This window comes from Pauljensenia sp. 27098_8_83 (assembly GCF_041432695.1).
In the GTDB taxonomy this organism is placed as follows: Bacteria; Actinomycetota; Actinomycetes; order Actinomycetales; family Actinomycetaceae; genus Pauljensenia.
In genome coordinates, this window is the sequence record NZ_JAPWAD010000003.1 from 1 (window position 1) to 115,343 (window position 115,343).

General features: G+C 65.0%; 100 protein-coding genes and 1 tRNA gene (1 of these 101 running past the window's edge). 17 read left to right on the top strand and 84 right to left on the bottom strand.

The window, feature by feature from the left end; genetic code table 11:
* Positions 1-575: 575 nt before the first annotated feature.
* From O3656_RS02005 to O3656_RS02055, 11 genes are all read right to left on the bottom strand, one after another.
* Positions 576-2,402, bottom strand: coding sequence for a CAP domain-containing protein (locus O3656_RS02005; RefSeq protein WP_500062393.1), 1,827 nt, complete (start codon positions 2,400-2,402; stop codon positions 576-578).
* A 326-nt stretch (positions 2,403-2,728) separates the two neighbouring features.
* A tRNA-Ala gene (locus tag O3656_RS02010) sits at positions 2,729-2,801 on the bottom strand.
* A gap of 136 nt (positions 2,802-2,937) precedes the next feature.
* A complete protein-coding gene (locus O3656_RS02015; protein ID WP_500062394.1) occupies positions 2,938-3,672 on the bottom strand; it encodes a histidine phosphatase family protein in 735 nt (244 codons plus the stop codon).
* A complete protein-coding gene (gene rsfS, locus O3656_RS02020; protein WP_500062395.1) occupies positions 3,669-4,094 on the bottom strand; it encodes a ribosome silencing factor in 426 nt (141 codons plus the stop codon). Before rsfS ends, O3656_RS02015 begins: the two co-directional genes overlap by 4 nt.
* Before the next feature lie 13 nt (positions 4,095-4,107).
* On the bottom strand, positions 4,108-4,818 hold the full coding sequence (gene nadD, locus O3656_RS02025; RefSeq protein ID WP_500062396.1) for a nicotinate-nucleotide adenylyltransferase: 711 nt from the start codon (positions 4,816-4,818) through the stop codon (positions 4,108-4,110).
* Positions 4,815-6,095, bottom strand: a complete 1,281-nt coding sequence (locus O3656_RS02030) for a glutamate-5-semialdehyde dehydrogenase (RefSeq protein WP_500062397.1) — start codon at positions 6,093-6,095, stop codon at positions 4,815-4,817. The genes nadD and O3656_RS02030 overlap by 4 nt, the downstream gene beginning before the upstream one ends.
* A gap of 37 nt (positions 6,096-6,132) precedes the next feature.
* Positions 6,133-7,260 carry a glutamate 5-kinase gene (proB, locus tag O3656_RS02035; protein ID WP_500062398.1) on the bottom strand — a complete coding sequence of 376 codons (1,128 nt, stop codon included), beginning with the start codon at positions 7,258-7,260 and terminating at the stop codon, positions 6,133-6,135.
* Entirely contained in the window at positions 7,257-8,780 is a 1,524-nt protein-coding gene (gene obgE / locus O3656_RS02040; RefSeq protein ID WP_500062399.1) for a GTPase ObgE, read from the bottom strand. Before obgE ends, proB begins: the two co-directional genes overlap by 4 nt.
* Before the next feature lie 74 nt (positions 8,781-8,854).
* Positions 8,855-9,112, bottom strand: coding sequence for a 50S ribosomal protein L27 (rpmA, locus tag O3656_RS02045; RefSeq protein ID WP_016461852.1), 258 nt, complete (start codon positions 9,110-9,112; stop codon positions 8,855-8,857).
* 34 nt (positions 9,113-9,146) lie between these two features.
* Positions 9,147-9,467 (bottom strand): 50S ribosomal protein L21, encoded by a 321-nt coding sequence (rplU, locus tag O3656_RS02050; protein ID WP_003796298.1) that lies wholly within the window; start codon positions 9,465-9,467, stop codon positions 9,147-9,149.
* Positions 9,468-9,686: 219 nt separating this feature from the next.
* Complete coding sequence (locus tag O3656_RS02055) at positions 9,687-12,530, bottom strand: Rne/Rng family ribonuclease (protein ID WP_500062489.1); 2,844 nt, start codon at positions 12,528-12,530, stop codon at positions 9,687-9,689.
* A 362-nt stretch (positions 12,531-12,892) separates the two neighbouring features.
* On the opposite strand from O3656_RS02055, the gene O3656_RS02060 reads away from it, so the two are divergent.
* The 5 genes from O3656_RS02060 (at position 12,893) to O3656_RS02080 (ending at position 20,765) form a co-directional block, all read left to right on the top strand.
* Positions 12,893-14,440 carry a cytochrome ubiquinol oxidase subunit I gene (locus O3656_RS02060; protein WP_500062400.1) on the top strand — a complete coding sequence of 516 codons (1,548 nt, stop codon included), beginning with the start codon at positions 12,893-12,895 and terminating at the stop codon, positions 14,438-14,440.
* Between the two features lie 14 nt (positions 14,441-14,454).
* Positions 14,455-15,576: a cytochrome d ubiquinol oxidase subunit II gene (gene cydB / locus O3656_RS02065; RefSeq protein ID WP_500062401.1), complete on the top strand. Its 1,122-nt coding sequence runs from the start codon at positions 14,455-14,457 to the stop codon at positions 15,574-15,576.
* 118 nt (positions 15,577-15,694) lie between these two features.
* Positions 15,695-17,371, top strand: a complete 1,677-nt coding sequence (gene cydD, locus O3656_RS02070; RefSeq protein ID WP_500062402.1) for a thiol reductant ABC exporter subunit CydD — start codon at positions 15,695-15,697, stop codon at positions 17,369-17,371.
* Positions 17,368-19,122: a thiol reductant ABC exporter subunit CydC gene (gene cydC / locus O3656_RS02075; RefSeq protein ID WP_500062403.1), complete on the top strand. Its 1,755-nt coding sequence runs from the start codon at positions 17,368-17,370 to the stop codon at positions 19,120-19,122. The genes cydD and cydC overlap by 4 nt, the downstream gene beginning before the upstream one ends.
* On the top strand, positions 19,119-20,765 hold the full coding sequence (locus O3656_RS02080; RefSeq protein ID WP_500062404.1) for a GAF domain-containing sensor histidine kinase: 1,647 nt from the start codon (positions 19,119-19,121) through the stop codon (positions 20,763-20,765). The genes cydC and O3656_RS02080 overlap by 4 nt, the downstream gene beginning before the upstream one ends.
* Before the next feature lie 105 nt (positions 20,766-20,870).
* Here O3656_RS02080 and O3656_RS02085 read toward each other — a convergent pair whose 3' ends face one another.
* The 10 genes from O3656_RS02085 to O3656_RS02130 all read right to left on the bottom strand — a co-directional run bounded on the left by O3656_RS02085 (position 20,871) and on the right by O3656_RS02130 (position 33,343).
* Positions 20,871-24,437: an alpha-L-fucosidase gene (locus O3656_RS02085; protein ID WP_500062405.1), complete on the bottom strand. Its 3,567-nt coding sequence runs from the start codon at positions 24,435-24,437 to the stop codon at positions 20,871-20,873.
* Between the two features lie 254 nt (positions 24,438-24,691).
* Entirely contained in the window at positions 24,692-25,306 is a 615-nt protein-coding gene (locus O3656_RS02090) for a response regulator (protein WP_016461860.1), read from the bottom strand.
* A gap of 82 nt (positions 25,307-25,388) precedes the next feature.
* The gene (gene rnc / locus O3656_RS02095) at positions 25,389-26,111 is read right to left on the bottom strand and encodes a ribonuclease III (protein WP_500062490.1); all 723 of its coding nucleotides are present in this window, start codon (positions 26,109-26,111) and stop codon (positions 25,389-25,391) included.
* Positions 26,111-26,680 carry a YceD family protein gene (locus O3656_RS02100; RefSeq protein ID WP_500062406.1) on the bottom strand — a complete coding sequence of 190 codons (570 nt, stop codon included), beginning with the start codon at positions 26,678-26,680 and terminating at the stop codon, positions 26,111-26,113. Before O3656_RS02100 ends, rnc begins: the two co-directional genes overlap by 1 nt.
* A complete protein-coding gene (locus O3656_RS02105; protein WP_500062407.1) occupies positions 26,673-27,383 on the bottom strand; it encodes a hypothetical protein in 711 nt (236 codons plus the stop codon). Before O3656_RS02105 ends, O3656_RS02100 begins: the two co-directional genes overlap by 8 nt.
* A 30-nt stretch (positions 27,384-27,413) precedes the next feature.
* Complete coding sequence (gene coaD, locus O3656_RS02110; RefSeq protein ID WP_500062408.1) at positions 27,414-27,884, bottom strand: pantetheine-phosphate adenylyltransferase; 471 nt, start codon at positions 27,882-27,884, stop codon at positions 27,414-27,416.
* A complete protein-coding gene (rsmD, locus tag O3656_RS02115; RefSeq protein ID WP_500062409.1) occupies positions 27,881-28,519 on the bottom strand; it encodes a 16S rRNA (guanine(966)-N(2))-methyltransferase RsmD in 639 nt (212 codons plus the stop codon). Before rsmD ends, coaD begins: the two co-directional genes overlap by 4 nt.
* Positions 28,520-28,652: 133 nt before the next feature.
* Complete coding sequence (locus O3656_RS02120) at positions 28,653-29,540, bottom strand: hypothetical protein (protein WP_500062410.1); 888 nt, start codon at positions 29,538-29,540, stop codon at positions 28,653-28,655.
* Positions 29,541-29,594: 54 nt separating this feature from the next.
* Positions 29,595-31,742 (bottom strand): ATP-dependent DNA helicase RecG, encoded by a 2,148-nt coding sequence (locus O3656_RS02125; RefSeq protein ID WP_500062491.1) that lies wholly within the window; start codon positions 31,740-31,742, stop codon positions 29,595-29,597.
* The gene (locus O3656_RS02130) at positions 31,730-33,343 is read right to left on the bottom strand and encodes a DAK2 domain-containing protein (protein ID WP_500062411.1); all 1,614 of its coding nucleotides are present in this window, start codon (positions 33,341-33,343) and stop codon (positions 31,730-31,732) included. Before O3656_RS02130 ends, O3656_RS02125 begins: the two co-directional genes overlap by 13 nt.
* Positions 33,344-33,547: 204 nt before the next feature.
* Between O3656_RS02130 and rpmB the strand changes: the two genes are divergently transcribed.
* Positions 33,548-33,739 carry a 50S ribosomal protein L28 gene (rpmB, locus tag O3656_RS02135; RefSeq protein ID WP_003792657.1) on the top strand — a complete coding sequence of 64 codons (192 nt, stop codon included), beginning with the start codon at positions 33,548-33,550 and terminating at the stop codon, positions 33,737-33,739.
* Positions 33,740-33,927: 188 nt separating this feature from the next.
* On the opposite strand, the gene O3656_RS02140 is transcribed toward rpmB, so the two are convergent.
* From O3656_RS02140 to O3656_RS02205, 14 genes are all read right to left on the bottom strand, one after another.
* Complete coding sequence (locus O3656_RS02140) at positions 33,928-37,491, bottom strand: bifunctional proline dehydrogenase/L-glutamate gamma-semialdehyde dehydrogenase (protein WP_500062412.1); 3,564 nt, start codon at positions 37,489-37,491, stop codon at positions 33,928-33,930.
* 272 nt (positions 37,492-37,763) lie between these two features.
* A complete protein-coding gene (locus O3656_RS02145; RefSeq protein WP_500062492.1) occupies positions 37,764-38,408 on the bottom strand; it encodes a TetR/AcrR family transcriptional regulator in 645 nt (214 codons plus the stop codon).
* A gap of 135 nt (positions 38,409-38,543) precedes the next feature.
* Entirely contained in the window at positions 38,544-39,707 is a 1,164-nt protein-coding gene (locus tag O3656_RS02150) for a hypothetical protein (protein ID WP_500062413.1), read from the bottom strand.
* Between the two features lie 255 nt (positions 39,708-39,962).
* On the bottom strand, positions 39,963-41,084 hold the full coding sequence (locus O3656_RS02155) for a hypothetical protein (protein ID WP_500062493.1): 1,122 nt from the start codon (positions 41,082-41,084) through the stop codon (positions 39,963-39,965).
* Positions 41,085-41,281: 197 nt separating this feature from the next.
* Complete coding sequence (locus O3656_RS02160; protein WP_500062414.1) at positions 41,282-42,394, bottom strand: zinc ribbon domain-containing protein; 1,113 nt, start codon at positions 42,392-42,394, stop codon at positions 41,282-41,284.
* Between the two features lie 213 nt (positions 42,395-42,607).
* On the bottom strand, positions 42,608-42,799 hold the full coding sequence (locus tag O3656_RS02165; RefSeq protein WP_500062415.1) for a hypothetical protein: 192 nt from the start codon (positions 42,797-42,799) through the stop codon (positions 42,608-42,610).
* A gap of 78 nt (positions 42,800-42,877) precedes the next feature.
* Complete coding sequence (gene thiL, locus O3656_RS02170) at positions 42,878-43,873, bottom strand: thiamine-phosphate kinase (RefSeq protein ID WP_500062416.1); 996 nt, start codon at positions 43,871-43,873, stop codon at positions 42,878-42,880.
* 46 nt (positions 43,874-43,919) lie between these two features.
* Positions 43,920-44,768 carry a TrmH family RNA methyltransferase gene (locus O3656_RS02175; RefSeq protein WP_500062417.1) on the bottom strand — a complete coding sequence of 283 codons (849 nt, stop codon included), beginning with the start codon at positions 44,766-44,768 and terminating at the stop codon, positions 43,920-43,922.
* 3 nt (positions 44,769-44,771) lie between these two features.
* A complete protein-coding gene (gene rplT / locus O3656_RS02180) occupies positions 44,772-45,152 on the bottom strand; it encodes a 50S ribosomal protein L20 (RefSeq protein WP_007587751.1) in 381 nt (126 codons plus the stop codon).
* A gap of 27 nt (positions 45,153-45,179) precedes the next feature.
* Positions 45,180-45,374, bottom strand: coding sequence for a 50S ribosomal protein L35 (gene rpmI, locus O3656_RS02185; RefSeq protein WP_005871559.1), 195 nt, complete (start codon positions 45,372-45,374; stop codon positions 45,180-45,182).
* Between the two features lie 36 nt (positions 45,375-45,410).
* Positions 45,411-46,076, bottom strand: a complete 666-nt coding sequence (gene infC, locus O3656_RS02190) for a translation initiation factor IF-3 (protein WP_500062494.1) — start codon at positions 46,074-46,076, stop codon at positions 45,411-45,413.
* Between the two features lie 273 nt (positions 46,077-46,349).
* Entirely contained in the window at positions 46,350-47,117 is a 768-nt protein-coding gene (locus O3656_RS02195; protein ID WP_500062418.1) for an SseB family protein, read from the bottom strand.
* Positions 47,114-47,839: a HisA/HisF-related TIM barrel protein gene (locus O3656_RS02200; protein WP_500062419.1), complete on the bottom strand. Its 726-nt coding sequence runs from the start codon at positions 47,837-47,839 to the stop codon at positions 47,114-47,116. Before O3656_RS02200 ends, O3656_RS02195 begins: the two co-directional genes overlap by 4 nt.
* The gene (locus O3656_RS02205) at positions 47,836-48,483 is read right to left on the bottom strand and encodes a hypothetical protein (protein WP_500062420.1); all 648 of its coding nucleotides are present in this window, start codon (positions 48,481-48,483) and stop codon (positions 47,836-47,838) included. Before O3656_RS02205 ends, O3656_RS02200 begins: the two co-directional genes overlap by 4 nt.
* Positions 48,484-48,577: 94 nt before the next feature.
* On the opposite strand from O3656_RS02205, the gene O3656_RS02210 reads away from it, so the two are divergent.
* Positions 48,578-48,808 (top strand): RNA-binding S4 domain-containing protein, encoded by a 231-nt coding sequence (locus O3656_RS02210; RefSeq protein WP_500062421.1) that lies wholly within the window; start codon positions 48,578-48,580, stop codon positions 48,806-48,808.
* Positions 48,809-48,862: 54 nt separating this feature from the next.
* On the opposite strand, the gene dnaE is transcribed toward O3656_RS02210, so the two are convergent.
* The 19 genes from dnaE to mraZ all read right to left on the bottom strand — a co-directional run bounded on the left by dnaE (position 48,863) and on the right by mraZ (position 70,261).
* The gene (gene dnaE, locus O3656_RS02215) at positions 48,863-52,405 is read right to left on the bottom strand and encodes a DNA polymerase III subunit alpha (RefSeq protein ID WP_500062422.1); all 3,543 of its coding nucleotides are present in this window, start codon (positions 52,403-52,405) and stop codon (positions 48,863-48,865) included.
* Between the two features lie 129 nt (positions 52,406-52,534).
* Positions 52,535-53,440, bottom strand: coding sequence for an RluA family pseudouridine synthase (locus O3656_RS02220; RefSeq protein ID WP_500062495.1), 906 nt, complete (start codon positions 53,438-53,440; stop codon positions 52,535-52,537).
* Positions 53,441-53,448: 8 nt separating this feature from the next.
* Positions 53,449-53,952 carry a signal peptidase II gene (lspA, locus tag O3656_RS02225; RefSeq protein ID WP_500062423.1) on the bottom strand — a complete coding sequence of 168 codons (504 nt, stop codon included), beginning with the start codon at positions 53,950-53,952 and terminating at the stop codon, positions 53,449-53,451.
* A 68-nt stretch (positions 53,953-54,020) separates the two neighbouring features.
* The gene (locus O3656_RS02230; RefSeq protein ID WP_500062424.1) at positions 54,021-54,599 is read right to left on the bottom strand and encodes a DivIVA domain-containing protein; all 579 of its coding nucleotides are present in this window, start codon (positions 54,597-54,599) and stop codon (positions 54,021-54,023) included.
* Positions 54,600-54,771: 172 nt separating this feature from the next.
* Positions 54,772-55,083, bottom strand: a complete 312-nt coding sequence (locus O3656_RS02235) for a YggT family protein (protein ID WP_500062425.1) — start codon at positions 55,081-55,083, stop codon at positions 54,772-54,774.
* Positions 55,084-55,091: 8 nt separating this feature from the next.
* Positions 55,092-55,544: a cell division protein SepF gene (locus O3656_RS02240; protein WP_500062426.1), complete on the bottom strand. Its 453-nt coding sequence runs from the start codon at positions 55,542-55,544 to the stop codon at positions 55,092-55,094.
* A gap of 176 nt (positions 55,545-55,720) precedes the next feature.
* Positions 55,721-56,479 (bottom strand): purine nucleoside phosphorylase YfiH/LACC1 family protein, encoded by a 759-nt coding sequence (locus O3656_RS02245; protein WP_500062427.1) that lies wholly within the window; start codon positions 56,477-56,479, stop codon positions 55,721-55,723.
* Complete coding sequence (gene ftsZ, locus O3656_RS02250) at positions 56,479-57,732, bottom strand: cell division protein FtsZ (protein WP_500062428.1); 1,254 nt, start codon at positions 57,730-57,732, stop codon at positions 56,479-56,481. The genes O3656_RS02245 and ftsZ overlap by 1 nt, the downstream gene beginning before the upstream one ends.
* A 127-nt stretch (positions 57,733-57,859) precedes the next feature.
* Positions 57,860-58,834, bottom strand: a complete 975-nt coding sequence (locus O3656_RS02255; RefSeq protein WP_500062429.1) for a cell division protein FtsQ/DivIB — start codon at positions 58,832-58,834, stop codon at positions 57,860-57,862.
* Positions 58,831-60,222 carry a UDP-N-acetylmuramate--L-alanine ligase gene (murC, locus tag O3656_RS02260; RefSeq protein WP_500062430.1) on the bottom strand — a complete coding sequence of 464 codons (1,392 nt, stop codon included), beginning with the start codon at positions 60,220-60,222 and terminating at the stop codon, positions 58,831-58,833. Before murC ends, O3656_RS02255 begins: the two co-directional genes overlap by 4 nt.
* Positions 60,215-61,339, bottom strand: a complete 1,125-nt coding sequence (gene murG, locus O3656_RS02265) for an undecaprenyldiphospho-muramoylpentapeptide beta-N-acetylglucosaminyltransferase (protein ID WP_500062431.1) — start codon at positions 61,337-61,339, stop codon at positions 60,215-60,217. Before murG ends, murC begins: the two co-directional genes overlap by 8 nt.
* 32 nt (positions 61,340-61,371) lie before the next feature.
* Positions 61,372-62,667 (bottom strand): FtsW/RodA/SpoVE family cell cycle protein, encoded by a 1,296-nt coding sequence (locus O3656_RS02270; RefSeq protein WP_500062432.1) that lies wholly within the window; start codon positions 62,665-62,667, stop codon positions 61,372-61,374.
* Positions 62,615-64,060: a UDP-N-acetylmuramoyl-L-alanine--D-glutamate ligase gene (gene murD, locus O3656_RS02275; protein ID WP_500062433.1), complete on the bottom strand. Its 1,446-nt coding sequence runs from the start codon at positions 64,058-64,060 to the stop codon at positions 62,615-62,617. Before murD ends, O3656_RS02270 begins: the two co-directional genes overlap by 53 nt.
* Positions 64,057-65,142, bottom strand: a complete 1,086-nt coding sequence (mraY, locus tag O3656_RS02280) for a phospho-N-acetylmuramoyl-pentapeptide-transferase (RefSeq protein WP_500062434.1) — start codon at positions 65,140-65,142, stop codon at positions 64,057-64,059. Before mraY ends, murD begins: the two co-directional genes overlap by 4 nt.
* Positions 65,139-66,536, bottom strand: coding sequence for a UDP-N-acetylmuramoyl-tripeptide--D-alanyl-D-alanine ligase (locus O3656_RS02285; protein WP_500062435.1), 1,398 nt, complete (start codon positions 66,534-66,536; stop codon positions 65,139-65,141). The genes mraY and O3656_RS02285 overlap by 4 nt, the downstream gene beginning before the upstream one ends.
* A gap of 17 nt (positions 66,537-66,553) precedes the next feature.
* Positions 66,554-68,287: a peptidoglycan D,D-transpeptidase FtsI family protein gene (locus O3656_RS02290; RefSeq protein ID WP_500062436.1), complete on the bottom strand. Its 1,734-nt coding sequence runs from the start codon at positions 68,285-68,287 to the stop codon at positions 66,554-66,556.
* Between the two features lie 18 nt (positions 68,288-68,305).
* Complete coding sequence (gene ftsL, locus O3656_RS02295) at positions 68,306-68,698, bottom strand: cell division protein FtsL (protein WP_500062437.1); 393 nt, start codon at positions 68,696-68,698, stop codon at positions 68,306-68,308.
* Entirely contained in the window at positions 68,695-69,702 is a 1,008-nt protein-coding gene (rsmH, locus tag O3656_RS02300) for a 16S rRNA (cytosine(1402)-N(4))-methyltransferase RsmH (RefSeq protein WP_500062438.1), read from the bottom strand. The genes ftsL and rsmH overlap by 4 nt, the downstream gene beginning before the upstream one ends.
* 127 nt (positions 69,703-69,829) lie before the next feature.
* The gene (mraZ, locus tag O3656_RS02305) at positions 69,830-70,261 is read right to left on the bottom strand and encodes a division/cell wall cluster transcriptional repressor MraZ (protein WP_500062439.1); all 432 of its coding nucleotides are present in this window, start codon (positions 70,259-70,261) and stop codon (positions 69,830-69,832) included.
* Between the two features lie 759 nt (positions 70,262-71,020).
* Between mraZ and O3656_RS02310 the strand changes: the two genes are divergently transcribed.
* Positions 71,021-71,887, top strand: coding sequence for a DUF6318 family protein (locus O3656_RS02310; RefSeq protein WP_500062440.1), 867 nt, complete (start codon positions 71,021-71,023; stop codon positions 71,885-71,887).
* Between the two features lie 430 nt (positions 71,888-72,317).
* Positions 72,318-72,791, top strand: coding sequence for a hypothetical protein (locus tag O3656_RS02315; RefSeq protein ID WP_500062441.1), 474 nt, complete (start codon positions 72,318-72,320; stop codon positions 72,789-72,791).
* 140 nt (positions 72,792-72,931) lie between these two features.
* Here the strand turns inward: O3656_RS02315 and O3656_RS02320 are convergent, their stop codons facing one another.
* Both O3656_RS02320 and dinB read right to left on the bottom strand, forming a co-directional pair.
* Complete coding sequence (locus O3656_RS02320; protein ID WP_500062442.1) at positions 72,932-73,348, bottom strand: DUF3040 domain-containing protein; 417 nt, start codon at positions 73,346-73,348, stop codon at positions 72,932-72,934.
* A 68-nt stretch (positions 73,349-73,416) separates the two neighbouring features.
* Complete coding sequence (dinB, locus tag O3656_RS02325) at positions 73,417-74,763, bottom strand: DNA polymerase IV (RefSeq protein ID WP_500062443.1); 1,347 nt, start codon at positions 74,761-74,763, stop codon at positions 73,417-73,419.
* Positions 74,764-74,810: 47 nt separating this feature from the next.
* Between dinB and O3656_RS02330 the strand changes: the two genes are divergently transcribed.
* The gene (locus O3656_RS02330; RefSeq protein ID WP_500062444.1) at positions 74,811-75,632 is read left to right on the top strand and encodes a spermidine synthase; all 822 of its coding nucleotides are present in this window, start codon (positions 74,811-74,813) and stop codon (positions 75,630-75,632) included.
* A gap of 72 nt (positions 75,633-75,704) precedes the next feature.
* Here O3656_RS02330 and O3656_RS02335 read toward each other — a convergent pair whose 3' ends face one another.
* Entirely contained in the window at positions 75,705-76,781 is a 1,077-nt protein-coding gene (locus tag O3656_RS02335; protein ID WP_500062445.1) for a PAC2 family protein, read from the bottom strand.
* A gap of 175 nt (positions 76,782-76,956) precedes the next feature.
* Between O3656_RS02335 and O3656_RS02340 the strand changes: the two genes are divergently transcribed.
* The 3 genes from O3656_RS02340 to O3656_RS02350 all read left to right on the top strand — a co-directional run bounded on the left by O3656_RS02340 (position 76,957) and on the right by O3656_RS02350 (position 82,644).
* Positions 76,957-79,230: a HelD family protein gene (locus tag O3656_RS02340; protein WP_500062446.1), complete on the top strand. Its 2,274-nt coding sequence runs from the start codon at positions 76,957-76,959 to the stop codon at positions 79,228-79,230.
* A 59-nt stretch (positions 79,231-79,289) separates the two neighbouring features.
* Complete coding sequence (gene serA, locus O3656_RS02345; RefSeq protein ID WP_500062447.1) at positions 79,290-80,495, top strand: phosphoglycerate dehydrogenase; 1,206 nt, start codon at positions 79,290-79,292, stop codon at positions 80,493-80,495.
* Between the two features lie 85 nt (positions 80,496-80,580).
* Positions 80,581-82,644: an AMP-binding protein gene (locus O3656_RS02350; protein WP_500062448.1), complete on the top strand. Its 2,064-nt coding sequence runs from the start codon at positions 80,581-80,583 to the stop codon at positions 82,642-82,644.
* A 73-nt stretch (positions 82,645-82,717) separates the two neighbouring features.
* Here O3656_RS02350 and nrdR read toward each other — a convergent pair whose 3' ends face one another.
* Both nrdR and O3656_RS02360 read right to left on the bottom strand, forming a co-directional pair.
* Positions 82,718-83,308 carry a transcriptional regulator NrdR gene (nrdR, locus tag O3656_RS02355; RefSeq protein WP_500062449.1) on the bottom strand — a complete coding sequence of 197 codons (591 nt, stop codon included), beginning with the start codon at positions 83,306-83,308 and terminating at the stop codon, positions 82,718-82,720.
* 56 nt (positions 83,309-83,364) lie between these two features.
* Positions 83,365-83,829: a LysM peptidoglycan-binding domain-containing protein gene (locus O3656_RS02360; protein ID WP_500062450.1), complete on the bottom strand. Its 465-nt coding sequence runs from the start codon at positions 83,827-83,829 to the stop codon at positions 83,365-83,367.
* Positions 83,830-84,016: 187 nt separating this feature from the next.
* Here O3656_RS02360 and lexA point away from each other — a divergent pair, with 187 nt between their 5' ends.
* Complete coding sequence (lexA, locus tag O3656_RS02365; protein ID WP_500062451.1) at positions 84,017-84,697, top strand: transcriptional repressor LexA; 681 nt, start codon at positions 84,017-84,019, stop codon at positions 84,695-84,697.
* A 64-nt stretch (positions 84,698-84,761) separates the two neighbouring features.
* Here lexA and O3656_RS02370 read toward each other — a convergent pair whose 3' ends face one another.
* The 3 genes from O3656_RS02370 to hflX form a co-directional block, all read right to left on the bottom strand.
* Positions 84,762-85,751 carry an L-lactate dehydrogenase gene (locus tag O3656_RS02370; RefSeq protein ID WP_500062452.1) on the bottom strand — a complete coding sequence of 330 codons (990 nt, stop codon included), beginning with the start codon at positions 85,749-85,751 and terminating at the stop codon, positions 84,762-84,764.
* 96 nt (positions 85,752-85,847) lie between these two features.
* Complete coding sequence (locus O3656_RS02375; protein ID WP_500062453.1) at positions 85,848-87,794, bottom strand: ATP-dependent DNA helicase; 1,947 nt, start codon at positions 87,792-87,794, stop codon at positions 85,848-85,850.
* A complete protein-coding gene (gene hflX / locus O3656_RS02380) occupies positions 87,791-89,323 on the bottom strand; it encodes a GTPase HflX (RefSeq protein ID WP_500062454.1) in 1,533 nt (510 codons plus the stop codon). Before hflX ends, O3656_RS02375 begins: the two co-directional genes overlap by 4 nt.
* Before the next feature lie 85 nt (positions 89,324-89,408).
* Between hflX and O3656_RS02385 the strand changes: the two genes are divergently transcribed.
* Positions 89,409-90,023 (top strand): class I SAM-dependent methyltransferase, encoded by a 615-nt coding sequence (locus O3656_RS02385; RefSeq protein WP_500062496.1) that lies wholly within the window; start codon positions 89,409-89,411, stop codon positions 90,021-90,023.
* Between the two features lie 69 nt (positions 90,024-90,092).
* Here O3656_RS02385 and dapF read toward each other — a convergent pair whose 3' ends face one another.
* Together dapF and miaA are read right to left on the bottom strand one after the other, a co-directional pair.
* Entirely contained in the window at positions 90,093-91,016 is a 924-nt protein-coding gene (gene dapF / locus O3656_RS02390; RefSeq protein WP_500062455.1) for a diaminopimelate epimerase, read from the bottom strand.
* Between the two features lie 47 nt (positions 91,017-91,063).
* The gene (gene miaA / locus O3656_RS02395) at positions 91,064-92,053 is read right to left on the bottom strand and encodes a tRNA (adenosine(37)-N6)-dimethylallyltransferase MiaA (RefSeq protein WP_500062456.1); all 990 of its coding nucleotides are present in this window, start codon (positions 92,051-92,053) and stop codon (positions 91,064-91,066) included.
* A 60-nt stretch (positions 92,054-92,113) separates the two neighbouring features.
* On the opposite strand from miaA, the gene O3656_RS02400 reads away from it, so the two are divergent.
* Both O3656_RS02400 and O3656_RS02405 read left to right on the top strand, forming a co-directional pair.
* On the top strand, positions 92,114-92,560 hold the full coding sequence (locus O3656_RS02400; protein ID WP_500062457.1) for a histidine kinase: 447 nt from the start codon (positions 92,114-92,116) through the stop codon (positions 92,558-92,560).
* Positions 92,553-93,095 (top strand): YbjN domain-containing protein, encoded by a 543-nt coding sequence (locus tag O3656_RS02405; RefSeq protein WP_500062458.1) that lies wholly within the window; start codon positions 92,553-92,555, stop codon positions 93,093-93,095. Before O3656_RS02400 ends, O3656_RS02405 begins: the two co-directional genes overlap by 8 nt.
* Before the next feature lie 384 nt (positions 93,096-93,479).
* On the opposite strand, the gene miaB is transcribed toward O3656_RS02405, so the two are convergent.
* The 20 genes from miaB to O3656_RS02505 all read right to left on the bottom strand — a co-directional run.
* Positions 93,480-95,018 (bottom strand): tRNA (N6-isopentenyl adenosine(37)-C2)-methylthiotransferase MiaB, encoded by a 1,539-nt coding sequence (miaB, locus tag O3656_RS02410; RefSeq protein ID WP_500062459.1) that lies wholly within the window; start codon positions 95,016-95,018, stop codon positions 93,480-93,482.
* 11 nt (positions 95,019-95,029) lie between these two features.
* A complete protein-coding gene (locus O3656_RS02415; protein ID WP_500062460.1) occupies positions 95,030-95,542 on the bottom strand; it encodes a CinA family protein in 513 nt (170 codons plus the stop codon).
* Complete coding sequence (locus tag O3656_RS02420; RefSeq protein ID WP_500062461.1) at positions 95,530-96,156, bottom strand: regulatory protein RecX; 627 nt, start codon at positions 96,154-96,156, stop codon at positions 95,530-95,532. The genes O3656_RS02415 and O3656_RS02420 overlap by 13 nt, the downstream gene beginning before the upstream one ends.
* Positions 96,157-96,159: 3 nt before the next feature.
* On the bottom strand, positions 96,160-97,251 hold the full coding sequence (gene recA / locus O3656_RS02425; RefSeq protein ID WP_500062462.1) for a recombinase RecA: 1,092 nt from the start codon (positions 97,249-97,251) through the stop codon (positions 96,160-96,162).
* A gap of 246 nt (positions 97,252-97,497) precedes the next feature.
* Complete coding sequence (locus O3656_RS02430; protein ID WP_500062463.1) at positions 97,498-97,722, bottom strand: DUF3046 domain-containing protein; 225 nt, start codon at positions 97,720-97,722, stop codon at positions 97,498-97,500.
* Positions 97,723-97,725: 3 nt separating this feature from the next.
* Positions 97,726-98,040, bottom strand: a complete 315-nt coding sequence (locus tag O3656_RS02435) for a helix-turn-helix domain-containing protein (RefSeq protein WP_034475698.1) — start codon at positions 98,038-98,040, stop codon at positions 97,726-97,728.
* Positions 98,041-98,210: 170 nt separating this feature from the next.
* Positions 98,211-98,933, bottom strand: coding sequence for a CDP-diacylglycerol--glycerol-3-phosphate 3-phosphatidyltransferase (gene pgsA / locus O3656_RS02440; RefSeq protein WP_500062464.1), 723 nt, complete (start codon positions 98,931-98,933; stop codon positions 98,211-98,213).
* 17 nt (positions 98,934-98,950) lie between these two features.
* Positions 98,951-101,782 (bottom strand): DNA translocase FtsK, encoded by a 2,832-nt coding sequence (locus tag O3656_RS02445; protein WP_500062465.1) that lies wholly within the window; start codon positions 101,780-101,782, stop codon positions 98,951-98,953.
* 57 nt (positions 101,783-101,839) lie between these two features.
* The gene (locus tag O3656_RS02450) at positions 101,840-102,739 is read right to left on the bottom strand and encodes a PfkB family carbohydrate kinase (protein WP_500062497.1); all 900 of its coding nucleotides are present in this window, start codon (positions 102,737-102,739) and stop codon (positions 101,840-101,842) included.
* Positions 102,740-102,854: 115 nt separating this feature from the next.
* Complete coding sequence (locus O3656_RS02455) at positions 102,855-104,546, bottom strand: ribonuclease J (protein WP_500062466.1); 1,692 nt, start codon at positions 104,544-104,546, stop codon at positions 102,855-102,857.
* 99 nt (positions 104,547-104,645) lie between these two features.
* Positions 104,646-105,320, bottom strand: coding sequence for an ABC transporter ATP-binding protein (locus O3656_RS02460; RefSeq protein ID WP_500062467.1), 675 nt, complete (start codon positions 105,318-105,320; stop codon positions 104,646-104,648).
* A 1-nt stretch (position 105,321) separates the two neighbouring features.
* A complete protein-coding gene (locus tag O3656_RS02465) occupies positions 105,322-106,530 on the bottom strand; it encodes an ABC transporter permease (RefSeq protein ID WP_500062468.1) in 1,209 nt (402 codons plus the stop codon).
* Between the two features lie 27 nt (positions 106,531-106,557).
* Positions 106,558-107,748, bottom strand: a complete 1,191-nt coding sequence (locus tag O3656_RS02470) for an ABC transporter permease family protein (RefSeq protein WP_500062469.1) — start codon at positions 107,746-107,748, stop codon at positions 106,558-106,560.
* Positions 107,745-108,626 (bottom strand): DUF6273 domain-containing protein, encoded by an 882-nt coding sequence (locus O3656_RS02475; RefSeq protein ID WP_500062470.1) that lies wholly within the window; start codon positions 108,624-108,626, stop codon positions 107,745-107,747. Before O3656_RS02475 ends, O3656_RS02470 begins: the two co-directional genes overlap by 4 nt.
* A 13-nt stretch (positions 108,627-108,639) precedes the next feature.
* A complete protein-coding gene (locus O3656_RS02480; RefSeq protein WP_500062471.1) occupies positions 108,640-109,065 on the bottom strand; it encodes a DUF4418 family protein in 426 nt (141 codons plus the stop codon).
* 146 nt (positions 109,066-109,211) lie between these two features.
* Positions 109,212-110,108, bottom strand: a complete 897-nt coding sequence (gene dapA, locus O3656_RS02485; protein WP_500062472.1) for a 4-hydroxy-tetrahydrodipicolinate synthase — start codon at positions 110,106-110,108, stop codon at positions 109,212-109,214.
* 105 nt (positions 110,109-110,213) lie between these two features.
* Entirely contained in the window at positions 110,214-110,756 is a 543-nt protein-coding gene (locus O3656_RS02490; RefSeq protein ID WP_500062473.1) for a GNAT family N-acetyltransferase, read from the bottom strand.
* Positions 110,753-111,493 (bottom strand): 4-hydroxy-tetrahydrodipicolinate reductase, encoded by a 741-nt coding sequence (gene dapB / locus O3656_RS02495; protein ID WP_500062474.1) that lies wholly within the window; start codon positions 111,491-111,493, stop codon positions 110,753-110,755. Before dapB ends, O3656_RS02490 begins: the two co-directional genes overlap by 4 nt.
* Before the next feature lie 97 nt (positions 111,494-111,590).
* Positions 111,591-112,895, bottom strand: coding sequence for a M16 family metallopeptidase (locus O3656_RS02500; RefSeq protein WP_500062475.1), 1,305 nt, complete (start codon positions 112,893-112,895; stop codon positions 111,591-111,593).
* A 131-nt stretch (positions 112,896-113,026) separates the two neighbouring features.
* Positions 113,027-115,343: the 3' portion of a polyribonucleotide nucleotidyltransferase gene (locus tag O3656_RS02505; RefSeq protein WP_500062476.1), read on the bottom strand. It continues 29 nt past the right edge of the window; the window shows 2,317 of its 2,346 coding nt (coding positions 30-2,346); its start codon lies beyond the right edge, outside the window; the stop codon is at positions 113,027-113,029.

Sequence of the window (115,343 nt, forward strand, 5' to 3'; positions counted from 1 at the left end):
TCAGACCAACTCTTTTTGTCCTTTAACCCGGTCTTCGCAGCTCGAAGCTGCAGGCAGCCCGGTAACCCGACGTCCACATGACGCCCTATGTGACACGCGTTTCTGCTCGCCCAGACGAGAGGATTAGCACCACCGACCGATTCGCTGAGGTGCCCTGCGCACAGGCTGCCATCGACACGCACCAAACCTCAAGAAACCGCCAATCCTCGGCCATTTACCACCGGCTGACGACGGCGGCCCCCAATCAATTTGGAGCCCCCTCCGGATGGTACCTGAACCACTCCCCACGATTGGGTTGATTGGCACGCATAGTCACGATGGAAGGCCTGAAGAGTTGGGTACTCCCCCACGGGTGTCACGTCACTGGGCAAGCCGCCACGCGGACATGTACTGCATGCCATTGGCGATCTCCAGACACACTATCGAACCACCGGGCGCACCCACCGCAGACGGTCACGCATCACGCGCAGGCCGACAGGTACGAAATGCCTCCCGTTGCTGAGGCATCATTGTCGATGCCCAAGCAACGGGAGGCAATTCAATGAAGGACGAATCCGTCGCTTCGTAGCGATCAGTCAGCGCTTGGCGCGGCGCGACGCGACGACGGCACCGATACCGGCGACCAGGACGGCGACCGCTCCAACGCCAACCCACACACCCGACGCACCGGTGGCAGCCAGCGTGTCGCGACGCGTCTGTTCCGGAGTCTGGGTCGCGGGGTTCTGCGGGGCAGGCGTCTGACCGCCATCAACCGAGGGGTTCTGCGGAGCCGGGGCCTGGGTGGTGGGACTCTGCGGGGCGGGCGTCTGACCACCGTCAACCGAGGGGTTCTGCGGAGCCGGGGCCTGGGTGGTGGGGCTCTGCGGGGCAGGCGTCTGAGTTCCGGGGACAGGCGTCTGACCATCACCAACGGACGGATTCTGCGGGGCAGGAGTCTGCTCGTCAGTATCGATTCGCGGATTCGCGCTGCCCTGGTTAACACTCTGGGAGGGCACCGGGCTTGAGGGGCTCACGGAGAGCGTCGTGCAGCGCGTGAGAGCATCGCGGTACTCAGCGGCGGTCAGGTAGCGGCCCGCTTGGCCCCCGGATGTCACGGTGACGCCGCCATCCTTCTCCGGACGTACGGACGTCTGCGCAGCGATGGAGTCAGCCACACGATCGAGCTCAGCGTCGATGTCAGCAAGGCTGGCGGTGGGCTTCTGGTCAGCCGCGGACGCGAGGTACTCATCAAGAGCGCTCTGAGCGGCGTTCACGGATGCCTGCGCATCAATGACGGCCTGCTGGTTATCGGTCGTCGAGCCTGTCACGGAGGGAGCGGGCGTCGAGGGCGCGGCAGCCCCAGACTTGGCGGGCAGCGTCGAGACGTCGACTGGAAGAGCAGCACCGGGCAGAGTGCCTACCTTGTTCTGCCAGGAGTTGCCGCGCTGCGCGTCACCGTCACCGGCCAGACCGGAGACATAGTTCGTGTTGTCGGCGTTGAAGGCACCGCCATCGAAACCGTAGGCCGAGGCAGTGTCACCCGTCGTATGGAAGCGGGAGACATCCGGGGAACCACCGGTGATCGCATAGAACTTCTGCGTGCCGTAGATGCGGGTGAACTGGCCGTGCTTGGCGATATGAACGCCGACACCCACCACGTTGTTCTGGGCGAGCATGTTCTTATCGTGGCCGGAGGAGTTCTTCCACTGATCAAAGAGGGCGTCAGCAGCCTGCATCGGGTTCTTGCTGGTGCCATAGGCCCCCCACTTATCGCCGAAGTTCTCCCGATGGTTGTAGGCGATGTTCTCACCGGCGTAGGAGGTGTCGCCACCATCAAGCTTGCCCGCGCCGAAGTACTTGTAATTGGGATCGTGATTGAAGTCGTCCGAGTCCGACATGTGCTGGCTCCACGAGCGCGCATCTGCGGTCACGGTATCGGAGACGACCAGCTCGGGCAGCCCCGCGTTCGCACGGTAGGCATTCATCTTCTGAACGATGAGGGCTTCGATGATACGCGCCTGGGTAGCGTCGTCAACCTGCGACCAGTCCACCCAGTCGAGGCCACGATCGGTCGTCGTGGGCGCAGAGACGGGCGCGCTATCAGCCGAGTTGGACTGGGCCGCCGACTGCCGAGCAGCATCAAGGGCCGCCTGGGCATCGGCCAAAGCCGCACGGAGTTCGGCTTCACGCGCCGGATCGGCAGCGGAGGCAGAGGAATTTCCAGCAGCTGCAGCGGCGTAGCTGGCGAGCAGGGGGTTGTATTCAGCGGTGATTCGCCCCTGAGCACCAGACAGAGAGTTGCAGAATGCGTCCTCCGACGCGCTCGTCCCCTCGGCCAGCGTGGGGATAACGACGAGGGATGCCGCGATTGTCGTGGCGGCGAGGACCACCGAGGTATGGGTGCGAGTGAGCTGGAACGACATTGGCTACCGGCCTAACACTATGAGACAAAGACAGGTAAATCTTTCCACTCGGTACGCTGTTATTCAAGGTTTTTTCAGTAATTCATTACAGGCAAATGCACCAATTTGCAACGTTTTATAGGTTTGACAGATTTTGAACATCCCATATGTCGATACCAAAACGTTATTTTTCAGACCCAGCCCCTGACCAATAAGTAACAGATAGTCACGCAAGAGGTGGTCACCATAGTCCACAAGCAGTCACCGGACGTGCGCAGACAAGGCCGACAGCCCATCCAAGAACAACAAAAAACCGACACCCACTAACTGAGTGTCGGAATTTTCTGTGGAGCTAGGGGGATTCGAACCCCCGACCTCTTCCATGCCATGGAAGCGCGCTACCAACTGCGCCATAGCCCCGTTATTTAGTTCGTCGCCCTGGCGACCTGATAAATAATAGCGGACCGTCGAAGGCTGACGCAAATCCAATTCAGTGTCCCTCGTCACAGCTTAGAAAAACCTCGGATTACTGCGGCAACGAGGGGCCAATAGGAGGTTATGCCCCCAGAATGTCCTCGCGTGAGCCGATGTTATGGGAGGCGAGCCGCCATCCGCTGATCGCCGCGCTCTTGGACGTCGACATTCCTACGGGCACGAGCTCCGACCAGTGGCAGTTATCCACACCGCGCAGCCCGTTGAAGACAGCTGGATCCAACCCCAGGAGGGAGACAATGCCACGCGCGATCGCAGAACCGTGTGAGACCACGATCAACGATTGGTCGTCGCGGCAGGCCCGAGCAGCCTCCAGAACAGCATCACGCACGCGCGCGCCCACGACCTCAGAGCGTTCTATCTCAGCGAGGTCACACTCCCCGTCTGCCCGGTACTGCGCAAAGGCCTCGGGCTGCTCTCGCGCAATCTCTTCGTATGTTTTTCCCTCGAAACTCCCATAGGAGCGTTCCGTGAGTCGTTCGTCGAGCTCCGGGCCCTCGCACGGGTACCCAGCGATATCAAAGACGCGCGCAACGATCCGCGCAGTATCGACCGCGCGGCCCAGGGGCGAGCTCACGATACGCACGCCCCCGTCGTCGTAGCGCCGCCCGTCCTCGGCGGCAAACATACCCACCTCGGCACTCGGTTCGCACAGGCGACTCACGAGTACGCCGGCGGCACCCGCCGCCTGGGATCGCCCGGCCTCGTTCAGAGGCTTGTCGATGCGTCCTTGGAATCGCCGCGCCAGGTTGAAGTCCGTCTGCCCGTGACGCAGTAGGACGATCCGCGAGGCGCTCACTGCGCAGCCCCCGCTCCGTGTGTTGCCGCACGCTGCGCAGCTGCCGCACGAGCCTCATCGGTATCGACATCGATCGGTGTGGCCGGGCAGTCGCCCCACAGACGCTCAAGCGCGTAGTATTCGCGTTCGTCCTCGGACAGCACGTGCACGAGCAGCTCCGAATAGTCCAAGAGCACCCAGGTACCCTCCGCGCGCCCCTCGATGTGGGCGGGACGGCGGTGATGCTCAGCCCAGATGCGATCCATGATGTCCTCGGCGACGGCACGCACCTGACGGTCTGTCGGGGCCGAGACGACCACGAAGGCATCCGCCAGGGCAAGCTTGCTGGTCACGTCAACGAGGACCGGGTTGATACCGCCACGGTCGTGCGCGGCGCGAGCAACAATGCTCGCCAGTTCTGCGGTAGCGTCGGGAAGGCTCACGTTTCTCCTTGGGTCAGGACCGGTACAGGCCGTACTTGTTGATGTATTGGACGACGCCGTCGGGCACGAGGTACCACACCGGCTTGCCCTCTTCGACGCGCGTGCGGCAATCGGTCGACGAGATTGCCATGGCGGGCACCTCAAGCAACGACACAGACTCATGCGGTAGGCCGGGGTCAGACAGGTTGTGCCCGGGGCGTGTCACACCGATAAAGTGCGCCTGCTCAAAAAGCCTATCGGCGTCCTTCCACTGCGCAATCTGCGCCAGGGCATCGGCACCCGTAATGAAGTAAAAATCAGAGTCGGGGTACTCGCGAGACAGGTCCGCCAGGGTATCGATCGTGTAGGTCGTACCCCCACGGTCAATATCAACACGAGACACGGCGAAACGCGGATTCGAAGCGGTTGCGATCACCGTCATCAGGTAGCGATGCTCGGCCGAGGTCACCCGACGCCCCGCTTTGAAAGGCTGCATCGCGGCCGGGACAAACACGACCTGGTCGAGGCCGTAGACGTCCATAACCTCAGACGCGGCTACGAGGTGACCGTGGTGGATCGGATCGAAGGTACCGCCCATGATGCCAATCGCCCGGCGCCTGCGAAGCGCGCGGGGCGGGTGAGGAGGCAAGGCCGGTGCAGCGGTCGCCCCTGCCGTGGCCTCGGTCGTCTTCTCGATAGCAGCCTCCCCCGAGGCTGGCGCGGTCTGCTTGTCCTGCTCGCTCACGGGCGGATCGTTCCCTCTCCCTCGTAAATCCAGGTGGTGGTCGTCAGCTCGGTGAGCCCCATCGGACCGCGCGCGTGCAGCTTCTGCGTCGAGATACCAACCTCGGCCCCCAGGCCCAGCTGCCCGCCGTCCGTAAAGCGCGTCGAGGCGTTCACCGCGATAGCGGCGGCATCAACACCCGAACGGAACGCCTGCACGGCGGCAACATCCGAGGCCACAATACCTTCCGTATGACCGGTGGAGTATCGACGAATGTGCTCAATCGCCTCTTCGATGTCATCGACGACGCGCACCGCGAGGTCCATTGACAGGTATTCCGTCTCCCAGTCGGCCTGCGTTGCATCGACGATCATGTCCGCGTCGATGGAAGGCTGGCCGTCAACGATGGTGCGGGTGGCCTCGTCGGCGTGGATCGTGACACCCGCCGTAGTCAGGCGCGTGATCGCAGCAACCAGGAAGCGCTGGGCGACATCGGCGTGCACCAGGAGTGTTTCCGCCGCGTTGCATACACCCACGCGCTGCGTCTTCGCATTCATGATGATGGCTTCGGCGGCCTCCAGGTCGGCAGAGGCATCGACGTAGACATGGCAGTTGCCGGTACCGGTCTCGATAACCGGGACGCGCGACTCCTCCACGACGGCGTTGATAAGCCCTGCCCCACCGCGCGGAATCAACGCATCGATCGCGCCGCGAGCACGCATCATCGCACGAGCCCCCGCGCGTCCCCACGGGTCGACGGTCGTAATCGCATCGGCAGGAAGCCCGACGGAAGCCAACGCATCGCGGCACACCTCGATGAGGACACGATTGGAGGACTGGGCGGCACTACCACCGCGGAGGATTACCGCATTACCGGCCTTGAGTGCCAGGGTTGCAGCGTCAATCGTGACGTTGGGGCGGGCCTCGTAGATGATGCCAACGACCCCGAGAGGTACGCGTTCCTGCGTGACGCGCAGACCGATATCCGTGCGCATACCGCGAACAACCTGACCGACGGGGTCGGGAAGACCCGCAATCTCCCGGACGGCGTCAGCGATACCCCGGATGCGCTCGGGTGTCAGCGCGAGGCGGTCCAGCAGCCCCTCACTCATCTGCTCCGCGCGACCGCGCGCCACGTCCTCGGCGTTGGCAGCCAGGATCTGCTCACCGCGCTCAATGAGCGCGGCAGCAATCGCCTCAAGACCGCGATTCTTCGCCTGCGTGGTCACATTCGCAAGAACACGAGCAGCGGCGCAGGCGGCATCGGTCACCTGGGAAATATCTGCAGCAGTATTCACCTGGCCATGATGACACACGAGAGCGCGTGGGGCCGCGTCAGTCAGCGCTCAGCGCAGAAAATGCGTCGCCTAACACCGCCAGGTCATCGCGGTGAATCGCAGGCCGGGGATGCTCATACCCCGCTGCCTCCAGCTCTGTTGTCCCCGAGCCGGCGATCTGCGCCAAAGTATCGGAGTCATATCCCGATACACCTCGAGCGACGAGCCCCGTCGCAGACGCCACGTCCACGACATCGCCCGCATCGAAGTGGCCAAGCACCGAACGCACACCCGCGACCAGCAGAGACTTCTTGCCAACCGTAATCGCCTGCGCGGCACCCTCGTCGACGATGATCTCGCCGCGCGACGGTGCCACATGAGCGATCCAGAGGCGGCGCGAAGCCGGACGCTCCTGGGAAGGCTCGAACCACGTTCCGACGCGCTGACCCGCCAGCACCGACTCAAGGGCATCAGCGCTGGCAAGCTGAACACCGATGCCGCTCGTCGTCGCCAGCATTGCGGCCTGCACCTTCGTCGCCATACCACCCGTACCCACGCGCGATCCCGCGCCGGTCACAAGCACGCTCATGAGATCGTCCGCGCTCACCACGCGCTCGATCAGCTCCGAACCAGGGTGATCCGGGGGTGCCGTGTAGAGGCCGTCGACATCAGTCAGCAGGACGAGCGCATCAGCCTGAACCATCTGCGCGATGAGAGCAGCAAGACGATCATTGTCACCGAAACGCAGCTCTCGAGTGGTCACCGCGTCGTTCTCGTTCAGAATCGGAACGACGCCGAGGCCGAGGAGACGCGTCAGCGAGGCTCGCACGTTCGTGTAGTGGTCGCGGCGCATCACGTCGTCCGTCGTCAGCAGTACCTGGGCAGCATCGAGGTGATGTGCCTGGAAAGCGGCCGTCCACCGCGCCATCAGGAGCCCCTGCCCCATCGCAGCGGCGGCCTGCACGCTCGGCAGGTCCTTCGGCTTCGACGTGAATCCGAGGGGATCCAGGCCCGCGGCGACCGCGCCCGACGACACGATGACGACCTCGCGGTCTGCACCGCGCCAGCGCGCGACAAGTCGCGCCACGGAGTCGATACGGTTAAGGTCCAGACCGCCGTCCTCGCGGGTAAGCGACGAGGAGCCGATCTTGACGACGATACGCGACGCCGATGACACCCCGCTCATGACTGATCCGACGCGTCAGTCCAATGCCCGGCCTGGCGTTCCGTCCACAGCTCGTCACGGGCTGCGCTCTTCGCATCCATCACCTGGTGGTACACCTCGCGACGCTCCTTGCGGCTCGGGCGCGCGTTCTGCTCAAGACGCAAGTCCGTACCACGTGAGCCAAGCAGCTCGGGACCGGTGGTGAGCGTCGGCTCCCAGTCGAAGACGACGCCCCCATCGAGGTCACCGATCACAACCGTATCGCCGGCAACCGCACCGGCCTTCATCAGCTCATCCTCGACGCCCGCCGCGTTCAGACGATCCGCGAGGTAACCCACGGCCTCGTCGTTGGCAAAGTCGGTCTGCCGCACCCAGCGCTCCGGCTTATCGCCACGCACCTGGAAGACGTCCTCGCCATCCTTGCGGGTCTTACGCACCGTGATCTCGACGCTGCGTCCGACAGCCTTCGGGCGAATCACGGGACGGGCAGCCTCGAGAGCGGGACGCTTCGCGCGTTCCTCCTCAACGATGCCGGCCAGAGCAAAAGACAGCGCCTTGAGTCCCTCGTGGGACACGGCGGACACCTCGAAGACGGGCCAGCCAAAGGATTCGAGGTCCGGACGCGTAATCTCAGCGAGATCACGACCATCCGGAATATCGATCTTGTTGAGAACGATGACGCGCGGACGCTGCATGATCGGCACGTAGCCCTCCACCTGCGTCAGGTCGCCCTGGTAGGCCTCCAGCTCGGCCTCGATAATGCGCAGATCCTCGACGGGCTCGCGATCAGTCTCGAAAGCAGCGGTGTCCAGGACATGCACGATGACCGCGCAGCGCTCAATGTGGCGCAGGAAGTCCAGGCCAAGGCCTCGTCCCTGCGATGCACCGGGAATCAGGCCGGGAACGTCAGCGACCGTGTAACGCGTGTCGCCGGCGGACACGACGCCCAGATTCGGCACGAGCGTCGTGAACGGATAATCCGCAATCTTCGGACGCGCCGAACTCATCGCGGCGATCAGTGAGGACTTACCCGCCGACGGAAAGCCCACGAGAGCCACGTCCGCGACGGACTTCAGCTCAAGGATCACGTCCCGTTCCTCGCCGGGCTCACCGAGCAGTGCGAAGCCGGGGGCCTTACGAGCCTTCGACGCCAGGGCGGCGTTCCCCAGACCACCGCGGCCGCCTTCAGCGACCACGTAGCGCGCTCCCGCACCCGTCAGGTCGGCGAGCAGCTCACCCGACATCGACTTCACGACCGTGCCCTCGGGGACCGGAAGAATAATGTCCGCTCCGGTCTTGCCCTGACGGAAGTCACCCATTCCGGGCGTGCCGTTATCCGCGCGACGATGCGGGCTTCGGTGGTAGTTCAGGAGCGTGGTCTCCTGCTCGCTCACCTCCAAGATGACCGAGCCACCATTGCCGCCGTCACCGCCGTCGGGGCCAGCCAGCGGCTTGAACTTTTCACGCTTAATCGAGGCAACGCCGTTACCACCGTTACCACCCATCGCGTGTAGAGTCACGCGATCCACGAAGTCAGCCACTGTTGCTCCTGACGACTGAAATGAATGTTGAAAAGGGCGCCCGGCAACGCCGGACGCCCTTTATGCGCGCGGTCTCAGGCAGAGACCGGCGAAACGCTGACGACCTTGCGATCGCGCTTGCGGCCGAACTCAACCGCGCCGGCGCGCAGGGCGAACAGGGTGTCATCCTTGCCACGGCCAACGCCGTCGCCAGGGTGGAAGTGGGTGCCGCGCTGACGGACGATGATCTCACCAGCGTTGACCAGCTGGCCGCCGTAGCGCTTGACGCCGAGGCGCTGCGCGTTCGAGTCGCGACCGTTACGGGAGGAACCAAGGCCCTTCTTATGTGCCATCAGTTGCTACTTTCTGCTCGTGGGAACGTCGGGTTCAGGCGATCTCGGTGATCTTGACGACCGACATCTTCTGACGGTGTCCCTGGCGCTTGCGGTAGCCCGACTTGTTCTTGTACTTAATGATGGAAATCTTGGGGCCCTTGGCCGAGTCAACAACCTCAGCCTTGACGGAAACCTTGCCCAGCTTGGCTGCGTCAACGGTGATGGCGTCGCCATCCACCAGCATCAGCGGCTGGAGCTCAATGCTCGAACCGATTTCTTCTGCCAGCTTGTCGACGACGACGACGTCACCGACGGACACCTTTTCCTGCCGGCCGCCAGCCTTGACGATCGCGTAGACCACGTTGGAGCTCATCTCTTCTCGTATTCGTAACCGGAATCGCGCCTCGAAACTGCCGAGGACTTGTCTCATTGTCATGATTCCGTTGGCACTTGTTGCGCCGACGATCAAATTTAGCCGATTCGCACGCCGGAATGCAAGCCGGCACGGTCACGGGCGGGCGTGAAGTGCTGTGCGATTCCACACCCTACACTCGGGGGAAGGGCAATCAACCCCTCCCCCGGCGCATCAGCGCTATCCGGCGTCGACGATACCTGTCGAGGCGGCGCGACGACGACGCTTGACGCGGGGCTGATCGCTCGCCTCCGGAAGCGTAATGTCCTCAGTCGAACGAACCGGTGCCGCCGGCGCACTGGCCTCGGCACGCGCGGGCAGGTCGACGACGATGGGTGCCGGCGCCGCATCGGGCTCGACGACACCGGTCGAGACAGCAGCGCGACGCCTGCGAGTCTTACGCGGTGCGGCTGGTGCCTGCTCGTGAGCCTGCTCAACCACCGACACGGCAAGCGACGCGGCGGCCTGTGTCTTGTTCGCCTGAGCCTCGGAAGCCACCGCCGGTTCTTCGGGAACGGCCGTCTGCGCTGTGGCGCGGCGACGAGTCTTCGTCGCCGCTGGGGCCTCGGCAGGTTCGCTCGACATGGCCGTCACCGCCTTGCGGGACGCACGGCGTCGGGTCGCCGGAGCCTTCTCTCGATGCTCAGGCATCTGGATCTCCGACGCGTCCTTCACGGGCGCTGCCGGTTCGCTGGAACGCTCGACCGGCTCAGGCAGCTCGATGTGCACAGGAAGGTCGGGCAGCGGAGCAGATTCGGCGACGCGGCGGCGACGACGAGGACGCTTGGTGGCAGCCTCCTCAGCCTGCTCAGCGAGCGGCTTGGGCACGATCGACTCAGCAGCGGCCTCGACACTATCGCCCAACGATGCTGCCTGCTCATCGACCTCCGCCTCAGGCTCTTGAGCCTCGGCGGTAGCAGCGCGCGAGCGACGCTTCTTCACAGGATTACTCTCCTCGGCCGCGTTCTCCTCTTCTTCCTTGCGCGTGGATGCAGCGGCAATTGCGCTCAGCGCTTCCTTGGCGCGCTCATGATCGGCATTATCTTCGATGCGACGAGGCTCAGCCTTCTTCTGCTGCTTCTTCGACCCCTTCGAACCCTTCGAGGACTGCTCAGCGCCGGAGGTCTCCACCGGATGATGGTGAACGATGAAACCGCGGCCCTCACAGGCCTCACACGGGGAGGAGAAGGCCTCGACAAGGCCCTCACCCACACGCTTGCGGGTCATCTGCACGAGACCCAGCGACGTAATCTCCGTGACCTGGTGACGCGTACGGTCGCGTCCCAGGCACTCGACAAGGCGGCGCAGCACGAGGTCGCGGTTGGATTCGAGGACCATGTCAACGAAGTCAATGATGACGATGCCACCAATGTCGCGCAGACGCAGCTGGCGCACGATCTCTTCGGCGGCCTCGAGGTTGTTGCGAGTCACCGTTTCCTCAAGCGTGCCGCCGGCGCCGATGAACTTGCCGGTGTTGACGTCGATGACGGTCATGGCCTCGGTGCGGTCGATGATCAGGGTGCCACCCGAGGGCAGCCACACCTTGCGATCCATGCCCTTGGCGAGCTGCTCGTCGATGCGGTGCGCATGGAAGACATCCTCCGTACCCACCCACTGCTCAACGCGGTCGGACAGCTCGGGGCTGAGCTCGTCGACGTATTCCTTGACGGTCGCGTAGGTATCGCGCCCCTCGATGACGAGCTTCGAGAAGTCCTCGTTGAAGATGTCGCGCACGACGCGCACGGCCAACTCGGGCTCGCCGCGCAGCAGCGTCGGGGCACTCTTCGTGTTGGTGCGCTTCTTCTCGATGTCCTCCCACTGACGGGTCAGACGCGCAACATCGTCGCGAATCTGCTCCTCCGTCGCACCTTCCGCGGCGGTGCGCACGATGACGCCCGATCCCGAGGGGACGACAGACTTGAGGATCTTCTTCAGGCGAGCGCGCTCCTTGTCCGGGAGCTTGCGGGAGATGCCCATCATGGAGCCACCGGGGATAAGCACCAGGTAGCGTCCGGCAAGCGTAATCTGAGAAGTCAGACGCGCACCCTTGTGCCCGATCGGATCCTTCGTCACCTGGACGAGGACCGGATCGCCCGACTTCAGAGCCGCCTCGATGCGACGAGGCTTGCCTTCCATGCCGACGGCATCCCAGTTCACCTCGCCCGCGTAGAGCACCGCGTTGCGCCCGCGGCCCACGTCCACGAATGCGGCCTCCATTGAGGGAAGGACATTCTGCACGCGCCCCAGGTAGATGTTGCCGACCATCGAAGACTGCGTACGACGCGCGACGTAGTGCTCGACGAGCAGGCCATCTTCAAGGATCGCGATCTGGTCGAGGCCGTCCTGATCACGGATCACCATCGTGCGTTCGACGGATTCGCGGCGCGCCAGGAACTCGGACTCGGAGATCGAGTGGCGACGGCGGCCTTCACGGCGTCCCTCCCGGCGACGCATCTTCTTCGCCTCAAGGCGCGTCGAGCCCTTGAGGGCCTGCACCTGATCGGCGGGATCGCCGCCTTCCTCGGAGGCCGAAGAGGACGAACGGGCACGGCGACGACGGCGACGACGGGTAGAGGATTCCTCTTCGTCCGCCGACTGCGCATCCTGGGCCGACGCATTGGTCTGCTCAGCGTCTTCCTGCGCGGGAGCCGAGGCCTCGTCCGCCTTCTTCGAGCGGCGGCGACGACGGGTCTTGGGCTCGGCCTGCGTATCGTCAGACTGCGCCTCAGCGGCGGGGGCCTCGGACACCTCGGCCTCAACCTCTTCCGCGGTCTTCTTGGAACGACGACGACGCTTGGGAGCCGCCTCTTCGCGAGGAGCCGATTCTTCGTCTGAGGCAGCGGGCTTACGGCGACGCTTGGGTTCGGGCTCGTCGATAATTGCGGGAGGGGCAACCTCGGGGGCTGCCTGGAAAACGGGGGCCTGGAACAGCAGCGAGGCGGCAGGTGCCACGGGGGTCGATTCGGTTGTCACGATTCTCCAATGGTGGGCGCGCGCCCCGTGCCTGGACGCACCCTTTTTCATCGCCCTCACGGGGCGGAAACCTAGTGGAGCGCAGTTGCGCAGCGGCCGGCGGCATATGAATACGTCATCGCTCGGCTCTCGTCGCGAGGGCACTCCCGCGACATCCATTCACCCCTATTGTCGCACAATACGACGCCCCATTAATGGCAGGGTGACCAGAACAACGCGAGCATCCTGACAATCTCACGGATAAACCCATAAAAAATAATCGGACACATATGTCACAAAACTGCCTCGGAACCAGCATTTCAACCGAGCTTCGGGACACTTTTGGGCTACATTTACATTAACCCGTGACATAGGTCCTAGGATCCGCCGCCACGGGACATTCGACCCTGATCCCAACACGAGAAGGTCCCATCATGACCCTCGCGCAAACAGCGCTCGACGCGGTCACCGTCGGACGATGGCAGTTCGGTATTACGACCGTCTACCACTTCGTCCTCGTGCCGCTGACGATCGGCCTGTCCCTGCTGGTTGCCATCATGCAGACCGCGTGGCACCGCACCGGCAAGGAATACTGGCTGCAAGCAACCCGCTTCTTTGGCAAACTCCTCCTCATCAACTTCGCCCTCGGCGTCGCCACCGGCATCGTCCAGGAGTTCCAGTTCGGTATGAACTGGTCCGAATACTCCCGCTTCGTTGGCGACATCTTCGGCGCTCCCCTGGCCGTCGAGGCACTCCTCGCCTTCTTCCTCGAGTCCACCTTCCTGGGCCTGTGGATCTTCGGCTGGGGCAGGCTCTCCAAGCGCATGCACCTGCTGACAATCTGGTGCGTCGCCCTGGGCACCATGTTCTCCGCGGCCTGGATCCTCGCAGCCAACGCCTGGATGCAGCACCCCGTCGGCGCCCGCTTCAACCCCGAGACCGGCCGCGCCGAGCTCGACGGCGTGAGCGGCTTCCTGAAGCTGATCACCTCGGGCGTGTACCTGAGCGAATACTCCCACGTCATTACCTCCGCGTGGCTGGTTGCGGGCTCCTTCGTCGCCGGCATCTCCATCTGGTGGATGGTGCGCACCGCGCGCGAAGGTTCCGACGAGGCCATGGCACAGTCGCGCAACGTCTGGCGTCCGATCGCCCGCTTCGGCCTGACTGCAGTCCTCATTGGTGGCCTCGGCACGGTCGTCTCCGGTCACATCCAGGGCCAGGAGATGGTCGAGGTCCAGCCCATGAAGATGGCAGCCGCTGAGGGCATCTGTGTGGACACTGAGGGCGCGGCTTTCACCGTCGCGCAGTTCGGTTCCTGCCCGCTCGGTGAGGACGGCACGCAGCCGACGCAGTTCATCAAGGTTCCTGGCGTCGCGTCCTTCATGTCGCACAACTCCTTCACCGCCACGTCTGAGGGCGTCGCAGACGTCCAGCAGCGCATGGTGGAACTGCTCAACTCCGATGCGAACTTCACCGCCAAGTACGGCGATGCCTCGCAGTACGACTTCCGTCCGCCGCAGATGGTGACCTTCTGGTCCTTCCGCTTCATGATCGGCCTGGGCATGGTGGCCTTCCTGCTGGCGGCGTGGGGCCTGTGGGCCACGCGCGGCGGTCGCACCTCGTCGAACAAGTGGCTGAGCACCCTCGCCCTGGTTAACCTGCCGCTACCGTTCGCGGCTGCCTCCTTCGGCTGGATCTTCACTGAGATGGGTCGTCAGCCGTGGGTTGTTGTCCCGAACCAGCAGGCGCTGGCAATGGCTTCTGACCTGGGCTCCGTCAACATGCTGACCGAGATGGGTATTTCCCCCAACGTTCCGGCTGGCCAGATGCTCGCCACCGTCATCCTGTTCACGCTCCTGTACGGCGTCCTCGGCGTCATGTGGTACATCCTCATGAAGCGCTACGCCGTTGAGGGCATCCACTCGCCCAAGGCCCAGGCGGCTGAGGACGAAACTCCGACCGACCTGTCCTTCGGCTACTGAGAGGAACACCGATCATGACTCTGTCTATCCTGTGGTTCGTTCTCATCGCCGTTCTGTGGACGGTCTACCTGATCCTCGAGGGCTTCGACTTCGGTGTCGGCATGCTCCTCCCCTTCGTCGCCAAGGGTGACCGTGAACGCACGCAGACCGTGCGCACGATCGGCCCTCACTGGGACGGTAACGAGGTCTGGCTGCTCACCGCCGGTGGCGCCACCTTCGCGGCGTTCCCCGAGTGGTACGCGACCATGTTCTCGGGCATGTACCTCGCCCTGTTCCTGATCCTCGTGTGCCTGATCATCCGCGTCATGGCGCTCGAGTGGCGCTCTAAGGTCGCCACCGAGAAGTGGCGCCACGCGTGGGACTGGGCGCACACGATTAGCGCCTGGCTCGTCCCGATCCTGCTCGGTGTTGCCTTCGCTAACTTCGTTCAGGGTATGCACATCGAGGTAATCGATGTTGCCACCGGTACCATCATCGACCCCACCCTGGTCGATCAGTCCCTGGCTGGCGCGACTCACCAGATGACCGGCGGGTTCTTCTCCCTGCTGACCCCGTACACGATCCTTGGCGGCTTGGCTGTCCTGGCCGTGTGCCTGGCTCACGGCGCCCAGTTCCTGGCCCTAAAGACGACGGGCGAGGTTCGCGAGCGCGCCAACGCGATCGCCGCCCCCGCCACGATTGCCGCGACTGTCCTTGCGGCCGCATGGCTGATCTGGGGCCAGTTCGCCTACACGACGAATGTCCTGGCGTGGATCCCGCTCGTGGTCGCCGCGCTGGCGATCATTGCTTCGGCCGCCCTGTCGCAGGCGTCGCTGCGTCATGAAGGCTGGTCCTTCGCAGCGTCAGCCGTTGCTATTGCTGGCACGGTTGCATGGGTCTTCTCGTCAATGGCCCCTGCTGTCCAGAAGTCTTCGGTCAACCCGGCGTACTCGCTGACGATCAATCAGGCCTCGTCGACGACCGCGACACTGACCGTCATGACGATCGTCACCGTCTGCCTGCTGCCGATCGTTCTGGTCTACGTCTTCTGGTCCTACTGGATGTTCCGCGCTCGCGTGAGCGCGCAGGACGTCGAGACCCAGACGGGTCTGCTCCTGAAGAAGGTGCGCGTCGGCGAGAACTTCCTCGCTGGCTGACCTCCTCGACTGATGCGCCCGGTCCCTCACGCAGGGGCCGGGCGCATTCGTGCACATAAGCGGGGCGCGGCCGGGGACCTTTGGCCCATGACACGGCTTTTTCAGGCACAATAGATACGTGCGTCCCTTTGATCCTCGTTTGTTGCGTTATGCCCGCTCAGCCCGCGGTCCTATCGCCGTGACGGCACTGCTCGGAACGATCACGGCATTGCTCGTGCTCGCCCAAGCGTTGCTCATTTCCGCAGCCCTCTCCCCCGTCGTCTCGGGCAGCGCAACCCTGCGCGACGTCCTCCCTATCATCGGTGGCATCGCAGCTGTCTTTGTATGCCGAGCACTTGTCGTCGCAGCTCGCGAGGCCGTCAGTACGCGCGCGGCGGCAGCAGCAGTGTCCGAGCTGCGCGGACGCGTCGTCGACGCAAGCATTGCTCTCGGCCCGCGTTGGCGGGCGACAAACGGTGCCGAAACAACGACACTACTGTCGACCGGCCTGGAGGATCTGCGCCCCTACTTTGTCTCTTTCCTGCCTCAGCTGGTTCTCGTCTGCACCGTGACTCCGGCAGCCCTTGGCGTCATTCTTCTCCTCGACTTCTGGTCGGCCCTTATCGCGCTCCTCGTTATCCCGCTCATCCCGATTTTCATGATCCTCATTGGGCGCTTCACGCAGGCAGCCTCGGAGGACAAGCTCGCGTCGATGAAGCGCCTAACAGCCCAGCTCCTTGACCTCATGTCCGGACTGCCGACGCTGCGGGCCCTCGGACGAGAAAAGGCCCCGCGCACCCATCTGAGGGCTCTTGGAGCCGCAAACACGAAGGCCACGATGGCCACCCTGCGCGTTGCTTTCCTCTCGGGCGGCGTCCTGGAATTCCTCACGACCCTGTCGGTGGCTCTCGTCGCCGTCGAGGTCGGTATGCGTCTGGTGTTTGGCAACATCTCGCTGTTCCACGGTCTGGCCGTCATCATGCTTGCACCTGAGGTTTTTGAACCGCTGCGCCAAGTGGGCGCACAGTTCCACGCGTCCGCGAACGGTGTCACGGCCTCGCGCGCCGCATTCGACATTATCGAGGAGGCCGCAGCTGTCGATTCCCCTGGTACCGCCGCGTGCCCCGATATGTCACACACTGAGATCGTCCTTGACGGCGTCGGCGTCCGAGCGCGCGGAGCGTGGGCCCCAGCCCCGACCTCGGGCATCATCGCTCCCGGTATCGTGACCGCGTTGTCCGGCCCCTCGGGTGCCGGAAAGTCGACAATCGTCGCCTGCCTGCTGGCCGATATGACCCCGGATGCGGGTCGCATCATCCTGCGCCAGACTGCCCCGGCCTCCAACGATGAGGGTGTTGCGCTGTCAGACATCGATCCCGCCTCCTGGCGCGATCAGATCTCCTGGGTTCCCCAGTCCCCCACCCTCGTGCCGGGGACAATCCTGGACAACATGGGCGACCTACCCCTTGAGGACCTGGAGACTGCAGCAGCGGATACCGGCTTTGACAGCGTCCTGGCCACTACTCCCGACGGGTGGAAGACCATGATCGGCACGGGCGGTGTTGGCCTGTCCGTTGGCCAGCGCCAGCGCCTGGCCCTGACGCGTGCCCTCGCAGCGCACTCCCAGCTCGTCATCCTGGATGAACCGACAGCCCACCTCGATGCTCTCAGCGAGGAGACCGTCGTGCGCGCTATCGACGACATGCGCCGCGAGGGACGCACCGTCATCGTCATCGCCCACCGCGCGGCCATGATGGAAGCCGCCGACGCCGTCATCGACGTCCGATCCGCCGCGAACGAGGAGGCCCGCGCATGACACTCTTCCTGACCCGCACTGAGTCGGCCGCGCTGCGCCGCTGCATCTCCATGCTGCAGGTGTCGCGCTCCGGGTTTGCTCTCTCGCTGCTCCTCGGTGTCACGGCCCTCGGATCTGCCATCGCGCTCGGCGGCACCGCCGCATGGCTGATTGCTCGCGCATCCCAGCAGCCACCCGTCCTGTATCTGACCGTCGCCGCCACCGCGGTGCGACTGTTTGGCGTCTCGCGCGCCCTTGCACGCTACCTCTCCCGTCTCGCCTCGCACAAGGTCGCATTGGCGGGCATGGACGCGCTGCGCGGTAACCTCTACGATCGACTGTCCGAGGCCCCGACGGCAACGCTGACGTCGCTGCGACGCGGCGACCTCATGACACGCGCCGGCTCAGACGTCGACGAGGTGGGAAACGTCGTCGTCAAGACGCTGCTGCCGTCACTCGTCGCCCTCATCGTCGGAGTTGGCACTGTTGGCGTCGTCGCGGCGATTTCTCCGGCCGCGGGAGCGATCCTCGCCTGCGCGCTCATCGTCTCTGGCATCGTGGCGCCCGCGCTGATCGCGCGATCGGTTCGACTCGCCGAATCGCAGGGGGCACAGGCCCGCACCGACATTGCCGCCACCACACTCGCGGTGCTGGAGGGCGCCACCGAGCTGTCACTGGCGGGTACTCTCGACCACGCGAAGCACTCTCTCGCTAGCTCCGAGAGCCACCTGTCCGCCGCTCTGGCCCGCTCGGCGCGCCTGTCTGCGCTGGCTCGAGGCCTCGACGTGTGCGCGATGGGCGCAGCCGTCATCGGTGCCCTCCTCATCGGCATCCCGCAGACCACGTCAGGCATGCTCGCTCAGGTGCTCCTCGCGGTCATCGTCCTCATTCCTCTCTCATCTTTCGAGGGGGTCGCTGAACTCGCGCCCGCCGCATCCCAGCTGGTGCGCAGCGCTCAGGCGGCACAGCGCATTTGCACCCTCCTGGACGACGAGGTGCCCACCAAACTCCACGACATCCCGGAGGGTCTAACCGTTATCGAGGCACGCGACCTCGCGATCGGTTGGCCGGGTGGTCCGACGCTGGCCACCGGCATCTCGCTCACGCTGCGTCCTGGTTCTTCCCTGGCCATCGTGGGAGCCTCCGGCATCGGGAAGACCACGCTGCTGGCGACGCTCACGGGCGTGATCCCGCCCAAGTCTGGATCCGCTCTCATTAACGGTGTCCCCGCGTGGGGAGCGAACCGCGATCAGCTCACCGACCACATCACGATGACGGCCGAGGACGCCCACGTCTTCGCGACCACCATCTACGAGAACCTGCGCGTCGCCCGCGCATCGCTCACCCGCGACGAGGCCTCGGAGCTGCTCTCGCGGGCAGGCCTCGACGAGTGGGTCGCATCCCTGCCGGACGGGATCGATACGGTCATCGGTTCGGGAGGAACGACAGTGTCGGGAGGCGAGCGTCGCCGCCTGCTCATGGCTCGCGCCCTTGCAGCTCCCGCTCCTATCCTGGCGATCGATGAGGCATCCGAGCACCTCGACGCCGCCACCGCGGACCGCCTCATGGAAACACTCCTCACACCGTCTGCCGACCGCGCTACCCTGGTCGTCACGCACCGACTGAGCGCACTCGACCAGGCCGACCATGTCCTCGTCCTGGCTGCCCCCGAGTCCGGCGGCTGTGCACGCGTCGCCGCGCAGGGCACGCACGAGGACGTGACACGTACTCTGCCCGCCTACCAGTGGGCCCTTGAGCAGGAGGAACAATGAGCCACGAACGCACGGATTTCACGCTTCTCCGAGCGGCTCTCGACCTGACGAGTTCGCTCGACCTGCGGGCGGGCCTGCAGACTTTCGTCGATCAGGCATGCGCCCTCACCGGCTCGCCGCACGCCACGATGTGCGTGCTCGACACGTGGGGTGCCACCACCCTGCGTCTGGAGCACCACGACTCCTACCCTGCCCCGCCCGTGCCCGAGTCACTGCCGACTGTCATCCCCGTCAACACACCGCTCCTCGTTAACTCCCCGCAGGACGCGCCCGACATTGATCTGCCCGCCTCCACCCCGCCCTTCCTCGGGGTCTCCGTCCTCGTGCACGAACAGGTCTACGGGCGCCTCTACCTGATGGCAAAGCCCGGCGGCTACACGGACGAGGACGCGGCCGTGGTCGCGGCCCTGGCCCCCGCCGCCGGCATCGCTGTCGAAAACGCGAACCTCTATGCGGACTCCAAGCGCACCGCCCGATGGATTAGCGCCTCCCAGTCCCTGACAACGACGATGCTGGAGGGCACCGATGAGGAGGAAGCCCTCGAACTCATCGCCAAGACCGTGCGTGAAGTTTCCCACGCAGACACCGCGATCATCGTCCTGCAGTCCGTCGGTGACACGTGGGCCGCAGAAATCGTCGACGGCAAGAACGCCTCCAACCTGCTGGGTCTCGTTTTCCCGCCCGAAGGGCGCGCCATGAGCGTGTTGCACGAGGGCACCGGCATGATCGTCGACTCGATGTCACGCGCACAGACGATGCGTGTCCCTGAACTGGCCGCCTTCGGGTCCGCGCTCTACGCTCCCCTGCGCTCCCGCGGTGTCTCCTCCGGCGTTCTCATTCTCCTGCGACAAATTGGTGCCCCCGAGTTCGACGCTTCAGAGCTATCCCTCGCGGAATCCTTGGCGTCTCAGGCCACCCTTGCGCTCGAACTAGCCTCCGCTCGCCACGCACAGGACGTGGCAGCGCTGCTCGACGAGCGTGACCGCATCGGGCGCGACCTGCACGATTTCGCGATCCAGCAGCTCTTCGCGACCGGCATGGCGCTGGACGCAGCGAAGCAGAAAGTTGCAGCGGGGCAGGCCGATCCCTCATCCATTGAGGCGCTTATCGATTCGTCCCTCGCTTCCATTGACGAGGCTGTCCGCCAGATCCGCACCATCGTGCACAATTTGCGCGAGCGCGACAAGGCGGTCGGCCTCGTCGAGCGTATTCGCCGCGAGTCCTCACTGACCCGTTCCGCGCTGGGTTTTGCTCCCTCACTCGTCATCACGCTCGACGGGCGCGCCATCAACTCAGACTTGGATAACGAGCTCGTTGTCATTGATGAGTTCGATGGGCGCGTCGATCCCGACCTCTCCGACGACGTCGTGGCAATCGTGCGTGAAGGCCTGTCCAACATCGCCCGTCATGCACACGCAACCGCGGCGACCGTGTGCGTCGATGTCTCGGGACAAGGAAAGACTGGACGCGTGCGAATCACGATCAACGACGACGGTCGTGGCATCGACCCATCGCGTACCCGAAACTCCGGCTTGGCGAACATGGCGGAACGTGCACGACGCCACCACGGCAGCTTCGACGCAGACACAGGCGACGGCGGTGTTGGCACTCAGATTCGTTGGATTGCCCCGCTCGAAGGCTAAGGTCACAGAGCCGCAGAGACGACGGTGGGGGTGGATGTTCCAATTGGAACTCCACCCCCACCGCATGCGGGCGAGAAACACTATCTCTCGGCCGTCAACTGAGCGTCACCCCAGCCACTGACCACCGCTGGAGAAGGTGTACCAACGCCAGCCGATCCAGTGGCCGCCCGTGTACATGTCGCCACCGGTCCCGAAGTAGTACCAGACCCCGCCGATCTGCTGCCAGCCGGTGACCATCCGGCCCGAGGCATCGAAGTAGTACCAGGTGCCTCCGATCGGCTTCCAACCGATCGTCATGGCGCCACTGTCACCCATGAGGTACCAGTTCGAGCCCATCTGGAGCCATCCCGTGTGCATCGAGCCAGAGGGATCCAGGTAGTACCACGCGCCGCTCGTGTAGAGCCAGCCGGTCTTCATGACGCCGTTGGAGGCGAAGAAGAACCACTTGTCTCCCACCATCTGCCAGCCCGTGGCCATCGCGCCGGTCTCCGGTGTCAGGTAGAACCACGAGCCACCCAGGTTGACCCATCCTGTGACCTGCGCTCCGGCACCGTTGTGGTAGCGCCACGCACCATCCCAGTACACCCAACCCGTCAGCATGTAGCCGTTCTGATCGAAGCGGTACACGCGGCCATCAAGGGTGAGGGTCTCGTTCTTGGCGTAGTCTCCACCGGTGATCTTCCACCACCAGCCGATGCCGTCGTTCATCCAGGTACCCACCGCGTGATCGGGCGTGGGTGCCGGATCGGGGGTCGGGTCGGGCGTGGGTGCCGGATCGGGGGTCGGGTCGGGCGTGGGTGCCGGATCCGGGGTCGGGTCCGGCGTGGGTGCCGGTTCCTCAGCCAAGGCGAGGGTAACCAGACCCGATTCGGTGACCCCGGCCTCGTTCATGGCCATGACGCGGATGACCGAGCCGTTGTTCTCACCGTCGATGGTGAGGGTCAGCTCGGGGCCGTTCTCGTCTTCGACGATGGCCCACGAGTCGGAGCCCTCGCGCTTGATCTGCCAGAACAGGGTCGGGGCGGGCTTGCCGCTGGCCTCGGCCTTGATCGTGACCTGTGTGCCTTCCTTTGCCGTCACGGTGCGGAAGGCACCATCGCCGGAGATCTGCGCGTCTTCGGCGGGATTGGCGGTCACGGTGAGGGGCTTGATGACCGGGGGCTCTTGATCATCGGGGTCCGGGGTCGGCGCAGCAGCCGCGAAGGCCTCGACTTCCGCGAGCGCGAACTCGCCGAACTCGGTGGGCTGGATGACGCGGATGAAGCGTGCGTCGAAGCCCTCGAAGTCGACCGCGCTCGGGCGGCCGCCGACTCCGTCGACCTTGATCGCGTGGACGCCGTCAACTGCACCAGCCGTCGCGGGGTTGAAGGAGGCATCGAGGCGCGTCGTGGAGGCGACCACCCAGAAGTCGTGCAGGCGCTGGTCGCACGAGATTCCCTGGCAGTTGTCGGACGACGAGCGGTTCCAGACGTTCACGACGCCGAGAGGGTGTTCCTCGCCGAGGTCGACCTCCCACCAGGGGTTGGCCTGCTTACCCGTGTGGGCGACCGAGCCGTTGTCCCACACGCCGTCCGTATTGCCGTCAACGGCGCGCGAGGCGCTGCCGCCCCAACCGGTCGAGGACATCGTGGCCGTCTTGTTGAGGGCGAGGTTGTCGCTGCCCTTGGTGACAGTGAGGGTCGCGCGTGCCGAGGTCGTGGAGCCGTTGGCATTCGTGGCGACCGCGTAGAACTGTGTGCCGTCATCCTCGAGTGTCGCCGTCAGCGTGTACATGGCGCTCGTGGCGTCCGGGATTGCCGTTCCCTCGGTCGCTCCCTTGGGGACGCGGTACCACTGGATGGTGGCGGCCGGGCGGCCCGAAGCGACGACCGTGAAGGTAGCGCTCTCCCCCGCCTTCACGGACACCGAGGAGGGATCCGTGGCGATGACCGGCGGCTGAGTGGCCGCGTTCTCGCCGTAGACGTGCACGGTCGCACTCACGGAACCCAGGCGAATCGGATCGGCGTAGTAGGCGGGATGCGCCAGCTCGAGGCGTAGAGGTGTCACCTTGCCGGGCTCAAGGACGAGGCCCTCGCCCACTTCTCCGGCCTCGATCTGTGCACCGGTCACTTCAATGGACGTGGTCCCCAGAGTGATCTTGTACGTTGTCGAGGCATCGAAGTTGCCCGAGAACTTCAGGGTTAGGTCGGTGATGGCCTTATCCCCCTTGTTCACGAGATAGGCGTCGTAGGCCTGCGGACCGGAGTAGCGCATCGCGGAGGCCCGTCCGAAGAACTGCTCCGAGGAGATGGTCGCTCCGTCGACGGCGGTCACCGTCTGGGTGGGAATGTACGTGGGGGCACCGTCGAAGGTCACCTTGATGACGGGACGCAGGTTCGGCTCCGGATTCTCGCCCGACATGGTCACGGTGAGGGTGGTGCCGTCCTGGGAGAAGTCGAGGGCGCGGTCGGTACCATCCACGGTCACGGCGCTCACGTGACCGCCGACGCTGGGAAGCGTCAGCGTCTTGCCGGGGCTCCACAGCTCGGGGAAGAAGTAGAGGTCGTTGCCCTTGGTCATCACCTTGCCCCAGTTGGGGGCGGGGAACCACGTCGGGCGCGCTCCGGTGATGGCGTCGGGATGACGCGCCATCCACTGGCCGACCTCGGTGACGACGCCGGAATCGAAGGCGTCGATCGTGCCGTCGCCCTTCGGGCCGACGTTGTATGCAAACTGGCCACCCGATGCGACCGTACCGATGAGGTTGTTGACCAGCTCGCGTTCCTTGTAGCTCTTCGCGCTATCATCGCGGTTCGCCCACGAGCAGTAGCCCCAGCAGGCCGGGTAGATCGAGCGAATCGACTCCCACGGGCCCATGTGGAAGTCCGTGGTCACCGAGTTGTCACCGCCGACCTCGAAGTCACCGGCCTTGTTCCACACGCGGGAGTTGACCATCGTGTCGGGCTGGAGCTCGTGGACCCACTGGGCCATGCGCTGAGACTGCTCCGCGGTGGGGCCGCCCATGTCGAACCACAGTTCGGCGATCGGGCCGTAGTTGGTGAGGAGCTCGGTGAGCTGGGGCTTGATGACGGTCGTCATCAGTTCCTCATCGATGGGGTTGACATTGCCGTAGGGCTCGGGGGTCTGCTTCGTCCAGTCGATGATCGAGAAGTAGAAGGCGAGCTTCACGTCGCGCTTGTTGCACTCGGTGGACAGCTCCTTCATCGGGTCTTTGCCGTAGTTGGACTGCTTGACAATGTTGTAGTCGGTCGTCTTCGTGTCCCACATGGCGAAGCCGTCGTGGTGTTTCGACGTGATCATCAGGTACTTCATGCCGGAGTCGTGGACCGTCTGGCAGATGGCCGCGGCATCGAAGTTGGCGGCCAGGTCTTTGGCCTTGAGCAGGTAGTCCTCAGTGGGGATGTTCTCCCAGGCCTTGATCTGCTCGGGGTAGCCCATTGCCTGGCGGTGTCCGTTGTAGTAGCCGCCGTAGACGGAGTAGACGCCGAAGTGCATGAACATGCCGTACTGGAGTTCCTGCCACTTGGCAATTTTCGGGGTGGAGCTCAGTGGGACCGCTGCGGGGACGCCGGTAGGCGCTGGCGGCGCGTCGGCAAAAGTGGGGGCGCTCATGGGTGCGAGCACCAGTGCCGTAGCGACCGCACACCCGGCAAGCATTCGCTTGAGGTTCACGGGGTGTCCTTTCAAGGGGTAATGGTGGACAACGGTGTCCGTCCTCAACGGTGAGGATGAGGCGAACGTTACCCCACAGGGCTTTCCCGTGAATCAGTTTGATAGTAGCTTTCTCGAAAATCAGGGGGTTCCCCGTTTAGGCGGAAACTAAAACGGTCGTACTATTCGATCTCTTGCGCTCGCACATACGACAAGCGGGCCGGTTACCCCGACCCGCTTGTTCACCCTCCTCCCCTCAGGGACGAGGCAGTGGCTCAGTTACGCCACGCGGCAGCCCTCTGCCCGGCAACCCAGGCGGCAACCTGCGTACGGCGCTGCAGCCCCATCTTGGACAGCAACGACGTGATGTGGTTCTTCACGGTCTTCTCGGCGACACCGAGCTTTTCGCCGATCTCACGGTTCGACAGACCATCTCCGATCAGGTCAAGAACCTTACGCTCCGACGGCGTCAGGTCAGCGGTCGGATCCTCGTGATCGACGCGCCGACGCGTGAGCGTACGCTCATCCAGCAGGACGCGGCCATCCGCGACAGCCTTGATAACGTCCGTGATCTCAGCTCCGCGCACGGTCTTGAGAATGTACGCGCGTGCTCCGGCCTCCAGGGACTCAGCCAGGGCCTCGTCGTCGTCGAAGGACGTCAGGACCACCGGGAGGATCTGCGGATGAGAGGCGCGCAGGCGATTCATGATGTCGATACCCGTCCCGTCGGGCAGCTGCAGATCAACGAGGATGACGTCGGGGCGCACCAGATCGGCGCGACGCACGGCGTCAGCGACCGACCCGGCTTCAGCAACGACCTCCAGGGCCTCATCTCGGTCAACGATCTCAGCAATGCCACGTCGAACGATCTCGTGATCGTCGACGATCATAACGCGCGTGCGCGCAACGGTATTTTCACTCACGTGTCTGATTCTAACGGTCAGGAGGGCACGCGCCCTCGATTACTATTTCTTACTGCTCCGGAGATAGGCGGCTCATCGCATCCTGCGCGGCCGCGTTCTCCGCGTGCTTCTTCGACGAGGCCTGCCCCGTCCCGAGTGCATCCGAACGCCCGGAGACGAAGGCCTGCGCCGTAAACACGCGCTGGTGATCCGGCCCCTCGCCCTCCACCTCGTAGGACACCTCGCCCAGGCCCTGTGCCTGGGCGTACTCGATGAGGATCGTCTTCCAGTCCTGATGCTGACCACGCGAGGGGGCATCCACCAGCAGGAAGCTGAGACGCTCCAGGATCACGCGACGAGCTTCCTCAAGCCCGCTCGTCAGGTAGGTCGCGCCGATCAGCGCCTCGAACGTGTCGGAGAGGATGGAATCCTTATCCCTCCCTCCGTGCGTTGACTCTCCTTTGCCGAGGAACACGAAGTCACCCAGGTTAATGCGCCGAGCTGCTGCGGCCAGAGGCTGCTGCGAGACTGTGGCCGCGCGCATGCGCGACAGATCAGACTCTGCGACGTCGGGGTACTGCTCGTAAAGCTTCTCCGCAATCACGATGGAGAGCACCGAATCGCCGAGAAACTCCAGCCGCTCATTATTGGCGATTCCTCCAGCCTCGTTCGCGTAGGAACGATGCACCAGAGCGAGCTGTAACAGCGGCGCGTCGATGCGTGTCCCCCAGGCGTCGACGAGGGCGTCTGTATCCGTGCGCGGGGGTACCGGTAAGTGCTTCGAACGGGCCATCACGAACGCTCCGACTCGCCATCCTCCCCCAGCAGGGATGCCAGGGAAGCCAGGCGCGGATCGACGACGAAGTGCTCGTGATCCTCGGGCAGGTCCGCCCACTTCTCACCGCACACATCGCACAGGCCCGCGCAGTCGTCGCTGCACAGCGGGCGCGGGTCGACGAGGGGGACGATCGCGTCGCGCAGCTGGGTCTCGATATCGATGGTGTCGCGCTCGCCGATGACGAACAGGTCATCTGCTTCTTCACCCTCGTCGTCCGCGGACGTCAGGGCCGGGGCACCGGGCTCGAAGTAGACCTCTTGGCTGACGACGTCGTGGTGCTCGCGCACCTCGTCGAGGCAGCGCACGCACTCACCGACGAGGTCCACCGATGTTGCCAGCGAGACGAGAACACCGTCCTCGACGCTGGTCATGTCCACGGAGATGTCCAGAGGCACGCCGGGCACGGCCGACATCGAGGGAGTTCCGAGGTCGTCAGGGGTCACCCACACGAGGTCCTCATGCAACGTGGATCCGAGAGCGCGAGGCAGACGCGCCAGGGACAGCACCAGGGTTTTGTCACTCATTGGCCAGGTCCACATCTGTCACGCCAACGCCGCGGCGCTCGGCGATCGTTCGACGGCCCGCATCCGTGCGGCGCGACAGGTCGGAAATGAGCTTCGCGAGCTCATCGAGGGAGTTCGCAACGTAGTCGTCGGCTCCCTCGCGTAGCGATGCCGCTGAGCGCTTCGCCTCGGACACGATTTCGCGCGCACGGTCCTCGGCCATGCGCACGATGTTCTCAGTGGAGACGATGCGCGCCGCCTGTGCGTTCGCGTCGGCGATCGTCGCCTCGGCGTCCGAACGCGCCTGTGAGACGAGAGCTGTCGCCTCGTCGTCCGCTCGCGAGCGCGTCCGTTCAGCTTCCTCCTCGGCATCAGAGATGATCTGTGCGGCGCGCTCGTTGGCCTGGTCGAGGGTGGAGGATGCGCGCGAGTTCGCCTCGGCGATACGGGTTTCTGCCGCGGAGTCCGCGCGCCCCAGGACCGCGTCGGCATCGGCGACGACGGCGTCGGCAGCAACGAGATCCTCCGGCAGAGCCTCGCGTGCCTGATCCAGGAGGTCAAGCAGCTCCGCCTTGTTAATCATGATGGATGCGGACAGAGGAACGGTGCGCGAGGACTCGACGAGATCCTCGATCTGATCGAGGGCGGCGATCACGGTGGAGGGACCGTAGACGGTTTCCTCGTTCCACTCGTCCTGCGTCTTGTTGTCGGGCGTATCAGCCATGGCTGCCTCCTGCGTTCCACCGAGCATGATTCAGCTTCTATTGTCGGTCAGAAATCGCTCAACCGCTGGCGGGACATACCGAGAAATATCCTTTTTGAGTCCGAATAGCTCGCGGATGGCGCTCGACGAGACATGCGCGAGCGCGGGGCGGGTCGGGATCCACCATGTGTCGATGCCACCGACCTCGTCGTTAAAGGCAGCCTGAGGGGCCTCGTGATCGAGATCTATTGCCGAGCGCACGCCCTTGACGATGAGTGTGGCACCCAAGCGCGAGGCCTCGTCCATCGTCGCCCCTTCCAAGGCCACGACGTCGACGTTGCTCAGGTGGGCGGTGGCTTCCTCGATGAGAGCGACCCTGCGGCCGGTTGGGATCAGCCCATGTTTGGCGGGGTTGATGCCGACGCCGATAATGAGCCGATCGGCGATGGCGCAGGCGCGCTCAGCGACGTCAAGGTGTCCGTTGGTGAAGGGGTCGAAAGAGCCGGGAAACAGTGCGATCATCGGCGGTCCTCCTCACTCATCGACGAGGCCTCGGCCTCCTCGGGAGCGCTCACGCCGCCTTCTGAGTCTTCCGTGGGTAGTGGCGGGCCCGCGAAATAGGCGACGGTCTCACCCCACGTGCGCTGGTCTTCTAGGACGAGGAAGGGCGGCCATGTGGGCGCGGGTGCGCGGGTCGAGCGCTCGACGACGACGAGCGCATCGGGGCCGATCCAGGGGCCGAGCAGCGACAGGACGGCGGTCATGTCCGCCTCGGCAATGTCGTAGGGAGGGTCGATGAAGACGAGGTCGACGTCTCCGCGCAGATCTTCACCGGTGCGTGCGCAGAGATACGAACGCGCGTCAGCTGTGACGACGCGTGCGGGCAGACCGGTCAAGCGGACGTTGGCGGAGGCGACGCGCGCCGCCGCAGACGCTTTCTCGACGAGCGTTGCGTGAGCGCTACCGCGCGAGAGCGCCTCCAGGCCGAGCGCGCCCGTCCCGGCGTACAGGTCCAACACGGTTGTCCCATTCAGGACGTTCATGTGGTCAAGACGGGAGAAAAGCGCCTCGCGCACACGCTCCGATGTGGGGCGCGTCCCGGACTTGGGCACGGCGAGGGTTCGTCCTTTGGCGCTACCTGCGACGATTCTGGTCATGCCTCTACCCTACCGGGCACGCCTCAGGAGCGTTGCATCCACTCGACTTGCCCTCGGAGGCACCACGCAGGGCACGGGCCCTGACAATGGCATGCCTGATCGAACAGAGTAACTCGCTACGGGAGATGCAGCACTAGTGGCGATCAATATTGCGCTGCGCCGGAACAATCGCTTCGAAGACGTATTGGATGCCTAGCACGAGGAAACCTCCACCAAGTCCAACCAATGCTCCGGCGATAAACAGGCGGTACGCACTGTCCCGTTGAAGGTCACTACTCGAAATGACAAGAAAGAGCCCTTGGCGAGCGAGAGAGTTATGGTCCCACTCATACCAATTAAAGATGTCTTCAAGCGTCTCGGAGGGAGCCTGGCTCGCCTGCTGAAGAAACTCACCTTTATCCCGTGATACCGAGTAAGAAACGGCAGGATATTCCGCACCATCGAACGCGTAGACCTCCACACCTGGCAAAGTAAGGTTCCACGAGTCGAGCGAGCTACGAACAAATCGATACTGATCGCCAAGAGGACAGCGGATCTTGACAGTGAGAGGCATATCGCTTAACACGATTGCTGTGACTTCTCCGACCGCGTCTGGAGAAAAGGAAGCCGCACCATCAGCGGCAGCACGATCCCAAACTTCCTTGGAATTCACTGTACTTACTGTATAGCTTCCACCATCGGCAAGGTCAACGGTACACTCAAGCGGTGAATCATATTGCTTTGTCAGATGACCCTGCCGAGACATTCCAAGATAGATTGTTAGCGGCGACTCAGGCGCACCAGAAATGTCATTTTCAGAGAATTCCAAATAGGCGTTCTCATCTTTTCCGTCGATCGATATTGTGACAACGCCTCTCACTTGCCCAAGTGACCCCTCCTGCATGACAAGGAGACCCATCGCCTCGTGAGCTCCATCGTTACGAGAGCTATCACCGGTATACGGGTATACCCACAATAGTGACAGGGCGACAGCAATTGTTCCTAGCGTTAGGAAAAAGATACCACGCGAGAACTGACCCATAACTTCATCCTACCCACAGGAACAATAGCGCATGCCTCTACCCTACCAGCCCAGCTAGGAGCGCTGCATCCATTCGAGTTGCCCATCCGAGGCGGCCCGCAGGGCGCGGGCGAGGTCGGGGTAGGCCGACAGGGTCGGATCCTGGGCGAGCAGGGCCTCCGCCTCGCTCTTGGAGGCCCGGATCAGGGCCTCGTCGCGGCGCACCGACAGGAAGCGCAGGTGCGTGGCGGTGCCGGACTGACCGGCACCCAGCACGTCGCCCTCCTTGCGCAGGCGCAGGTCGGCTTCGGCGAGCTCGAATCCGTCCGCCGTCGTCGCGAAAGCCTGGAGCCTGGCCATGCCCGAGTCCGTCAGCTCGTGGCGATGCATGGCGATGCACAGGGAAGGCAGGTCGGAGCGCCCGACACGCCCGCGCAACTGGTGAAGCTGGGCGAGCCCGAATTGTTGGGCGTCGAGGATCACCATGAGGGTCGCCTCCGAGACGTCGACGCCGACCTCAATGACGGTCGTCGCCACGAGGAGTGGGGCGCGTCCGGCGGTAAAATCCTCCATGATCTGGGCTTTCACGGGCGCGGGCGTGCGCCCCGTGAGCTCGTGGATAGCCACGCCCGCGAGCGCGGGATGGGAACGGAGGTAGGCGGCAACCTCACTGACGGATGCGAGTGGGCGCGCGTGTTCCTCGTCGGCATCGCTCACCTCGTCAGTAGCGTCGATACGCGGGCACACGACATAGACGCGCCGCCCCTGTGCGATCTCTTCGGCGACTCTGGCCCACGTACGCTCCACCCACGCAGCGTTTGCGGCGTCCGCGAGGTAGGTGGCCACGGGTGCGCGACCGCTGGGCATCCCGCTCATGCGCGTCTCGTCCAAGTCACCGAACACGGTCATCGCGATTGTGCGCGGGATTGGCGTCGCGCTCATCACTAGTTCGTGGACACCGCGACCATCTTCCCGGGCTCGACGGAGCGTGGCACGCTGCTCGACGCCGAAGCGGTGCTGCTCGTCGACGACGACCAGCGCGAGGTCTGCGAAACGCACGCTGTCTTGGAACAGTGCGTGCGTGCCCACGATGATGAGGGGCGCGTTGGAGGTCATCGCCGCGGCGATTTCGCGGCGCACCGCCGGCGTCGTCGAGCCCGTCAGCAGTCGCACATCGGGGGTGTCGTCCCCCAGGGGGGCGAGGAGGTTTCGCACAGATGCGGCGTGCTGCTCGGCCAGGACTTCCGTGGGAGCGACCAGGGCTCCCTGATGCCCGGCGGCGATAACCTGGAGCAGCGCGAGGAGCGCGACGACGGTTTTGCCCGAACCAACGTCCCCCTGCAGGAGCCGCTGCATCGGTACTTCTCCAGCCAGGTCGGCGCCGATCTGGGCCACCGCCTCGCTCTGGGAGTGGGTGAGTTCGAAGGGCAGGGCGCGTCTGAAGCGCTCAAGCAGTGGGGCTTCGCGCGGCGAGGCCAGGGCGGGGGTCGAGCGCGCTCCCCGGCACCTGGCGGCCAGGCCTACCTGGAGGACGAAGGCCTCCGTGAAGGCCAGTGCCCGGCGCGCCCGCTGGTAGTCCTCGTCCGTTTCCGGCTGGTGCAGGCGGCGCAGCGACTGGGCGTAGGAGTCGATGCGCTGGTGCCCTCGCACGTCGGCGGGTACAACGTCGGGAACGTCCGCGTCGTCCAGGTGTTCGAGGACCATGCCGACGGCGCGGGCGATGGCCCACGAGGTCAGCTTGCCCGTCACCGGGTAGATCGAGATGGGGCGGGTCGCGATGCGGTCGATATCCTCGCCGTCGACGCCTTCGAAGGAGGGGTGGGTGAGCTGGAGTTTGCCGCGGTAGGCGCCGACCTTGCCGGCGAAGAGGAAGGAGGATCCCGGGGTGAGGAGACGCTCGATGGGGGCGAGCTTGAACTGGTTTTTCGCGAAGAAGGTAGCGGACAGGAACTGGACGCCGTCGGTGAGGCTCACCTCCAGGCGCACGCCCGATCCGGAACGGTTGGCGACCAGGTGGGTGCCCGCAACCTCGGCCAGGATCGTGACATCCTCCCCCTCGCGCAGCGACGACAGCGGGGTGAGCCTGCCCCAGTGGTAGTAGCGGCGCGGGGCGACGAGCAGCAGGTCGCCGACCGTGAGGATACCCGCGCCCTCAAGTGCCTTCGCGGTTTTCTTCGGCAGGCGCAGGGACAGCGGGATGTCGAGCGCGCTCACGAGGCGCACCCCGCGACGAGGCTCGGGCCCGCCTGTCCGCCGTCCCACGTTTCCAGGTCGATGGAGGAGGAGGCGTCGCGCGTGGACAGGAGCTGGCGCACTGTCGCCACCGTGTACGGGCCGTCGTCCTCGCGCGAGATCAGGAGTCGCCACGCGCGCGCTCCCCCACGCGCGGCCTCGGCCAGGGCCTCGGCGATGCCCTCAGGGTCTCCGTCACGAGGCAGGGGCGCGCTCGCGCTGGACATCAGGGCGTCGTGCGCTCCATCCCGGAGCATGCGAGCCAGCGTCGGCGCCGCCTCAATCCCGCCCGGCTGCGGCACAAACAGCGGGGCGCAGGCGCGTGCGACGGCGAGAACGTCCAGGTCGTCGCGGCTATCGGCGCGCAGGATCGCGGGAACGCCCGGGGCGGGTGCTGGCAGCACCGAGGCCACCGTGCCCACCAGGGCGGCGCTGGCCTCGTCGCAGGGGGCGACGAGCGTGACGCCCGTGCGCGAGCCCGCCGCCGACACGATCCCGGCGGCGTCCATCGCGCTGGGTTCGAGGAAGACCACCGCCCCGGCGCGCGCCAGGTCCTCCACAAGGCCCGGGGCCCGCGTGCAGGCGATGACCCGCGCCCTATCGACCCGTCGCATCGGTCGACGTTGCAGCAAGCGAACCCCTCGGTGGGTGAGCCCCTCGTCGGCGAGCTCGTCGATGCCGATCTGCGCGTCCGGGCGCGCGTCGCTGACCTGGAAGCGCACGACCTGACCCGAGGTGGGGTGCGCGGCCAGCGGTGCGGAGGTGTCTACGTGCAGTCGCCACTCCCCCATGCCGAACAGGTCCACGCGCCCAACGTAGGACAGGCGCGCACCCAAGCCTGTGAGTCGGGCCAGGAGGACGCGCAGGTCCTCCTCGACGCCCTCGACGATGATGTCGACCGTGAAGTCGCGGCCCGGCGGCGGCGAGGCGGGCTCGGGCGCCCGCGAATGGCGACGCGTCAGGTCGGCGAGCATCGCCGTGAAGGATTGGAGGATGCCGACGTCATCCCGCATGGTAGCGTCAATGCATGCCAGAACCAGCGCGATGAAGGCACCACCCGGGTCGATCCTGCCCGTCGCCTCGTTCGTCGCGTCCACGAGGCCGATCTGTGCCTGGGAGGAGAAACGAGAAAAGACGTCCTCCGCCTCGGGCAGCGTGGGTCCCAGCTCCGCAACCTCGCGCGCGGCACCTCCCAGCATCTCCGCCAGCGCATCCGACCAGTCGATAAAGGACGAGGTCGGCGCAAGGGAGGAGGCGAGCATCCGACGCAGGACCAGGGGCGTCACCTGCGCCGCGTCCCCCAGGGCCCCCGCCCACGCCTCGAACAGGGCGGCCAGGGCAACGCCGCTGTGCCCCACGCCCCTGCGGATCAGGGTCTCCACGGCCGCTTCGAGCGCGACGCGCAGATGCGCGCGCGGCTCCAGGGAATCCATCGCGGCCGCGAGGGCGGCCATCGTGGCCGCCGCGTTCGTACCCGTGTCGCAGTCCGCTCCGTCCCAGCCGTCCAGGTCGTCAAGGAAGGGGGCGAGCCTGGCGGCCTCCTCGGCCCCCGCTCGGCACGCCGCGATTATCACCGATGCATTCAGTTCCATGACTCCCCTTTCCGGCACCCTCAATTGTCCCCACGGCGCCCGCTGTGTGCGACCTGACATGACCGATACGCCGTGCGACTTGTTGAAAGTGCGCATCATCCGCTATTCTGTCATGGTTGCCTTCGGTTCAAGCACCGAAGGATGCGTTTCCCGCGACCGCGGGGAGCCAAAGACTGAACTGGAAGACATACCGAGGAGAACATCGTGGCTGCCGTTTGTGACGTGTGCGGTAAGGGACCCGGCTTCGGCAAGAGCGTGTCGCACTCGCACGTTCGCACCAACCGCCGGTGGAATCCGAACATCCAGCGCGTTCGCGCCCTGGTCAATGGGACGCCCAAGCGCCTGAACGTGTGCACCAAGTGCCTGAAGTCCGACAAGGTCGCCCGCGCGATCTGAGTCGACGACGCTAACGTAACGCTGGAGGGGCGAGCCGACAGGCTCGCCCCTCCAGCGTTTATTCGCTCGCTGCCTCAGCTGCGCGCATCCCCCTGAATGAACGTGGATGAACGCCCGCGACTCATCGTCGCGGGCGTTCATTGTCCTCCGCCGAGCTCAGAGGCTCAACCGGTTACCGGGCGCGGCCGCTACAGGAGTCCCGCAGCCAAATCCAGCGGCGTTCCGAAACGATGGTTCGTGATCGCCACCGCCTGTTCACGCAGGAAGGGCAGCAGTTCCGTATGCGGGCACGGCGTCACCGCCCCCGTGTACAGCGCAACATCGGGGCTTCCCATGCTTACGCGACTTGCGCGTTCCCACCGTTGCTCCGAGGTTTCCTCGCGCGGGCCAAGAATACGCACGCGCATTCCCAGGCCGCCCGAGTTGGCCACCAGCGTCAGGCGCGACTCCCACAAGGCCTCATCCTCGACCGTCACCTCAATATCCAGGGACTCGAGAAGGTCCGCCACGGAGGGAGGAAGCGCGTCGGCAAGGGACAGGCCGATCGGCCCACCCGCGAGAACACCGGCCGCCACAACTCGCGCAATATCCACGAGGGCGGTCCCGGCGGCGGCCCGCACCAAGACAGGAGTGGGGCGGTAACGCAGAACATTGCGCTCACATGCCATGGCGGTAACGTCACGATTAACCCCGTACGTGGAGGCCCAAGCGGCCGCGTCATGTGCGACGGCCCGGCCGAGCTCTGCCTCCTCGTCCGCACTCAGGTGAGGGAGCACCGCATGGCACAGGGCACGAACACTCGGCGCAAGCGCAGCAGTATCCATGGCACCCTCCCCCACAGCCACCTCTCGAACAGGCTCGACCTCCCCGAGGCCCAGCAGGTACGAGGGACCGCCGGCTTTCGTGGTCGATCCGATGGCCGAGCGTTTCCATCCACCAAAAGGCTGACGGCGAACGATCGCGCCCGTGATGCCACGGTTAACGTAGAGGTTTCCGGCCTCAATACCATCCAGCCACATCGCTAGTTCCTCGGTGTCGAGGGTGTGCAGGCCGGAGGTCAGGCCGTAGTCGACCTCGTTGACGGCCTCGATGGCTTCCTCGAGTGTATCGACACGCATGACGCCGAGGACGGGCGCGAAGTATTCCGTCAGATGGAACTCGCTGCCGGGGACCACGCCAGCACGGATACCCGGGGTCCAGAGCCCATCGCCCAGGTAGCGCGGCTTGAGCACCCAGTGCTCACCCTCCCCCAGGGCGGTCAGGCCTCGCACGGCCTTCTCATCATCAGGAACGACGACGGGACCGACCTGAGAGTCCAGTGACGCCGGCAATCCCACCCGCAGCGACGCGGTCGCGTCAACGAGCTGACGCGCAATACGCGTGGAGCGTCCCGCCGAACCCACGAGGATCAGCAGAGAGGAAGCCGAGCATTTCTGCCCCGCGTGTGCGAAAGCCGAGTGCACGATGTCGCGCACCGCCAGATCGGGATCCGCCGAGGAGGTCACGATAATGGCGTTCTTGCCGCTGGTCTCCCCCAGCAGGTGCATGTCTGGCTTCCAGGAGCGGAAGAGACGAGCCGTGTCGTACGAGCCGGTCAGCACGACGCGGTCGACGCCCTCGTGGGTCACGAGATAGTGCGACACGTCCCCGTCGTCGAGCGGGGCGAGTACCACCAGGTCTCGAGGGACCCCGGCCTCGTGAAAGGCCGCGACAAGCTCAGCCGCGCAACGCTTAGCTGGCGGGGCGGGCTTCAGAATGACCGCGCTACCAGCCGCGAGCGCCGCGGCGACACCACCAACGGGAATGGCCACAGGGAAGTTCCACGGGGAGGCGACGACGGTGACATCCACAGGTACGAATCGCGCCCCCGCCATGTACGCCTCATCGGTGAGCTGCAACGACGCATCCGCATAGTGGTGGCAGAAGTCGACGGCCTCGCTCACCTCGGGGTCAGCCTGATCGATGGTCTTTCCGGCCTCAGATCCGGCGACCTCGATCAGCTCACCCCTGCGCGCTGCGAGGACGTCGCCGACACGATGCAGCGTCGCGGCTCGTTCGTCGGCAGACAATGTCTGCCAGGAGCGTGCGGCGCGGGCAGCTGCCTCGACGAGGCCGTCCACTGCCTCGTTCGTCGCCAGCGCTTCCGCTCCGTCATGCACGGCCTTCACGCCCCGGGTTGAGCCAGGGATCGCCGCGGCGATATCACGTGCCCACTGGCGGTTTGCCGCCAGGGCTGGATCTGAGTCTGCCTCGGACGTGAACGGGCGGTGCGCACGCTCGGCCAGGCTCCCCTGCTCTGGTGCCACCCCGGCCTCGCGCTCGGCCAGACGGTTCTGGCGGCGGTTCGGAACGGGAACTGGTGCGTCCGGATCAACGTCGGACAGCGCTGCCAGGAAACGGTCGCGTTCGCGCGCGAAGACGTCCTCGTTCTCGGCGATATCGAAGACACCGGACATAAAGTTCTCTGGTGCCGCGTTTTCCTCCAGGCGGCGCACCAGGTAAGAAATGGCAACGTCGAACTCACGGGGGTTGACGACCGGGACGTACAGAAGGAGAGAACCAACGTCGCGGCGCACGACCTCTTGGATGCCCGTCGCCATGCCGGAGAGCATCTCGAACTCGACGCTGTCCTCAACACCGCGCGCGGCGCGCAGCTCGTAGGCGAAAGCAATGTCGAAGATGTTTTGTCCGGCCACACCCAGTCGGATCGCTCGCGTGCGTTCCGGGGTCATCGCCCAGCTGAGCATGCGCTTATAGTTGGTGTCTGTGGCCTGCTTGGACGGCCAGGTTGTCAGCTCCCACCCGTGGATCTCCGCATCCACCCGCTCCATGGACAGGTTCGCACCCTTGACGATGCGCACCTTGATGCGCGAACCCCCCGCGTCCACGCGCGTGCGCGCCCACTCCTGGAGGCGCTGGAGGGCACCGAGCGAATCGGGCAGGTAGGCCTGAAGGACGATGCCCGCCTCGTAGCCGCGCATGTCCGGCTGATCGAGAATCGCGGTGAAGACAGCGATCGTCAGGTCGAGATCCTTGTAGTCCTCCATGTCGAGGTTGAGGAATGTTCCGTGATCACACGCGAGACGGTACAGGGGCAGGAGTGCGTTCACGCCGTGCTCGACGACCTCCTCGAAGCCCCACGGGTTGTGAGGGCCAGTCACGGCAGAGACCTTGATGGAGACATAGTCGACGTCCTCGCGAGTCACGAGGCGAGACACCTCTGCCAGGCGGTGTGCCGCCTCTTTCTCGCCGAGAACCGCCTCGCCGAGGAGGTTCACGTTCAGGCGGTGCCCGCCCTGACGCAGGCGCGCGAGCGCGGGGCCGAGGCCCTTGTCAGTCGCATCGACGACGAGATCACCGACGATCTCGCGGAACACGCGTCGCGCAACCGTCGTCACAGTGCGGGGCGCGAGGCGCGAGGCGGTCGATCCGAGCCCCATCGCCGCGGCCAGGGCCGGGGGCAGGAAGTTTTTACGGCCAGCCGACAGGCGCTTCAACGCCTCACTGGCCACATCTAGGTCCGCTGGACGCACGACGTCGTCGACGAATCGAGTGGTGAACGTCAGACCGTCCGGATCAGAGAGGATACGGGAGAGAATCTTGGCCGATTGCGGAGTCGGCTCATGGGCCGATTCATCGGCCCAGCGGCGGGCTCGAATGATCGCTCTCTCCCCCAGTGCCCACAGATCATCGGGGCAGCGTCGAGCGTTGGAATCGGGGCGGGGCGGGGTAGGAACGGCGACGTTCGTCATGCGTAGACCTCCAGGCGTGGATGAGCGACGGATTCTCCGCGTCACGTGCAGCAGCTTCGCTGGACACGTTCGGCAAAACTCCCGACATCGTGAAGTATGCTGGTTTGTCCATGCTAACCCTTCTCAGGGTTCTCCGTGGCACCAGCGCATGACCATCATACAAGCAACAAGGGACCTAAGCCCCAACTCGCGAAAAACAGCCGCAAACCCTCATCGTCTGTGTCGCTTTTCACAACACGGCGCCGCCTGTGCGGAGGCACCCCCGGCCTCGTTCACGAACGAACGAGCCAGCGCACCTTCACGTCGTCAACCACACCGGCCATCACCTCGTGCATATTGAATTCACGCCCACCATTAGCGCGCGAACACAACCACTGCACCTGCAAACCATCGGACAGCGCCACGAGCTTACGGGCAATCTGCTCACTGGGCGCATCGTCGCGAACCTCGCCACGCGCCTTGCCATGCTCGATCGCATTCACCAGATACTCAATCGCACCGAGCAGATGCTGACGGAACCACGGATGAGCCTGATGTCCGACATCGATCACGGCAGCCGACATCGCCGTGTACAGGGCGACACCATCGGGATGACGTTGGTTATGCGCAACCATATCCACCCACGCATCAAGCGCGGCCTCCGCTCCCTCCTCAGCGCGCGGAAGACGACTAACAATCCGACGATCACGCTCATCGAGGACAGCCGCGAGGAGCTGATCCTTCGACGCGTAGTGATGCAACAGGCCAGCCTTGGAAATATCGGCTGCGCGCGCAATATCCGCCAGCGACGTCGCAACGAAACCACGCGTGGAGAAAAGGGTCAACGCCTCCGCGAGGATACGCGCCTTTTTATCCTCACTGCCGGCCTTCGGTCGACCGGGCTTGCGCGTCTTCATTGCCTGGGCCTCATTGCTCATGCGGCTGCTCCAGATTCGGTGTGACAGGGTTACCAAAAACCCATCATAGCGCGCAACCGCCGCTACGACACCGGGTATGCGAACTTCTTTCGCCGAGTCCGCATACCCGGTGCACACATGGCGTGAATACGGGCCTCAGTAGCCGAATCGCACCTCGAACTGGGGCTTACCCGACGCATCCAATTCAAGCTTGCCATTCTTGTCGGTCTTCACCGTGGCAGTCACCCGGGACGTGACATCACGCTGCTTGTCCCCGCTTTCTATGCCCTGGATCGTAAACGTTGCCTCGCCGGTGTACTCGCCGCCCTCGTCCGTCGTCGCCTTCATCGTTGTGGGCATCGCCTTAACCTGCAAGAGAGCGAGGGTCCGAGACTGAACAGGCACCGGGCATGCTGTATCGATATTGCCCGGAACAGTCGCACACGAGTTCGTCAGCGCAGCCGCAGCCTCGAGCGCGGCGGCGGCCATCTTGTCGTTATACGTGCCCGTCAGCTCAACCGTGCCACCGTATGTCGAGGAGTCGTACCCGGTCGCAGCCTTGACGGACAGAGTCTTGGGTGCCGCATCAATGTAGTCCCCCGTCTCCTCCGGGGTGAAGGTATAGACGCCGGGGTAGAGCACGAGAGAGCTGCTGGATCCCTCCTTGAGCGTCGCAATCGAGAGCTTTTCTCCGCCGATCGAGAAGGCCGTGACATTGTCCGCCTCCACATCGACGCGGGCAACCATCGCATCCTGGATCTTCCAGTTCTTCAGCAAGCCAAACGTCTTCTTCGCCTGGCTCACGCGGAAGGAACGGGTAAAGCGCTCGCCATCGAGACGCATCGTCGCCGTCACGACACGTTCCTTCGCGTGCTCCGCATCATCGACAGTCACATCCTCGACCTCGATGCGGGCGCTCGCCGAGGCCATGACCTGGTCAGAGAGGAAACCACGCTGGTCATTGGGCAGACCGGGATCAACCATGGCAGTTGCTGCGCTCGCCTTACCCTCGGCGAGCAGCTCGAGATACTGGCGGACCTGTGCCTCGGGAGTGCGCGTCCAGTTCACGATCGCCAGGGCGACGGTTCCGACAACCACGAGGACGACGAGTGCCACAACGCCGATCACGATGCCCTTCATGCGGCGGCGACTCTTGGTGGACATCGGGGTAAAGGTCACGCCCGTCTGGGGCACGACGGGCGCCTGAACGGCCATGTACTGAGGGTTGGCGGGGGCATGGGGAGGGGTCAGGTTGGACGAGGGGCCCGGGGGTGGGGGTACCTGCGGATTACGTTCAGGAGCGGCAGGTGGGACGCTCATCCCCTGCCTCACATCGCTAGCATGCGGTTCCATCGCTTCTCCTCACTGTGCTGGCGTCGCCGATCTGCGCGTCTGGGATATAACGCAGGGATCAACGGATACGAACTCGACAATATCCCATAGCGTCATGGCACCTCAAGGACACGCGCTCATCGCACCAGACACCGAGTCCCAGTCGGCATCGGATAACAGACGTGTGGTGCCCGTCCACACCAGCAGACAAGCACCACACGGATAGCGTGTGACGGCCAACTATCAGAGGGCGAAGGACACCCTAAAGTCAGGCTTGCCGTCCTGATCGAGTTTCAGGAGCCCGTTGCTGTCGAACTGCACATCGAGAACCAGCGCGGTATCCACGTCGCGCGTTCCCTCCATGTAGTACTTGTTCGAGTACGTTGCCGTGAAGGTGACGTGCCCCTGGAAAGCTCCCGGGTCTGTCTTCAGCGGCTCCATGGATGTGGGCATCGTTTTCACCGAAACCGCGGTGAGCGCATCGCTCTGAATCGCTAAGGGACACACGGAGTTCTGGTTGCCCGGGATGGACGCGCACGAGTCAATGACCTCCTTGCCAGCCTCGAGCGCCGCATCCTTCAGATTATTGTTATAAGTAGCCACCAGGGACACGTCGCTCGCATCGCCGTCGGTATTGCCGCGATGGGCGACATCGAGTACGGCAACGGTCTCGGGAGTGGCATCGACGTATTCGCTCGGCGCGACCGGCGTAAACGTGTACACGCCCGGATAGAAGAAGAACGTTGTCCCTTCCCCCATGAGTTGCTTCTTAGGGGCATCGGCGCTCACGTCGCCGACCGTAAATTGGGCGTATCCTTGAGCGTCGACACTCACCTCGGACACCAGAGCATCCTTGACCCTCCAGTTGTCCAGAACCGCCATCGTGGGCTTCGCTTTCGTCACAGTGAACTGGTGCGTGAAACGCTCACCGTTGACCTGCATAGTCGCGGTCACCGAGCGCGTGCTCGATTCATCGTTCTTATCGGCAACGACATCTTCGACGACCAAGCGAGACTGGGCCGAGGCCATGACGCCGTCAGTGAGGAAGGTTCTCTGATCGTTCGGAACGCCCGGATCGACCATCGCAGTTGCGGCGCTGGCATTGCCCGCAGCGAGCAGATCCAGATACTGACGCACCTCGGCCTCGGGGGTGCGTGAACTATTGGCAACCTTGACCCCAATCACGCCAGCGATCACCACCACGAGGAGGACGCCGACCACGATCCCCATCAGCTTCACGCGCTTCTTACTCGCCGCAGACATCGGCGTGAAAGCCACCCCACCGTTGCCAGAGGCCGCCGAGCTCGCCCCCGCCGGCGGAGCCGGAATCGGCGCGTCCATCGACTCGTTCTTCTCAGTGCCCATCATGTGCTCCTCACACCCATTGACAATCCACGACCGAGCCAGCAGCACACCCCGTGTGTCCGGACAATCGGCCATTTAGGCGTGCTCAGTATCACGCCACAGATGCCCATAGTCAAAGAGCGATCACACTGCGGATAAACCGTGCCCGTCCGCAGACACGGACGGGCACGGCGCAGGAAGCTCACGAGGTGTGCACGTTAGCGCGTAAAACCTACCGAGAAGTCGGGCTTCCCGTCTTTATCCAGAATGAGCACGTCGTTGTCATCCAGCTGCGCGATGATCTCTATCTTGGCTTCGACGTCGCGAGTACCCTCCATGTAGTACTTGTTCGAGTACGTCGCCGTGAAGGTGACAGCAGCACGGAAGAACGTTGGCTGATCCGGCGACACCGGCCCGAGGGCCTTCGGCATGGCACCGGAGACCGCGGTGACCGCATCGCTCTGAATGGCGAAGGGACACACGGAGTTCTGGTTGCCCGGGATGGACGCGCACGAGTCGACGACCTCCTTGCCAGCATCGAGCGCCGCCGCCGTGAGCTTCGTGTTGTAGGTGGCTGTCATCGAGACGGAGGTACCGTCTCCACTCCACGAATCACCGAGGATCGACACGGTTTCCGGGTTGGATTCGGCATACTCGCTCGGTGCGACCGGTGTGAACGTGTACACGCCCGGGTAGAAGAGGAAAGTCGCATCGTCGCCGTCCTGGCCCGTCCGATGGGCGTCGGCGCTCACGTCGCCGACGGTGAACTGGTTGTATCCTCGGGCGTCGACGCTCACCTTGGATACCAGAGCATCCTTGACCTGCCAGTTGTCCAAGACACCCATCGTGGGCTTCGTCTTCGTCACCGTAAACTCGTGAACGAAACGCTCACCGTTGACCTGCATGGTCGCGGTCACCGTACGCGTATCAGACTCGCTTTTCTTACCGTCGTTATCGCCCTCACCAACGCTGATGTCTTCAACAACCAGCAGCGACTGAGCCGACGACATCACCGAATCCGTCAAAAATACGCGCTCGTCGTTGGCTACGCCCGGGTCGACCATCGCAGTTGCGGCGCTGGCATTACCTGCCGCCAACAGATCCAGATACTGACGCACCTGTGCCTCGGGCGTGCGCGAACTATTGGCCACCTTGACCCCAATCACGCCAGCGATCACCAGCACAGCGAGGACACCGACCACGATCCCAATCAGCTTCACGCGCTTCTTACTCGCCGCAGACATCGGCGTGAAAGCCACCCCACCGTTGCCAGCAACCGCCGGGCTCGCCCCCGCGGGACCCGCCTGCGGAACCGGAATCGGCGCGTCCATCGGTTCATTTTTCTCTGTGCCCATCATGTGCTCCTCACACCCATTGACAATCCACGACCGAGCCAGCAGCACACCCCGTGTGTCCGGACAATCGGCCATTTAGGCGTGCTCAGTATCACGCCACAGATGCCCACAGTCAAAGAGCGATCACACTACGGATAAGGGGTGCCCGTGGGCAGACACGGACGGGCACCGGGTGTATAGGACCCTGTGTCAGTCGTCGCTATCAGTTTCCATCTCAACGACGGGCAGCGCCTTCGTCGGCGGCACGCAAGCATCACCGCGCAGCGCGGGCAGGGACAGTCCGGCGGTCGCCGGAATCTCCTCCGACGACTCCGCGAGTTTACGCGCCACGCGCGACATCGGTCGGGACGATGCCTCGTGGCCTTCGGTCGTTCGCTTCATCCTTACGCTCTTCCTCTCAGATTCCTGCGCTGAGCACGCCGCCATCCAGCGGCCCCACGCTCAGCGGCCCACATCACACTAGTCTACGGAATCCGTCTGGAAATGGTCCCACGCCCCGCGCAGGACCTCTCCATCGAACATTGCGCAGGGTTCCTCACCCGACTCACATGCGCGGGCTCGGCCGAGCACTCGGAATCCCTCCGGTAGCCGCGCGTCCTGCGGGAATACGGCGAGCATGCCGTGCTCCTCGCCTCCCTGGAGCACCCACCTCACCGGATCTGCTCGGCAGATCAGAGCCGGTGCCTGCAGGTGCCAGGCCTCCTCCTCGATCGCGGGCCGATCAAACTCAATGACGACTCCCGAGGCCTTGGCAATGCGCGTGGCGTCCGCTGCCGGCCCATCTGACAGATCCATCATGGCCCGCGCGCCCGCAGCGGCGGCAGCCACGCCTGATCCGAGCGGAGGGGATGGCGCGCGGTAGGTCTCAACAAAGGGAGCCAGGTCACCGAGCTGCTCAACGCCTCGAGCCGACGGATCGACGTGTCCACCCTCCAAGAGATCGAGGCCGGCGTAGGAATAGCCGAGAGTACCGCTCACCGCCACGACATCTCCGGGGCGCGCGCCATCGCGTCGCACCACCGGCCCCGGACAATAGCCGAAGGCCGTAATCGAAATAACGAGCTTCTCCCCCGCGCTCAGGTCTCCACCGACGACGCCCGCGTCGGCCTGACGCGCGCGGTCCCCCAGGCCTCGTACGACGTCCAGGAATACGTCAGCGTCCATGTTCCGGGGAGCCACCACCGATGCGACCAGAGCTGAGGGCCGTCCGCCCATCGCATCAATATCCGCGAGATTCTGGGCGGCAACGCGGGCACCGACCTCGTAGCCGGTTGACCACGAGAGGTGAAAATGCTGGTCCTCCACCATGACATCCGTCGTCACGATAAACGAGCCTTCGGGAGCTGCGACCTCGGCGCAGTCGTCGCCGATGCCAATGATCGTGCGCTCGCCACGCGGGAAAGACTCGCGGAAATGGGACACCAACTGGGCCTCGGACAGGTCACCTAACTTCATGAAAGACAGCCTAGTCGCGTGCGCCTCGCTGCGCCGCGAGGGCAACTTACCTTTCCAGGCCTCGCACGGTCTGCGAGGCGAAGAGGCACGTCGCTGCCGCGCTGGCCACGTTCAAGGACTCCGCGTCCCCCGTCATCGGAATCGACACGAGCGCGTCGCACAGGCGCATCTCGTCCCCCGACAGGCCTCGCGCCTCGTTCCCAAACACCCAGGCGTGGGACTGAGACAGGCGGGAGCGAGCGGATACCCCTTGCACGAGGAGGTCAGACAAGCTCAGTGAACCCGCACCGCCGCTGGTGCCCAGGAGAGCAGCGCTACGGCCGTGAATGAGGGCGCGGGCTTCGGCAAAGGTCGGGACCATGCACACGGGAATGTGGAAAACGGAACCGGCACTCGAGCGCACGACCTTCGGACTCGCGGCGTCCACCGTTCCCGCGACGGCCACGACACCAACAGCGCCGAACGCGTCCGCCGTGCGAATGATCGTACCGACGTTACCGGGATCGCGTCCCTGGGCGAGCACGACGATCGTCTCGCCCACGCGCGGTTCAGGCAGCTCTCGCGAGAGGGCATCCAACGAAGCAACCGCACAGATTCCCTGGGAATCCCCCGAGAGCGCAGCCGATACCTCAGGAGTGACCGGGTGAACCCAGCGCGTCACGCGCCGCGCGGCGTCCACGACGTCCGCGTGGGTCTCCCACACGTCCTGCCGCACATACACGTCACGCACGCACTCGCCGCGATGCGTGACAAGTTCGCGCACGGCCTGAGGCCCCTCAACGAGCATCAGGCCCGCGCGCGAACGCGCCGAGCGCCCGACCAGACCCGACACCCTGCGCACGCGATCGGCGCGGGGATTATCGAGAACGGTCAGGCGCTCGGGATGAGAGCTCACCTATCAGGCCTTGGGGGCGTTGATGTCGGCGGGCAGTGCGTCCTTGGCGACCTTCACCAGGGCGTTGAACGCGTTGATGTCGTTCACGGCCAGCTCGGCCAGCATGCGACGGTCGACCTCAACGCCGGCCAGGTTCAGGCCCTGGATGAGGCGGTTGTAGGTCAGGCCCTGGGCGCGGGACGCAGCGTTGATGCGCTGGATCCACAGACGACGGAAGTCACCCTTCTTGGCCTTGCGGTCGCGGTAGGAGTAGACGAAAGAGTGAGTGACCTGCTCCTTGGCCTTACGGTACATGCGCGAGCGCTGGCCGCGGTAGCCGGAGGCCTGCTCGAGTACGGTACGACGCTTCTTCTTGGCGTTGACAGAACGCTTAACACGTGCCATTTTCTACTGTTCTCCTCTAACTCGAGCTCACTTGCCCAGCAGACGCTTGACGCGCTTGACGTCAGCGGTCTCCAGGACCTGGTCGGTCGCCAGACGACGGGTCTTGCGGCTGGACTTGTGCTCCAGCAGGTGACGGGCGCCGGCCTGCTCGCGCATGATCTTGCCCGAGCCGGTCGTGCGGAAGCGCTTCTTAGCACCGGAATGAGTCTTGTTCTTCGGCATTTCTATTCCTTCGTTGTGAGGCGATGGGTATCGCCGTCAGTCCTGTTCGTCAGCCTTGTCGGCTGCCACTCGGGCCTGGTCCTTGCTGGCGCGCTCCGCGCGCTTGCCCCGGCGCTCAGCGCGCTCGGCCTCGCGGCGCTTGCGCTGCTCGTTCAGGGCGTCAGCCTTGCGCTTGGTGGGTGCCAGCACCATCGTCATGTTGCGCCCGTCCTGACGGGGCATCGACTCGACGGTGGCAAGCTCACCGATTTCCTCGGCGAGGCGCTGCAGGAGGCGAACGCCAGCCTCGGGGCGAGACTGCTCTCGACCGCGGAACATAATCATGACCTTGACCTTGTCGCCGGCGGACAGGAAGCGCTCCACGTGGCCCTTCTTGACGCCGAAGTCATGATCGTCGATCTTCAGTCGGAAGCGGATTTCCTTCAGCTGCGTGTTCGCCTGATTACGGCGAGCATCGCGGGCCTTCTGGGCGGCTTCGTACTTGTACTTGCCGTAATCCATGAGCTTTGCGACGGGCGGCTTAGCGTTCGGCGCAACCTCAACCAGGTCAAGTCCGGCCTCTTCGGCCAGACGCAGCGCGTCCTCAACTCGAACGACGCCGACCTGTTCACCTCCGGGTCCCACGAGGCGAACCTCGGGGACTCGAATACGCTCATTGATGCGAGTCTCGCTGATGAGCGGCTCCTTCCACAGAATCCTTATGCGCGAAACGAAAAGCCTCCGTTACGCGACGCGCACGGAGGCTTCCATAGGGTCAACACGCACGGGTGCTGACCGCCGAACCCGATCCCCTGCGCGGCACCCTGATGGGCGGCATCCTCTCAGATGAGAGGCGGGTATCCAGGTGGGATTTCTCCGCTTGCGTTCCGGGCTTTCGCCCAGACGGTCGTGGTTACTCTACCAGAAATGGCGAGAGAGTGCCAGATCAGCGATCATTGCGCGCCTCACGCGTCGGTGGGCACTCGCCGAGAATGCTCAGCGCAGGACGGGAGCGATCTCCACTCGGTCCGCCGAGGCAATGAGGCGCGGGTTCGTCCCCACAGCGTTCAGGGCCGCCGACAGCTCAGCTTTCATCGACGAGGCCTCCTCCCCCCGCGCGAATCGCGCGCGGTCGACGGACACGACGACGCGCGTCAGTCCATCACCCGCGTAGACGATGCCCAGGTCGACGATGGCACGGCATGCGGCGCTGGCCTCGGCGAGCAGAAGCTCACGCAGGGGTTCATCGCGCCACGCCGGTAGCCACTCGTCCCCCTGCGCGAGGGCAGCGACGGCGGGGCGGGGCAGCAGCACGGCGTCAGTGCCCGGGTTGACGACGATGCGTCCACCGGTCTCGACGAGGGCGGTCAGCCCAATCGTGCGGAAGTCCAGGGCCATCGGACGGTCCCCCGGTCGGTGGGCAGACAGGGCCTCGGCCGACGAATAGATGGCGAGCGCCTCCCCCGCGGGGGTTTGCGCGCGCACGAAGTCAATCGGGTTGTGCCCGTTTTCTCCGGCGTGGATACCCGTCACGCGCGGGTCGGGTTCAACATCAATAGGCACGATGACGCGTTCAAAAACGAGCGCGTCAGCGAGCGCCTCAAGCTGAGCTGCTCCCGCGTCGTTCCCCCGGCCCAACGCGAGCGCCCGGGTGGTACGGGGAAGCCCCTGCCCTGCGTCCGCGCGGTCGTGGCTCATCATCGACAGGCGCTGCGCCAATCGATTCTTCTGCTCCTCCGTGAGCGAAGGCGGCGTGGGGGTCATGACTGCTCCTCGTATCCGGCGACGTCCAAGGCGTCTGCCAGAGTGAATGCGCCCTGATAGAGTGCCTTTCCGACAATCGCGCCCTCGATACCAAGACTGCGCAACGCTTCGATGTCGGCCAGGGAGTTCACCCCACCGGAGGCGATGATGCGGGCGGGAGTGCGGTCCGCAACCCGGGCCAACAGGTCCCTGTTCGAGCCGTTCATCTGGCCATCTCGCGTCACGTCGGTGACGACCAGGCGGACAACCCCCGCCTCGTTGAGGATGCGCAGCGCCTCCCAGACGTTTCCGCCCTCGCCGCCCCCTCCGCGCGCGGCCAGGCGATCGCCGCGCACGTCCAGGCAGACGGCAACGCGCTCGCCGTAGGTGTCGATCGCTTCGCACACGGCGTCAATGTTTCCGAGCGCCTGCGTCGCGATATTGACGCGCTCGGGTCCCATCGCTAAACCAGCCTCGATGGCACCCCTGTTCGTGATGCCTCCCGACAGTTCGACGCGCACAGGAACCTCATGGATGACTCGCGCGAGCAGCTCAGAGTTCTCACCGCGACCAAAGGCCAGATCGAGGTCCACAAGATGCACCCAGCGGGCCCCGGCCTCGTGAAAGGAGTGGGCGACATCGATCGGGCTCCCCCAGGACCCTGCATCGACTGACCCCGAGGACAGACGCACGGCCTGCCCGCCCGTCACGTCGATCGCGGGCAGCAGCTGAAGAACCGTCATGATTGCTTGCGTCGGAACCAGCCGAAGGGGCCGCCACCCTGGCAGCTGCCATCGGCGGCCACGGAATCCTTGTAGTCGGCCGGAGTCGTGCGCCCCAGGAGCAGATCCTCCGTCGCCGCGGGCATGGCACCGAGCAGAAGGCCGGCGGGAATCGTCTCCTCCGGTTCTCCGCTCACGTAGCGCTGGGCGGAAATACGACCCGAGACCCCGGGCTCCACGCCGTCCCCCTCCACGAGCCAGCTCATGAGGGCAACTGCCCCATACTTCGACAGGTTCGACACCGCACGGGCGACTCGGTCCACAGCGTCGGGCATCGGGCGCTGGCCGGTGAGCAGCGCATCGAGCTCCTCCTCATCAGTCGGAGTCGTCTCAACACGCAGCCAGACGGCAGTCCACGGCTTGAGACGTACGATCGACTCGCGCACGCCCGACAGTGCGAGCAGCGAATGCAGCGCCTCCGGATAGGAAATCGGGGCGAGCACGAGGGCAACCGAGAGACGGCCGCCATCCAGGTGCAAAGACTCGTCGACGGGCGTATCGTCCGGGTCGAGGGGCGGCAGGGAATCGCCCGCATCGGGCGATGCACCCAGCGATGCAACCAGCGACTGGAACTCAGCATCGATATCGTCGTTGTGAGCGCTCACCGCTCCTCCTAACACTGTGTATCTCTCTCCAAGGATACTGTTGATCCACGAGCGCGCGCGTGATGCGCTCTCCCCTCAGCGAAAGGACCTCACGATGACCACCCCGACGATCCCCGTGCGCGGGGAGATCAAGCTCGGCCAATTCGTCAAGCTCGCCTCCCTCGCCGAGGACGGTGCCCAAGCCCGCGAACTCATTCAGGCCGGCGACGTGACCGTCAACGGCGAGGTAGAGACGCGCCGCGGCCACCACCTGAGCGTCGGTGATCTCGTCGAGGTCGACGCCCCCTGGGGCCGGGCAGCCGCGGTCGTCGGGTCCGCCTCCTAACCGCCGCAGCAAGCGGCGCGAGCCGAGTCCCATCGGGGCCCGGCTCGCATCATGTCAGGACGAGGTCACGACCCCGCCCGCGCCGACGACGGCCTTGATGTGGCTGAAGAAGGCGCTCGTTTGCTCGACGCGCAGCTTCGGATCCAGCTCGACAATTGTCGTGCGCCCCGGTTCCGTCAGGTGCAGGCGCACCGGGGAACCACCCGGGTAGGACTCGAGAACGCCACGCAGATCGGTGAGGAGCTCGGGTGTACACCGCGCGGCGGGCAGGCGCAGGTCGAGCGGCAGGTCCGCCCCACCCGACAGATCCAGGAGGGTCATCGACTGGCCATAGATGGTCATGCCCTCCTCACGCACGTTCACCTTGCCCTCGATCTGGACGATGATGTCCTGGGCGAGGTAGGTCTGAATCGACTCGTAGGAACGCGGGAAGAAGAGCACGTCCACCGAACCCGACAGGTCCTCGATCGTCGCAATCGCCCACGCGTTACCCTGCTTCGTCACCTTCGTCGTCACACCGGACACGAGGCCCGCGATCTTCACGATGCGATCCGCCATCGCCCCATCGGAGCCGACGACCTGAGCAATCTCGTAATCCTGGTGGCGAGCCAGCGCCGCCTCCACACCGCGCAGCGGGTGGTCCGAAACGTACAGGCCCAGCATCTCACGCTCGGCCGCCAGCTTCGTCTTGCGGTCGAACTCGGGCAGGTCCGGGATGTCGATCGTCAGGCCCGAGCCCGTGTCCTCGTCCTCCCCGAGCGCACCGAAGAGGTCGAACTGCCCGATCGCCTCGTTGCGCTTCACATCGATGATCGCATCCACGGCCTCGTCGCAGCGCGCGAGGAGAGCCCGACGCGTGTGACCCATCGAGTCGAACGCGCCCGCACGAATGAGGGACTGGATCGTACGCTTGTTGCACACCACCTGGGGCACCTTGTCCAGGAAATCCTGGAACGAGGAGAAACGTCCCTTTTCCGCACGAGTCTCCACGATCGCATCGACGACCGGGCCACCCACGTTCTGGATGGCGTTCAGGCCAAAGCGGATCGCCTCACCGTCAGGCGCAAAGTTACCCATCGACGCATTCACGTCCGGGGGCAGGACCGTGATGTCCATGTGGCGGCATTCCGCCAGGTAGAGCGCACGACGATCCTTGTTGTCCTTCGTCGAGGTCAACAGGGCCGCCATGTACTCCGTCGGGTAGTTCGCCTTCAGGAACGCCGTCCAGTAGGAGACGAGGCCATAGGCCGCCGAGTGCGCCTTGTTGAAGGCGTACGCGGAGAAGGGAACGACGACGTCCCACAGGGCCTTAATCGACTCTTCGGAGTAGCCGTTATCGATCATGCCCTGGCGGAAGCCCTTGAACTGCTGGTCCAGGACCTCCTTCTTCTTCTTACCCATGGCCTTACGCAGAATGTCTGCCTGGCCCAGCGAGTAACCGGCCAGCTTCTGCGCGATCTGCATGACCTGCTCCTGATACACGATCAGACCGAAGGTCGTGCCCAGGATGTCCTTGAGCGGTTCTTCCAGCTCCGGGTGGATGGGCGTAATCTCCTGACGCCCGTTCTTACGCAGCGCGTAGTTGGTGTGCGAGTTCGCACCCATCGGGCCCGGACGGTACAGGGCGCCGACGGCGGAGATGTCTTCGAAGTTGTCGGGCTTCATGAGCTTGAGGAGGTCGCGCATGCCACCACCATCGAGCTGGAAGACGCCGAGGGTCTCGCCTCGTCCCAGCAGCTCATACGTCTTCTTATCGTCGAAGGCCAGGTGATCGAGGTCCGGGTCCGGCTTGCCGTTGAGCGCGATGTTTTCAAGCGCATCCGACACAACCGTGAGGTTACGCAGGCCCAGGAAGTCCATCTTGAGCAGGCCCAGCGTCTCGCACGTCGGGTAGTCGAACTGCGTGATGATCGCGCCGTCCTGCGGGCGCTTCATGATCGGGATGATGTCGGTGAGCGTGTGGGAGCTCATGATGACCGCACACGCGTGCACGCCCCACTGGCGCGTCAGCCCCTCCAAGCCGAGCGCGTACTGGACGACCTCGTGCGTGTCGGGATTCTCCTCGTAGAACTTACGGAACTCCGAGGCCTCGGCGTAGCGCTTGTCCTTCTCGTCGAAGATGCCGTGGACCGTGATGTCCTTGCCCATGATCGCCGGGGGCAGAGCCTTGGTGAGCTGCTCGCCGACTTTGAAGTCCTTGCCCAGAATGCGCGCGGAGTCCTTCAGGGCCTGCTTGGTCTTAATCGTGCCGTAGGTGACGACCTGGCTAATGCGGTCCTCGCCGTACTTGCGCTTGACGTAGGCGATGACCTCGTCGCGCCTACGTTCGTCGAAGTCGACGTCGAAGTCAGGCATGGAGATTCGCTCGGGGTTGAGGAATCGCTCGAAAATCAGGCCGTGATCGAGGGGGTTCAGCTCGGTGATCTTCATGGCGTAGGCGACCATCGATCCGGCACCCGATCCACGACCGGGCCCCACGCGGATGCCCTGCGACTTCGCCCAGTTGATGTAGTCGGCGACGGTCAGGAAGTAGCCGGGGAAGCCCATCGAAATAATGACGTCTTCCTCGTACTGGGCCTGCTTGCGCACGGCGTCAGGAATGCCGTTCGGGAAGCGATCACGCAGGCCTCGTTCGACCTCCTTGATGAACCACGAGGTCTTATCCTCCCCCTCGGGGACCGGGAAGTCGGGCATGTAGTTCGCGCCCTCCTTCGTGGTCGTGAAATGCACGTCGCAGCGCTCGGCGATCTCGAGGGTCGAGTCGCAGGCACCCGGCAGCTCACTCCACAGGGAACGCATCTCGTCCGAGGGACGGATGTAGTAGCCGTCGCCGTCGAACTTAAAGCGATCAGGATCGTTGATGCGCGAACCGGAGTTGATGCACAGGAGCGCGTCCTGGATCTTGCGGTCGTCGCGCTTGACGTAGTGCGCGTCGTTGGTGGCCACCAGGGGCGCGTTCATGAGCTTGGCGATCTCGAGGACCTGCTGGTGAGTGCGCCGCTCGATGTCGATGCCATGGTCCATGACCTCGACGTAGAAGTTCTCCGCCCCGAAAATATCGCGCAGCTCCGCCGCCTCAGCCACGGCCTCGTCCCACTGCCCCAGGCGCAGGCGCGTCTGCACGGCACCCGAGGGGCAGCCCGTGAACACGATGAGGCCCTCGTGGAACTGATTGAGCAGCTCCTTGTCCGCGCGCGGCCACTTACCGAACTGGCCGTCCGTCGAGGCGTAGGACCCCAGGCGGAACAGGTTATGCATGCCCGTCGTGTTGTAGGCGACGAGGGTCAGGTGATTGTAAGAGCCGCCCGCGCTCACGTCGTCGGCGCGCTGCCACGGCTCACCCCACAAAACCTTCTGGCGATCAAAACGCGAGGTTCCCGGCGTGACGTAGGCCTCCAGGCCGATGATCGGCTTCACGCCGGCGTTCGTGCAGTTCGTGTAGAAATCGAAGGCACCGAACAGGTAGCCATGATCCGTCAGGCCGATCGCCGGCTGTCCGAGGCGCGCAGCCTCCTGGGCCATCGCTTTCGTCTTCGCAGCTCCGTCGAGCATCGAGTACTCGGAGTGATTGTGAAGGTGCACGAAGGAATCAGCCATGCGTCGATTCTACTGTCCGAGGCCCGCGCGAGGCCGACGGACGCCCCGCGTCAAGCGGTCGTTCATCTCACGGCGTGACCCGGCCGCGACGAGGCCGGGGCGCCCGGGCACTCATCCAGCCTCGACAGGTCAGTTGCGGGGGTGTCGCAGCTCCTCGAGCGCGGCCTCGAGATCGGCCGGGTACGGGCTGGACACACTCATCGGCATCCCCGTGCGCGGGTGAGTAAAACCGAGGCGCACCGCGTGCAGCCACTGACGGGTCAGCCCCAGGCGCTCGGCCTGCGTGGGATCGGCACCGTAGAACGTATCTCCGACACACGGATGTCCGACGGCTGCCATGTGCACGCGGATCTGGTGGGTTCGCCCCGTCTCAAGGTGCACCTCGGTGAGCTGAGCGCCCGCCATGAGCTCCAGCGTGTCGTAGTGAGTGACCGCGCGCTTACCGCCGTCGATCACAGCCATGCGCCATTCGCGCGACGGGTGACGCCCGATCGGGGCATCAATCGTGCCAGAGGCCGGGTCAAGGTGACCAGCCACAACCGCGTGATACACCTTCTCGATCGTGCGTTCCTTGAAAGCACGCTTCATGACCGTGTAGGCGAGCTCGGACTTGGCAACCATCATCGCGCCCGACGTCCCCACGTCGAGTCGGTGAACGATGCCCTGACGCTCGGGAGGGCCGTAACTGGTGATACGGTACCCCGCGGCCTCCAAGTTACCCAGGACCGTGGGGCCTTCCCATCCCGGGCCGGTGTGGGCGGCGACGCCCACAGGCTTATCGACGACGACGATGTCCTCGTCGTCGTACAGGATCGTCATATCGGTGACCGGGGTCGGCTTATTCTCAGGCTCCGGGATCGTCACCTCGATAATGTCGAGGGCACCGAGGCGATCCGACTTCCCCGCGGCAACGCCGTTAATGAGGACGTGCCCCTCCCCCGCCAGCTCCGCGCAGCGCGAACGCGACAGCCCAAGCATGCGCGCCAGGGCAGCATCGACCCTCTCGCCCACCAGGGCGTCGGGAACGGGAAGCATACGCGAGCTCACTGCGCCTCCTCCTTCGAAGGCTCCCGGGAGAGCGCGAGCGCGAGCAGCGGCGCCCCAAGAACGATCCAGATATCAGCGACGTTGCCGACGAACCAGGTGCCGTATGCGATGAAATCGGTGACGTGGCCGACGCCGAAGCCGGGTTCGGCCGTCAGCCGGTCGATGAGGTTACCGACCGCCCCACCCGCCAGCAGCGCGATCGCCAGCAGCGTCGAAGCGCGATGCACACGGCGGGCGAGAACCGCGAGCACGCCGATGATCACGACGGTGAAAATCGTCAGAATCCAGGTCTTCCCAGCCGCAAAAGAGAACGCAGCACCCGAGTTGTGGACGAGCCTGAGCGACAGCCACTGCCCGATCAGGGGGATCGGCTCCGAAGCATCGAGGACGGCGCGCGCCCACATCTTCGACGCTTGATCGGTGATAATCGCGACCGCGAACACGAGGCCCGCGTAGATCCACGTCGAACGGGTGCGGATCGGGTGGGAGGAGTCAGCCATGGTTCCCTATCTTAAACGAGCGGCGGCGGCGCACCACGAAGTGCACCGCCGCCGGTTGACGATTGCGATCAGTTCTCGCCGTTGCCAACCTCGTTGAGCAGGGTCTCGAGGTGGCTGCGCAGGTTCGTGCGGTACTCGGCCTCGAAGGTACGCAGACCGTTGATCTTGTTCTCGAGCAGCTCGCGCTCCTGGTCGAGCTGGGAGAGCAGCGAATCCTTCTGTGTCTGAGCGTCGGCTATGATCTTCTCGCGCTCGGCGTTGGCCTCGGCGATGATCTTTGCACTCTGCTCTTCGCCGTCGCGCACGTACTCGTCGTGGACGCGCTGAGCGAGGGCCAGCATCGAGGTGGCGGACTCCGCATCCTGCGGACCGGTGAGGGCAGCGGCGGGAGCCGGGGTCTCGACGGCCGGGGCCGCAACGGGGGCGGGGGTCTCGGCGGGGGTGTAGTCGGAGTTGGACAGCTCGGCAACGCGGCGCTCCGCAGCCTCGAGCTTCTCCTTCAGATCCTGGTTCTCCATCTGCAGGGAGTAGATGGTGGAGACAACCTCATCGAGGAACTCATCAACCTCGTCCTGGTCGTATCCCTCGCGGAACTTGACGTACTGGAACTTCTTGTTGAGGACATCCTCGGTAGTGAGCAGGGCCATTTCTTCGCCTCTCGGTCGTTTCGATTGGACGCGCGGAACCCGCACGCCTGGACGACCGGGAAGGCCGCCCGCTATCACGTCACGAAAATAATAACTGAAATTGTCACACTAGCAACATCCATCACGAGAAGAGGTCCATTTTTGTGGGGCCTCTCATCTCGAGATTTGATGGCTACAGACTCATGAAGTAGAGAACATTCGCCAAGCGCTGCGCAACGATAAGGACCAGGAACAACACCATGAAACCAACATCGATTGCCATGCCACCGCCGACGCGCAGGGGTGGAATAAAGCGCCCAATCCAACGGATCGGAGGGTCTGTGAGCGTGTACAGCGCATTCGCGACAACAAGCAGGATCCCGCTGGGACGCCATCCGCGCGCGGAAAACTGAATCCAGTCCAGGATGACGCGCGCGAACAGCACCATCATGTACAGGTTGATGAGGACACTCAGCCCCCACCCGAACCAGCCGAGGACGACCACGAAGCCTCTCAGCCCTGGTTGTAGAGGGAACCGCGGCGTCCCGACATGTTATCACCCTGAACCTCGACCGAGGCCGGGGACAGGAGGAAGACGCGGTTCGTCACGCGCTCAATCACGCCGCGCAAGCCGAAGGTCAGACCGGCTGCAAAGTCCACGAGACGACGGGCCTCTTCCTCACCCATGTCGGTGAGGTTGATAATGACGGGCGTGCCATCGCGGAACGCCTCGCCGATCGTGACGGCATCAGAGTATGCGGTCGGGTGGATCGTCACGATGCGCGTGAGATCCTCGACGGGCTCCTCCCGACGAATGCTCGTCAGGGTCGGACGGGACACAGGAGTAATGTCGGCCACGGGTGCCACCTCTTCAACCTCATCGAATTCTTCGAATTCGTCGATGGGCTCCTCGGGTGAGTACCAGCCCATGAACTTACGTGCGCGTGCACCGAACGACTCGCTCATTGTTCCTCCTTCAGCCGATGCATAGCCACAAGCTACAGGCGCTTGACGACGAGGCGGCGCAGCGGCGTCGGCGCGTCGCAAGGAACGGGGCGGCGAGGCGCGTCATGCGGGGTTCCACGCGCACAAAACCAACCGAGGCGACGGTTTGCCGCCGCGCGCTGGGCACCCGCTCGCTCTCAGGCAGGCACGATAATGAGCGCTTGACGTCCGCACGAGGAGTCAGCGCGATAGGAAAACAAGCCAGAGTCTTCGCGCGTGCACCGGTCATCGACATCAACCCGAACACCCAGCTCGGTGAGAGATGCGGCGGCGGCGCGAGGAAGATCAAGAGCCGGTGTTCCCCACGACGTCAGGCTGCGGATCCCCGGCATCGAGCGCTCACTCGCCGCGGCCATGTCCGCGGGCACCTCGTAGCATCGTCCGCAGATAGCCGGACCGATGAGGGCATCCACAGGACCGTCAACGACGGCACGTATGCGCTGCGCGGCACGAGTGAGTATTCCTCCGAGGAGCCCACGCCTGCCCGCGTGGACAGCAGCGACAATCCGCCCGGATGCGGCAGAGAAAACGACCGGCAGACAGTCCGCGGTCTGCACGGCGAGACCAGGAGCATCCGCCCGCCCGCGGGCGTCAATGATGATCCCGTCAGCATCGACGGGTCCCCACTCCCCCGCTGCTGGCTGCTCAAGCGCATCGCCGCGCTCCACGCTCCAGGGAACGCCACCGCACATCCGCAGGAACTCGACCCGAGTCGAGTGCGTCTGATCCATCCAAACGACGTCGCGTCCCAGCGCCTCCGCAAGAGCGCGCCGTCGTTCGCGTACGAGGGACGGATCATCCCCCACATGCAATCCGACATTGCCACATAGCGCACCGGTGCCCGGGTCCACCTCGGTGAGGTGGACCCGGGCACCGGCCCAAGCAATGTCAGTCATCAGCGCAGGAAGGGCGGAATATCCAGCTCTTCCTTCTCGGGGGCCTCGGGGTAGATGCGAGGCACCTCAAAGGAGTGCTCAGACTCAGACTCCTCGTACTCCACCGCGGCGGGCGCCTCAACAGGAGCCGGTGCGGCCTCGCGCACAGGAGCGGCGACGTTCGCGCGATGCTGGGGACGGCGCGTCGACACCTGGCTAATGCGTGTCGTCTCAGCGGCGGGCGCCTTTGCCTCGGGGGCGGCGGGACGCTGCTGAGCAACGGGGGCTGCAACGCGGGCGGCGGAAGGACGCGACATCTGAGCATCGGCCACGTCGTCGAAGCCAGCGGCGATAACGGTGACACGAATCTCATCGCCGAGAGCATCGTCGATGACATTACCAAAGATGATGTTCGCCTCGGGGTGCGCGGCCTCACGCACAAGCTGCGAGGATGCGAAGACTTCCTGGAGGCTGAGGTCCGAGCCACCCTGGAAGAACATGAGGACGCCATGCGCACCGTCGATCGAAGCCTCAAGCAGCGGCGAGGAGATCGCGCTCTCGACGGCGCGCAGAGCACGATCTTCGCCGGTCGCGGCGCCAATACCCATGAGAGCCGAACCCGCATCCTTCATGACGGACTTGACATCGTTGAAGTCCACGTTAATGAGACCCGGAGTCGTAATCAGCTCAGTGATGCCCTGAACGCCCGACAGGAGAACCTGGTCGGCAGCACGGAAGGCATCGAGAACGGAGATGTTCGCGTCGGAGATTTCCAGAAGACGGTCGTTCGGGATGACGATCAGGGTGTCGACCTCTTCGCGCAGGGTCGTGACACCACCCTCGGCCTGAGCCGCACGGCGGTTACCCTCGAAGGAGAAGGGGCGGGTCACGACACCGACGGTCAGGGCACCCGCGTCGCGAGCGATCTTGGCAACAACAGGGGCCGCACCCGTACCCGTGCCACCGCCCTCACCAGCGGTCACGAAAACCATGTCCGCGCCCTCAAGCGCAGCAGTGATTTCCTCGATGTGGTCCTCGGCAGCCTTACGGCCGACTGCGGGGTCCGCGCCGGCTCCGAGGCCGTGCGTGAGTTCGCGGCCGATGTCGAGCTTCGTCTCTGCGTCAGACATGAGCAGAGCCTGCGCGTCAGTGTTGACCGCGATGAACTCAACGCCCTTGAGGCCGACCTCGATCATTCGGTTCACGGCGTTAACTCCGCCGCCGCCGACGCCGACGACCTTGATCACTGCCAGGTGGTTTTGCGGTGTCGCCATGGATGTCTCCCTTGCATCAGACCCTCAACCTTTAGTTGAAGGTTGATGTTTAACGTGCTTCGTGTCGGAAAGAAATTAGGGGTCCGCGCGCGATCCTTCAAGCCAACACGCGGACAATAATGAAGGCTTAACTGGTCACAGGGTGATTCGGCGATGACACGTCGTAGGTCGTCGCCTTCACATTCGCCAGCAAAGTAGCGAGCACGCGAGCCTTCTGAGGGGCATCCGCGTTCGTTCCCCACTTGACACTCTGCCCACCCTTCAGCGTGAAACTCACCTGCGCCCCCGTCGACGTGGCAGTCGCTACCTGCGAGCGTGTTTCGTCGTCCAGAGCGCCGAGCGCCGACGCGATATCGGCGGCACCGACGCTGCGGTCTTCGGGCAGGGTCACCAACGGATAGGATCCCGCATCGGCGACCTGTTGGAACGCCACACCCTGATCGTCCACCAACTGGTAGCCGCCGGAAACAGCCTCCACGGCCAGCGGGGTGCGCATAGTCACCGAGATGCGCAGGCTTGTCGGCCAGCGCCTCGTCACGGTCGCCGAGCGCACTGCGACGTTCGATTCGACGGCGCGGGCAACTGCAGACGTGTTCAGTCGCGTCAGCGGCACTCCCTCGAATGACGCAATCGATGAGCGCACAGAGTCAGCTGTGACGAGTGTCCCGTCTTCGCCCGAAACCACGACCGCGGAAGAAGAGAAGGCGAAGACCGGTGAGAAGAACGCGACCCACACGGCACCGCCAGCGACGGCAAGCGTCACGACTGTGAGCGCGATACGACGCACGAGGAGCATGCGACGCGCACGGTGACGCTCACGGAGCCTGTCCCCCAGGTCCGTTGCCTCCTCGCCTCCGAGCAATGACGCGGCATCAGCGACGGGCATGGGCCGATCAACCGCCGAGTGAGCGTGACGGCGCTCCACGAGCGACACGGGACGTCGCTTCGCTGCCTCGGCCTCGCTCGTGCCCTCGTCCTCGGGCGTCGGAGCGATGATCTCGTCGAAAGACGAGGCGCGCAAGGAACCCACCCTCCCCGCGCGCGGCGAGCGCTCTTCACGAGATCGAGCACCCCCCGGACGCCTCGGCGAAGGCGGCCTCATGCCTCCATTCGCTTCCACTCATCCAGCACATCGGATGCGCAGCGAGTGATCGAACCGGCGCCCATCGTGACGCACACACCGCCCTCAGGGGTCAGTGACGCAGCCAGGCGGGCAGCCTCGTGCATGTCCTCGACGTAGGACGCGCCCTCGATGCGCGACGAAATCAACGAGGAGTCAACACCGGGCTGCGGGTCCTCGCGAGCACCGTAGATACCCGCCAGGACGACATGATCCGCGCCCGACAATGCCTGTGCGAAGCGCTGCGCGAAAATGCGCGTGCGCGAGTACAGATGCGGCTGGAAGACCACACTCACCTCGCCATCGCCGGCGACGACGTGCGCCTCGCGAATCGCGGCCTCCACCTCGGTCGGGTGATGCGCGTAGTCATCGAAGAGACGGCGCGTACCAACCTGGCCGCGGGCCTCGAAACGACGGGCCGCACCCGTGAACTCGCCCAGGCCGTCGGCAATGGCCTGGGGCTCCAGCCCACACTCGATGCCTGCCACCCACGCGGCCGTCGCATTGAGCACATTATGTTCGCCGGGGACGCTCAGCGCCAGTGACGCACTGCGCGGCCCCCACGTCACGGACGCACCGGCCCCGTGAGCCTCAACGCGCACGTCCGAAATCACGACATCAGGATCGCGTAGCGAGCGATCCGCACGCCCGTAGGTCACGACGCGCAGCCCCTCGGCGAGGGCCGCGTCCGCGAGGCGACACGCACCCTCATCCTCGGCGCACGTTACCAACAGGCCCCCGGGAACCATACGGCGCGCGAACTCAACGAAGATCTGCTCGAACTCCTCGCGCGAATGGTAGCGATCCAGGTGATCGGGCTCAACGTTCGTCACGATCTCGATCGCCGGAGAATAGTTCAGGAACGAGCCATCCGACTCGTCGGCCTCAGCGACGAAAATATCGCCGCCACCCAGGTGCGCGCCGGTCCCCAGCTGGGGCAGAACGCCACCCACCGCTACGGACGGATCCAGCCCACAGGCCGACAGTCCGATCGCCAGCATGCCGGACGTCGTCGTCTTCCCGTGCGCTCCGGCCACGCCGATGAAACGCATACCGGTAGCCGCCAGCGCGAGAGCCTGCGAACGGTGAATCACCAGCTGACCGCGCTCACGAGCAATCGCCAGCTCAGGGTTGTTCTCGCGGATAGCAGTCGACACGACGACCACCGAGGTCGGATCCACGTGCGAAGCATCGTGCCCGACGAACGCGCGCACGCCGACGGAACGCAGGTGCTCAAGAACCGCAGAATCCTCGCGGTCTGAGCCTTCCACGATCGCGCCACGCGATGCCAGCAGCTCGGCGACGACGCTCATGCCGGCGCCTCCGATACCAATCAGATGGAAACGATCCTGCAGCATCGGCTCACTCACGGCCGCTCTCCTTCACCTGTTCCAGGGCCAGATCGGCCAGTGCACGCGCAGCACCCGCACGTCCCAGAGACTGCGAAGCAGCCGTCATGTCTGCCAGGCGGGCAGAACCCAGCAGGGGGAAGACATTGGAACGCACGAAGTCCGCCGTAAAGTCCTTGTCGTCGATCAGCTGCGCCCCACCCGCAGCGACGTGATCCGCTGCGTTGAGACGCTGCTCGCCGTTACCAATCGGCAGCGGCACGTAGATGCAGGGAAGCCCAAGGGCTTCCATCTCCGCCACTGTTCCCGCGCCCGACCGACACACGACGAGGTCCGCAACCGCCAGCGCATCCTCCATCGTCGTGAGGTAATCGATGACGTGCCAGCGATCCGAGCACCCCGCAGCCTCAACAGCGGCGCGCACAGGCTCGTCCTTCCCACGGCCCGTCAGGTGCACGACCTGCGCGCCCTCAGGCAGAGCGTCTGCAGCGCCGGTCATCGACTCGTTCACGTGCAGCGCGCCCAGCGAGCCACCCGTGACGAGGAGCGTCGGAGCATCGGGGTTCACCCCTAGGCGCTCAGCGGCCTCACGGCGCGCCTGCGCGGCACCAGCCGCATCCCCGCGACGGCTCGCCAAGTCAGCAATCGCCGCACGCAGCGGGAGCCCAGTCACAACCGTCTCACCGCGGCGAGCCTGAAGCGGCGTCGACGGGAACGTCAAGGCCACAACTGCAGCATTGCGAGCACCCACCTTATTCGCGAGGCCGGGGCGGGCATTCTGCTCGTGAATGACGATCGGAACGCCTGCGCGCTTGGCAGCAATGTATGCGGGCGTCGACACGTAGCCACCAAAGCCCACGAGGACGTCGGTGCCCTCCAAAGCCTGAGCACACCGTCTCACCGCATCAGAGAACCGCGACGGCAGCGTGAAGAACGCGAGGGAAGGGCGACGCGGCAACGGCACGCGAGGAATCTCCACCAACGGGAAACCGGCAGCCGGAACCAAATCCGATTCCAAACCAGCCGCTGTCCCCAAAACCACGACCTCCGCACCGCTCTCACGCAGCTGTGCCGCCGTCGCCAGCAGAGGATTCACGTGACCGGCGGTCCCGCCGCCAGCCATCACAACCTTGACCATAAGCGCCTCCTTTACGCGTGCCTAGCCCCAGTTTAGCGAGCCGCGCGCCTGCGGGGCGCCACGCGGGGGTCACGCCCCGCCGATGCCTCGTCCGGTCGACCGATCATCCGCATACCGGCGCGGGCGCGCGCGAACGACGCCACAACAGCGACAGCGGTGATAGTAAACAGGAAGGACGATCCGCCGTAGGACACGAGCGGCAGTGGAACACCGATGACCGGGCCAAGGCCCGTCACCGATAGAACGTTAATGATCGTCTGCACCCCAATCCACGAGGCGACGCCCGAGGACACGGCGACGACGAACAGGTCCGAGGTCCCCCGTGCGACTCGGATCATGCCCCACACCAGCAGACCCAGGCACACGAGGACGGCGAGCGTACCGAACAGGCCGAATTCCTCACCGACGATCGCGAAAATAAAGTCCGTGTGCGCCGCCTGCAGGTAATTCCACTTCTCGCGCGACGCGCCTGGGCCGAGGCCGGTCAGACCGCCCGAACCCAGCGCCCACAGCGAATGGTCAATCTGCTCGGGAGCAGACTCGTCCGGGCCCTTCGACGTGCCCGGCAGGATGGCGAGAATACGGCGAATACGGGTCGGATTCGACAGAACCAGGAGCACCAGCGTGGGGACCGCGACCATGACGAGGCCACCGAACCAGCGCTTGGGCAAGCCTGCAACCCACATAGCCCCCAGAGCACCCACCGCAACAACCATCGCGGTACCCATGTCTCGGCCGAGCATGACCGCACCCAGCGCAATGAGAATCGGCAGGCCAACGGCAACCGCCATCGTGCGCAGGTCGCAGCGCTTCGACGCTGACTTCGAGACCATCAGCGCCAAGAAGACAATAAGCGCAAGCTTCAGGAATTCCGACGGCTGGGCCATGATCGGCCCAAGCTTCACCCAGTTCGCGTTACCGCCCTCCGACCGGCCGAGAGGACTGAGCACCAGCGTCTGGAAGCCAAGCGCACCCACGAACATCACCGGCGCTATGAAGACGAACCACCGCTGCGGCACCAGCTGAACGACCATCGCGATCAGCAGCGAGACAACGATAATCAGCAGAGGACGGGCATACGCCGTGTAGGGGTTCTCCCCCTGCGCGATCGACGTGACCGTCTGCGCGGAAAACCCCATGACGAGGCCGAAAACCGACAGCACGATGGCCGGAAGGACGACGAGATAGTACGTCATCACCGGGCTTTCTTCCCGCTCCTGACCGGAGCCGAAGCGGATCCGAGGCAGCGTCACCGTCGGGATATGCCACCCGCGCTTATTCGTCGGCACCGGCGCTCCCCCACTGGGCGGCCAGGCGCGAGACCGCATCCGCGAACGCATCGCCACGCTGGCCGTAGTTATCGAACTGATCCCAGGATGCGCAGGCGGGGGCAAGCACAACAGTGTCACCCGGCATGGACAGCGCCACGGCCTCGTTCACGACCGAGAACATCCAATCCTCGTGTCCATCGACCTCCACGAACGGGACCTGCGGTGCCTCGGCGGACAGCGCGGTGACCAGGGCACGGCGATCCTCGCCGATGACGACGACACCGCGCAGGGTCGGCTCAACCTGCTTGATGAGCTCCGTGAAATCCTGCCCCTTTGCGTCTCCGCCGACGATCCAGATCGCGCTGCGCGGAGGTAGTCCGGCGAGCGAGGCCCGCGCAGCATGCGCGTTCGTCGCCTTCGAGTCGTCCACCCAGGTCAGATCCGCCGCATGGGCGATGACCGCGCGGCGGTGCCCGGCAGGGTGGAAGGAGCGAAGCCCCGCCTCCACGGCCTCGGGCTCGACGCCGTACGCTCGCGCGAGAGCGGCAGCGGCCAGCGCATCACTCAACGCAGCAGCCGACGGGTGGGGCCCGTAGGCACCCGACAGGTCAGAGACGTGTGCGAGGGCAACCGCCGCACGAGCGCGATTCTCCACAAACGCGCGGTCGACGAGAAGTCCCTCAACAACGCCAAACTGCGACACCGACGGGGCACCGAGCGTCACACCGATGGCGCGCGCACCCTCGACGACGTCGGCGTTCTCCACCATGGCCTCGACGGTGCGATCGGATGCCGGATACACGCACGCCTTCACAGTGTTCTCGTACACGCGAGCCTTATCCGCCGCGTAGGCCTCGACGCTACCGTGCCAGTCCAGGTGGTCCGCATCCACGTTGAGACACACCGATGCCAGGGGTGAGACCGTATAGGCCGTGTGTAGCTGGAAGCTGGACAGCTCGACAGCAAATACCTCGGCATCACAGTCGATCGCGCGCGTAATCGGAGTGCCGATGTTACCGACCTCTTCGACCTTCACGCCCGCGCTGCGCAGAATCTCACCGAGCATACCCACGGTGGTGGTCTTGCCGTTCGTGCCGGTGACCGTCAACCACGGGCGACCCGCGTGCGGCCCCTCCTCCTGGAGACGCCAGGCGAGTTCCACCTCTCCCCACAGGTCGATACCCGCATCCTCACAGGCACGGAATACCGGGTGGTGCGCGGGCACGCCCGGAGACACGACGACGAGGTCGGGGCCCGCCTCGACGATCGCGTCGACGAGGGCGTTCGGATCCTCCTGAACACTGACCTCAACCTCAGCGACATCATCGAAGAACAGCGACTGTCCACCGCGCGCATCAAACGCGCGCACCTGCCAGTCGCGGGCGAGCAACGCGCCCGCCGCACCCTGACCAGACTTACCCCAACCAACAACAGCAGCGAGACGACTCATCGACGCGACACCCACTCCGCATAGAAGATACCCGCACCGGCAACCGCAACAATCGCGGCAATCAGCCAGAAACGGATCACGATCGTGACTTCCTTCCAACCAAGCAGCTCAAAGTGATGGTGGAGCGGTGCCATCCGGAAGACACGTTTACCGGTGGCTTTAAAGACGCCGATCTGGATGACATCCGAGAGAACAACCGCGACGAACAGGCCTCCCACGATGACGGCGAGCAGCTCCGTCTGCGTGAGCATCGACAGGCCGGCGACGGCGCCACCGAGCGCGAGAGCACCCGTGTCGCCCATGAAGATCTGAGCGGGCGACGCGTTCCACCACAGGAAACCCGCCAGAGCGCCAATCAGAGCGGCACAGAAAATCGCAAGGTCAAGGGGGTCACGCGTCGAGTAGCAGTTCGATTGATTCGCCCCGAGCTGCGTGCACGCCTGAATGCGCTGGAAGTACGTGATGAAGGTGTAAGCGCCGAACACGAAGATGGATACACCCGCCGCCAGACCGTCCAGGCCATCGGTCAGGTTCGTCGCATTCGACCACGCCGTCACAATGAGATTCGTCCAGATCAGATACAGGACGACACCCACGCCGAGCCCCGCAAAGCCCAACGTCAGAGCTGTGGGGCGCGCAAAGGAAATCTCGAGTGTTCCGGCGTATTCGCCGAACTCGTTCGGCATGATGAGGGTGCCCAGCGCGAAGAGCGATGCAACGGCAACCTGACCGATGATCTTGCCCGACGGATGCAGACCGAGAGAACGCTGGCGCATAATCTTGATGCCGTCATCGAGCAGGCCGATAACGCCGAGCCCCACGAAGAGGAACACGAGGAGCAAGCCCGACCAGGACGGTCCCGCACCGGCAACCAGCGAACCAATCAGCCAGGCGATGACGGTCGCCAGGATGATGACGAGACCGCCCATGGTGGGCGTGCCGCGCTTGGTCAGGTGCTGGGTCGGCCCGTCCTGGCGGATGAACTGGCCGTACTGGTGCAACACCAGGAAGCGGATGAGCAGCGGCGTACACATCACCGACAGCGCCATGGCGATGATGAACGCCGAGATAAGTCCAATCACCGGTTCGTTCCCTTCTCTCGCAGGATATCTGCGACCTGCCACGAATGTGACCCGTAGGAGCCTTTGACCAGGATGACGGCGCCATCCTCGGCATGTTCGATCGCCAGGCGCGCAGCCTGCTCAGGATCCGACGCGACCTCACGGTGGGCCACACCCGGGGCACCCTCCAAATAGTAGTGGGCGTCCGTCCCCAGGCCAATGAGTGTGTCCACGCCCGCGTCCTCGATCATGGTTCCCACCTGCTCGTGCAGTGACTGCGAGTCATCGCCCAGCTCCAGCATTTCACCGAGAACGGCAATGGTTTGCGCGTCCGAGCCGATCGAGGCCAGCGCGGTAATCCCGGCACGCATCGAGTCCAGGTTCGCGTTGTAGGAATCGTCGATGAGGGTGATTGCCGTGCTCTCAACCGTGAGCTCATGAACGTCCATGCGGTGGGGACTCAGCGCACGCGCATTCGACAGAACGGTAGCCACCTTCTCCAAGCTGACGCCGAGCGTCAGGGCACCGGCGGCAGCCGCCAAGGCGTTGGCCACGTGGTGGCGACCCACGATCTTCAGGTCAACGTGCGCCTCGCCCTGCGGTGTCACGAGGGTGAAGGAAGCGCGGTCAGCGCGGTCAAGCTGCACGTCGATCGCCCGCACATCGGCGCGGGGATCACCCGAGGCGGAGAAGCGGATGACCTCACCCGTCGCCAGCGGTGCCATGGCCTCGACGTTCGGATCGTCAGCGTTGAGAATGACGGGGCCTCCCGGACGCATCCCCTTGATGAGTTCCGCCTTCGCGGCGGCAACACCTTCAAAACCACCGAAGCCTCCCACGTGGGCGTGTCCGACGCACAGCTCGATGGCAACGTCCGGGGAGACGATATTGGTCAGATAGGTGATGTGACCGGGAGCAGATGCGCCCATCTCGAGGACGAGGTGGCGCGTCGATTCATCGGCCAGAAGCACCGTCAGCGGCAGGCCAACCTCGTTGTTGAATGAGAGCTTGGGAGCCACCGTCGGCCCGTCCTCGCTCATGATCTGCGCCAGCAAGTCCTTCGTCGTCGTCTTACCCACGGAGCCCGTCATCGCGATGACGTCGAGGTCTCCCCCGCTGCGCAGCTTCTCGACGTGCGCGTGTGCCAGAGCACCGAGCGCCACGGTCGAATCATCCACGACGATCTGGGCCACGGCCTCGTCGACCTCGTGTTCGACGATAACGGCAACAGCACCGCGTGCCACCGCTCCTGAAACGAACGTGTGCCCGTCGGCGGCCTCGCCGCGACGTGCGATGTAGAGCGATCCCTCGGCTGCTTCGCGCGAGTCGGTGACCACCGGGCCTGTCACGAGCACATCGGGGCCGACCAGGCGACCCGACACTGCCTCAGCAATCCATTGTGCTGTCGTCTGCATGTTCTACTCCTTCAGACTCACGGCGTCGTCGGATACAGGTTAGCGGACGACGTGGAGGCGGGGATACCCAGGTTGCCGACAGCGGTGCGCGCAATGTCGCCAAAAAGCGGTGCCGAGGAATCAGATGAGACCGACGCCACCCTCGGGTTGTACAGCACGACGGCGATCGCGAGGCGCGGCGCATCCGCGGGAATAATGCCGGCAGTCGTGGAGACGAGGCCGGACGCACCATCGATGATCGTCTCAGCGGTGCCGGTCTTCACACCCACGCGGTAGCCGGGCACCTTCGCGGCACCAGCGGTACCCAGATCGTCCTCGACGACGGACTCCATCATCGTGACCAGCTGCGAGGCCGCCGACGCATCCATGGCCTGGACAGGCTGACTACCCTGTGGCACCTCAACTGTTCCATCCGCGTTCGTCCACGACTTCACGATGTGAGGCGCGATGCGCACTCCCCCGTTCGCGATCGTGGCGAGCGCCGAGGCCTCCTGCATCGCGGTAATCGCGTACGCTTGACCGAACATCGTCACGTAGCGGTCACGGCCCTGCCACTGATCCGCACTGCGCAGTAGACCGGCGGACTCGCCGGGCAGCTCGACGCCCGTCTCCTCACCAAACCCAAGAGCGCGCATCATCGCGTAACGCTGGTCGTCGCTCATCGTCTGGCCGATTAGGACAGTACCCGTGTTCGACGACTCCGCCAGAATGCCCGTCGCCGTCAGGGTCTCGCCGCCATGCTCGTGGAAGTCGGTGATAGGACCACCCGCGTCGGGAAGATCCAGCGCGTAGGGCACCTGGAAGACACTCGTCGGCGTGATCGTCCCCTGATTGAGGGCCGCCCCCACGGTCACGAGCTTGCCCACCGAGCCGGGCTCGAATGCGTCCTGAACCGCGTGCACCTTCTGAGGGTTCGCGTTGTCGGGCTCCTTGGAGTTCGAATCCGCCATCACCAGCACATGACCTGTCGCCACGTCCTCGATGACGACGGCACCCCAGTCGGCCTGGTGATTCGTGACTCGCGCGTCGAGCAGTTCCTGGACCTGATGTTGCAGGTCAGCGTGGAGCGTAAGCTCCACATTGCCGCCGTTCTTCGGCTCAACAGTGGTCCTTTTACCGCCCGGCATCACGGCACCGTTAGGCGCGATCTCGAAGGCTTGTGCGCCCGGGGTACCCGTCAGCAGTGCGTCGAACTGCGCCTCCATGCCCGAAGACCCCTGTCCCTCGGCGTTGACCGTCCCAATGACGGGCGCAGCGACATTGCCATTGGGGTACTCACGCTCGAAGACAGACTCCCACTCGATCCCGTAAATATCGAGCTTGCGAATCTCACGGTAGGACACGGCATCCACGTTGCGCTTGATGTACACGTAGGTGGAATCGCCCAGCATCATGCCGCCGAGCTCCGCCTCATTCATGCCGAGGATGGGGGCCAGAAGGCGCGCGGCCTCCGCGGGCCCACGGCCGACCTCGTTACCATCATCATCACGGTGGACGAAAGAACGGATATTCACCTGGTTCACCGCGATGTCGTACGTCTGGATGGAGTTCGCCAGGACGACACCCGTGGCATCGGTAATCGTGCCACGCGCAGCGGCGACCTCCGTCGAAGAGGTACGCACGCGCTGCCCCTGGGCCGCCAATGATGGTCCCTCGATAATCTGCAGCTGAACCAGACGCACGCCACAGATACACAGGGCACCAACGAGGATGCCCACGATCCATCGCGAACGCGTGATGACGGTATCCATAGGTACTCGCCTTCCGAGTTACTTCGCGGGAGTCCCAGCCTCGACGCTGCCGGTTTCGAGGGTAATAAAGCCCGACTTGCCCGCGGGCACCATGCCGTTCGCCTTCGCGGCCTTCTCGAGCTCCGTCGGCGAGACCTTACGATCCAGTTCCGCTCGCATCGTCCACGACTGCGCCTCAAGCTCATTGAGAACCAGCTGCTGCTCACGGATCTCGAACGAGGTCTGGGCCATGCGCGTGTTGAGGACCATCGACGTCACGACGGATGCCAGCGCGACGGCGACGAAGAGAATAAGGATCGCTGCAACCGAGCGGCGAGGACGGGTGCCCTCGACGATACGCAGCTCGTGGGCCTCCTCGCGGCGCAGTTCGGGGCGCGCTGCGGGACGTGCCTTCGCGGTTGCTGCACTCATGAGAGGTCCTTCCATTCGCGGATGAGCTCCGCGCCGCGCAGTCGCACGGAAGCGGATCGGGGGTTGTGATCTTGTTCGGCCTGGTCGGCCCTATTCGCGCCCTTTGTCAGCAGACGCAGGCTGGGAGCCATCTCGTCAGGGATGATCGGCAGACCGGGTGGAGCACTGCTGGTCGACCCGCGACGCAGCACGTCCTTGACTATCCGATCCTCGAGACTCTGGTAGGACTCCACCACCAGGCGCCCGCCCACCCTCAAGCTGGCGAGGGCTCTCGGCAGAGCGCGTTCTAAGATTGTCAGCTCGTCATTGACAGCCACACGCAGCGCCTGGAACGTACGCTTCGCCGGGTTGCCGCCGGTACGCCGCGCGGGGGCCGGGATAGCCTCACGGATGATGTCCACGAGTTCACCAGTGCGGGTGATGGGCGCGGTGTCGCGGCGTCGGATGATGAGCCGGGCGATACGCGGCGCGAATTTCTCTTCGCCGTACGTGCGCAGGATCCGGATCAGTTCACCTTCCGAGGCCGTGGCGAGCAGATCAGCGGCGCTCGGTCCGGTGGTCGAATCCATTCGCATGTCGAGCGGCGCATCTTTGGAGTACGCGAACCCGCGCTCAGCCTCGTCCAGCTGCAGGGAGGACACTCCCAGGTCCATGAGGACGCCGTCGACGCGCGCTTCCTGCCCCAGCTGGCGTGTCACCGCCTCGTCGATGTTGTCGTAGGTGGTGTGGACCGCACGGAAGCGTGTCCCGAAACGCTCGAGGCGCTCGGACGCAAGGTCAATCGCCTGAGGGTCTCGATCAATACCAATAACCGTCAGATCCTCGAAGCGCTCAAGCGCCCCTTCCGTGTGACCACCCATGCCCAGCGTGCCATCCACGAGGACCGCGCCGGGGTGCTCAATCGCGGGAGCCAGCATGTCGAGGCACTCGGCGAGGAGCACAGGTACGTGTCGCTCGCTTGCGGGGCGCGACGAATCGTGCACCGCCTGCGATGTGTCCACCATGTCGCGCCTCCTTTCGTGTGCCGACTGTCGCGTTCTGGGTGTTCAATCCGTGCTTCCAGGTCCCCCACCGTGCTCCGCCACCGGGGAAGTGATGTCGGAACAGCGGGCGGAGACCTGAGAGCACGGGTCAGAACATCCCGGGGATGATCTCTTCTGCAGTATTGGAGAAGACCTCTTCCTGGACGGCGAGGTACTCGCGCCAGGCCGAGGCATCCCAGATTTCAGCTCGCGACCCCGCACCGATGACGGCGAGTTCGCGACCCAGACCGGCGTATGCACGCAAGTCCGCGGGAACACTGATGCGCCCCTGCTTGTCCGGGATCTCCTTGTAGGCTCCCGAGAGCATCACGCGGATCCAGTCACGCGCCTGCTTGGACGACAGGGGCGCGCGGCGCAGTTCCGCGGTCATGCTCTCGAATTCCGCGGCAGGGAACGCATAGATGCAGTGCTCTTGACCGCGAGTGAGGACGATGCCGCCCTCCATGTCCTCGCGAAAGCGCGCGGGCAGAAACATGCGGCCCTTGTCGTCGAGCTTGGGCTCGTACGTACCGAGGAACATGTCACCGCCCTCCCCTGTTCGGAACTTTCCCCCACTTTAACCCACCACACCCCATGTTTACACAGGAACTTCCGGCGTGGCGTAAAAAACAGAGGCGTCAAACGGCTTCTTTTCAAGGAAAATATCGAGTGGAGAAAAGTGGGGGAAATCTTGCACACATCCGGAGCCATACGCTCCCACCCACTGCCCACACCGCGAGCCAACCACCTGAGTCTCCCACGCATTTTCAGTGGAATTTCAACGCTTATCGAGCACTTGAAACGAAGGGGGCGGCAACAAGCAACACCCAGTGGAGCACCGTGGGGAGGAGGGTGGGGAACGCCAGGGAGGGGCGTAGGGAGGAAGGTGGGGAACGCCGGGGAGGGCCGTGGGGAGCAGGGTGGGGAATCCCAGGGAGGGGCGTAGGGAGGACGGTGGGGAACCCCGGGGAGGAGGGTGGAGAGCGCCCGAGGAGCAGGGCGGGGAGAACCGCAGAGCCTCCCAAGGATCTCCGTAGAGTTGCGCGAAACCATCATTCAGATCGCTTCCGGTCGTTCCGAAACGCTCACCAATCGCATCAACCACATACTGGGCAGCTCCACCCCCAGCTCGCATGCACGTTCGTGCGGTTGTGGGGATATGGGTGGGAGGATGTGCGTGATGGTTGCGCAGCATTCTTAGTGTTTCGTGCTGGTTCTGCGCGTACCCTGAAACAGTAGGGCGCACCTCCAAGGACGGGGGTACGCTGCAGGGCACCTCACCGTGGAGGAGTACAACGCCATGACGGTTCCACCATTATTCGACCACCTCGACACCGAGGACGAGGACCAGCTGCGGCACGACGCCGCACCGCGGGACGCGGGCTTCGAGGCTGGTGCTGAGCACCGGGACACCCGCGCGCGTCCCTCGGGTATGCGAGAGCGCGCCCAGGCGTGGCTGCACGTCGAGCCGTTCTATTGGACGATGCGCGTGGTCTACGTGTGCCTCGCCGCAGGAGCCGTCTTCGCCGTCTACATCAACGGGGTCGCCGAAGGCTGGTGGAGGGCCTGGGGCGAAAAACCCAGCGTCGCAGCCACAGCCCCCGCGGCTCAGCCCACGCCCGCACCATCACTGTCGAGCGAGGCCGCAATGTCGGGCGGCTACCAGATCGGCCCCGACGGCATCCTCGTGCGCCCCGCCCAATATGCCGCAGACACCTACACCAAGCCTGAGTTACCTGAGGAAGCCAAGGAGAATACCGAACGAGGAGCAGAAGCAGCCGCAGAACACTACCTCGCGCTCATGGTTTATGCGTGGAATACAGGAGATACACGGCCACTGGTAGATATGTCTGATAGTGACTCAAAGTTCGCACATGAGGTTACGCAGAGGATCAGCGATATCTACGGTGATGGATGGGTATTTAACAATAGTTCCGTCGTGGAGCACGTTCTCAAGCTTGAGCCCACGGAATTAGCAGGTGACGAGAATGTACCTGGCACAGTGACAGTTGTGTTAGCTATCAACTCGTCGGATGGAACGATTTGCCAGAATAAGAACATTTATGTTCACGATCAGCAATACCATTCCATTTTTGCACTAGTGATGACATGGAATAATGACCAATGGGTTGTAACCCAGGCGGGAATGGAAAAGACAAATGCGTGAGAAATTCTTTCAATTTATCATATCGGCAACTATCGCTCCACTCCTGTTTACAGTCGGTGCGCACACAGCGCACGCGGAGGAAGTTACTCCCCCTCCCTTCTATGACACAGATGCCCACGATGACGCCATTGATTTTCTCCTTAAGCAAGGCATCAGACAATATAGCGGAAGTACTCAGCCTAGTAACGAGACACCTACTGATGACACAATTCGGCAATCAAATTCTGCCATTGCGAGTCCTGATGCAGTGACTGCCATGGCAGATAGAAATTGTGACGGAAAAGGACACGAGGGCATTCAGTCAGACGGAAGTACCGCACTATATGCATGTCGTCCTGTCTTCCCCAAAACTGGTGAATCGGGGTGGACGCCAACCACGCGCGAGATTCTGTACTACGCAGCCACGACGATCCACGCTGACGGTGCGGGTTTGCATAAGCGGCCGTCGAAGGTGTCGTTCACGAACAAGTACATTCCCACGATCGTGGCAGCCACCCACCCCACACAGACCCACACGATCAACCTGCTGGGCCACGACATCACCATCACCTTGACGGCCACCAACTACGAATGGGACTGGGGCGACGGCACCCCGAGCACCGTCACCGCCTACCAGGGAATGCCATACGAGAAGGGCATGGACCTGAACAAGGACCCTAGGCTCATCCGCCACTACTACACGCCGCCCAACGGGTGGCGCTCACGCTTCGACGGCCCCTACCCCGACGCCACCCGCACCATCACCCTGACCACCACGTGGAGCGGCACGGCCACCAACCCCTTCACCGGAGAAACCCAAACCATCAACGGCCTCGTCACCACAACGGAAACGACCGGCCCCTTCCCCCTCGACCACCTCACCGTCTCAAACACCGACACCTGGGAAGAAAAACAAGGCCACTAAACACGCTGCGCGGCAACAACCCCGCACGCTCTTTCGCTGCGAACCCACATTCATAGCGTGTCGCGCATGCGATGCACAGAGGGGCGGGGCGCGCCGGATCCCCGGCGCGCCCCGCCCCGGGCAGTCTTGGATCGACGACGTCAGTCGTCGTCCTTGCGGTTATCCCAGCGTCGCTCCTGATCCTGGATGAAAGAATCCCAGCCGCCGCCCTTATTCTTCTTCGCCGAGCGGGACTCATCTGCGCCTCGCCCCTGAGCAGAAGGCCTCGAGAACGCGTAGAGCACTCCGGCGACCGTCACAGCGAAACCGACGACCCCCAGGAGAATCGACACGACGGAGTACCCCAGGGACACAGCAGCAACCAGCACAATCATGCCCAGGACAGCACCCGTCAGGCCAAGGGCAATACGGCGAGGAGCGCGAGGACCTTCAGCCGCCTTCGACTCAGGCTCTTCGGAGACGGGAGCGGACATCTGCGAGGCCAACGCCGGATCTTCCTCGCGCAAAGATGCTTCCATCTGCTCGAGGATCTTCTTCTCATACTCGGTGAGAGCCATTGGGTGCCCCTTTCACATGGGTAGTACCAACAGCTTAGCGCGTCCGGTATGTCAGAGACGAACTGGCCTTACAGGAGGGTCCCCTGGCGCGCCTCGCTGCCGCCACCATCCAACCCTTGCCTACCCCGGCCTCGTTGATCGGGCGGGGCCTGAGCGGGAGCTGCCTCGCCCGTATCCGCCCCGAAGGAACGCCGATCGGGTGTTTTCTTCCCGATCAGCGTCGCAGGCGCCAGTGCACCGGCACCAAACTTCGTGCGGATCTGATCCATCGCACGCTCGGACGCGGCAGGGCGCTCATCGCGATCCAACGTGACCGCCACTCCCCCGGAGCGCGCCTGCAGACCCTCCACGCGCACACCGAAGAGGCGCACCCCGCCGATCGGCATGGCCTCACGCAAAAAGAGCTCGCGCGCGGCCTTGGCGATGTCTCGCCCCGTGTCCGTGGGCGCCACGAGGCTCACGCTGCGCGTGATCGTATGAAAGTCAGCGCCGCGCATCTTAATCCCGACGGTCCACCCAACGACCCCGCCTGCTCGCAGTCGGCGCGCGCAATCGTGAGAGGCCGCCAGGATGAATTCCTCAATCTGAACCCGCGAGCGCACGTCCTCCTCGAAGGTGCGTTCCATGCCGACCGATTTTTCGGCGCGCGCGGGGCTCACGGCCCGCGGATCAATCCCCCACGCGAGGTCGTGCAGGTGGTGGGCTGCGGCGACTCCGAGGAGCTTCGTCAGGCGCGCGATAGGCGCGTGCGCGAGGTCGCCGATCGTGTCGATGCCTTCGCGATCGAGAACGGCCGCGGTCCGACCGCCCACTCCCCACAGCGCTCCCACCGGCAGTCCGTGGAGGAACGAGACCGTGGCATCGTGGGGAATGAGAAGAAGCCCGTCGGGTTTGGCGTGCGAGGAGGCAATCTTTGCGACCGATTTCGTGGATGCGATGCCGACGGATGCAGGCAGCCCGACGCTCTCGCGGATTCTTGAGCGGATGAGGGTCGCGATTGTCAGGGGTGATCCGAGGCGACGCCTCGCGCCGGACACGTCGAGAAATGCCTCGTCGATGGAGACCTGTTCGAGCGCGGGCGTAATCGTCGCGAGGATCCCCATGACCTCCTGAGAGTATCGGCGGTACAGGCCGTGACTGCCGGGGACGAACGCCGCGTGCGGGCACAGGGCTCGGGCACGCGATGTCGGCATGCCGGCGCGTACGCCCAGGGCTCGGGCCTCGTAGGTGGCGGAGGTGACGACGCCACGCCCCGAGGTCCCCCCAACGATGATGGGACGCCCGACGAGGCTCGGATCCTCGCGCATTTCGACCTGAGCGAAGAAGGAGTCCATGTCGACGTGAAGGATCGGGGTGGCTGAGTCATCCGATCCCCAGTCGCGCTTCGCGCGCGTATCCCTGGGAGCGTTTGACATGTCACCTCCTGTGCCCGTGTGTGGTCTTCGTGGTTACAGTGTCCACCATGGCACGCTCATCTTCGTCACGCGACATCTCTTTCGATACGGATTTCGGCTCGGCGCGTATCCGGTGGGATGGGCCGCGTGCGACGCTCTTCCTGGGTGACGTCGAATCATCCGCGGTTGACACGTCGGACCCCACCTACCTGGAGTTCGAGTACATGCAGCACATGAACGCTGTCGTGTCTTCCCTGTGGGGCGCTCAGGATCGTTTTCGCGCGCTGCATGTGGGTGGTGCGGCGTGCGCGCTCGCCTGCGCATGGGCGGCGTCACACCCGCAGTCCCGTCACGTGGCCGTCGAGGTTGATCGTCTCCTCGCTGAGCAGGTACGTGAGCACTTCCCGATCCCGAAGTCACCCCAGGTCAAGATCCGAGTGGGCGATGGGCGCGTGGTCCTCGACGGGACGCGCGAGGGAAGTGTCGATGTGATTGTGCGCGACGCGTTCGCGTCCGGGGTGACTCCCGATCATCTGCGCACCGTGGAGTGCGCGCAGCGGGTACGCGCGGCGCTGACGGCCCGGGGTGTGTACCTGGTGAACTGCGCGCATGGTGGCGCTGCTAATGCCCGTCAGGACGTAGCCGCCCTGTGCGAGGTCTTCCCCTTCGTCGCGTCCATTCAGGATCCGAAGGTGGGACGAGGCGGCAGACGCGGTAACGTTGTCGCCCTGGCCTGCGCGGATGGCGTCGTTGACGTGGACGAGATCGATCGCGCGCTGCGTATGCTGGCATTGCCCGCCCGCATTACGCGGCCGCGGGACTTGGAGCGATGGGTGGCTGGAACGCCAGCGCTCACGGACGCGCAGATCGGATACCCTCAGGCGGACTAACGAGGCCGTGGCGCGCAGGCGGATACACCGGCTTCAGGGCATGAGCTCAGACTAGCCGCCCACGCATCTCCCTCAGGCGCGGTGGCGCGGCGACGAGGGGCCGGGTCCCTGCCCCCTGCGGCGTGCCTCGACGCGGGCGAGGACATCCTCAACGGTGTCGGGCTTGGCGGGTTCGGCGGACTCCTCGGTGCGCGGTGCCCGCTGAACCGACTCGATCTCCTCGTCCTGGGCACGGGAGACCTGCGCGAGGTAGGCCTCGATCACATCGCCGATATCCTTCGAGGCCTTCTCGTCGCCACTGGTCATCGGAGGCTGCCCCATTCCGGGCAGCGGGATCGCACCCGTTCCGCCGGTCCACGCATCAAAGTGCTCCTCAAGAGCGGACACCGTATGCGAAATCTCCGGATTGCCCTCGACGAGCTTGGCGATGTTCTCCTGATCCTGCGCAGCACCTTGCTCGAGGTCACCGACGGGCAGTGAAAGGTCCGCGAACTTGGCGAATGAGGTCAACAGAGCAGAGGACGCGGCCGGGTAACCAGTGTCCGCCATGTAGTACGGAACCGCGCCGAGGAGCGCGAGCCCACCGATCCCCTGCTGTCCCATACGAATCTGCATGAACGTGGACAGCGGCGAGGGGAACTGCATGTGATTCGAGATCGCGCCAGCCCCCGGGGGCAACAGCGACTCGTCGGTCGCCTGCACGTGGACGGGCGTGGGACGCGTGTGCGGAACCCCCGAGGGGACGCCGTGCAATGAGAAGGTAATTTCCACGCCCGCGCGTTCGCAGATCTCTCGGATCGCGGCGGTAAACGACTCCCAGTGGGCGTCGGGTTCGGCACCGTGCAGGACCAGGATCGGGTTCCCCATGTCGTCTTCGACGAGGTCGAGAACGGTTTCGGGCATCACCATGTCCGGGGAGGGCACCCAGTTGTCGACGGTCACAATGGGCCGATGGGAACGGTAGTCCACGAGGGTATCGGCGTCGAACGTGGCGACCCGCTCGTTGTGCAGGGAACGCAGCAGCTGGCCAATCGCCATGCGCCCAGCGGCGCCAGCGTCAATCGCCCCATCGAAGTGGATGAGGAGAATCTTCGCCTTCGCACCCGCGGCGGGACCGTCGGCATACAGGTCAGTGGCCTTCATACTCACGTCTCCTCCTCATGCTTATGCTTCTACCTCGTGTCTAACGTACCCGCGTCGCCCCCGCCTCGTCACTCGGGAGCCGTTTTTGAGCTTGGGGCGAAGTGCGCACACGCCCGACGTACTGGAAGCGCCGAAAGCAAAAGTAGGGGACAATAGAGGGCCACAGAATCGAGGAGGAGCCATGGCCACGAACACTCATGATGAGTCGTCGACCGACCTTCCACTGCCCGAACAGGATTTCGTCGACCGCGCGTATGAGCGCCTGGACGCATTGCGGGCCTCCTACCGCGAGCGCCAGGGTCGCGTCCACGCCACGCACGGTGTCGGAAATGCGCAGGGCTGGACTGAACGCGAGGCCCTGTCCGCGCACCTGGGTGAAATGGCCGCCCGCCTCGAAGGCGTGGAAGAGCGCCTCGTCTTCGGCCGTCTCGACATGGTGGATCGCTCGGTGCGTCACGTGGGTCGCCTGTCCCTGTCGCAGGAGGACGGCACTCCCCTCCTCGTGGACTGGCGCGCTCCGGCCGCACGCCCCTTCTACCAGGCCACGTCGGCTGAGCCGGACGGTGTCGTTCGGCGCCGCCATATTTCGACGCGTGACCGCCGAGTGACCGGCCTGGAGGACGAACTGTTGGACGCATCCCACGCATCGGGGCTGGAGCTCCAGGGCGAGGGCGCGCTCATGCACGCCCTGAGCGAAGCCCGCGACGGCCGTATGGGCGACATCGTCGCCACCATCCAGTCGGAGCAGGACCGCATCATTCGCGCGTCCGACAAGGGCCTCATGGTCGTTCAGGGCGGCCCGGGTACCGGTAAGACAGCTGTCGCGCTGCACCGCATCGCCTACCTCCTGTATGCCCACCGTGAGCGCCTCGAACGCTCGGGTGTCCTCCTCGTCGGCCCGTCGCGGCTGTTCCTGCGTTATATCGAGCAGGTTCTCCCCTCCCTAGGCGAGACGGGTGTCGTGTCCATAACGCTGGGCGACCTGGTGCCGGGCGTGCATGCTCGCACCGAAGACGACGAGGCCGTGGCGCGGATCAAGGGGCTTCCGGCGTGGGCGAAAATCGTCAAGGAGGCCGTGCGGGCGCTGGCGAAGCTGCCCGAGGGCGACCAGGTGCTGCGCGTATGGAACCGCGAGGTGACGCTCTCGCGCTCCGACGTGGAGACGGCGCGGCGCCGGGCGAAGCGCTCGGGTCGCGCACATAACGTGGCGCGCGAGTCCTTTGCACGCGAGCTCATGGATGTGTTGGCCCTCCGTCTTGCGCGCGAGGCCGGGGACGGCGATTCCGAGGGCGGCGTCGATCCGGAAGTGAAGCGCTCGTGGCTCATCGAGATCCGCGATTCGGCGGATTGTAGGCGCGCGATCAACACGGCGTGGATGCCGACGAGCGCGGGGACGCTGCTGCGTCGACTCTATGCGCGTCCGGAGGTGTTGGCAGTGGCGAACCGCAAGGCCGGTTCGCCACTGCGCCCCGACGAACTCGCTGCACTCGTGCGGCCGCGATCGGCACCGTGGACGGTGTCGGACGTGCCGATCTTGGACGAGTGCGAAGAACTTCTGGGTCCCATGCCCACCGCCTCCACGACGTCGCGGGGTACGGATGACGGTGCGGTTGCACGCGCCCGCGAAGCGATCGAAGCGCAAAACCTGGGCGGCGGCATCGTGACAGCGCAGATGCTCGCTGACCAGGTCACGGGACAGGATTCGTGGACGCCCCTGTCCGAGCGCGCCGCGAAAGATCGGACGTGGGCATACGGCCATATTGTGGTCGACGAAGCGCAGGAGCTCTCTCCGATGGCATGGCGTGCCCTGCTGCGCCGCTGCCCCTCCCGTTCGTTCACGGTCGTGGGAGACCTCGACCAGCGGCGTGGTAACAAGCGTCCGCCCACATGGGAGAAGGCTCTCGGCCCGGCAGCCCGTGCCCTCGCAGCTGAGTACGCTCTGACGGTCTCGTACCGCACGCCCGCGACCCTCACGACCCTCGCTGAAGGCGTGGTCGCCCGCGCCGGCGTGCCCGTGCTGTACCCGATGACTGCGGTACGCGACGTTGAGGACTGCTACCGCGTCACCCACGTGGACGCACCCGAGGAGGCTCCGGCCTCGTCGCGGGAAAATAGCCCACTATGGTGCGCCGTCGCCCAGGCCCAGCGCGAAGCCGAGGAGCGCCTCGACCGCGAGGCGGGCACCTCCCGTGGCCGCATCGCCATCATTGTCGGCAACGAGCGCGCCCGAGCGTGGGGAGCCGACGTGGCCGGCGAGACTGCGCTCTCCGAGCGTGTCTCCCTCCTGTCTGCCGTTGCCTCCAAGGGCCTCGAATTCGACACTGTCGTCCTCGTCGAACCCGCCGAGGTCATGAACGACGGCGTCGGAGACCTCTTCGTGGCGCTCACGCGTGCCACCCACGACGTCCACGTCGTCCACAGCGCACCTCTGCCCGCCGGTATGGAAGAGTGGTAGGAGCAACCACACCCTGACACCGTGTCCCGCTTCGCGTCCGTGTCTGCGATGATGGGAGCATGACACGCGCACTGCTCCTGGAAAACCCGCACGACGTCGCCGACGATATTTTCGCCAAGTTCGGCATTGAGGTAAGGCGCATCAAGGGTGCCCTGTCCGAAGATGACCTGATCGAGGCTCTCGAGGGCGTGGACTACCTGGGTTTGCGTTCCAAGACCGAAGTCACCGAGCGCGTGCTGCGTGCGCGCCCCGAGCTCAAAGCCATCGGTGCCTTTTGCATCGGCACGAACCAAATCGACCTGGCCACGGCCACCGAGATGGGCGTCGCCGTCTTTAACGCGCCCTACTCCAATACGCGCTCCGTCGTCGAGCTCGCGATCGGCGAGATCATCGACCTCTCGCGCCGCGTCACGGTGAAGAATTCGCGCCTGCACCGCGGCGTGTGGGACAAGAGCTCAGACGGCGCCCACGAGGTGCGCGGCCACACCCTCGGCATCATCGGCTACGGGAATATCGGAACCCAGCTTTCCGTTCTCGCCGAGGCCATGGGCCTCAACGTCATCTTCTACGACGCCGCCGAGCGCCTCGCCCTCGGTAATGCGACGCAGATGCCGACGATGGAAGCCGTCCTGCGCGAAGCCGACATTATTTCAGTGCACGTGGACGGCCAGGAGTCCAACACGAACCTCATCGGGCACGTCGAGTTCGAACTCATGAAGCCCGGTGCCCTCTTCATCAACCTGTCGCGCGGCCACGTCGTCGACGTCGACGCGCTGCACGCCGCGCTCGTCTCCGGACACCTGGGCGGTGCCGCCATTGACGTGTTCCCGGAGGAACCACGCGCCAACGGCGACCCGTTCACCTCTCCCCTGGCAACCCTCGACAACGTCATCCTCACGCCCCACATCGGCGGCTCGACGGAGGAAGCCCAGTACGATATCGGTCGTTTCGTCGCCGCCAAGATCGGCGAATACCAGGTCAGCGGCTCCACCGACATGAGCGTGAACCTGCCGAACCTGACGATGAACGTGGGCAGGCGCTCGCGCTACCGCGTGCGCCTCATCCACCGCAACGTTCCGGGCGTCATGGCGCGCGTCAACCAGATTTTCGCGTCCTCCGAGGCCAACGTCGACGCCCAGATCCTCGCCACCCTCGACGAGGTCGGCTACGTGCTCACCGACATTTCGGCGGGCCTGGGACGCGAGGCACTTGAGGAGCTGAGCCACCTGCCCGAGACCATCCGTTTGATCGCGACGCCGCTGTAAAACTGTCGCGTTCATCGCGTTTCCACCTGGTCAACGCACGCCGTGGTTACGGTATCGTAGGTATACCGTTCCCAAAGGAGGACAGATGGACCTCACGTCGCAGCTGCGCGCCCTGTACGCGCCCGGCGTCGCCTACGAGATCGCAACGCCCGCTCAGCCCATCCCCGAGATGGTCCTGGAAGTAGCCTCGCGCTACCCGAAGCGCGCAGCCATCGACTTTTTCGCGCGCCAGCTCACGTACGCGGAGCTCGCCGACGAGATGCGTCGATGCGCCGGAGCTCTCCACCAGGCTGGCGTCCGCGCCGGCGACAGGGTTGCTCTCGTCATGCCGAATTGCCCGCAGCACGCCGTCGCCGTTCTCGGCACGATGCTTCTCGGCGCGGTCGTCGTCGAGCACAATCCCCTGGCACCCGCAGGCGAACTGGAAAGCGAGTACGCTCGTCACGGCGCACGCGTGACGATCGCGTGGTCCAAAACCCTCGAGAAACTCACGTTCCTCGGGCGCGGCCACACCACCTTCTCCATGGACCTGACGACGGCGCTGCCCACGGCCTCGCGCCTGGCACTGAAGCTGCCCGTGAAGGCGGCACGCGAGAAGCGCGAGCAGCTCGCAAGCCCGCGTCCCGGCTGGGCACGCTCCTGGACGCGCGCAATGCGCTCAGCCACCCCCTGGCAAGGAAGCTGCCCATCTGCCATGGATGACGTGGCTCTCCTTATCCACACGGGTGGAACGACGGGCGTCCCAAAGGCCGCCGCGCTCACGCACGCCAACCTCATGGCCAATGTCGAAGAATCGATCGCGTGGGTACCGGTCCTCCACGAGGGGGCCGAGGTCTTCTACTGTATCCTTCCCCTCTTCCATGCCTTCGGCTTCACGATTGGCTTCCTGGCGGGCCTGCGTTTGGGTGCGACGATCGCTATGTTCCCCAAATTCGACACTGCGCTGGTACTGGCAGCTCAGCGCCGCCTGCCGTGCACGTTCTTCCTCGGCGTTCCCCCCATGTACGAGCGCCTCCTCAAGGCGGCCGAAGGCACAAACGTCGACCTGTCGTCGATCCGCTTCTCGCTGTCAGGCGCCATGCCTCTCTCGGCTGCACTTGCCGATCAGTGGGAACAAGCCACCGGCGGCCTCATGATCGAAGGCTACGGCATGACCGAGGCTTCCCCAATCATCCTTGGTTCTCCTCTCGCTTCCTCGCGCGCACGCGGAGCCCTGGGCATTCCCTACCCTTCCACTCAGGTCCGCATCGTCGATCCCGAAAACCCGTCGCGCGAGGTGGCCGATGGCGAGGTCGGCGAGCTCATCGCACGCGGCCCACAAGTGTTCTCCGGATACTGGAACCAGGATGAGGAAACCGCCGAAGTCTTCACGGCGGATGGCTGGCTACGCACCGGCGACCTCGTGCAGGTACGTGACGGCTTCATCTACATGGCTGACCGACGCAAGGAGATGATCAACTCCTCCGGCTTTAACGTCTATCCCTCCCAGGTCGAAGAGGCCGTGCGATCAATGCCCGGCATCCTCGACGTCGCAGCCGTTGGCGTACCTGCCGGAGAGTCCGGCGAGGACGTCGTCGCAGCGGTCGTGCTCGAAGCCGGCGCCTCCGTGACGCTGGGTGACCTGCGCAAGTGGGCGGAAAAATCACTCGCCCACTACGCGCTCCCTCGTCAGATTGTCGTCATGACCGAGCTTCCTCGCTCGCAGCTGGGCAAGGTCATGCGCAAGAAGGTGCGCGAGCAAATCCTGGGTGCTCAGGCGGCCGCCACGGATGCTGTTGCGGGCGCGCGCGACGCCGTCGTAGGCGCACGCGAAGCGATGAGCGAGAGGGTTGCCGAGGCACGCGGCGCCGCTTCCGAGGCCGTCGCGGAGGCGCGCGAGGCCGTCGCCGGAGCGCGCGGCGCAATGTCCGAGGCCATGGCTGAGGCACGTGAAACCATGTCCGAAAGGGTCGCAGAGGCGCGTGAAACCGCCTCCGAGGCCATGGCCGGAGCGCGCGATTCCGTCGCCGAGGCGGTGGCAGGTGCGCGTGAGTCCGTGTCCGAGGCCGTGGCGGGGGTCCGTGGATTGTCCGCGGGCACCCAGGGATCTACCCCCACTACCGGAGACGATGCACCAACGGCTGACGACCAGGAGACAACCGAGAGCTAATCACCAGGCATCACCATGCTGACGAGTAGTGCCCGGTCCTCGTTGAGGGCCGGGCACTACTCGCACATCAGAATCAGTCGTCTCCGAGCAGCGTGGGCGCTGCCGCGACGGAGCGTTTGCGGGCAGAACGCGCCTTACGAGGCTTCTTCGCAGGGGCCGGCGCGCACTGGACGGCATCTTCCGCTGTCTCGGGAGCGTCAGCACCGGGAGCGGCGCTGCGCGAGCGCTCCCGCAGCGCGTGAATGGCCTGTTCGAAATCGTCGAGGTTATCGAACTGGCGATAGACGGATGCGAAGCGCAGATATGCGACGACATCCAGATCGCGTAGGAACGGAAGGATCGCCTTTCCGACCTCGTCTGTCGACACGTTGGAAACACCCGTCGAGCGCAGCTGCTCCTCCACCTGCTGGGCAAGAATCGCGAGCTGGTCATCCGACACAGGCCGACCCTGGCAGGCCTTCTTCACACCCGATACAACCTTGTTACGGGAGAAGGACTCGACCACCCCGGAGCGCTTGACGACCTGGAATGACGAGGTTTCAAGCGTCGTGAAACGCTTCTTGCAGTGGGTGCACTCACGACGACGCCGAATCGAAGCGCCGTCGTCCGCGATGCGCGTATCGACGACGCGTGAATCCGGGTTATGACAGAAAGGGCAGTGCACCCTTCAACGGTACACGCAAAGACACCCGTCTGTCACAGGAGTCCCACGTGCCACCGTCAGCGAACAGGGACAATGATCCTCTGGCCAGGCTGCAGGGCACCGCGCACGTCGTTCATGCGTTCAATGTCGGCGACGACCTGCTCCAGCGGACGGTCCGTCTTCACGCCCTGGGCAAGCGACCACACAGAGTCACCGCTGACGACAGCCTTCGTGACGGTCGGACCATCGTATGCGTCCGGCTGAATGGCCAGACCGAGGGCACCAGCGCCAACCGACAGGACGAGCGTCGCCAGCACGCCAGCGAGCAAACCGCGACGCGACGACTGAGTCCGACGACGAGGAGCAGCAGGCGCGCGCAGGTACGAGGGATCATCAATGCGCTGAGCCTCAACACGACGACGTGCAGAGGGGGCCGTAGAGATGTCACGAACAGTCGCGAGCGGCGCTTCCTCCATGACACGAAGCGGGGAGCGGCGCGCAGGGAACGAGACGGCAACCTTCCTCACAACGGGAACACTCATGAGAACCTCCAGAAACCTTAATCGAACATCTGTTCGTCGAACACCTGTACGATAGCATGTAATCCACACAATGTCGAGACCCGCTCGAACATATGTTTCATTTCGTCTGCGATCGTCATATCCTTGACGTATCCAGTGGACGACCACCCATGCACATCTGCGTCCACCCACAGGAGAGGCAGACCCCATGACCGAGCGACCGATCAGCGATCGCCACCGCGCGATCCTGCGTGTTATCAACGAAAAGTTGGCATCAAGCGGCTTTCCCCCATCTGTGCGCGAGATCGCATCCGCGGTTGGATTGGCATCACCGTCGACCGTGAAACACCACCTCGACGCCCTTGAAGCCGACGGGTACCTTGTGCGCGAACCCGGACTGCCGCGTGCCCTTGACCTCACGGATCGTGCACGCGACGAGCTCGGCATCACGCCCTCCTCACAGCCCTCTGAAAAGGTCATTCGTATCGAAGTGCCCGTCTCCCACGTGGAGGAAGAAGGCACCGCTATCCCGCTCGTCGGTCGTATTGCCGCCGGTACCCCCATCACTGCTGAGCAGCATGTGGAGGATGTGTTCCACCTTCCAACGTCCATGACTGGGCACGGCGACCTCTTCATGCTCGAGGTCAGCGGCGAGTCCATGGTCGATGCGGGTATCTTCGACGGCGACTACGTCGTCATCCGTTCTCAGAACGAGGCTCGCAACGGAGAGTTTGTCGCCGCCATGATCGACGGCGAGGCCACAGTCAAGGAACTGTCCGTCACGGGTGGCCACGTCTGGTTGCTCCCACACAACCCGGACTACTCCCCCATTCCTGGCGACGAGGCCACCATCCTCGGCAAGGTCGTGACCGTCATTCGTTCGCTCTGACGCACTGCAATAAAGAGTGGCGCCACCCAAGAGGGTGGCGCCACTCGCTATCTGTCGGTGAGGATCAGAAGCCCAGGTCGCGGGCAACCTGACGCAGGCGCTCGGCCGAGGCAGTCAGACCATCGCGCTCGTTGAGCGTGAGCGGCGGGTTGAGGACTCGTCCGGCACCGTCGCGGCCCACGATGGTCGGGGCGGCCATGACGACGTCCGAGATACCTTCCCAGTCCTCAAGCAGGGTCGAGATGGTCAGGACTCGCTGCTCGTCACGCAGGACAGCACCCGCGATATTCGCAGCAGACAGGCCGATCGCGTAGTTCGTCGCACCCTTGCCCTCAATGATCTTGTAGGCGCTCTGGACGACCTCCTGTGCAATGGAGTTGCGCAGAGCCGAGTCGAAGACACCACCGGACAGGGTCGGGCCCCACTGCGACAGCGGAACGTTGCCGATCTCAGCGCTGGACCACAGGGCGACCTCGGAGTCGCCGTGCTCGCCCGCCACGTACGCGTGGATGTTCTGGGTGGCAACGCCGGTCTCGCGCGAGACAAGGTAGCGCAGGCGGGAGGTGTCGAGCACCGTGCCCGAACCGAAGACCTGGTTGCGGGGCAGTCCCGTGAGCTTGAGCGCCACGTAGGTGACGACGTCAACGGGGTTCGTGACGAACATGAAGCGGGCGTCAGGGGCCACGTTCTGCAGGTTCGGCACGATCTTCTTCATAAGGTTGACGGTCGAACCGGCCAGCTCAAGGCGCGACTGTCCGGGCTGCTGCTTCGCGCCAGCAGTCACGATGATCAGGTCGGAACCACGAACGATCTCAACGTCGTCGGAGCCCTCAATTGAGCCGGCGGGCGTGAACTGAATGCCGTGAGCCATATCAAGGGCCTCGGCCTCCACCTTCGCCTTATTGATGTCCTGGAGGACGATCGAGCGGGCATCGCCGCGCATCGCGCATGCATACGCGACAGCGGTACCAACCGCACCGGCGCCGATAATGGCGATCTTAGAAGGACGTCCGGAGGACTTTGACGGGTACAGGGTCTGGGCTTTATTTTCCACGAGTGTCTCCTAGAGTCTGCGGGCACGTCTATTCTCTCAGATGGAAGCCTCCCCGCGCCCGTTAACTGTGCGACGTTTTACACGCTCACGGGCTACTTACCCCTCGTGGTCGCTCCCCTGCGCGAGGCGACGCAGGGCACCGCGAACGACCTGCGGATCCGTCGTCGGCCACATGGCAGGCAGGGAGCGCATGATGAAACTGCCATAGCGCTTCGTCACCACGCGTGGATCGAGGATCGCGACGACACCCCGGTCGTCGGTCGAGCGCAGAAGGCGCCCCACGCCCTGGGCCATCATGAGCGCCGCGTGCGTGAGAGAGACGGATACGAAGCCGTTGCCGCCACGGCGTTCCACGTCCATGGATCGGGCGCGGGACACGGGATCGTCGGGGCGCGGGAACGGAATCTTGTCGATGACGACGAGTCGACAGGCCTGCCCGGCTACGTCGACACCCTGCCACAGGGACATCGTGCCCACGAGGCAGGAGTCGCGTTCCTCCCGGAAGCGCTGGATCAGCTGAGCCAACGTTTCTTCGCCCTGCAGGTAGACGGTCAAGTCCGTACGCTCACGCAGGGCCTGCGCTCCGGCCATCGCCCCGCGCTTCGACGCGAAGAGGGCAAGCATCCCTCCGCCCGAGGCCTGCGCGAGTTCGACGAGCTCGTCGAGCAGTTCCTCGCAGGGACCGTCGCGCCCGGGCAGGGGCAGGTGGGTCGCCACGTAGCGGATGCCCTGGCGCGCATGGTCGAAGGGTGATCCCACATCGATGCCGTGCCAGGGCACGCCCGACACAGCCATGCCGGATTGCGCGGCCATGAAGTCGAAGTTCCCGCCGAGCGCGAGCGTCGCGGACGTGAGGATCGCGGGGCGCTCACCGATACCGGTTCCACCGATGGCTGCGGACACGTCAAGGGGCCCAACGGTGAGGCGCGCATTATCGGACTCATCCTTCGTGATGTAGGCGATCGACTGGTCGGGGTCCCTCCCCCACGCTTCGAGCGCCGCGATCAGCTCATCAATGGCGGCACGGGCTAAGAGTTTGGCGGCGGGCTCTCCCTGCGCGTCCGACACCTCGTGGCTGGCGCGCCGAGCCGCGCCATCGAGGACGACCATCGCGTCGATGAGGGCGCTCGGCCGGTATTCGAGGAGGCCCGCCTCCAAGGGGGCCATGGCGGCACCCAGCCCAGCCCCGGCCTCGTCGAGGTCCGTGGAATCGATCGAGAGATTCGAGCGCAGGGAGCGCGCCACGCGACTCACGCGGGCCACCGTCAGGTCGGCGGCCGCCTGGGAACGCACACGGTCGGCCAGCTCGTGGGCCTCGTCGATGACGACGGCGTCGTACTCGCCGAAGAGCTCGCCCTCCCCGCACGCGTTGATTCCGAACAACGAATGGTTCGTGACGACGACATCCGCGTCCGCGGCCTCCAGACGGGCCGCCTGCGCGAAACACTCGTCGATGAGCGGGCAATGCTTGCCCAGGCACTCAGGCTTTGCGACCGACGCATGGTGCCAGGCCCGGTCCGAGACGCCGGGCACCAGATCGTCACGGTCCCCCGTCGTGGTGTCGCTGATCCACTCGCGAATGCGCAGGATCTCCTTGCCGAGTTCACCCGTCGGTCCGACGCTCATATCCCGGTCTTCAAAAAGAGTTCCCTCGGTGGGATACCCTCCGTCGAGCTTATGCAGGCACGCATAGTTCGACCAGCCCTTGAGCACCGCGACCTTCAGACGCGTCCCCGTCACGGAAGCGACCGCGTCAATAGCAACCGGCGCGTCCTTGACGAGAATCTGACGCTGCAGCGCGAGCGTGGCCGTCGAGACCACGCCTCGCACACCGCTCGTCGCACAGTAGGTCAGCAGGGGCACCAGGTAGCCAAGCGACTTACCAGTGCCCGTTCCCGCCTGTACGAGGAGGTGGTGACGGTCCTCGAGCGCAGCGGCTCCTTCGGCGACCATCGAGGCCTGGCCCTCGCGCGCGGACCCGCCCATCTGGGCAACGACCGCATCGAGGACGCGACCCGAGGCCTCGACCAGGTCCTCGCTCACGAAGCGGTCACCGCCGCGTCGCCCACGGTGCCACCCACCGCCTCATGAGCAATGAGGGCGGCCAGGGCCTCGTCGACGCGCGCGACGATACGCGTGCCCGTCTCCACGTACTCCTCGCGCTCAACGTCGCCCTCCTCGTGGATCCGATGGACGAGGGAGCCCGCCGAATACGGCAGGATCGCGTCGACGGCCACCCGAGGCCGGGGCAGCATGTCCTCGAGGGCCACGCGCAGCGCGTCCACGCCCCAGCCCGTGTGAGCGCTGAGAGGGACGGCATTCGGAAAGACTGTGCGCAGCAGCGCAATCTGCTCGGGCGAGGCCAGATCGGCCTTATTCAGGGCGATAAGCTCGGGAATCTCCGAGGCACCCTCGATCGTGTCGATCACCGCACGCACGGCCTGCACCTGTGAGACCGGGTCCGGGTGCGCGGCATCCACGACGTGCAAGATGACGTCGGCCTGGCCGACCTCTTCCAGGGTCGAGCGGAAGGCCTCGACCAGCTGGGTGGGCAGGTTGCGCACGAAACCGACCGTATCGGTGAGGGTGTATTCGCGCCCGTCTGCGGCGCGCGCACGGCGCACCGTCGGGTCCAGCGTGGCGAACAGCGCGTCCTGGACGAGGACTCCCGCGTCCGTTAGACGATTGAGTAGCGTCGACTTGCCGGCGTTCGTGTACCCAGCGATGGCCACCGAGGGGACTCCCCCACGGCGGCGAGAGTTGCGCTGCGTGCGTCGAGCGGGCTCCATGCGCGCGATATCCGCACGGAGCTTCGCCATGCGCGTGCGGATGCGACGACGATCCAGCTCGATCTTGGTCTCACCGGGACCCCTGGAACCGATACCCGCGCCGCCGGCGACGCGGCCGCCAGCCTGACGGGACATCGACTCACCCCAGCCACGCAGACGCGGCAGCAGGTACTCGAGCTGAGCCAGCTCCACCTGCGCCTTGCCCTCACGGGACTTGGCGTGCTGGGCGAAAATGTCGAGGATCAGGGCCGTCCGGTCGACGACCTTGGCGTCAACGACGTCCTCCAGCCCGCGGCGCTGCGAGGGGGCCAGCTCCTCGTCGACGATGACGGTGTCGGCCTCAACGCTACGTACGATCTCGGCCAGCTCGCGAGCCTTGCCGGACCCCAGGTAGGTGGCCGGATCGGGCTTCATGCGACGCTGAATGATGCCGTCGAGCACGCGCGAACCGGCGGTCTCCGCGAGCGCGGCGAGCTCGCGCAGCGAGTTCTCGGCTTCTTCTTCGCTCTGCGTGGTGCGTAGGCCCACGAGCACGACTTTTTCGAGTCGCACCTGGCGGTATTCGACCTCGGAAATGTCCTCGCGGTCGGAGGCACCGGTGTCGACGCGGCGCGTGCCCGCTCGAGCCTCGCGCTCAAGAGCACCCGCGTCCTGGGACGTGTCCTGACCCGTCGTCGATGCGAGCGCTGTTCCCGAGCGCGCGAGGATACGCGCGACAACGTCGTTGACGCGCTGGTCGCGCTCCTCTTTCGAAGAGTCCGCACCTGTGTGGGTCGTGTCCATAACCATCCTTTTTGTGGGGACTTCTAGTGTCGCACGCCCCGTCCTCATCTGCGCCGCCGCGCGCGGGCGCGATAGGCTTTCTCCCGTGGACGAACAGTACTTCTCCGACTCTTCCCCTGCGAGCGCCGATGAGATCCGCACGATCGAGGTGAGCGCGCGCGGATTCGACCTGTCGATGCGCGTGTCGTCGCGCGTGTTTTCGGGCTCTAAGCTCGATCTCGGGACGCGTCAGCTCCTGGAGAATGCCCCGGACCTGCCCGAAGACGGGACCTTCCTGGACCTGGGGTGCGGGTGGGGTCCGATCGCGACGATCATGTCGCTGGAGTCCCCGAATGCAACCGTGTGGGCGGTGGACGTGAACTCTCGCGCGGTGGATCTGACGCAGCGCAATGCCCAATCCAACGGCGCGAGCAGGGTGCGCGCGCTGAAAGCCGAGGAGGCGCTCGCCTCGTCGCAGAAGTCGGACACGCGCTTCGACGTCATCTGGTCCAACCCGCCCGTGCGCATCGGCAAGGACGCGATGCACGAGATGCTGCTGGCATGGTTGGGCAGGCTCGCCCCCACCGGCGTCGCCTACCTGGTCGTCCAGCGCAACCTGGGCGCTGATTCGCTCATCGCGTGGCTGAACGGTCAGGGGTATCAGGCCTCGAAGTACGCGTCGAAGAAGGGCTTCCGCATCATCGAGGTCCGTCCCGCCTGACGTCCTGCGTTCGGTCGACGAGGCCGGGGCCGCCTCGCGCTCTCCGGCGCCGTTTTCTCGGGTTCGGGTTCAGGATAGGCGGATCTCCGCGACTCGGATCGCGGGTCCCGTGAGGAACACCGAGGCGTCCGTGATACGGGGGTTCTCCCCCGTCCAGTCGATGACTCCGTCGAGGCCGACGATGACCGTTCCACCCGGGATGTCGACGACCCACTGGGTGGGCGCACCCGGTCCGCGACGCAGGGCGGTGGCGAGGGCCGCCGCGCAGCACCCGGTGCCGCACGCCTGGGTCTCTCCCACACCGCGCTCCAGCACGCGCATCGCGATATGTCCGTGTTCTTCACCGAGCTCCGTCAGGTCGACGACCAGCTCGAGATTCGTGCCTGCTTCTGGCTCCGGATCGTAGGAGGGGCGCTGCGCCTGCGGGATCTGTGAGACGTCGACCGTCGGCAGGAACACGCCGCGCAGGGTCTCCTCGTCGGCGAGCTCGACAACCGTGTGCGGGTTGGGCATGTCCACCCAGATTCCTCGCAGGACAGCGTCGATCCCGGGGACTGCCACCTCGATTGTTTCACGCGCGGGAGACGCGGCCGGCCCCATGTCGACGCGGTAACTGGCGCCGCGCCCCTCATCCTCAGACTCAGGGGTGACACGCTTGATACCACCGCGCGTGGCCACGTCCAGGGTGCGGCCAACCGGCAGATCGACGAGGCCCTCGCGGCGCAGGTGATCGACGAAGACGCGCACGCCGTTACCGCACATCTCGGCCTTTGATCCGTCGGCGTTGCGGTAGTCCATGAACCACATTCCGTCACGCTCGACGGCCCGGATGAAGCCATCGGCACCGATCCCGAAGGCCGGGGAACACAGCGTGGCGACCTCCACCTCGCTGGGATCGTAATCGTCGAAGCGATCCGTCGCGACGACGAAGGAATTACCGGCACCGTGAGCCTTAACAACGCGGGCGTGGGCAGGCAGCTGCGTATGTGTCATGGATCCACCGTAGCCCTCGCGTGCCGGCCGCGCAGCCGCCGACCGTGTTACGAGCGTCCCAGGGCGGCCTCGGCCTCGCGCTGCGTCAGCTCGACGACATGACGTGCCAGGGCCTCGTCCGAGGCGAAATCCTCCACGTCCAGCCAGTGCACGCGCGGGTCTGGACGCAGCCATTTGACCTGGCGGCGCGCCAGCTGGCGGGTGGCCAGCGCGATGGATTCCACGGCCTCGTCCTCGCTCATCTGCCCATCGATGACGGCGAGCGCCTGGGAGTATCCCGTCGCACGGGACGCGGTCTTCGCCTCCCGCAGGCCAACGTCGATGAGCGCGCGCACCTCCTCGATGAGCCCGCCGTCCATCATGGCGCGCGTGCGCAGCGCGATGCGCTCGTCGAGCTCCTCCATCGGGCGACGCAGCGCCACCATGAGTGCCGGTGCCACGAACTCGTGGCGCGGCATGGACGCCGAATAGGGGCGCCCGGTCAGCTCGATGACCTCGAGGGCGCGGATAATCCTGCGAGCGTTATGCGGGTCAATACGCTCCGCCGATACCGGGTCCAGCTGACAGAGTCGATCATGGAGGCCCCGCGAGCCCATCGGCCCCTCGGCTTCTTCTTCGAGTCGGGCGCGCACGGCCTGGTCCGTGCCCGGAAACTCGATGACGTCCAGGAGAGCACGCTGGTAGAGACCCGACCCTCCCGCGACCACGGCGACACCCCCGCGCTCGTGGATACTCACCACATCGGCGCGCGCATGCCTCTGGTAGGCGGCCACCGACGCCTCGTCTCGGACGTCGAGCACGTCGATCTGGTGGTGGGCGATTCCCCGGCGCTCCTCCACCGGGGTCTTGGCCGTTCCCACATCCATGCCGCGGTAGAGCTGCAGGGCATCAGCGGACACGATCTCACCCGGGCCAGGCGCTCCCAGCGCCTCCGGCAGAACACATGCCAGCTCCAAGGCGAGGTCCGACTTTCCCGAGGCCGTGGGCCCCACAACCGCGCACACGACGTCCGACGCGCGTCCAACCGATGTCTCCATGGCCACCAGTGTACGGGTGCCTCCCACAGATACCCCCCAACAACGGCTAGGCTTAACACCATGAGCACAACTGACACTCCTCCGGTCACCCTCGACCGGGTCATCCACGCGGTCGAGGCCGTCGGACTCATCCCGTTCGTCTCCTCCACCGGCCAGGTCGCCGCGATCTTGCCGAACCGCACCGTCCGCATCGCGGTGCCCGAGGGCCACCCGGTTCAGGGAGTCGCGGACTACCCACGATTCTTCGACCCCTCGCACGCCGACGCCATTGCTTCCGCAGTGCGCCGCCTGAACGCGTCCACCTACCTGCCGAAGATCACCTCCGGCACGACCGAGACCGGTGCCATCGCCCTGCACCTGCAGCACACCTTCAACTGGGTCGTGGGCGCCACCGACGCACAGGTGCACGCCGAGGTCTCCCAGTTCATCATGGCCTCCGTCGCCATGATGAACCAGCTCGACATCATGTTCCCCGACCAGTGGACGAAGGAGGCCGCCAATGCCTGAATGGAAGAGCTTCACCTTTGGTGATGACGGCGAGGCCAAGCCCGAGGCTATGCCCGCCCCCGCCACCCCCTCCCCCGCGATGGAAGCCGACGAATACGCCGCCAAGTGGGGCACCGAGGTGTCCGAGCTGACGATCGAACGCATCGAGAAGGTGCTTGAGGGCGACGGTCTGCCGCACGGCTCGAACGAGTTCATCGCCGTCACCCAGCTGGAGGACGTGCAGTTCCAGATTCATCGCGAACCCGTCGACGCCCCCTGGGCGCAAATCGAGACACGCATCGCGGTGCCCGGCGAGGGCCATACTGAGGTCTCGCTGCAGGAGAAGGCGAACGAATGGAACAACGCCCACCTGCAGCCGACGGTCTTCCCCATCGAAGGCGGTGACGGCTGGGTCCTCATGGCTGCGTCGCGTTTCTTCGTCGGCGAGGGCCTGTCGGACCGCCAGATCCACACGATGCTGCGCCGCGGCCTGATTATCGGTCTGTCGGCCGCTCAGGAAATCCCCGCGCTCTTCGCGCACGGCTCCGACGAGTAAACCCACTCCTCTGGCCACATACATGGTGCCCCGCTCCTCCAGCTGGAGGAGCGGGGCACTCTCGGTGGAGTGTGCGCCGACTACATGCGAAGGCGCGGCAGGCACCGCGTGCACGGGAAAACCACGGGTCGCATAGGGGGGCTCGAATCGACCCGCACTACCGAGAGTGCTCCCGCATGCCGATCGCCTCATCATCGTGACGATCGCCACGAAACAAAAGTAACTCAGGAGTAGCGCGTCACACATTCGTTTGGGGGCGACGTTTTCCCATTTTTCGTTTGTGCGACCGATCAAATGTGCAGTATCGTCTGCGCAGAGTTTCCGGTCACGCGTGGGCCTCTCCGGACACATGCCCGAAGAGGCCCACATTAGTGCAGGTCAGCGTCAGCGCGGGGCACCCACGCGCAGCGTGGGAATGCCCAGAGACACCGTGGTGTCCGGCTCATCCTTAGCCTGACGGGCCTCCCACGCGTCCCCAGCGCGCGTACGACGCACCTCGAACAGACCACCCTGCGTGCCCGAGTCTGCAATCAGGTGGTGAGGCGCCCCATACGTGACGGTCGCGCGGATCATGTCACCCGGACGAGGGCGATCGGCCTCGGACAGCCCCTGCGGCAGAGCGACGTGCACGAGGCGATTGTCGCGCGCGCGGCCCGAGATGCGGTGCGTGGCGCCGTCCTTACGGCCATCACCCTCGGAAACGAGAACCTCAACCTCGGTCCCGGCCAACGCGGCGTTGTCCTCGGCGCAGATGCGTTCCTGAAGCTTAATCAGGCGCTGATAGCGCTCGAGCGCCACGTCGTCAGGCACCTGATCCTCGCGATCCGCGGCGGGCGTGCCCGGCCGCGGGGAATACAGGAACGTGAAAGCCGAGGAGAAGCGTGCCTGCTCGACGACATCAAGGGTTGCCCGGAAGTCCTCTTCGGTCTCCCCCGGGAAGCCGACGATGATGTCCGTCGTGATGGCGGCGTGCGGGATAGCTGCACGCACACGCTCGAGGATGCCCATGAAACGTTCGCGGCGGTAGGAGCGGCGCATTTGACGCAGGACCGCATCGGACCCGGACTGCAGGGGCATGTGCAGGCTCGGCATAACCGTGGGAGTCTCCGCCATCGCAGCAATCACATCGTCGGTGAAAGCGGCCGGATGGGGCGAGGTGAAGCGCACGCGCTCAATCCCCTCCACGCGCCCAACGGCGCGCAGCAGGTCTGCGAATGCGCCGCGCTCGCCGAAGCCCACGCCGTAGGAGTTCACGTTCTGACCCAGCAGGGTCACCTCGATGGCTCCCTGCGAGGCGACGGCCTCAACCTCGGCGAGGATATCGCCGGGTCGACGGTCGCGTTCCTTACCCCGCAGATGCGGGACGATGCAGAACGTGCAGGTATTGTTGCAACCCACCGAGATCGACACCCAGGCGGCATAGACGCTCTCGCGGTGCGTGGGCAGCGTCGAGGGGAAGACCTTCAGGGATTCCTCGATCTCAACGGCCGCCTCACGGTTGTGCTCGGCGCGGCGCAGCAGAGCGGGGAGGACGTCGATGTTGTGCGTCCCGAAGACGGCATCCACCCACGGGGCTTTCTCAACGATGCCGTCTCGCATCTGCTGGGCGAGGCATCCACCGACCGCGATCTGCATTCCGGGACGCTTGCGCTTGACGGCGGCGAGCTGCCCGAGGTTACCGAAGAGGCGGGTCGCGGCATTTTCGCGGACGGAACAGGTATTGATCACGATGACATCTGCACCCATATCCCCCGCATCGGTCGCGCGAGCGGCTGCCTCGGGGACCTGCTCGACGGGGACAAGGCCGGCCTGCTCCAGCAGACCCGCCATGCGTTCTGAGTCATGTTCGTTCATCTGGCAGCCGAGCGTGCGCACCGCGTAGGTGCGGGGCGTAGCAGCGCCATCCTGCGTCATCGTATTCATCGCAGTGAAGTTTAGTCGCCCGCCTGCGCACCGGCGCAGTCGAGCACGTCACGCACGAGAACAAGAGCTGCGTCAATGGCACCCGCGCGCACCGCCGCACGATCACCCTCAAGGTGCAAGAGTCGATGCTCCTCCCCCGCCGGGTGCGCGCAGGCGATGTGAACAGTACCGGCGGGGAAACCGTCGGCGGGGCCCGGACCAGCGACCCCGGTCGTCGATAAGCCAATGTCTGCGTGGAACAGCTCGCGCGCCCCTCGGGCCATCTGGCGAGCAACCTGCTCATCCACCGGGCCCGTCAGCGCCAGCTGGCTCGCCGAGACGCCCAGGACAGAGGATTTCGTATCGACCGCGTAGGTGCACGCACCCCCGCGCACGACGTGAGAGGCGCCGGGTACGTCCACGAGGCGCGCGACGAGGCCTCCCCCCGTCAGCGATTCTGCCGTCGCGATCGTCAGGCCGCGCTGCGTCAGATCCGCTATCAGGTCGGCAAGCACCTCATCACTTACTGCGGTCACAGTCCCCACTGCCAGGCCTCCTCAGCGCCACTCTCCTCGTCGCCCCACGTGTCGAGGGCGTCGCGCACGGCCGCAGACGCGACAGACGGCGAATACCCCTTGCGTACGAGCATGGAACTCAGTCTACGGTAGGCGGTCTCGCGCGGGACGCCCGCGAGGGAGCGACGTTTGCGAGCCACCAGCTGCGCCGCGCGCTCCGCCTCATCGTCCCGATCGATCTGAGACAGGGCATGCTCGATCGTCGAAGAGTCCAACCCCTTGCGTACGAGAACCTCGCGCAGCGCGCGGCCCGAGGCACCCGTGCCGGAAAAACGCGAGCGAACAAGCGCATCGGCGTAGGCCTGATCGTCGACGAGGCCAACGGCCTCAAGACGGTCGACGACCTCGACGGCGATCTCGGCGCTGAAGCCTCGCCCTTCGATCGCGGTGGTCAACTCCGAGCGGGAACATGCGCGTGCGTCTAGTTTGCGCAGGGCGACCTCGCGCGCGGCCTCGATCGCCGCTGTGCCCGTCAGGGCCGCATTGCGTTCGCGGGCGCGCGCGAGCCTCTCGCCCGGGGAGGAACGCCGACGACGCTCCTCCCCCAGCTCGGGATTATCTTCGGGATCCAGGTAGCGGACCACGGCTCAGAAGCCCGCGTCCTCATCAGGATCAATGTCGGGCACTTCCTGAGACGCCTGGTCCGGGTCCGGGGCCTCACCGATGCCCAGCGACACGAGGATCTTCTGCTCGATCTCGTTGGCCAGCTCGGGGTTATCCACGAGGAACTGACGCACGTTCTCCTTACCCTGACCGAGCTGGTCATCCCCGTAGGTGAACCAGGAGCCGGACTTGCGCACGATGCCGGCCTCGACGCCCATGTCGATGATCGAGCCCTCGCGCGAGATGCCCTTGCCATAGACGATGTCGAACTCGGCCTGCTTGAAGGGCGGGGCCATCTTGTTCTTCACGACCTTGGCGCGCGTGCGGTTACCAACGGGCGCACCGGCTTCCTTGAGGGTCTCGATGCGGCGCACGTCGATGCGCACCGACGCATAGAACTTCAGCGCCTTACCACCCGTCGTGGTTTCCGGGGAACCGAAGAAGACGCCGATCTTTTCACGCAGCTGGTTGATGAAGATCGCGGTGGTGCCGGTCGCGGACAGGGCGCCCGTGATCTTACGCAGAGCCTGGCTCATGAGTCGAGCCTGGAGGCCGACGTGGGAGTCGCCCATCTCGCCCTCGATTTCCGCCTTGGGCACGAGTGCCGCGACGGAGTCAATAACGATGATGTCGATGCCGCCCGAGCGGATCAGCATGTCAGCGATCTCGAGGGCCTGCTCACCCGTATCGGGCTGGGAGACCAGGAGGGAGTCGGTGTCGACGCCCAGGGCACGCGCATACACGGGATCGAGGGCATGCTCCGCGTCGATGAAGGCAGCGTTGCCACCGGCCTTCTGGGCGTTGGCGACGGCATGGAGGGCGACCGTGGTCTTACCGGAGGACTCGGGGCCATAGACCTCAATGACACGGCCGCGCGGCAGGCCACCGATACCGAGGGCGACATCCAGAGCAAGGGACCCCGTGGGGATCACCTGGACTGGCGGACGATTATCGTCGCCGAGGCGCATGACGGAGCCCTTACCGAACTGCTTATCGATCTGCGACAGGGCGACTTCGAGTGCCTTATTGCGATCATTGGTCGCGGGCTTTGCGGCGGGTGCTTTACGGGCAGCCATGGTGATCCTTTCGTCTGAGGCCTCTCCGGCCTGCGGGTGTCCTGGCCTGGTATGCCGCCCCTCTCCGAGGCGACATGACGAGTATGTGACCGGCCATCGTCATCTGCGTCCCGCGCGCGCCTCCCCTGTGGATGACACGCGTCGGAACATCGTCGCCCACAAGCTTAGATGGAACACATGTTCGATTGTCGATCGACACGCCGCAGACGAGCCAAACGGGCGTCGATCACAGGAACGTCAGCCCGCTCAGCGCCCCCGCTCTCGCGGATCGACGCGATGGATCCAGCGCGCATCCTCGCGCCCAGTTTCCTCGCACAGTCTCGCCCATACCTCGTCCGGATTCACTCCCGCGGCCAGCGCGTCATGCGCGGTCGCTCCCAGCGAGGCGAGATACAGGTCGGAAACATACGAGCGGCCGAGGGCCGACCCGAAGGTCGCCTCGACCGCCTCGTAAAACTCAGAGTGCTTCACGCGTCAGGAAATCAGCGTGACGGGCACGATCTCATCGGGCACTGCGTCCGGAACGACTGCGCCATCGATGATCGCCATGCGCTCAGAGACCTCGCGCAGGACAAACCACAGCGGGACACGCAGGGCCGACGTAATGGCCTCAAGCAGTTCGGAGGACGCTTCCTTCTGGCCGCGCTCAACCTCGGACAGATAACCGAGGGAGACCTGCGCCTCCGAGGAGACTTCGCGCAGGGTACGACCCTGGCGCTGGCGGATGCCGCGCAGGACATCGCCCAGTTCGCTGCGCAGCAGCGGGGTTTCGCTCAGTGTCTTTTCCATAGTGTTACTGTAGCCGTTCTGTTTTGAGGAGCGCATTGTCAGTTCGCGCATCGAAACGCTGTGACGCCGCATGTTTGCTCCTTGGCTTGCATTCATACCTACGCAACGCGGGAGGTTTCAGGCTTATTCCACCGACGAGTCGATGAGCCTATGGGTTGCGTCACCCAGGCTCAACTCTGAACGTGCTGTCCCGCGAGACCCCGCTTCGACGGTTCCTTCGACGCTTCCTCGTTCACGGGTGCGTCCAGGGTTGAGCTCTCATCCTCGCTCCCGCCGGAACCACGCATGAGGCGCACCCCCTCGAGGACGTACATGAAGCCCGAGTAGAGCGTGAGCGCGAGAGCGACGCCCGCGAGGGCCATACCCAGCTGGATCACCAGGACCACCCACCACTCGTTGGCATCGGAGAGATACTTGAAGTGCGCCCACGGGATCAGCAGCACACCCAGGGCCACGATCTGCATGAAGGTCTTGAGCTTGCCCGCCTGATTCGCGGAGACGACGACGCCTCGGCGCAGGAAGAACGCACGCATCGCGGTGATGCCAAGCTCGCGCACGGCGATGAGGATTGTCACCCACCAGGGCAGGAACCCCTGATAGGACAGCAGGCCGAAGCCGCACAGCGTGAGGGCCTTGTCAGCGATGGGGTCGGCGATGCGACCGAAGTCGGTGATCTGACCCCACGAGCGCGCAAGCTCGCCGTCAAAGCGGTCCGTGATGGCCGCGATGGCGAAGACGACGAAGGCCGCCCACAGCGCGGTCCATGACGTGCTTTGCAGACCAAGGATCACGAACACGGGGACGAGAATCAGGCGCAAAACGGTCAGCGCGTTAGGCAGGTTCACGACGGGAACCTTGCTGTCTCGCTGCACGCGCGACACGTTATCGCTCATGACCGTTTCCTTTCCTCTCAGCGGCCCGTGAGCTGCCAAGCATCCTCGTTGTCCTCGGGCTCCTCGTCGACCCAGTCGGGCGATGAACCACCAAAGTTATGTCCAGAGTACGGGTCTACCCCACTGCCGCGCGAATCGCTGGCGCCAGCCGTGCCCATTTCGTAACCGGATGCGGGCGATTGCGTGGGAGCGGACGAGGCCGGGGCCCCCTCCGTGATCCCTGCGCCAGCGCCGACGGCTGGGCTGGGCGCCGCCTCAGGCGCAGCCGGAGCGGGCGCGGGGACGGGCTCGGGCTCTGAAATGCTGGCGGACTCTCCGCGCAGCATGGCGAGGACCTCGGGCAGCTGCTCGGGGGTGACGAGCACTTGGCGCGCCTTGGACCCTTCGGAGGGGCCGACGATGTCGCGCGATTCGAGCAGGTCCATGAGGCGTCCGGCGCGGGCGAAGCCGACGCGCAGCTTGCGCTGGAGCATCGATGTGGAGCCGAGCTGTGTCGAGACGACGAGTTCGGCGGCCTGCAGCAGGTCTTCGAGATCGTCTCCGATGTCTTCGGCGACCTTGGTTTCCTTCTTGTCCGGTACGACGTCATCGCGGTAGTGCGTCTCCATCTGGCTCTTGACGTGCGCGACGACCTGGTGGATCTCGGATTCGGAGACCCACGCGCCCTGGACACGCATGGGCTTGGACGCGCCGGCGGGCAGGTAGAGGGCGTCGCCCTGGCCGATGAGCTTCTCGGCGCCGGGCTGGTCAAGAATCGTGCGCGAGTCGGTCAGCGATGACGTCGCGAATGCGAGGCGCGAGGGGATGTTGGCCTTGATGAGGCCGGTAACCACGTCGACCGAGGGGCGCTGGGTAGCCAGGACCAGGTGGATACCGGCGGCGCGGGCGAGCTGCGTGATGCGCTGGATGGAGGCTTCCACGTCGCGCGGTGCGACCATCATGAGGTCGGCGAGCTCGTCGACGACCACGAGCAGATACGGGTAGGGGTGCAGCGTCCGATTCAGGCCCGGCTTGGCCTGCACCTGCCCGGCGGCCACCGCCTTGTTGAAGTCGTCGATGTGCTTGAAGCCGTAGTCCGACAGGTCGTCGTAGCGCGCGTCCATCTCCTTGACGACCCATTCGAGGGCCTCGGCGGCCTTCTTGGCGTCGGTGATGATGGGCGAGATGAGGTGCGGGATACCCTCGTAGATCGTGAGCTCCACGCGCTTGGGGTCGACGAGGATCATGCGGACCTGCTGAGGCGTCGCACGCATCATGATCGACGTGATCATGGAGTTGACGAAGGAGGACTTACCGGAGCCGGTCTGGCCGGCCACGAGCATGTGCGGGGTCTTCGCCAGGTTGGTGACGACGTATCCGCCCTCGACGTCCTTGCCGACGCCGACGACGAGCGGGTGCTGGTTGCGGCGGGCGGCTGCGGAACGCAGGACGTCGCCGAGGGCCACGTTTTCGCGGTCGGCATTGGGGATCTCGATGCCGATGGCGCTCTTGCCGGGGATCGGTGCGAGGATGCGTACATCGGCCGAGGCCACCGCGTAGGCGATGTTCTTCGACAGGTTGGTGAGCTTGTCGACCTTCACGCCGGCACCGAGGACGACCTCGTAGCGGGTGACTGTCGGGCCGCGCGAGAACCCCGTGACGCGCGCGTCGACGTTGAAGTCCGCGAAGACCTGGCCAAGAGCCGCGACGACCTGGTCATTGACCGCCGAGCGCGTCATGTGGGGTGGGCCGGAGACGAGGAGGTCTTCCGACGGCAGGGTGTAGGTGATCGAGTCGTCGAGGTTGGGTTGGAAGGCCCCCTCGGGCTCGTCCGTAATCGGCGGGGGCGCCGGCTCATCCTCGGGTTCGGGTTCGGGCACGTGGGCGGGAACCTGTACGGGTGCGGGAGCCACGGCCGGACGCATCTGCGTGAGCATCTCGGTGGGCGCGTCGGGCGTCGAGGCACGAGGCCGGGGCGTGGGTGCCTGCGCGGCGATCGCTCCGGACTCGAGAAGGCGCGTCTGGTCGGCCGAGTCGGAGTCGGTGGCCTGACGGAAGGACTCGTCCCCATCGTATTCATCGAGGAACGCATCATCGCCAGCCGCGAGGTCCTTGCGGGACTTGCGGCGAGCCTTCTTCGCGGGGTCCTCCGCGTCCTTCTCTGCGGACTCAGTCTCCCCCTCGGGGCGCTGTCCGCTGAGGTGCGCAGCGAGGTCACGCAGGCGCGCCGGTACGTCGGCAACGGCCGTGCGGGTGGCCAGCAGGATCGAATAAGCCAGGAGCAGGAGCATGAGAGCACCAGCTCCCCAACCGGACAGGAGCAGGGCGAGAGGACGCGCGACGAACCATCCGATGAGGCCACCCGCCGCCTCGATTCCGGGGTCGTCAGCCATACCGGGGTTTCCGCGCGAAATATGCACGAGGCCCGTCAGCGCTGCGGTGATGCCGATACCCCCAGCAATGTGGTGCGGCAGAGCCGAGCGTCCAGATCGGGCGGTCACCAGCTCAACAGCGAGCGCGATGAGAACGAGGGGGAGCACCACCGAAAAGATGCCGAACAGTCCTGCCGAGGCGTGGTGGATCGCGTCCCCGGCCTCGCCGGAAATCTGGAACCATTCACGCAGCGCGATCACGATGGCGGCCGCAACCACGACGAACGCAGCGGCATCGCGCTTCACCTGCGCGTCGGTCGCCTTCCACGCGCGCAGGACACCAATTCCCGCGCGGCCAACCGCGGAAAAGAAGCGGGCCAGGAAACCCGGCTGCGTCGGTTCGGGCTGGGGTGCCTGCGCAGACCGAGACGAGCCTCCCTTCGCGCGCGGGCGCGCGGGAGCCTTACCAGACGAGGAGCGTGGAGACGATTGTGCCATGATCGTTCCACCATATCGCCCGCCGCGGCCCGACTGAGCCAGGCGCGCCGCGCAAGATCAGCGCAGGATGTTCGTAACGACTCCCGTTTCGAGCACGTTCTCAACCTGATCGCGCGTCGGAACGGGCAGGGCAGACTCGTGGGAAACTGCCAGCGCAGCGCCCGCGTTCGCCATGAGGCACGCGGTCTCCAAGTCGTAGCCCATCACCAGGCCGGCGCACATCTCGGCGATGTGCGTGTCGCCCACGCCCGCGGTGTCCGCGATGGGCGTCTGGAAAGCGGGGATGGAAATGACCGGAGCATCGGCGAATTTCTGCAGCTCGCAGCCTCTCTCCCCAACCCGACGGACAGTCGCCGCGTCGGGACGCATGTAGGTGCGGATCGTGGCACCGGGACGATTGGCATCGAGAATACCCGCCAGCGTCGAGGCCTCCCAGCTGTTCATCGTCACCACGTCCGCACGCGCGAAGATCGTCTCCCACGCCTCGACGGGGACCTGGGCGACCGCGGGCGACACGGACACAACGAGGGTGACGTCAGGCGGCAGGGCGGCTGCCCACTCGCTCAGCTCCGAGGCGGCATGCGCGCTCGTCATATCCGAGGCGGCCACGTGGACCACATCCCCGTCGCGCAATTCGATGCTCGCCAACGCAGCGCGCGACGGCTCCGACTCGACGCCCGCCGTCACGACGGAACGCATCGACCCGTCCTCGACGATCAGCTGGATGACAACGCCAATGTCACCCACGAGCTCGGGAGTCAGCACCTCGACACCCGCTTCGACCAGCTGCTGACGCACCGCGAAGGAGTTCGGGCCCGTCCCCAGAGGTGAGGCCGCAGCCGTCGGCACTCCCATCTCAGCAGCAGCGCACAGGGTCGTGAACCCACCGCCCGGACGCGAGCTGGCCGCATCCGCGTGGACGGATCCCCCTCGCTCCGGCATGTATGCGATGTGCATCGGCAACACAAGCGCGACAGAATGCGTCGAAATGAAACGACCCGACACGAATTTTCCTTCCTTCAAGCGCGCTACCGCCCAGCACGCCACGGCCTCGTCGATGAAGAACGTCAGCCTACTGCTCGGTCACGACCGGAACGATCATAGGACGACGATGCAGGCGCCGCGCAACCCAGCGACCGATCACGCGGCGCATGGCCTGCTGCAGGACATAGGGGTCCTGACCGCCGGGTGCCGCAGCATCCGTGAGCGCCTGGGTAACGTCGGGGAGGATCTCTTCGAAGACCGAGTCGTCCTCGGCCATGCCGATCGCACGGATCTCAGGACCGGCCAAGACCATGCCGGAGTCGTGCTCGACGACCGCGAAAATCGAGATGAAGCCCTCTGAGCCCAGCGTACGGCGGGTCTCCAGTTCGTCCTCGGAGATCTCTCCGATCGAACGGCCGTCCACATACACGTACTCGCACGGCACGACGCCCGACACGCGCGCGACACCGTCCTTGAGGTCGACCGTCACGCCGTCCTCCGCCAGGACAACGTTCTGCGGGTCCATTCCGGTCTTGACGGCCAGCTGGCCGTTACCCACCAGGTGGCGGACCTCGCCGTGAATGGGCATCACGTTCTTGGGCTGAACGATGTTGTAGCAGTAGATGAGCTCGCCGGCGCTCGCGTGGCCCGACACGTGCACCTTCGCATTCTCCTTGGACACAACACGCGCACCCAGACGGGTCAGGTCGTTGATGACGCGGTACACGGAGTTCTCGTTACCGGGGATCAGCGAGGAAGCCAGCACGACCATATCGCCGGGCTCGATCGTCACCGTGCGGTGGGACCCCACCGACATGCGCGACAACGCCGCCATCGGCTCGCCCTGCGAACCGGTCGCCATGTAGACGCGCTCGGAAGGCGGCAGCTCGCTAATGCCCTTGAGATCCACGATGAGGCCCTCGGGGATCGACAGGTAGCCCTTCTCCTCAGCAATGCGCATGTTGCGCTCCATCGAGCGGCCCACGAAGGCCACGCGACGCCCGTGGTGGGCCGCCGCGTTGATGACCTGCTGGACACGATGCACGTGCGAGGCGAAGGAAGCGACGATGATCTGGCCGGTCGCCTCACCAAAAACCTGGTCGAGGACGGGGCCGATCTCGCGCTCGGGCGTGATGAAGCCGGGGACCAGCGCGTTCGTCGAGTCCACCATGAACAGGTCGACGCCTTCCTCGCCCATGCGAGCGAAGGCACGCAGGTCGGTGAGGCGACGGTCCAGCGGCAGCTGATCCATCTTAAAGTCACCCGTGATGAGGACGTTGCCCGCATCCGTGCGCACGAAGACCGCGAGCGCGTCGGGGATCGAGTGGGTGACGGACACGAATTCGAGGTCGAAGGGGCCGACGGTGAGGCGATCGCCCTCGGCGACGACGTTGAGGCCCGGGTCGGACAGGCGGTGTTCACGCAGCTTGGGGGCGACGAAGGCCAGGGTCAGATCGGATCCGTAGATCGGAATGTCGCCTCGCAGCTTGAGCAGGTAGGGCACGGCACCGATGTGGTCCTCGTGCCCGTGGGTGAGGACGAGGCCGACGACGTCGTCCATGCGATCCTCGATCCAGGAGAAATCCGGCAGGATGAGGTCAACGCCGGGCTGTGTTTCCTCGGGGAATAGAACGCCACAGTCCACGACCAGGAGCTTGCCCCGGTACTCGAGGACGTTCATGTTGCGGCCGACCTCGCCGAGACCTCCCAGCGGGATCACTCGCAGTGCGCCCTCTTCCAGGGGCGCGGGTTCGCTGAGGTTGTCGTACAAAGACTTCATGATGCCAGTCTGCCACGTTGGTGCCTCTTTGCCCGCATCGGGGGCCACGTTGGATAGGTCGGTCCCCTCACATTTGGCGTCATCGGGGGTGTTCGTGGGTCACTGGTCGCGCAGGTGCCCGTCTTCCATGGTGTAGCTGCGGTCGGCGAAGTGGCGGGCCTCGGTCTCGTGGGAGACGACGAGGACGGCGGCGCCGGCGTTCGCTGCGTCGCGCAGGAGCGTCAGGACTGCGGTCGCGTTCGCGCTATCGAGGCCAGCTGTGGGCTCGTCCGCCAAAACGATGGAGGGTTCCATGAGGAGGGCGCGCGCAATCGCCATGCGCCGCAGTTCCCCGCCCGACAGCTCGGTGGGTTTGGCTTCGGCCAGGTCGGCCAAGCCTACGGTAGTCAGCAGCTCGCGTCCACGCGCCGCGGGCGCCTCGTCCCGGCTGTAGAGGACTGAGGGCAGCAGGACGTTATCGAGGACCGTCAGGGCGCGCAGCGCCGTATTCCCTTGGGGGACGAGGCCGATGCGCGCGTTGCGCAGGCAGGAGCGCTCCTCGTCGCGCAGCGAGTACAGATCCGTCCCCTCGACACGCACGTGTCCGGCCGTGGGCGTGAGGATCCCGGCGAGCATGGTCAGCAGGGTGCTCTTACCGCTGCCCGAGTGGCCGGAGATGACGGTCAGCTGACCCTCATCCAGGCCGATATCCAGCGGGTGGACCGCGGTGAAGACCCGCTTTCCTCCGCGTGCCCTGGCGAACTCCTTCGACACACCCGTTGCCTCGATGATCATGTCACTCCCCTTCCTTCAGGGCCACACTGGCATCCATTGTTGTCACGTACCGCAGCGCTATCCACGAGGAGACGAGGGCGACGATGCCCACCGACGCGAGCGCCCCCAGCGCCAACGCCGCCAGCACCTGCACGGATGGGACGAGGAATCCGCCTCCCAGGCTCTGATCGACGAGGCCGGAGAAAGACACGAGGAGGACACCCGAGATGATGATGCCACCGATGCCTCCGAGGATGTTGACGCCGAGCGCCTCGCGGATGATGATGCCGGAGATCATGCGCCGGTGTGCTCCGGCGGCGATGAGGGTGGCAAATTCCCGCCTGCGTTCGGCGATCATCAGGACGAACAACAGGGTGATCATGAGCAGGCCGACACCCCACGCGACGCCAATGAGGACGGTGACCGTGCGCGACGTCGAGTCCAGCGATTGCGCGATACCGCTGACCATCCTCGTCGAGGTGGCAACCGCCACCCCTGGCACCTGCTGCTGGATCTGCGCCGCCACGGCCTCGGCGTCATACCCGGGCTTTACCTTGACCATGACCGAGGAGATAATGCGGTCCGTCTCAAGCGTCGAGTACTTGTTGAGGCCCTTGCGCAGCGAGGAATCGATGACCTTCTTCGCGGTCTCAAAGTTCATATAGACGGCATTATCGAGGGTCGATCCGGTCGCATCAAACTGGCCGACGACCCGCAGCGTGTTGTCGAAAAGCTGGAAGTTGTTCGGGTCGTTGGCAAGCACGTTGGCTCCGACGATCACCTCGTCGTCTCCCAGTTGCGTGCGCCCCACCGCATCCCTCATCCACGGCTGGATCGTGAAGTCGGTGGCCGGATCGTAGGCGATCACCTGGTAGCGGCCCGAGCAGCAGCTCGCCCTCGCCGAGGCCAGGAAGAGCTGGGAGGATGCGGCCTCTACCCCGTCGACGGCGGCGACCTCATCACGAGTCGCCGCATCCATGTAGAAGTATGAGGGCTCGGCGCTCACAAGGAACGTCTGTGCGTCAAAATCGGTATCGGCCTCGGCGGGGGTGACCATGATGTCGGCTCCCAGGCGCGACTGGACCGTGCGCAGGCCGTGTTCGATCCCCTGGACGATAAGGGTCCCTCCGAAAATCGTCATCGTCATGAGCATGGAAAAGAGGACGAGGGTCCCCGTCCGGACGGGGTACCCGCGCAGGTTCATCCACGGAAGTCGTGAGCGCGACAGCATGACGTCATTCCTCCTTGATCGTTGTCCTTAGAGCAGGACCGTTTTCTGTCCGCTGACCACGCGGCTGACCCGAGCGAGGGCGAGGCGCGTTCCCACGATCCCCACACAGGTGACTGCGGCTATCGATACACCAGCGAGGGGCAGTGACCTCCCGGGGGCGGTGAGGACCTCGAGGAGGCTTCCATCACCCACAACAGGTAGGGCAAGGGCTATCAGCGCCACGCCCGCGAGTGCACCCACCGCGTGGAGTAACGCGGATTCACCCAGCATGACGCGGTTGATGATGCCATGCGATGCCCCGATCGAACGCCAGACGGTGAGTTCGGCGCGTCGTTCGTTCATGAGACTCACCTGTACGACGACGAGAGCGCCCAGCAGCACCAGCCAGATGGCGCTGAGTACACCGATCGCGAGCCCACGGTGCGATCGAATGCCCGAGGCAGTATCGACGAGGGCCTCGTTGCTGCGCACCGCGGTCACCTTGCGCACGTACAGGTTGATCCAGTTCGTCACGCTCTCAATAGTGTCACTGTCAGACGTACGTACGAGCGCTGCCGAGTAGTCGGCGTGCGGGTCAACGGTGGCATCAATGTCCTTCCCCGCCGCACGGGCATCGGCGACGATGTCGGAGAGCGTGTCCATGCTGACGAAGACGGCGTTATCCAGCTCCGAGCCAGTGGCGAGCAGATGCGCGTTAATCGGGTGCTCCTCGCCAAAGACTGACAGGGTCTGCCCGTCCGCCCCGGGGACAGCACTACCGACCGCGACGCTCCCGCGGGGCAGGGACGCCCGCTCCCCCTCGCGCATCCAGGGACCCAGCACGAAGTCCGTCTCCGGCTCGAAGCCGACGATCCACCGCGTGGATCCGTCCTCCAGCGTCTCTGAGACGTACAGCTGGTGAGATACCGAAGCGATGTCCTCGTTCGAGGACATGCGTGCCAGAGCGGAGCGCGGCTGGTGGCAGCCCACCGGGGTTCCGAGCATGAGCAGTCGCTTCTTGTCCACCTGATTCAGGCAGCTCGTCGGGTAGACGACGAGGTCAGCGCCGAGGCGTCGCTCGGCCAGGGATAATTCATTCCTCGCGGCAGTGACAAGAATGGACCCTCCAAAGACGCACGCCGCCTGCGCGAGCGCGAGAAAGAGGATGACGACGGACCGGAGCGGATGCGCCCGAACGTTCGCAAGGGGAACGCGGCGCAGGGACAGGGCACCCTTCATCGGGTCTCCTCGCCGGTCCCCGCAACATCGATCCAGAGGGCGGGGCGAACCCCGTACTGCAGATCGACGTTTGCCCCGCTGAGCGACGGCGTGCCCGAGGCATCGACGAATTGCGTGGCGAACCCGTAGGTTCCGGGAGAGCGCAGCCACCAGTCGGTGGTCCCGTCCTCGGACACGCTCAAGGGGCTTTCGGCAGCGTGCTCGGTGGCGAGAGCGGCGCCGATGTCGCTACGCGCGGCCGCGGTATTCAGGTAGATAACGCTCTCGGTCTCGCTCAGCGCAAAGACGCGGTCATCGGTAGCGGCACCACCACTCGCACCGGTGATGGACTGATCCGCGTTCTCGTTATGCACCGTCTCGATGAGGCCACGCTGAACGGGGGTAAACGCTGCCTCGTAGAACTCGCCGTTCATCCAGGCGCGCAGGTCGGACTTTTCCCACGTGATTTCCTCGAACGGCACGTGGTGATACTGGCGGGCCTCGAGGACATCCGCGCTTAGCAGCAGGAGCTGGCCATCGATCTCATCGAGAACGATCCACCGAATCGGCTCGGCCCCATTGGACGTGTCGCCATCCTGCTCGTAGGAGCCAAACTCGATCGTGTCGCCCTTGGACACGCGGCGGTACGGCAGCGCCGGATCGGCCTCGACGAGGGACTGCGCGCGCTGCGCGGCGTCACTGTAGCGTCCCAATGAGTGAAAGATCTCGTACGCGCCCTGGGCATCCCCGGCCTCGTCCAGGGCGACAGCCTCGCGATAGCGCATCGCGTTGCGCACGACCACCGTCAGCGCGAGAGCAAGAGAGAGCACGAGGAGAACCGCGCCGACACGCACGGTTTTCGAACGAAAGAGGGCCCTCACGCCGCCATTGTCTCCCATCTGGGCGCATCCGTCAGGCGGAGATCTTCTTGTCCTTCTTGAAGGAAGCGACCAGCGCCCCGATGCCACTGCCGGCGACGAGGACGCTCATGATGCGCACAAAAGGCTGGAAAACCGTGTGGCAGCGCATCGTCTTCATCATGCACAGCGGGCAGATGCCGCCGGGAATAAAGAAAACGACGACGCTGGCAATCACCGCCAGCGCGAGCAGGGCCAGGCGTACGGGCTTGTTCTTGACGAGGGCTGAGGTGCCGTAGAGCGCGATGAGTCCAACGGCGCTGCCGGCCACCATGTTCTGGCACTGATGGCAGTGCATCCACGTGCCGTCGGGCTTTGGCTCACAGGCAGAAAAGACGGTCACCCCTCCGGCGAGCAGCAGCGCACTGAGGGCGGCAGGAACCAGGGGGATGATAACGTCCTTCTTTGCCACGGCATCCATTCCTTACAGACATACTCAGTGTTGGCGAACTTTACTAAGGTATATTAAACCTTCATTTCAGGCATCGTCAACGATCGTTATCCCGTCCTTGATATACCAAGAAGAGACACGTCACCCCCGCCGAATAGTCGACGGGGGCGCACGGTTCAGAGCAGGCCAGCGGCGCACAGGGCGCGGCGCAGCCCCGACACCTCGTCATCGCTGATTCCGACCATCGGCAGGCGCACAGCCGGGCTATCGATGACACCCTGAAGCCACAGCGCATACTTCGCCATGACCGCTCCCTGCCCACCGCCCATGATGGCGTGCACGAGGGGCCGCAGCGAGTACGACAGCTCGCGGGCCTCCCACACCTGGTCGGAGTCAAGCAGCTCGATCATACGGCGGTAATGGGCAGAGGCCACGTGCGTCACCACCGAGATGAAGCCCGAGGCCCCACCCGTCATCCACGCGAAGTTCAGGCCGTCGTCGCCCGAGTAGTACTCCAAGCCCGTACGGTGCATGCGCTCCACACCGGTCTCCACGTCGCCCGTCGCATCCTTCACGCCCAGGATCCGGGGGTGTTGAGCGAGGATGTCAAGGGTCGCGTCAGAGAACGCGATGCCCGTACGACCCGGAATGTCGTAGAGCATGACGGGCAGGTCGGTCGCATCCGTCACGGCACGCACGTGCGCACGCAGCCCCTCCTGGGAGGGACGGTTGTAGTACGGGGACACAATCAGCAGACCGTCCGCCCCATGCTCCTGAGCGCCCTCGCCGATACGCACCGCGTGTGCCGTATCATTCGAGCACGCGCCGCACAGGATGAACGCCCGATCACCCACGGCCTCACGCACAGCGTCCGTCAGGTCATTCTTCTCCGGCTGGTGCGTCGTCGGCGACTCGCCCGTCGTACCCGACAGCAGGATCGTGTCACATCCCTCGTCCACCAGCTTGATCGCCAAGCGCTGCGCGGACGGCAGATCGATGTCTCCAGCGGGGGTCATCGGGGTGATCATGGCGGCCGCGAGGGAACCGAAGCGGCGAGGAGGAATGTTACTCATGCTCTCCATGATACGCAGGCCTGCCCACCGATGGACACAACCGACTCCGACATGGACAGACAGCACAGCAGCTCGCCCGCGCGGAATCGATCGCGCCGTAGGCCCTTAGTCGCGATCCGCCCACCACATGTGTTGCGTCAGCCCATCACCCAGCACGCGCACCGCACCGGAGGGCGCAAAACCCGCCGACGTGTAAAAACGCTGACGCTCCTCATCGTCAACGCCCACCCAGGCGCGCAGCTGGCCACTCGTCAAGTCAGCAACAGCCGCCAGCAGGCGCGACGCATGACCCGAGCGCCGGAAGTTCTTCTCCACCGTCAGCTCGTACACCTGCGTCGCGGCCACCGCGCCGTCGCCCGGCTCAGCGCAGTCAACCGAGGTGGCCCCGGCCTCGTCGGGGCCCGCGAGTACGAAACCGACAACGGTATTGCCGTGGAGGGCGACGAGGAGGGCAGTACCCGCGGGCCGCGGCGCACCCAGCGTCGCCTCCCATTGGGCGGCGAGCGTCTCAACCGTGATGTCCTGTGCGCCCAACGCGCTCTCCCCCATGAGGGAGCGCCAGGCCTCGACCTGCAGGCGAGCAATCGCGCGCGCGTCGCCGCCCTGAGCGGGGCGCACGGAGCGGTCGGGACCGACGGTCGAACTCACAGGCCCATCACCTGATCGAGCCCGATCGTCAGGCCTGTGCGACCGATGACGCGGCGCACGCCCAGGAGGACGCCGGGCATGAAGGACACGCGGTCGAAGGAGTCCGTACGAATCACCAGCTGTTCGCCCGCATTACCCAGCAGGATCTCCTCCGAGGCGGTCAGGCCGCGCAGGCGCACAGCATGGACAGGAACGCCGTCAACGCGGCCGCCACGACTGCCGAGCTCGTCGGTCTGCGTCGCGTCGGGCATCTCGCCCAGGCCAGCCTCGGCGCGGGCCTTCGCGATGCCGCGCGCGGTCGCCACCGCGGTGCCTGAGGGGGCGTCCACCTTGGCCGGGTGATGCATCTCGATAACCTCGGCGGACTCGAAGTAGGGAGCGGCCATCGCCGCGAATTTCATGGCCAGGACCGCACCCATCGCGAAGTTCGGGGCGATCAACACGGCGCGCCCGGCCGCCTCGGCATGTTCGCGCACACGCGCGTAGGACTCGTCCGTCCAGCCGGTCGTACCCACGACGACGTCCACGCCCGCGTCGAGGAGGGCGTGCACGTTGGACTCGGTGACGCTCGGGATCGAGAAGTCAACGGCCACCTGCGCGCCGTTCACGCTCTCGGTCGTGATCTCATCTCCCGCGTCGAAGAGTGCAACAACCTCCATATCCGGGGCGCCCGTCACCGCCTGGACAACAGTCGAGCCCATTCGGCCCTTGGCTCCGGTCACTGCCACGCGAATCATTGCGCTCTCCTTTTGATGGTGATGTGTGTTTTCAGGGTATGCCCGCGGCGGCGAGGCCTCACGCGGATGGACAGGGGGTTTCTCACTCCCCCGTTTCTTACTTGGCAGGTAGGACGAGAGCCCGGCAATCCAGCTTGGTGACGAGGGACGCAGCCAACGCGCGCACGTCGCGGGCTTCGACCGCGTCGAACTCCGCGAGGGACTCATCGATAGGACGGTAGCGTCCGATGATCTCCGAGCGGCCCAGGCGCATCATGCGCGACCAGTTGTCTTCCAACCCCAGGACAACGCCACCGCGCACCTGTCCGCGCACGCGTGTCATCTCCTCCTCGGTCGGGCCCTCTGCTGCCAGCTCCTCCAGCTGTGCGCGCATGATGGCCTCGACCTCGTCGACCTTATCGGGGCTGCAGCCCGCGTACATGCCGAAGGTTCCCGTGTCCGAGTAGGCGACGTCGAAGGCGTAGGTCGTGTAGGCCAGGCCGCGCTTTTCACGCACCTCCTGGAAGAGGCGCGACGACATGGATCCACCCAGGACCGACAGCAGGACGCTCATGGTCGGGCCCGCCGGGTCCGTCGCCGACAGGCCCTCGCACCCGATGATGACGTGCGCCTGGGTGACGTCACGTCGGCGGGTAATGTCCTTGTCGTGGTCCGCAATCGGGCTCGGGGCCGTCGATCGACGAGGCCGGGACGAGGCCGCGCTGCGCCCATCCCAGGGCGATCCGTCGAGCGCAGCCTGGACGCGCTCGCACACCGATTCATGGTCGACGTTACCGGCGGCGGCCACAATGAGGGACGAGGGGCCGTAGTGAGCCTGGTAGTGCTCCCACACATCGGCACGCTCAACCTCGCGGATCGCCTGGGCCGTACCACCCACAGGGCGCCCGATCGGACGGTCACCATGGACAGCCAGCTGGAAGGCATCGTGAACCGTATCGGTCGGCGAATCCTCCCCCATCGCCAGTTCGTCCAGGATGACGCCGCGTTCCATCGAAAAGTCATCCTCATCCAGGCGGGAGTCAGTGACCATGTCGGCCAGCGTCTCGATCGCCATGTCGAGGTCCGCGTCACGCACACGTGCCCAATACGCGGTGTGCTCACGGGCGGTCTCGGCGTTCGACTCGCCGCCAACGCTATCGAAAGCGACAGCGATATCGAGGGCGGAACGCTTGTTCGTCCCCTTGAACAACAGGTGCTCAAGGAAGTGCGTCGATCCCGCCGTGCGCGGTCCCTCGTCGCGAGAGCCCACGGGCACCCACAGAGAGACTCCCGCGCTCTTCGTCGCCGGGATCATCTGGGTGAGAACGCGCGTTCCCGCTCCCAGGATCGTGCGATCAATGCGGGTATCGCCGTCCTCGATGGACAGACGCGCCTCGTTGAGCGGCAGCGGCTTGGGGGTCATTTTTCTCCTCTTGCATCCCCTGATCGGGGCTTGGCACGAAACGTACACAGTCTAGCCGCAAAAAGGCCGGTGGCCGGGCGGAGTACACACTCCGTCCCGGCCACCGGTCCGATTCAGCTAGCGGGAGCTACTCACTCCTCGGAAGCGCCCTCTTCACGCTCGTCGTCACGGCGACGACGGGTGCGGGTGCGGGGGCGACGCTCGCGACGCTCGGAGCGATCACGACGCTCACGACGCTGCTCGGCCTGCTCTCCCTCGGGGGCCTCGAGCTCGCCGGCCTCGCCGTCGATGACGGCGTGCAGGCTCAGCTTGCCGCGGTCGCCGATCTCAGCGATCTCGACCTCGACCTGCTGGCCGACCTGCAGGACGTCGTCCACCGAGTCGATGCGCTTGCCGCCCACGAGGCGACGCACCTGCGAGATGTGCAGGAGACCGTCCTTGCCGGGGGTCAGCGACACGAAGGCGCCGAACGACGTGGTCTTGACGACCGTGCCGACGAAGCGCTCGCCAACCTCAGGCATCTGCGGGTTCGCGATCTGGTTGACCATCGTGCGGGCAGCCTCGGCCGAGGCGCCGTCGGAGGAGGCGATGTAGACGGTGCCGTCGTCCTCGATGGTGACATCGGCGCCGGTCTCGTCCTGGATCTGGTTGATCATCTTGCCCTTGGGGCCAATGACCTCGCCGATCTTATCGACGGGGACCTTGACGGTGATGATACGAGGGGCGTTGGGGCTCATCTCGTCGGGGCCGTCAATCGCCTGGTTGATGAGGTCGAGGATCGCCAGGCGGGCATCGCGAGCCTGGGCCAGCGCGCCGCGCAGCACCTGGGAGTCGATACCGTCGAGCTTGGTGTCCAGCTGCAGGGCCGTGATGAAGTCGCGGGTACCGGCAACCTTGAAGTCCATGTCGCCGAAGCCGTCCTCGGCACCCAGGATGTCGGTCAGGGTGACGGCCTTGAACTGGCCGTCGACCTCGCCCGTCATGAGGCCCATCGCGATGCCCGCGACGGGGGCGCGCAGCGGCACGCCGGCCTGGAGGAGAGACAGGGTCGAGGCGCAGACGGAGCCCATCGAGGAGGAGCCGTTGGAGCCCATGGTCTCGGAGACCTGACGGATCGCGTAGGGGAAGTCCTCACGCGACGGCAGGACGGGAACCAGAGCGCGCTCGGCCAGGTCGCCGTGGCCGATCTCGCGGCGCTTCGGCGAGCCGACGCGGCCGACCTCACCCGTGGAGAACGGGGGGAAGTTGTACTGGTGCATGTAGCGCTTGGAGTTAATGGGCGACAGGTTGTCGATCTGCTGCTCCATGCGCAGCATCGCCAGGGTGGTGATGCCCAGGATCTGGGTCTCACCGCGCTGGAAGAGGGCGGAGCCGTGCACGCGGGGCAGAACCTCAACCTCTGCGGACAGCGAACGGATCTGGCGCGGCGTACGGCCGTCCATGCGGATCTCTTCGCGCAGGGTGCGGTTACGGATCGTGGCCTTCTCGAGCGAACGGAACGCGGCCTTGAGGGCCTTCTCCGACTCGGGGAAGCGCTCGGCCAGGGCGCCAAGCATCTCTTCCTTGACGGCGTCAACGGCCTCATCGCGGGCGAGCTTGCCCTCGGTCAGCAGGGCCTGAGCGATCTTCTCGGCCGCGTACTCCTCGACCGCCGCGTACTCTTCGTCGGTGTAGTCCAGGAACAGCGGGAAGTCGGCGGTCTCCTTGGAAGCCTTTTCTGCGACCTTGATCTGAGCCTCGCACAGCGCCTTGATGAAGGGCTTGGCGGCCTCAAGGCCGTCGGCCACGACATCTTCGGTGGGCGCGGTGGCACCGGCCTGAATGAGCTCCCACTCATTCTTGCCGCCGCCGGCCTCGACCATCATGATCGCGACGTCTTCGGAGCCGTCTTCCTTGGTGACGATACGGCCCGCGACAACGATGTTGAACACGGAACGCTCGAGCTCGCTCCAACGCGGGAACGCGACCCACTGGTCGTCGATGAGCGCCAGGCGGGTGCCGCCGATCGGGCCCGTGAAGGGCAGACCGGCGATCTGGGTGGACATGGACGCGGCGTTGATCGCCAGAACGTCGTAGGCGTCGTCCGGATCGATCGTCAGGACGGTTTCGACGACCTGAACCTCGTTGCGCAGGCCCTTGACGAAGCCGGGGCGCAGCGGGCGGTCGATGAGGCGGGCGGCCAGGATGGCCTCGGTGCCCGCGCGGCCTTCGCGGCGGAAGAAGGAACCGGGGATGCGACCCGCGGCGTACTGACGCTCTTCAACGTCGACGGTCAGCGGGAAGAAGTCGAACTGGTCCTTCGGGTTCTTGCCCACCGTGGTGGCGGACAGAACGGTGGTGGAATCGTCCAGGTAGGCCAGGGCGGAACCTGCGGCCTGCTTGGCGAGACGGCCGGTTTCGAAGCGCACGACGCGCTTGCCGAAACGGCCGTTATCGATAATCGCCTCT

Coding starts and splice junctions, on each gene's coding strand:
- O3656_RS02005 (WP_500062393.1), bottom strand. CDS start 2,402: ATGTCGTTCCAGCTCACTCGCACCCATACCTCGGTGGTCCTCGCCGCC.
- proB (WP_500062398.1), bottom strand. CDS start 7,260: ATGAGCGGGGTGTCATCGGCGTCGCGTATCGTCGTCAAGATCGGCTCC.
- rpmA (WP_016461852.1), bottom strand. CDS start 9,112: ATGGCACATAAGAAGGGCCTTGGTTCCTCCCGTAACGGTCGCGACTCG.
- rplU (WP_003796298.1), bottom strand. CDS start 9,467: ATGAGCTCCAACGTGGTCTACGCGATCGTCAAGGCTGGCGGCCGGCAG.
- O3656_RS02055 (WP_500062489.1), bottom strand. CDS start 12,530: ATGAAAAAGGGTGCGTCCAGGCACGGGGCGCGCGCCCACCATTGGAGA.
- O3656_RS02060 (WP_500062400.1), top strand. CDS start 12,893: ATGACCCTCGCGCAAACAGCGCTCGACGCGGTCACCGTCGGACGATGG.
- cydB (WP_500062401.1), top strand. CDS start 14,455: ATGACTCTGTCTATCCTGTGGTTCGTTCTCATCGCCGTTCTGTGGACG.
- cydC (WP_500062403.1), top strand. CDS start 17,368: ATGACACTCTTCCTGACCCGCACTGAGTCGGCCGCGCTGCGCCGCTGC.
- O3656_RS02080 (WP_500062404.1), top strand. CDS start 19,119: ATGAGCCACGAACGCACGGATTTCACGCTTCTCCGAGCGGCTCTCGAC.
- O3656_RS02090 (WP_016461860.1), bottom strand. CDS start 25,306: ATGATCGTCGACGATCACGAGATCGTTCGACGTGGCATTGCTGAGATC.
- rnc (WP_500062490.1), bottom strand. CDS start 26,111: ATGGCCCGTTCGAAGCACTTACCGGTACCCCCGCGCACGGATACAGAC.
- O3656_RS02100 (WP_500062406.1), bottom strand. CDS start 26,680: ATGAGTGACAAAACCCTGGTGCTGTCCCTGGCGCGTCTGCCTCGCGCT.
- O3656_RS02105 (WP_500062407.1), bottom strand. CDS start 27,383: ATGGCTGATACGCCCGACAACAAGACGCAGGACGAGTGGAACGAGGAA.
- coaD (WP_500062408.1), bottom strand. CDS start 27,884: ATGATCGCACTGTTTCCCGGCTCTTTCGACCCCTTCACCAACGGACAC.
- rsmD (WP_500062409.1), bottom strand. CDS start 28,519: ATGACCAGAATCGTCGCAGGTAGCGCCAAAGGACGAACCCTCGCCGTG.
- O3656_RS02120 (WP_500062410.1), bottom strand. CDS start 29,540: ATGGGTCAGTTCTCGCGTGGTATCTTTTTCCTAACGCTAGGAACAATT.
- O3656_RS02130 (WP_500062411.1), bottom strand. CDS start 33,343: ATGGAACTGAATGCATCGGTGATAATCGCGGCGTGCCGAGCGGGGGCC.
- O3656_RS02140 (WP_500062412.1), bottom strand. CDS start 37,491: ATGACGAACGTCGCCGTTCCTACCCCGCCCCGCCCCGATTCCAACGCT.
- O3656_RS02145 (WP_500062492.1), bottom strand. CDS start 38,408: ATGAGCAATGAGGCCCAGGCAATGAAGACGCGCAAGCCCGGTCGACCG.
- O3656_RS02150 (WP_500062413.1), bottom strand. CDS start 39,707: ATGAGCGTCCCACCTGCCGCTCCTGAACGTAATCCGCAGGTACCCCCA.
- O3656_RS02155 (WP_500062493.1), bottom strand. CDS start 41,084: ATGGGCACTGAGAAGAACGAGTCGATGGACGCGCCGATTCCGGCTCCG.
- O3656_RS02160 (WP_500062414.1), bottom strand. CDS start 42,394: ATGGACGCGCCGATTCCGGTTCCGCAGGCGGGTCCCGCGGGGGCGAGC.
- O3656_RS02165 (WP_500062415.1), bottom strand. CDS start 42,799: ATGAAGCGAACGACCGAAGGCCACGAGGCATCGTCCCGACCGATGTCG.
- thiL (WP_500062416.1), bottom strand. CDS start 43,873: ATGAAGTTAGGTGACCTGTCCGAGGCCCAGTTGGTGTCCCATTTCCGC.
- rplT (WP_007587751.1), bottom strand. CDS start 45,152: ATGGCACGTGTTAAGCGTTCTGTCAACGCCAAGAAGAAGCGTCGTACC.
- rpmI (WP_005871559.1), bottom strand. CDS start 45,374: ATGCCGAAGAACAAGACTCATTCCGGTGCTAAGAAGCGCTTCCGCACG.
- O3656_RS02195 (WP_500062418.1), bottom strand. CDS start 47,117: ATGACCCCCACGCCGCCTTCGCTCACGGAGGAGCAGAAGAATCGATTG.
- O3656_RS02200 (WP_500062419.1), bottom strand. CDS start 47,839: ATGACGGTTCTTCAGCTGCTGCCCGCGATCGACGTGACGGGCGGGCAG.
- O3656_RS02210 (WP_500062421.1), top strand. CDS start 48,578: ATGACCACCCCGACGATCCCCGTGCGCGGGGAGATCAAGCTCGGCCAA.
- dnaE (WP_500062422.1), bottom strand. CDS start 52,405: ATGGCTGATTCCTTCGTGCACCTTCACAATCACTCCGAGTACTCGATG.
- O3656_RS02220 (WP_500062495.1), bottom strand. CDS start 53,440: ATGCTTCCCGTTCCCGACGCCCTGGTGGGCGAGAGGGTCGATGCTGCC.
- lspA (WP_500062423.1), bottom strand. CDS start 53,952: ATGGCTGACTCCTCCCACCCGATCCGCACCCGTTCGACGTGGATCTAC.
- O3656_RS02230 (WP_500062424.1), bottom strand. CDS start 54,599: ATGGCCCTGCTCACTACCGAGGATGTCCTCAACAAGAAGTTCCAGTAC.
- O3656_RS02240 (WP_500062426.1), bottom strand. CDS start 55,544: ATGAGCGAGTCGTTCGGTGCACGCGCACGTAAGTTCATGGGCTGGTAC.
- O3656_RS02245 (WP_500062427.1), bottom strand. CDS start 56,479: ATGACTGACATTGCTTGGGCCGGTGCCCGGGTCCACCTCACCGAGGTG.
- ftsZ (WP_500062428.1), bottom strand. CDS start 57,732: ATGGCGACACCGCAAAACCACCTGGCAGTGATCAAGGTCGTCGGCGTC.
- O3656_RS02255 (WP_500062429.1), bottom strand. CDS start 58,834: ATGAGGCCGCCTTCGCCGAGGCGTCCGGGGGGTGCTCGATCTCGTGAA.
- murG (WP_500062431.1), bottom strand. CDS start 61,339: ATGGTCAAGGTTGTGATGGCTGGCGGCGGGACCGCCGGTCACGTGAAT.
- O3656_RS02270 (WP_500062432.1), bottom strand. CDS start 62,667: ATGCGGTCTCGCGCCTGGCCGCCCAGTGGGGGAGCGCCGGTGCCGACG.
- murD (WP_500062433.1), bottom strand. CDS start 64,060: ATGAGTCGTCTCGCTGCTGTTGTTGGTTGGGGTAAGTCTGGTCAGGGT.
- O3656_RS02285 (WP_500062435.1), bottom strand. CDS start 66,536: ATGCAGACGACAGCACAATGGATTGCTGAGGCAGTGTCGGGTCGCCTG.
- O3656_RS02290 (WP_500062436.1), bottom strand. CDS start 68,287: ATGGATACCGTCATCACGCGTTCGCGATGGATCGTGGGCATCCTCGTT.
- ftsL (WP_500062437.1), bottom strand. CDS start 68,698: ATGAGTGCAGCAACCGCGAAGGCACGTCCCGCAGCGCGCCCCGAACTG.
- rsmH (WP_500062438.1), bottom strand. CDS start 69,702: ATGGTGGACACATCGCAGGCGGTGCACGATTCGTCGCGCCCCGCAAGC.
- mraZ (WP_500062439.1), bottom strand. CDS start 70,261: ATGTTCCTCGGTACGTACGAGCCCAAGCTCGACGACAAGGGCCGCATG.
- O3656_RS02310 (WP_500062440.1), top strand. CDS start 71,021: ATGACGGTTCCACCATTATTCGACCACCTCGACACCGAGGACGAGGAC.
- O3656_RS02320 (WP_500062442.1), bottom strand. CDS start 73,348: ATGGCTCTCACCGAGTATGAGAAGAAGATCCTCGAGCAGATGGAAGCA.
- dinB (WP_500062443.1), bottom strand. CDS start 74,763: ATGTCAAACGCTCCCAGGGATACGCGCGCGAAGCGCGACTGGGGATCG.
- O3656_RS02330 (WP_500062444.1), top strand. CDS start 74,811: ATGGCACGCTCATCTTCGTCACGCGACATCTCTTTCGATACGGATTTC.
- O3656_RS02340 (WP_500062446.1), top strand. CDS start 76,957: ATGGCCACGAACACTCATGATGAGTCGTCGACCGACCTTCCACTGCCC.
- serA (WP_500062447.1), top strand. CDS start 79,290: ATGACACGCGCACTGCTCCTGGAAAACCCGCACGACGTCGCCGACGAT.
- O3656_RS02350 (WP_500062448.1), top strand. CDS start 80,581: ATGGACCTCACGTCGCAGCTGCGCGCCCTGTACGCGCCCGGCGTCGCC.
- O3656_RS02360 (WP_500062450.1), bottom strand. CDS start 83,829: ATGAGTGTTCCCGTTGTGAGGAAGGTTGCCGTCTCGTTCCCTGCGCGC.
- lexA (WP_500062451.1), top strand. CDS start 84,017: ATGACCGAGCGACCGATCAGCGATCGCCACCGCGCGATCCTGCGTGTT.
- hflX (WP_500062454.1), bottom strand. CDS start 89,323: ATGGACACGACCCACACAGGTGCGGACTCTTCGAAAGAGGAGCGCGAC.
- dapF (WP_500062455.1), bottom strand. CDS start 91,016: ATGACACATACGCAGCTGCCTGCCCACGCCCGCGTTGTTAAGGCTCAC.
- miaA (WP_500062456.1), bottom strand. CDS start 92,053: ATGGAGACATCGGTTGGACGCGCGTCGGACGTCGTGTGCGCGGTTGTG.
- O3656_RS02400 (WP_500062457.1), top strand. CDS start 92,114: ATGAGCACAACTGACACTCCTCCGGTCACCCTCGACCGGGTCATCCAC.
- O3656_RS02405 (WP_500062458.1), top strand. CDS start 92,553: ATGCCTGAATGGAAGAGCTTCACCTTTGGTGATGACGGCGAGGCCAAG.
- miaB (WP_500062459.1), bottom strand. CDS start 95,018: ATGAATACGATGACGCAGGATGGCGCTGCTACGCCCCGCACCTACGCG.
- recA (WP_500062462.1), bottom strand. CDS start 97,251: ATGGCTGCCCGTAAAGCACCCGCCGCAAAGCCCGCGACCAATGATCGC.
- O3656_RS02435 (WP_034475698.1), bottom strand. CDS start 98,040: ATGGAAAAGACACTGAGCGAAACCCCGCTGCTGCGCAGCGAACTGGGC.
- pgsA (WP_500062464.1), bottom strand. CDS start 98,933: ATGAGCGATAACGTGTCGCGCGTGCAGCGAGACAGCAAGGTTCCCGTC.
- O3656_RS02445 (WP_500062465.1), bottom strand. CDS start 101,782: ATGGCACAATCGTCTCCACGCTCCTCGTCTGGTAAGGCTCCCGCGCGC.
- O3656_RS02450 (WP_500062497.1), bottom strand. CDS start 102,739: ATGCACATCGCATACATGCCGGAGCGAGGGGGATCCGTCCACGCGGAT.
- O3656_RS02455 (WP_500062466.1), bottom strand. CDS start 104,546: ATGAAGTCTTTGTACGACAACCTCAGCGAACCCGCGCCCCTGGAAGAG.
- O3656_RS02460 (WP_500062467.1), bottom strand. CDS start 105,320: ATGATCATCGAGGCAACGGGTGTGTCGAAGGAGTTCGCCAGGGCACGC.
- O3656_RS02465 (WP_500062468.1), bottom strand. CDS start 106,530: ATGCTGTCGCGCTCACGACTTCCGTGGATGAACCTGCGCGGGTACCCC.
- O3656_RS02470 (WP_500062469.1), bottom strand. CDS start 107,748: ATGAAGGGTGCCCTGTCCCTGCGCCGCGTTCCCCTTGCGAACGTTCGG.
- O3656_RS02475 (WP_500062470.1), bottom strand. CDS start 108,626: ATGGGAGACAATGGCGGCGTGAGGGCCCTCTTTCGTTCGAAAACCGTG.
- O3656_RS02480 (WP_500062471.1), bottom strand. CDS start 109,065: ATGGATGCCGTGGCAAAGAAGGACGTTATCATCCCCCTGGTTCCTGCC.
- dapA (WP_500062472.1), bottom strand. CDS start 110,108: ATGAGTAACATTCCTCCTCGCCGCTTCGGTTCCCTCGCGGCCGCCATG.
- dapB (WP_500062474.1), bottom strand. CDS start 111,493: ATGATTCGCGTGGCAGTGACCGGAGCCAAGGGCCGAATGGGCTCGACT.
- O3656_RS02500 (WP_500062475.1), bottom strand. CDS start 112,895: ATGACCCCCAAGCCGCTGCCGCTCAACGAGGCGCGTCTGTCCATCGAG.